Origin of the sequence: Aquimarina sp. EL_43, assembly GCF_943422735.1 — a bacterium.
GTDB classification, from domain to species: Bacteria; Bacteroidota; Bacteroidia; order Flavobacteriales; family Flavobacteriaceae; genus Aquimarina; species Aquimarina megaterium.
The window spans coordinates 1268773-1384115 of the sequence record NZ_CALSBR010000001.1; the positions used below are offsets into that span (position 1 = coordinate 1268773).

Sequence of the window (115343 nt, forward strand, 5' to 3'; positions counted from 1 at the left end):
TACATCTGGGAAACATTTTTTCCTTTTTTAGCTCGTTTTGGCTTGCGAAGATGATTAAATCGAAGATGATCCAAACTAGAATCATTTAGTCTCTTATTACAATATTCTGAAGAAAAACTATCTAATTCTTCTACATCTCCACGGTCTAAAACCCATTGCTCCCGAATAGGTTCGATCCCATTATGTACATTGATCTCTTTTGAAGGGTCGGTATATGGACCACTTGTATCATAAACAGTAACAGGTTGATTAACGGTTCTTTTTCCTGTAATGCTATCGACCGTATCACTTAACTCGATCTCTCGCATTGCTACTTTAACCTGTGGATGAATAGCTCCAGGTACATAGATTTTTTTTGAACTTGGAAAAGGTGTGGTACTAATTACGGTGTCCTGTGGTGCTGTATCTTTTTTCTTCATGAATATTGTATTTCAGGTTTTGATTATACCCTTTGCTGTTAGTTTTTCTTATGGTAATAATGATTTGTAATTAACTTACCCTCCTTGAGTAGCTTTTATGATTACTATATCATCATCGTTTTCTATCATTGTTTGTTCCCATTCTTCTTTAGAAATGACTTTATTATTAATGGCAATAGCAATTCCGTTAGGAAGAATATCTAATTGCTCTAACAGTTTTTTAATTGAACTGTTTTCTGAAATTGATTGAGATTGATTGTTAACGTTTATGGTCATTTTTTTATATATTAATTCCATAAACTTTAGGTCGTAATTGCCTAAATAGAGAAGAAAAATCACACGTATAAAAATGTGATATTTACTTTTCCCTTCGTCGGTACTAACCGCATCAGGTTCAAAGGGTATTTCTCAGACCTAACCGAAGTTAAGGACACCCCTAAAGTTTATGTTATAAAAGTAATAAAACTTATACAAAAAAGGAGGTTAAAGCCAAGTTTTAACCTCCTCTTATTTAAAATTTTAATGTTGCTCCAAGTAAAAAATTAATCCCTGCCTGCGGATAAAAACCTGCTCCCTCGATGGTAGTCACCATACCTGGATTAGAAAAATCATCATCAAATGTAAAAAAGTATCCATTAGACACATATTCCTCATCAAAGACATTATTAACCAACCCTGTTAATACTATTGATTTAAAAACAGGAATATTCTTTATTTCATATACCACATTAAGGTCATTTATAAAGAAGCTATCAAGTTTCGAAACTTCACTATCAATATTACCCATGTATTGCTCTCCTACAAACTTAGACAGCAATCCTAATTGAAGGTTTTTTATAGGACGATACATAAACATATTACCTGCTACAATATTAGGAGAATATGAGATGTTTGTATCTCCCAAATTGACGAAACTACCATCTCTAGAGGTTATAAAATCTTTATTTTTATTCGTACTTAATGAAACATTGGGTTTAATTACAAATTGATCAGAAAGCGTGATATCTGCATCTATTTCGATTCCCAAACGATAACTTTCTCCACTAGTTGCCCTAATTGGTGCACCTACATCATCTAATGCTCCTGTTAGTACCAATTGATCTCTATACCACATATAATAAAGGTTGGTATTTACTATTATTTTGTTTTTTGCTAATCGCCACCCTAGCTCAATATCATTAAGCCTCTCTGCTGTATCTATACCATTTTCAAAGTCATCTCTTCTTGGTTCCCTATTGGCTCTGGCATAAGATACATATAGATGATTTGCATCATTTACATGAAAGGTTGCTCCCATTTTTGGGTTAAAGAATGCGTAGTTTTTATCTACTTGAAGCGCAACTCTTTTTGAAGTTAACCCCGAGGTTTTATAATTTACAAAACGTCCTTGCAAGTCTAAAAATGCACTCCACTTATCATTAATTCTATAGGTGGTTTTACCAAAAACCGAGTACTCGGTTTTCTTTCCATTTCCAAAATAGTATTTGTCTCCGCTCTGAAAACCGATAGGGTTCTCTGTCCAAATAATTTCACCAAAATGATCTCCGTCGTAATAACTATAGAATCCACCAAAATCGATATCGAGGTTATTATCTTTATAATTCACACTAGCATTTGCAACGTAAAAATCGTTCTGCAACCATCTCTTGCGAAGGTAATCGGTTTGCGTAATTTCTTCTCCATTAACAGTAACAGGGTTTACTCCTAAGAACGCCAAAGTAGCCTGATCAGAAAATAATACATTACTATAATGCCACTCATCTACATATTGCTCAAAGAATCCTCGACCATATGTATAATTTAAGCCTAAATTTGTAGACCAGTTATTATTATACTTTTGATTCCAATGCAATTGGTAATGATCTTGTTTATAATTATCTACTTCATTCTCATAAAATCCTTGAAGATTTCCTTCGGCATCATATTGAAACCCTATTGGATTAAATCGTCTGTCATTTTCTAAAGTAGTCTTATCAATACCATTCCACGATTGATATGTAATTTCATGTCCACCAAAAGTAATTGCTTTTATTAAAGTGTTATCGTTTACATAAGATCCTTGTACGAAATACGATTTTAAATCTGAAGAAGCACGGTCGACATAACCGTCTGATGCAATAGCAGATAAACGACCTGCTATTTCTATCTTTTCATTAATTAACCCTGTACTAAATTTCAGGTTATGCTTTCTGGTTCCGAAGGATCCTACAGTATTCGAAATTTCTGCATTAGCTTTTTCAGAAACAGCATCTGTTAATAGGTTTAAACTTGCGCCAAAAGCTCCCGAACCATTAGTTGAAGTTCCTACTCCACGCTGAAGTTGAAGATTTTCGACAGAAGATGCAAAATCCGGAAGGTTTACCCAAAAAGTACCCTGACTCTCTGCATCATTAAAAGGTATCCCATTTAATGTAACATTTACTCTTGATGCATCGCTACCTCTTACTCTAATATATGTATACCCAACTCCAGTTCCTGCATCAGAAGTCGTAACGACTCCTGGTAAATAATTTAATAAAATTGGAATATCCTGACCTAGATTGCGTGTCGCCAGTTCCTCTTTAGACAAATTAGAATGGGTGATAGGTGAATCTGCTTCTACTCGTACAGATTTTACTAAAACCTCATCTAGTTTTTCTATCTTGGTTTGAGTAGAGTCTGTTGATTTCTCCTGAGCTGTAAGGTTAATGTTCAATAATAAGAGTGTAAGATATAATAATACGTTTTTCATCCGTAAACATTCATTACGAATAAAAGGGGTTATTATTCTGTTATAAAATTAGTACTTAAAAAAAGCCTGATACCATTAAGAACACACATTTTACCTAACGTTTTGGTATTTTCTTATAATGTCATCTTGCTTATCACAAAAGAGGCACATCGCACCTTTTTTGGTTCCACAGTCCCTTGGCAACATTACTCGCCCAGGTTCATCGGGTATGATCTCAGCCTTTTACGTTTAAAACTTAAAAAGCACCCCTTTGAGATTTTGGCGCAAAAATACTGTGTTTTATTGATTTATTGTACATTTATTTGATGTAATGTAGAATCTATACTAAAACAAAGCAATGCTTTAGGGTTTTTGAAGTTATAAAAGGGTTATGAAGAATACGAAAAGATCGGTTACTTTTAAAATTATTGCAGGCTATCTACTTGCGGGTTTACTTGCCGTAACTGCATTTTGGGTTATCTACCAGCAATTAGGCAATTATACTCAAATCACCGAAATCAAAAATCAAAATAATGAAAAACTCTTTCTTGTTGGTGAAACGATAACAGGACTATATGAGGCTGAAAGCTTAACAAGAAATATCATTCAAACTTCTGATGTTAAAAAGTTTATTACTTATAAAGCTAAAATAGATACTATCTTAAAAACGATTAATCAGGTTTCTGAAATATCTGATGACACCCTACAAACCCGAAAAATCGATAGTATTAAACATCTTATTGATAGTAAAAATAAAAACCTCGAAGAGCTTATTAAAGTTTATGAGCAGCGAAAACAAAAAGGGTTATACGAGACTGCTATTGATGAACTGGAAAAAGTAAACAAAAGCTTTGGTGGATATACCAAATACGATATCCGATTTAAAAAATATGATCCTCGTACAAGAAGGGCATTGATAAATATTCTAGAGTTAACCAAACAAGATAATGCAAAACGACTTACCAATCAGACAGTCGATTCATTAGCTACTTCTGTAAAACAAGTACTTGCTGAGCTTGAGCAAAAGGATAGAAAATATAGGCGTGAAATAACGCTAAAGGAGAACAATCTTCTCAAAAAAGATCAAATCATTACAAAACAGTTAAGGGATTTACTTGCCTCTATTGAACGTAATGAAAGAAATGAATATTTTGCACGTCTAGAAGCTTCAAATCAGGTTTTAAATAATACTGCAGATATTATTGTAGTAATTGCAGCTATTAGCCTGCTAATAGCAATCATATTTCTGTTTTTGATTACTAAAGATGTTTCTAAAAGTCAAAAATACCGTAATGAACTCGAAGCCGAAAAAACATATACCGAATCTCTTTTAAAAACACGGGAATCTTTGATTAACACGGTTACTCATGATCTCCGTTCTCCTTTAAATACGGTTATCGGATATTCGGATTTGTTAGAAAGAACGGGGCTGGATAATAAGCAAAAACACTATCTGGACCACTTAAAAAAATCATCAGACTATATTCTTCACCTGGTAAATGACCTTCTTGATTTATCAAAACTTGAGGCCGGTCGAATGGTAATTGAAGAGCTTCCGTTTTCTCCGCAAAAATTAATAGAAAATACAATTTCAAGTGTTATTCCTATAAATGACAAGAAAAATCTTGATATAAGGATTATAACAGATCCTCAATTAAAAAAACAATATTTAGGAGATCCTTTTAGAATAAAACAGGTATTGACAAATTTGGTAAATAATGCTTATAAATTTACTAATGAAGGCTCTATAACAATTGATAGTAAGGTTATCGAAAATGGTTTGTCGGAAAAACAATTGGTTATATCTGTAATAGATACAGGAATCGGAATTACAAAAGAACAGCAGCATTACATTTTCGAAGAGTTTTCTCAAGGAGATGATAATACCGAGAAAAAGTATGGTGGTTTTGGTTTAGGGCTTGCTATTACCAAAAAAATAATTAAACTCTTAAAAGGCAAAATCGAATTAGAGAGTGAACTTAATGTAGGTAGTAAATTTACATTTTATATTCCTTTTAAACAGTCTGGCACATTAATCCTAGAAGAGGAGTCAGAAGTCACAGAAATACAGAATTTTACAAATAAGAAGGTTTTGATCGTTGATGATGATCCTAGTCAATTAGCTCTAACTAGTGAGGTAGCTACATTAGCTGGTCTGACTTATGATATTTGTAAAAACGGTATTGAAGCGATTTCATTATTACAGACCAATACATACGATCTTGTGCTTACTGATATTCAAATGCCAAAAATGGGTGGTTTTGAACTTTTACAATCTATAAAAAGTAATGCAAATCAATCCACTATACCAGTTGTTGCATTATCTGGTAGAACAGATACTTCTTTTACAGAGTATCAAGAGGCCGGATTTGCTGCCAGCTTACGAAAACCATATGCCCCAAAGGAATTAATTGATCTTATTGCCAAGGTACTTAGTGTTGATTTAACCAATTATAATGGGACAACTCATAATGGCCTTAACCTATCTAATGAACAATATTCTCTTAATGATCTAATGCTTTTTGCGCAAGGTGATTCTGATTCTTTATATGCAATTCTAGATACATTTTATGAAAGTACTATTGACAATGTTAAAGAACTAAAAATGACAATAAAAAAAAAAGACATCTATCATATTAAAAAGATTGCTCACAAAATGCTTCCTATGTTTAAACAGATCAAAGCAAAAGAAGTAGTACCTATTCTAGAAAAGCTAGAACATCCGGATCAATATCACCTTAATAAAAAAGCGATATTAAATCTAACAAATGATGGTATCGAAAAAATTGAAGATTTAATTGATAAATTAAAAGTAGAAAATTAAAGACTAATATCGTACTGTTTTAATTTATTGTACAGTGTTTTTCGATCTATCAAAAGCATTCTGGCGGCTTTAGCTTTATTTCCATTTGCTTTTTCTAGCGCATCAAGAATCAATTCCTGTTCATTTTGGTTTTTAAACAATCCATAAGTTTGTTTTGCATTATGAGGAGCATATGCTATATCATTTGGTAATACATCTAATGTAATCATATCACTTTGAGAAAGAAGAACAGATCGTTTTACCATATTTCTTAATTCTCTTAAGTTACCAGGCCAATTGTATTTTTTAAATGCTTCCAATACTTCATCAGTGAATCCAACTACATGTTTTTCTAATTCGATATTTGATTCTTCGAGAAAGTGATTTGCAAAAAGCATCAGATCTTCAATTCTATCTCGCAAAGGCGGTACCTTAATAGAAAATTCATTTAATCTATGATACAAATCTTCTCGAAAATCCCCTTCCTTTACGGCATGACTAAGATCTTCATTAGTAGCGACTATTACTCTAATATCTACTTCTATTTCTTTATTACTACCTACTGGCTTGATTTTTCGTTCCTGAAGTGCTCTTAACAATTGAACTTGTAGCTCATAACTTAGATTACCTATTTCATCTAAAAATAATGTTCCTTTATTTGCAGCCTCAAAATGCCCCACTTTATCATTTACTGCCCCGGTAAAGGACCCTTTTATATGCCCAAAAAACTCACTAGAAGCTATTTCTTTAGGAATAGCTCCGCAATCTACCGCAACAAATGGTTTATCTGCTCGCTTACTTGCTTTATGAATACTGCTGGCCACGTATTCTTTACCTGTACCACTATCTCCTATTACTAAAACAGACATGCGTGTAGGAGCTACCAGAGCGACATATTCATTTAGTTTTTTGGAAGCATCACTAACTCCACGAACAAAAGAATCATTAGCCCTTTTTGGTATTTTAGGCTGTATTACATTAGTTTCCTTTTCTTTAACCGTTTTGTCTGATATAAATCCTTGTTTATTTAGTGCTTTTTCTATAGTATGTAGTATAGTATCTGGATTAAATGGTTTTGAAACATAGTCAAAAGCTCCTTGTTTAATAGCACTAACAGCCATATTGATTTCGGCATAACCCGTCATAATAATTACTTGAGTATCCGAGCTATGTTTTAAAATTTCGGCTAATAAGGTAATACCATCACTATCGGGTAATCTCACATCAGAAAGTACAACATCAAAAGTTTCTTTCTTTATTTTTTGAATAGCTTCATTACCAGAAAATGCTGTAAAGACCTTATATTCCTTTTTTTGTAAAAAGGTCTTAAGCATTGTACAAAAAGCCACATCATCTTCTACGATAAGTATCTTAGACATATTTAAAAATTTATTCCCTAAAAAAGCTATTGTATAAAATTACGATTTAAAATACTTAGTTCGAATAAAAACATAAAAAAAGAGACCCTTGGGATTGAGTCTCTTTTTTAGCACTAAACAACTTTATATCGTCCTTGGTTGCAAAACGATATCCTTTTCTACCCCTAGATTTAAGATTTATTGTCGTTTGGCTTTATCCATTCGCCATTAGCGCTTGCAAATACAACTTTTGTATTATCGTCTTTACTTTGCAGGATAATTTTATACGTATTATCCTTAGACATATATGCTTTTACAATCCTTAACTCTGCAAAATCTTTGGCAGCTGCTTCTTGAATTGATAATGGCAATTCTACAATATTGATTTCAGTATATTCCTGCTGCTCATACTCATAGTCTCTAAACTCGAGATCATCACTAAGAACGGCTAATTCGTCCTGAGCAACAACACCCTGTGCCGAAAAGATACTTACTACAATCGCTACTATCATTGGTAACTTTTTCATTTTGGGTTACTGAATTATTTCTACAGTTAATAAATAGTAATAATTGTTCCAAAGATGTAATTATAAGCAAAAACAATTTAAGCATCTGATTATCAATAAGTTGATATTTTTACATGTATAAATGTTTCGGTGTAGAAAATGTAGAATCCACACAAAAGTGTAGAAATGTTACACACTTTTTAAAAAGAGATTAACTTATAAAGAAGGCTTTTTACGATTAGCTTTCTTTAATGCATGCTTTTGTTTACTATCCAGACGTTTTTTGATAGCTGCTCTAGAAGGTTTAGTTTGTTTTCTTTTTTTAGGAATATAGAGATTGGCCTTAAGAATCTCCAAAAGCCTTTTAATCACCAATTCTTTATTTCTATGTTGACTTCTACTATCACCACATTGTAATAATAAAACACCAGATTTGGTTAATCGTGAAGACAACTTCTGACTCAGTCGTAATTTTTCGTCATCGGTAAACCCTGTCGATGTCATGATATCTAAAGCTAGTTCTATTTTTGAAGATACTTTATTTACATGTTGACCTCCTGCTCCAGAGCTTCGAATGGCTTTAAATTTTAGTTCATTTATGACTATAGAAGTGTTCACGAAAAAAGAGTTACCTGGTGTGCAGACTTAAGTAAATCATTTACTGTTTTCACAGGGTTAAATGTAGTTAATGGTACTTCTACAAATACACTAATCCAATTTGCCATTGCGCCATTCCATAACCCGGGAAGCTCCAGTGCTTTAAGAATCTTACCATTCAAAGTTTTTTGGGTAATAAATCCTGCATCAGGATCTACAAAATCAAGTAGGTTAAATTTCTTACCGTTATAATCTCTTACGCCACATACCAAATCAACCGGATTAAAATGAGTAGCGCTACCAAGAATCTCTTCTTGTCTTCGATCTTTTTTATCAATTTGTGGTGCTTCGATAATCTGTAATACCAATCTTCCATTTTCGCGCTTTATCCAAAATGGGCCTCCTCCTGGTTCTCCTTCATTAATTACCATACCACAAACCCGAATAGGTCGATTTAAGGATTCTCGTAAGAATTGAAGTTTGTATTTATCAGAAAATTTATCAAAATCTAGTGGCAATCTTACATTAAGCTGGTGTACCAAAAACTTCTTGATGTCTTTTAACTCTGCTTCTGAAGGCTTCTTTTCATCAATTGCATTTAATATTCTAAATACTTCGTCCTGAATTTCGATAAGCTTACCTGCTAATACTTTTTTATATCCAGAAACCTCATCTTGATATTTACGTACCACTACATTATCTATATTTTTAATATAAATAATATCTGCATCTAAATCATTTAAGTTTTCGATCAACGCTCCATGTCCTCCGGGTCTAAACAACAAACATCCATCTTCTTTTCTAAACGGTTCATTATCTTCTGTTACTGCGATAGTATCTGTTTCTGATTTTTGAAATGAATAGGTAATACTAAAATTGGTATTGGTCTTCTCTTCAACTTTTTTCTTAATTCTTTCAAACTCACCTTTAAAAGCTTCGAGATGGTCTTTAGAAATCGTAAAATGCAGTTTAGAATCACTTTTATCATTAGTATTATAACCGGCTGCCTCATATAAATGTTCTTCAAAAGAGGTTGCTATGCTATCATCATATTTATGAAAAGGAAATAATCCTTTAGGAAAGGTTCCATAATTTAATCCTTTCTCTTTTAGCATCATTTCGACAAAAATATACAATTGTTTCCCTTCGGATAACGATCCAAATTTAGGATAGGCACTTTTTACTTTTTCCATAACTATGTCATAGAATGGAAATTTTTCCAGACCTATTAAAAAAAGGCGTATTGCATCTGCTTTTTCATGATTCGTATAAGAATTAAGACTTTCTTTCTTAAAATCATAATTATCAAGAAACCGAAATAAATCTTTAAACATTCGTGTAGCTGCACCCGATGCAGGAACAAATTTTATTGTTTCGAGATGCTGCACTCTAGAATCGTATAACTTGGTAAGTTCTGACTGGTAGTGTTCAGAAAATTTAAGGATTCCATTATCCAGTGTTGCTGCACTTCTTAAAGCTACAAAAGGGATTTCATTTTTAAAAGTTTCTATTTGTGTAAGCACCTTATCAATCGTTAATCCTTTTGATTTGATTAACTTAATATCTTTATCTGTTATATTCACTTTTATCTTCTATTAATTGGCTAATGTGTGTCAATGCTTTTTCAAAACGAGATGTTTTATCTCCTTTTAAGACGATGTATGGAAGATTATGTTTATCAAGACATTCTTTAAATCTTAAAAACATTTCTTCTCGTTCGTGGGGTTTGTCCCTTAGATCATCGGCAATCCAAGGAATGTCAATATAAGTCAAAAGATACAAATCATAAACATTTTCTAATGAAATTTTATTTAAGGTTTCGGGAACAGCCCCATCGTAGTATGCTTCTGAATATACTTTGAGTTCTAAAAGATTTGTATCACAAAACAATAGGGTGTTAACTTTTTGAGCAATTTCATTTTCTAATTTCATTTGCCCTTCTGCAATCTGAAGCATATCATCATACACACATACTTCTTTGGATTTGTCCCATTTTCTTTGCAAATATTCTCGCATATATTCGGGAACACACTCCGTATTATAATATGCTGCCAATTGCCTGGACAATGTAGTTTTACCCGTACATTCTGGACCAAACAATACTATTTTTACACAATTGCCGGGTCGTTGTCTAAGCTTTTTTTCCATGTGATATATCCAAAAATTGCAATAATCGTAAACACTACATATTGCAAACTGGTAAATGTAAATCCTTTATAAAAATATAACGGTACCGAAATAATATCTCCGATAATCCAAAATATCCAATTTTCAATTTTTCTTTTTGCCATTAACCACATTCCAACAAAGAATATCGCTGTAGTTAAGGTATCTATATATGCTGCCCAATCATTTAACTTATCAAAAAAAACATAAACTCCATACACAAAAAGCAAGGTCATGACAAAGATTATTGCTGATATATTCTTTTCTTCAATAGTTGTTCTTGCAATGGGAGTAACATGTGTCTCATCTATTTTTCGGGTCCAGATGTACCATCCATAAATACTCATTATAAAATAATACGCATTAATCATCATATCCCCTAACAATGACCATTGTAATAATAAATACACATAAATTGCAGTACTTATAATACCCGTTGGATATACCCAAATCTTATTAAACCAAGCAAAGATCACACTTAGCAGACCAAAAAGTGCTGCTATAATCTCGAGAGTTATATGTAAATCGGAGTATTCTGAATACTGCCCAAATAAAAATTCAAAAATGGGGTTCATAATCACTTCTATTACTTTTTACCATTTTCATATACACCAAAACGTGATCCATATCTCCAAACGCGTTTTTAATTTCTAAAGTCAGAAAAGACATTACTTCATCATACTCTCCATAGATTTGAGTACTTAAAGGATTTTCTATAACTGTAAACTCAGATCCCCTTAACCGTTTTATAAAACGAATAATATGTTCTTCAAAATCAGCTTGAAGTGGGGTAAGGGTTAATTCTATTGATATTTGCATGTTATCTTTTTTTATGATATTTCTCATAAAACATTCATGTATTCGTAGCTACAAAATTTATATTTCAGAAGCTGGTAAAGCATATACACAGGTAAATCCCTCAAATTCTACAAATGCCATATCATAATGAGTTATTTCATCCTTATAATTAACAGCACCATAAACAAATGGATATTCTAATGTAAAAGGAGAAATATAAATATGTTGCTCAAAACTTAAGCCTGCCGTTGCATATAACTTATACAAAGATTCTTTGGCTCCCCAAATTATAGTTAATGCACGAGTCTTATCCAGATTTTGTTTTTCCAGAGCATCATTCTCAAAATCATTCACAAATTTATGAGCAATTCTATGAATCTTTTCTCTTTGTTTTTCGATATCAATTCCTACAAGTTTATCACTAATTATGATTCCTGCATATTCATAAGAATGAGTGATTGAGATTTGTTTTCCGTCTTTAAGATGTGGTTTTCCAAATTCATCATAATACAGATCATGATCGGTATAACCAAATGCAGCCAACAAATGCCTAACGCTCATAAAGCCTCTGCGATGCATATCAGATTTCATATTATTTACTCTATTCTGGCAATGTTGTGTTAATTCTATTCCCTGGCAGAGAGAGTCATAAGATTCTTCAATCTTCCAAATCAACACATTAGTACTTTCATCTACTGTTATAGTTTTGTAAAGAGGCATTTAAATTCTTAAAGTTATTATGTACCTTTGCAAACCGAAAAAGGAATATTATTCAATTTTTCGGGAAACGAATTTAGAACAATTTAGTGCGAAATACCAGAAAGCACTTCATAAACATAAAATTAACTACTATGAGTACTAAAACTGTACCTTATGTTCCTTACAAGGTGAAAGATATTTCATTAGCTGCCTGGGGAAGAAAAGAAATTGAATTAGCTGAAGCAGAAATGCCTGGACTTATGTCTCTTCGTGAAGAATACAAAGATGAGCAACCTCTTAAAGGTGCTCGTATTGCGGGTTGTCTTCATATGACCATCCAAACTGCAGTGTTAATAGAAACACTTCAGGCTCTTGGTGCAGAGGTAACCTGGAGTTCTTGTAACATATTTTCTACTCAGGATCAAGCTGCAGCTGCAATTGCAGAAGCAGGTACTCCTGTATATGCCTGGAAAGGTATGAATGATGAAGAATTCGACTGGTGTATAGAACAAACTCTATTTTTTGGCGAAGATCGTAAACCTTTAAATATGATCCTTGATGATGGAGGAGACTTAACTAATATGGTTTTAGATAAGTATCCTGAATTGGTAGAAGGAATCAATGGTTTATCTGAGGAAACAACTACTGGAGTTCATAGATTATATGAGCGTATGACAAATGGAACACTTCCAATGCCAGCAATTAATGTAAACGATAGTGTTACTAAATCAAAATTTGACAATAAATACGGATGTAAAGAAAGTGCTGTAGATGCAATTCGTCGTGCTACCGATGTAATGCTTGCTGGTAAACGTGTTGTTGTTTGCGGATATGGAGATGTGGGTAAAGGTACCGCTGCATCGTTTAGAGGAGCCGGTTCTATAGTTACTGTTACCGAAATTGATCCGATTTGTGCTTTGCAAGCAGCCATGGATGGTTTTGAAGTGAAAAAACTAGAAACTGTTGTTGGAAATGCTGATGTTGTTATTACCACTACCGGAAATAAAGATATTGTTCGTGGAGAACATTTTAAAGCAATGAAAGATAAGACCATTGTTTGTAATATTGGGCATTTTGATAATGAGATTGATGTAGCTTGGTTAAATTCGCAAAGCGAGAAAGTTGAAATCAAACCTCAAGTAGATAAGTACAACATTGGAGGTAATGATATTATACTTCTTGCCGAAGGTCGTTTAGTAAATTTAGGTTGTGCAACGGGTCACCCAAGTTTTGTAATGAGTAATTCATTTACCAATCAGACTTTAGCACAAATTGAGCTTTGGACTAATCTCGAAAATTATGAAAACAAGGTATATATGCTTCCGAAGCACTTAGATGAAAAGGTAGCAAAATTACACTTGGCTAAAATTGGAGTAGAACTTACTGATCTTAGCAAAGATCAAGCTGAGTATATTGGTGTAACTGTTGAAGGGCCATACAAACCAGAATATTACAGATACTAAAAAAAGATCGCTATCGCGGTTAAAAATAAGAAACCCTCTATCTTTTGATAGGGGGTTTTTGATTCAAAAAAAATTAAAGCCCTAATTTTTCTAAGTTATAAAAATAGAAATCTCGTTGTTCATTCATAGCAACAAAAAGTCCTTCTGTAAACATAGTATTTAGCGAAACCGTAACTGCATCACATCCATCTGTAGCAATCGTTCCTAAATTAACTGCTTTAATAAAACTATTTTCTTTTCTCGAAAATAAATTAAACTGCCCTTTTTGTTGATCTGAAACAATAAGAATTCCTTCCCCGTTAGGTTTTGCAGCTATAGCAATTCCCTCTATATCATCCTTAAAATATTCTCCTCCAAACACTGCCAATTCTTCATTGCCTTTTGCTGGGTCCGCATAGTATTTTCTAATCCCTACTCCCTCATCAGAGTAATAAACGAAACCTAATTCATCGTCTACCGCAATAGCCTCGATTTCCTTTTCTTCACTAAACTTTCCAAACTTTCTTACCAATTTGGTTTTTATGCCTGTACTATCACTTAAGAACTGATATTGATGCAAATAATCATCTGCAGGGCCAGATTTTCTACTTACGATTGCATAAATATTCTTACTCACAGGATCTTTATACAAACTTATCCCCATTGGTCTTCTTAATTCAAGGTCAGTTTCTTCTTCAAAAACCTGAAAACCACCATTATCCAAAGGTTTCATATCAGGAACAGAAAACAAGCGAATTCGATTTCGTTCTCTTTCTGTAAAAACAATAACGTCAACAGTAATAGAATCATTAATTCTAAAGCCATATTCTACATCAATATTATTGGGATATTTAATATTCCTTATCGTTTTCTCTGTAATTACTTTTCCTTTTAAATCAAAAGCATAAATTGCTCCATTGGTATCCTTATCTGTACCAAAGACAATGCTTTTTGAAGCATCTGTAGGGTGAACCCAAATGGCAGGGTCATCGGTATCATATTGCACCTTTTCTGAAACAATATCAGGATCGATAGGAGGCAGTTTCTTATCACAGGATAAAAATATAATGATTGCAATTAGTATAATAGAATTTCTCATGTATTTAAAATATTACTGAAATTTTATAAAAATTAATTAACAAAAGAGTTTGTGGTTTTATTTTTTGAACAAATCATACTTCAAACCAAAAGTAAATCTTCGTTCATAATATTCTGCCTGCATTGTTCGTTGTGAAACTCCTTGATAAAAACGCAAAGGCTGATTTGTGATATTATTTACATCTGCATAAACCCTAAGGTTTTTTGTAATAGCATAACTTGCATTAAAATCAAGAAAAAATTGCTTGTCATAATAACGATCTTCAAAAATATTTCCTCCAATCTCATCAATATAAGCATCAGAAAAATTGGCAGATAACCTCACACTAAATCTATTATCATTATATCCTAATGATCCGTTAAACATATTAGGTGCTGTATTTGGAAGATCCAGATCAGAACGTTCTCCACCGTCTTCGTTACGAATTCCATCTGCACTAGAAGTAAGATATGTATAATTTAGATAGATACTTAAATTCTTTGCAAACCCAGGTAAAAAATCCATTTTACGCTGAAATGCTATTTCTGCTCCAAAAACAGAAGCATCATCACCATTAAGCGGTTGAAAAATATCAAATCCCGAGGTTCCTGCTCCATAAGTATCATCGGTGGTTTCTCCTCTAAAAGTATATATAAAGTTATCAATTTTTTTATAAAACAACCCTCCAGATACTATCCCAACAGATTTAAAATAGTGTTCTGCTAATAAGTCAAAATTCATAGAAGTGGTAGGATCAAGATCAGAATTCCCTACAAAAATTTCTTCATCACCTAATACGATATCCAAAGCAGGCACCAGATCTACATAATTAGGCCGGGCCAAAGTATTAGTCCAGGCAAATCTAAAGATTGTTTGTGGAGATAGATCATATTTAAAATGAACACCCGGTAATACATTAGTGTATGATTTTTCTTCTGTAATTTTACCTATTACGTTCTCTTCGTCTTCAATTTGATTTCCGGTAGCATTAATCATAGTATGTTCTACTCTAATACCAGCCAGAACACCAAATTTATCAGATAGTTTCTGATTCGTCATTGCATATCCCGCCAATACATCTTCTTCTACATCAAAATTTGCTCTCAAAAACTCATCAGGAACAGATTCTCCATTCTCTAGATTTAATCCTCCCAACCAGTTTTCATCCGCATATGAACCCGCTTGATATTGACTTCCGGCCGAGAAACCTGGATCGGTATAATTTCGTACAGGTACATCTGCAAGTGTCGGGAAATTACCTTCTAAATCAAATTCAAAAAAACTGTTATCTCTTAATTTTTTTTTCAATCGGCTTCTTACCCCAAATTTCAGAATTCCATTTCCTTTTCCAAAGAAATCAGAAGGGAGTTCTACATTGGCAAAAAAGTTTATATCTTCTTCTTCGGTATATTGGTTTTCTTCTGTGATTTCTCCATATTCAAAACCCGAAAAATTATTGGCATCAGCACCATTTACAGGAGTGAAAACCGGAAATTTGGGATTAGAGTTATCATTATTCACAATATATTCAGATTCATACTCTGCATATCGTTCATTGAGTCTTTCTTCTGATGCTTTTGCAAAAGAAGCCATCCAATCTACCTTAACATTACCAAATAAATGATCCCCTCCTAAGCTATAATTTTGCATTCGTTGATCTTCTAACCTTCTATTTTTATTTCGGCTATTATCAATCCCACCTTTGGTTTGGCGCTTTACTTCTACCGGAAAACGAGTAAGATTTCTATTCACAACAGTGAAATCATCAATTTCGATATCCTCACCATCCAAAATTTCATGTTCTAAACGAAATCTATTTTCTCTATCATCTCTCCAGTTATACATGGTTTTTAAGTACATGCTATGATTATCATCGAACTGATAATCAAAATTGGCAGAAAAGCTCCTTCTTATACGTTGCACTAAATAGGTGCGTATTTGAAATTCTTTGGCATAAGGATTTACAGAAATCTCTTCGAGAATTGGTTCTCCATCTGCATCATCAACCCCAGTATAATACTCAAACTCATTGGTCCATTCTGCTTCTATATTATCAGAACCAAAATCATTATCGGTAATAGAGGCCGATAGCATCCAGCCAAATTTTTTGTTTTTAGATCTATCTCCAATAAGAAATGATCCATTAAGTATTCTTTTATCCGTAATAAAACTGATCCCCGAACCTAAAGTGGCAGAAAGTCTAAACCCCTGCGGAGCAGTTCTGGTAATCAGGTTTACAGATCCTCCTAATGCATCGGCTTCCATATCGGGTGTTACTGCTTTATTAACCTCTATGGTCTGTATCATATCTGAAGGAATCAGATCCATCTGAATATTTCGATTATCCCCTTCTGCCGAAGGGATTCTACTACCATTAAGCGTTACAGAATTTAACTGTGGAGAAAGACCTCTAACAATTATATTACGAGCTTCTCCCTGATCAACTTGCATCGTTATACCAGGAATACGCTTTACTGCATCGCCTATGTTTGCATCAGGAAACTTTCCTATCTGATCGGTAGACACTACATTGGTAATATTAATGTTATTCTTTTGAGTATTTAGCGCCTTGGCTTGCCCACTAATTGCTCTTCCTATAATTTGGACATCTTCAAGCTGAACACTCTCTGGTTTTAATACAACAGAAGCAGACACTGTTTTAGATGCAAGTACACTAACTTCTTGTTCAATATCTGAAAATCCCAAATACTCTATTTTCAAAGTGTAAGTTCCTTCGGGAACATCTACAAGTGTAAATATCCCATTTTGATCAGAAACAGTCGCTTTTTTTATTGAACTTATCAATATTGAGGCTCCGGGTATGTAAATCCCGTACTCGTCTGTAATAGTTCCTTTTATAGAACCGCTTTGTGCTGACAATGTATTGAAACTTATAATCATTATTAGCGTTACAAAAGTCAATTTTAAAAATCCGGATGGTATCATTTTTATAAATTTAAAAGTCGAGACAAAGCTATATGTACAAAAGGATATAAGGATAAAACGTAAAGCAACAAAGGGTAAACATTTGGCTATATTAAGAGAAACAACAAGGCAACAATTAAGATTTATTTACATTGCAATAACATTTACAAAAAAAGACAGATTTATAACTTTTTTACAAGGCTATCATAAAATTAACAAGCTCTTCTTTTTGATCTATTGGAAGTTTTTTTCTTAGACGATATCTGGCTACTCTCACACTATCGGGTGTAACTCTTAAAATTGATGCAATTTCTTTTGATGATAAATTAAGACGCAGCAACATACCAAGACGTAACTCTGCCGGTGATAAATTTTCTTCAGATAATGAAGATAATTTTTTAATGAAATTTGGATGAATTTCTGTAAAAAAGTTATTGAATTCATCCCATTCTCGTTCCTGTTTTAGGTCGAAATTAATCTCTTTTACTATTTTCTTGATATTAGCATTCACATCTATATTCTTTCGATTTGCAATATTGGTAAGCCTAAAAGACAAATCAGATAATATTTTGTTTTTTTGCGATAAATGCAAGCTATATCTAGACAAAGCAGATGTTTTTACATCTACTTCATCTTGTAAATTCTTTTCTTCGAATGCTTTTTTTTCTAATTCTGCCTTTAGCATTCGTTGTTTATATTCTTGTATTTTCGAGTTTTCTTTTCTTTTTCTTCTGAAATATAAAAACGATATGATTGCAATAAACACAGTTGCAACTAAGCTAACAAGCAAAAGGTCCTGATTAGCCTGGCTTATTTCTTTTTGCTGTAAAAGCAAATTGATTTGCGCCTCTTTTTGTTTCGTTTCATAAACTACCTGAAGCGTATTTAATTGATTTATATTTTGAGAAGAAATTAATGATTCATTAATTCGTTCAGATTCTAAAAGATGATCAAATGCATTTTTATGATCCCCCATGAACTCATATGTCTTTGATAAATCTTTATGAGCACTTTTTAACTGGTACATATCTTGGGCTTCGATTGCCAGATTATAAGCTTTAAGTGTATATTCAAGAGCATCGGGATAATTACCTGTTTTTCGATTAATATCTCCCAAATTATTCAGAACATTTATTCGTTCGCTCCCGTTAACATTTTCAAAATATTCAGCTGCTTTTTTAAAATATTTATATGCCAGATCATACTGCTCAAGATCTTCATAAATACTTCCTATATTTTCATTTACAACCGCTACACCTTTCTTATCATTTAATTTTTCAAACAATTCAAGACTTTCCTTTTGGTACTTAAGCGCTTCTAAATACTCTCCTTCTTTTTCATAACAAGAACCTAATAACTCTTTTGCTATAGCCTCTCCTTTTATATAACCAGACTCAGAAGATGTTGATCTACTTTGATCAAAATAAACCTTTGCCTTGCTTCTGTTTTTTAAGGATAGATATATTTTACCGATTTCATTTTTCAGAAGAATGGCCAAAGTATCATTCTCTTTAATCAATGCCAGTGCACTATTATAATGTTCTATGGCTTCATTATACACTCTTGCTTTATGATAAAACTTACCAAGTTGGAGATGTTTTTCGGCAATGATATGTGGTGTTTTATTTTGCTGAGAAATTTCTAATTCTCTTCTCAAAGATAGAAATGTAGAATCTACCTGTTTCTTTTCTTCTTCTTGAACCTGATTGATTTGTGCAGATGAACTAAAAGAAATAGTTATCACTAACCAATATAAAATGAAGATAGGTTCCTGTATACGTTTCATAAAACTTTGTGTGAAAAAAATAATTCCCCTAGATTTTGCAAAATCTCACAAATCTATGATGCACACAATTTTTTGCTGTTACGTATTTATTATTTTTATGTTATGCTCTCTTTTTAAGAAAACAACATCATGTCACTTCTTTTTTCTAAAGATATAACTCATCCATACAGGATCATTCTCTTCAGAAACAATAGATTGTCGATCTACAAACTCCCAATTAGCAGCATTCATGTAGTTTAATAAATCAGAGGTTTTCTCTAAATCTTCTAGCTGCTTAATGGTTATTTGCTTACCCACTAAAGATGTTTGCTCCTCTACCTTAATTCTTTTTACCTTACCTCTATTATTTGCTTTTTGAATTACAATAACCTCGAGATAATCATATTTAGGAATATTTTGCGAAGTAGCAGTTAAGGTTATACATAAAAAGAAGATAAAAGACGCTGTTTTGATTAGTATAGTACTCATAGTTTTTCTATGTATTTAGTACACTTTGTATTTTAACTATAAAATACAAAGTGTACTTATTTTTTATTCTCCATATCCATTCAATATCATTGTTTTTTGATTATGAATGTATAGGTCAGAGATTACTTTGCTTTTTTAAGGATATATTTTGCCATTTCCTTAGCTAGTTTAGCATAACTTTCGGCTATTCTGTATCCAGAATTATAATCGGCTCCATAAAAATTACTTCCTGGCACTTTAAAGTATTTTGTAGAGAATAATATTTTATCAGGATTACCAGTTTCATATACAATAATCGTTGCATTTACTTTAGAGGGTTGTTTCATAACACCCACATTATATCCCGGGTAAATCCATGTTGTTTTAACTTTCATAGTATGGGTAGCGCCTTCTAGATTTTTTTCAACTTTAACAGCTCCACCATCAAAACGCTTATTGAAAGATTCTATATATTTTGGTTCATATAAGTTTTCGCGATCAGCAAACCAGGATTTTTTAAATCTTTCACCTCTACCAGCTTCTTTAGCTTCTCGCTTTTCCATTTTGTTTTTCAGAAACTCTTCTTCAGTATCAAATTTGTCAACTTTAAGATTTTCGTAATCGAAAACTAAATTATACGCTGTGATACCTTTTAAATTTTTAATACTTCCTTCTTGGTCTTTTCTTTTTTGACTAAAAGAAAGGGTAACAGTCATTAACAATGTTAATAATAATAACTTTTTCATGATTAGGTTTTTAAATTTGATGTTAAATATATTTCTTTTTTTTAAGAATAGGGAAAAAGTCTTTAACAGCTTGGTTCTTGGAGGTTAAAACAAGAAATTCCTTAAACTTAAAGTAGACATTAGAAAATTTATGAAAAACAAAAAACCCTTTTCTTAATACAGAAAAGGGTTTTTTTATATTACAAAGGAAAGATCCTTTATGCTTCAAATGGAACTATAGAAACATAGGATTTATTGTCTTTCTTTTTAGTAAATTTCACTAAACCATCTACTTTAGCATGTAGAGTATGATCTTTACCTGCATATACGTTTTCACCTGGCTTGTGGGCTGTACCTCTTTGTCTTACAATGATGTTACCAGCCACGGCAGCTTGTCCACCAAATATCTTCACACCTAAGCGTTTCGATTCTGATTCTCTACCGTTTTTCGAACTACCAACTCCTTTTTTATGAGCCATTTTCTTTCGGTTTTATATTGTTAATACTTACAGGGATTACCTGCCGTTTTTTATTTTCCTTGTAAAGCTTCGATTAATTCTGCTTTCTTCATAGAAGAAATCCCAGAGATTCCCTGCGCTTTAGCCATATCTTTTAATTCAGCTACTGTTTTAGCGCTTAAATCTTCTTTATCAGCTTTCGGCTTTGCTGCTTCTTTCTTAGGAGCAGCTGCTTTAGTTTCAGTTTTTGGAGTAGAAGCTTTTACTTCTTTCTCTGCTTTAGCTTTTGGTTCAGCTTTTTTAGTTGCAGTTTTCTTAGCTCCAGAAGTTACTATACTTTCGATAACAATTTCTGTAAGAGATTGGCGGTGACCATTTTTAACACGGTATCCTTTACGTCTCTTTTTCTTGAAAACAATAACTTTATCACCTTTAAGGTGTCTTGTGATTTTTGCTCCTACTTGAGCTCCATCTATAGCTGGGGCGCCTAAAGTAACTTTATCTCCATCTGCTGCAAGAAGAACTTTATCAAAAGAGACTTTATCTCCTTCTTCTCCTGCTAAACGATGTACAAACACTTTTTGGTCTTTTGCAACTTTAAATTGCTGCCCTGCTATCTCTACAATTGCGTACATAGCGTAACGTTTAATTAATTATTTTTATAAATAAAGAACTGCGCCTATTTCTAAATAGGCGGGTGCAAATATACTGCTAATTAATTAAATGGCAAATATTTTATGCCTCTACAGGCTTTGAATTGTGATTTTTTTTAGGATTCCAGCTTTCTTTAAATAATTGCATAAAAGATAACGTAAGCACAAAAGTAGTGGCAAACCCCATAATTGCTGCAACAAACACAACTATCCCTACTCCCACATGATAATGCGAACTCCAATTCGCCAGCATTTCTGGTAAGAAATTAGTATTGATATTAGTTACATATATTGCAAAGAAGATAATAAAAACGACTGTAGCATTAAACCCTGTAAAAAGTCCTGCCATAAATCCTTTCTGATATTCAAAATCACTTCCCTTTTCCAGCTTGTAGTTTTTCATGGCTTTGTACAAACCAAGAGCAACTATAATACCATTACCTAAACTAAAAACAGGTTTTGTTTGCACACCAACCAGAGAAAGGAGTAAAAAATATGCAATAAGTCCAACAGCAATAAGGAGTCCATATATAACAGGAATAGTTGATTTCTTCATGGTTTCACTCTTTAGGATTGTCTCTTAAAAGTAAGAAATTTAAGAGTTTTTTAACCTTAAAAGCTTGTTAATTTATTGTTTAGCAACAAGATATAAAGCTATCTATTCCTATTAGCCAAATATACTCCAAGAATAATAACTCCAGAAGCAAGCACTTGATACAATGTAAATTTCTCATTATCTAATATCCCCCATAGCATAGCTACAATAGGAATAGTATAGGTTACCGAAGTCGCAAATACAGGTGTACTGATCTGCACCAGTTTATTAAACAATACTTTAGCAATACCTGTACCTACTATCGCAAGTATAGATATATATATCAAGCTCATATGCATTTTTGGACTAGTAACTACTTCGGCTTTAAAAAAACCCGAAAAACACAACACGACCAAAGCAGGGATCACTAATACAACAAAATTTCCGTTAGCAATTGCCATAGGCGGTATATGCTGCATATATCTTTTTATGATATTAACATTTATTGCATAACACACAGAAGCACAAAGCACTAATAGTGCATACCAATAGTTTTGATTGGGGTTTACCGAAGCTCCTTCTAATATCAGAGCAACACAACCTATTAGCCCCACAATCACACCAAAGAATTGATTTTTACTAAATCGAATAGAGAAAATCAACATCCCCAGAATCAAAGTAACTAGCGGTGTAGTAGAATTAAGGATTGATGCTATACCACTATCAATTTCTGTCTCGGCAAAGGCAAATAAAAAAGCAGGGATAAATGTTCCTGCAAAGGCAGATATGATCACCCATTTCCAGTCTGATGCTGCTATTTTTCTCATGCTCCTAAATCCGATCAAGAACAAAAATGTTGCTGCAAACAATGTTCTTAAAGCACCTAATTGCAGTGGTGTAAGTCCGATCAATGATTTTTTGATAAGAATAAATGAACTACCCCATACCAGAGAAAGCACTGCCAGATATATCCATTTTAGTTTTATGTTTTGCATTTTTGCGAAGTAAGTTGCAAAAGTGATAAAATTATAAGTACACAGAATACCTTTTGGAAGAAAATTAACTATTAAAAAGTGTATTTGAAGTTTTTTACTCTTTCCAACGAAGCGTTTCCATAAAATACCTCATATCATTACGCAAATAATTCGCAGCAGGAAGTATCGAATCATAATTAGGTTTCACTTTAAAATACATAGAACCTACTATAAAATGCCGAATACTATCTGTGACATAAAACTGAGATGGAGAAGCTGCATCACCAGAAACCTCATAAAACATACCATATACTTTATTTTCTTCATTTGCATATGGTGTTTGTACGATCCCATCTGCTTTGATTACATGTTCCTGGGTAAGGTTTTGAGCATCTCTAAGTAACGAATCCAGATTATTGTTAATTTCATAATAAGAAATATACATCGTGGCTCTTAGTTTTTTATACTCCAGATTGTACCAGCAATTTTTATTTCTTCTCGCTCTACGAAGTTCCGAAAATTCGTTTTTTTCAAAAGAATAAGGACAAGGTAATACCAGCTCTTTATACTTGGGAGCAGGGTAACTTAAACGCAGCATCCCTTCTGGCTTAGGCAGTACTTCGCCCCCGCAAGAAAATAGCATACACACGCTGGTCACTATAAAAAATCTAACTATTTTCGTTTTCATTAATGGTTAATTTCACTTGTTTTATTCGCTTGTTATCCAACGATTCTATTTTAAAAGCATACTGATCTACTACAATAATTTCTCCACGTTTTGGGAAACTTCCAGAGATCTCCAGTAACAACCCTGCGATAGTTTCTGCATCCCCTTTCTTTTCTTCAAAAACCTCATTATCTTCCAGCTTCAGTACTTTATAAAAATCTTTTAAAGCTGTTCTTCCTTCAAAAACATAGTTTTGATCATCTAATTTTGAAAATATCAAATCTTCATCATCAAACTCATCACTAATATCTCCTACAATTTCTTCTATAATATCCTCGAGAGAAATCAAACCACTGGTTCCTCCATACTCATCTACAACTATAGCCAGGTGATTTTTTTTATTCTTAAAATCATTAAGTAAATCATCTAGTTTCTTATTCTCTGGCACAAAATAAGGAGCTCTTAACAGAGATATCCAATCAAAAGATGATGTATTAATATATGGCAATAAGTCTTTGACATACAGAATCCCAATTACATTATCGATACTATCTTCATATACCGGAATCCTGGAGTATTCTTTTTCGATAATCTCAGGAAGAATTTCCTGGTACTCAGCTTCACTATTTAATGCAAAAATATCCATCCGAGGGTGCATTACCTGCTTAGCATCTGTGTTTCCAAAAGACACAATACCCTCTAATATTTTCTTCTCTTCGTCTGTAGTATCCTTGTCTGAGGTTAATTCTAATGCCTGTGACAATTGATCTACACTTAAATTAGATTTCTGTTTTCCTAGTCGGTTATGAATCCCAACAGTGATGCTACGCATTGGCATACTAACCGGCGAAATGGCCCAATCCATAATTGCCAAAGGTCTTGCCATAAATTTGGCGAACTTCACCTTATTTCTACTGGCATATAGTTTGGGTAAAATTTCACCAAACAATAAAATCAAGAATGCTGCGACTCCCACCTCTACTATAAATCTCACATTAATCCAACCTAACCAAACATAATCAAGATTACTAAAATATATCTTACCCAAAGTATCAAAGAGCAACACTATCGCTATATTGATAAAATTATTTGCCACTAATATGGTAGCCAATAACTTCTTAGGATTATCTAGTAGTTTGGACACAATCCTAAGATTCTTAGACGCATTCTCTTCATCCTTAAGATCTGTGGGGGTTAAAGAAAACAGAGCTACTTCGCTACCCGATATTAATGCAGAAAAAATGAGCAGCACTACCAGTACAACCACATTAATAGTTTGCATAAAATCAAAAACAAATAGTGAAATAAATAACGGTTCAGGATCAGGGTCCAAATTATCTTTGTTTAGTTAGACATATCAGAACGGAAGATCATCATCTTCTGTTGCTGGTGAATTAGATGAAACTTCCTGCGAATTGCTTGTAGCAGGTGTATTCGTTTGAGGCGTATTCTGAGGTTTATGCTCAGAAGGCTGGTTCTCATTCTTAGGTGTAAGAAAAGTAAAATCTGTACATTGTATTTCTGTACTATACCTGTCTTTTCCTTGCTCATCTTGCCACTTTCTGGTTTTAAGGCGGCCTTCAATATATACTTTATCTCCCTTATTAAGGTATTTCTCACAAATTTCTGCAGCTTTATTTCTAACCACGATATTGTGCCACTCTGTAGTGTTTACACGCTCTCCTGTGCTTTTATTCACATACGAATCATTAGTAGCAAGAGGAAATCTGCCTATGCAACTACCTCCTTCAAAATAATGCATCTTTACCTCATCACCCGTATGCCCTATAAGCATTACTTTATTTAGTGTTCCAGACATTTTAGTTTATGGTTTGTTGTTTTGGTTCATCATTGCAAAGAAATGACAAACTGTATTAAATAACGCTATCCTAATACTTCTTATTTTTCAAAGTAACTTCAAATAACTTTGTTTATAGTAAATGTAATAAAAAAATTAATATATAAATGATCTCCCGATGGTCTTAACTTAGGTTTTAGATCTTTTTAACCTGTTATACTTTGGGGCTCTAAATTCATCAGTTTTGCTGAAAAAAGGCATCTATAAAATTACCCAACAGAATAGGAACGGGATAAGTATGTATTTCTTCATAATCCACAATTTTTTGATTCTGGTTTATTTTTGAAGGCATATCTGATTTAACGATATAAAATCGGGTATATAAATGCTGGTGAGATAATTTATGCACAATAGCCTCTTTTTGATGTGGTATGATCTCATACTCTTTATCTTTTATCATTTCTCTAAAAACAGCATGAGATGCAATAGCATCTGCATCTACAGTATCACTTTCTATTAAAGGAAACTCATATAACCCTTTCCATATACCACTACCTACTCTTTGTTGGATGATCGTTTTCTTATCTTCTGTAAAAAACACCAAATAGTTAAAGTAGCGTTTTTTGATTTTTAGTTTTTTGATTTTGACTGGTAATATATCTACTTTTCCATTTTTCAAAGCTTCACAACTATCTTGTAGTGGACATACAATACAATACGGGCTTTTGGGCTTACACTGTAATGCTCCAAACTCCATAATTGCCTGATTATATTCTGCCGGTTCTTCATGATCCATTAAGGTTATCGCAAGCTCTTTAAATTCTTTTACTCCTTTTGTACTATTAATAGGAGTATCGATTCCAAAATACCGTGACAATACCCGATATACATTTCCGTCTACTACAGGAACCGCTTCGGCATAACATATAGAAGCTATAGCACTCGCTGTATAATCACCAACTCCTTTTAATTGTAAGAGACCTTTATATGTATCGGGAAAAACACCTTTTAAATCGTTTGCTACATATTTTGCAGTGGCATGCAGATTTCTGGCCCTGGAATAATATCCTAATCCCTGCCATAACTTTAACACTTCTTCTTCATTTGCATTTGCAAGATCAAATACCGTTGGAAAAGTTTCTGTAAACGATATATAATAAGGTAATCCTTGCGCCACTCTGGTCTGCTGAAGTATAATTTCACTGAGCCAAATATGATATGGATTTTTAGTTTCTCGCCATGGCATCGACCTTTTATTTTGTAAGTACCACGTAATGAGTTTTTTAGAAAATATCATAGTAAAATTATAAGTTTTGCAAAATTAAACGTTTAAAGATGAAAATATCATCTTAAGTATTGATATTTTGGATTTTAAATTCTTATATTTGCCCCCTTGAAAATTTAAAAACCCCTAAATAGGTAATATAATGACTAAAGCAGATATTGTAGCAAAAATTTCAGAAAAATTAGGAATAGAAAAAGGTGATGTTCAGGCAACGGTTGAAACCTTTATGGAAGAGGTAAAAAGTTCACTAGAGAGTGGAGATAATGTATACCTTAGAGGATTTGGTAGTTTTATAATCAAAACCAGAGCAGAGAAAACAGGCCGTAATATTTCTAAAAATACTACGATCAAAATTCCTGCACACAATATACCTGCGTTTAAACCTGCAAAAGTATTTGTAGAAGGTGTAAAAACTAACGTAGAAGTAAAATAAATAATTTATAAATATAAAACAGTACACACTATGCCAAGTGGTAAAAAACGTAAAAGACACAAGGTAGCTACGCACAAGCGTAAAAAAAGAAGAAGAGCCAACCGCCATAAGAAAAAGTAGTTTCTAACTACTTTTTTCATTTAAAAAGTTAAGTTCTTTGAAATCGAAATAAGACATACTACCCCACTACCGGTATCTTTGTTTTATTTCAACGGAATTGTAAAAATTCCTGTGAAAAAATTGTTTAATCCATCTCGATAATTATCGGGATAAAAATCTAATCAGAGTGAACAAAGAATTGATCATTAGGTCAGGTTCCTCTACGGATTTTGCCTTATTAAAGGATGGAAAACTAATTGAATTACATAAGGAAGAAGACGACAGTGATTTTTCGGTGGGTGATATTTTTATTGCCAAAATCCGTAAATCTGTCCCAGGTCTAAATGCCGCATTTGTTAATGTAGGCTATGAAAAAGATGCGTTTTTGCATTACCACGACCTTGGCCCTCAAGTATCTTCTTTACTTAAATTCATAAAACGTGTAAGCACAGGTAAATTAAAAAATTATTCTCTTAAGGATTTTCCTTTCGAGAACGATATTGATAAACACGGTACTATTACCAATGTGTTAAAATCAAATCAATCACTATTAGTACAGATAGTAAAGGAACCGATATCTACCAAAGGCCCTCGAATTAGCTCAGAGCTTTCGATTGCTGGTAGATATATTGTTTTAGTTCCTTTTTCGAATCGAATTTCTATTTCTCAAAAAATAGAATCCTCAGAAGAAAAAGAACGTTTAAAAAGGCTTGTAAAAAGTATTAAGCCAAAAGGTTTCGGAATTATTGTACGTACAGTAGCAGAAGGCAAAAAAGTAGCAGAACTAGACAAAGATTTAGAAAATCTAATGGGACGATGGCAAAGCATGTGTAAAAAATTGCACAAAGCTCATCACCCTTCAAAAGTACTAGGTGAAATGAATAGAGCATCTTCTATATTAAGAGATGTATTTAATGACACTTTTACTTCTATTGTTGTAGATGATGAAGATCTCTGCAACCAAATCAAAGAGTATCTGCAAGAAATTGCTCCAAAAAAAGAATCAATTGTAAAACTTCATAATCCCAAAATACCAATTTTCGAAAAATATGGTATTGAACGGCAAATCAAAACAAGTTTTGGCAAGACGGTGTCTATGAGTAAGGGTGCTTATTTGGTTATAGAGCATACAGAAGCGATGCATGTAATCGATGTAAATAGCGGTAACCGATCTAATAAAGCCAAAAACCAAGAAGATACTGCACTAGAGGTAAACCTGATTAGTGCAGCTGAAGTAGCCCGCCAACTGCGTCTTAGAGATATGGGAGGTATTATTGTAGTCGATTTTATCGATATGAATAATGCAGATAACCGTAGAACCCTCTTCAATCAATTACGAGAAGAGATGAAAGACGATAGGGCGAAGCATAAAATTTTACCGCCAAGTAAATTTGGCCTGATTCAAATCACGCGACAGCGTGTTCGACCAGAAATGAATATCAAAACCCGTGAGGATGATCCCAACGGAATAAATGGCGAAGTTGAGGCGCCTATAGTATTGGTAGAAAAAATAAAAGTCGAATTAGAAAAATTAATTAAAAAAGAGCATAAAAAGATAACGCTAAGTGCGCATCCTTTTATCGCAGCTTTTTTAACCAAAGGATTTCCATCCACCCGATCAAAATGGTATTTTAACCATAAACGATGGGTAAAGATTGTACCTAGAGACGCTTACACGTATTTAGAATATCATTTTCACGATAAAAATGGTGAATTGATAAAATAAAATTAAACCCGGCCTGATAACAGCGCCGGGTTTTTTGTTTTTAAATGATAATCATGTCGTTATCATAGCGATCTGTCATTCCAGCGTAGGCTGGAATCCATAATCACGTACTACACAATATAGATTCCGGATCAAGTCCGGAATGACAAAGATGATGGATTCTAGAGTAGATTAAAATAATAGGCAAGTATTTAATACATCCTAACTCACAATAACTTCTCGATACACCACGCCCAAAAGCGTGGCACTCGAAGGGACATTACATTTTAATTAAAGTTATCGTGTCATTCCAGCGTAGGCTGGAATCCATAATCACGTACTACGCAATGTAGATTCCGGATCAAGTCCGGAATGACAAGATCACTCCAAAATCTCACTCCTCCAGCTTTTTTATGAAATACGAGGGGTATATCCCCGTTTTTTTGTAGAACGTTTTAGAAAACGCCTCTGCGGTATTAAAACCGACCTCTTGCGCAATAGCTTTAATCGTATATTTCCTGAATTTTGAATCCGACTGTAGTTTCTCTACTACAAAATCGATACGCAGGTCGTTGATGTATTGGCTTAATGTCTTTTGCTTATAGGTATTAACCACCAATGACAAATAGCTGGAGTTAGACCCAAAGCTTTTGGCCAGGTCTTTAGAATTAATATTAGAAGCAAGGTATTTCTGGTTTTTCTCAAACTCTTCTAAATGCGCCAGCAGTTGCTCTAAGGTATCGGGGCTTATGGTAGTGATCCCGGTTTTATCTTTAGGTGAGGGTACTGGTATAGTTTCTTGTGGTGTATTGGTGTTGAGTAGTTGCAAAAATCGTTTTTTATAACGGCGTTGGTTATAGTAATAATACCCCACTCCTCCAAGGCTTAGTATCAACAAAGAAGATACAACCAGAATTTGAGTAGCACTGCTACTCTTTTCTGCTTCTAAGGAGGCAATAATTTCTTCTTTATCCCGAAGCAGATTCGGGATATCATAATCTTTGGTGATTTTTTTATTTAAGCTTTTATATCTTTTATCTAAAAGACTATCTACTTTAATTAGTTGATTGATATAATATAATTGCTCATTTTTATTATTTATTGATTTATAATAATCAATCAACATAGTATAGCTCTCTCTCATTTCTTTACAAGCAAAATTTGAACGTTTGTATGATTGATTGATTTTGAGTAAAAAATCCAAATATTTTTCTTTATTATCAAATTCTTTATACAGTTTAGCCAAATGTAAATACGCAATGACTAATATTTCTTCATCTCTTGGTTTAAGCTCTTCAAAAAAAACCAATGCTTTATTGATACTATCTAATGAAGCCTGATACTGTTGTTTATAGAATAAGTTGATCCCTTCATTCAAAACAAAATAGTCATAAATGTCTATGCTATCTTTAAGGGATTCTTTTATACCTATTTTATTATAAAAAGTGGCAGAATCTTTATACTCTAATTTTCTATACGAATCGGCTAAATATAATATAGTTGCCAAATGCCCTATACCGCTTATATTATTTTTATCTTCATAATCTATGACCTCTTTAAACATTACTGCTGCCTCTTCAAGTTCTCCAGCTCTCTTTTTTAAACTAGCAATATTATGTTTAGTCAAATAATAAAAATTCATATTATTTGCTTTTTTAGAATATTTTAGAGCTGCAATATAACAATCAAGAGATTTATCGAAATCTCCTACTACCCTATATTCTCCGCCTTTAATAGAGTAAGGTACGGCAGGATATAGCCTGTCATTTAAGTCTTTACTTGCTGCAATAGAACTATCCAGGTATGCAATTTTTTCGGGGAATTTATTTTTATAAATAAACATTGCGGATTTATACGCTTTAGCTAGAGAAAGAGGATCATTTTTCTGTTTCGCTTTAATAAGTAATGTATTTGTGTAAATCTCGTATTTAACGGTATCGGGATAGTACTTATAACTTAAATTTTCAAGTTCATCAATACTCTTATCCTGTAACGAATCCGGGATTTGAAATTTTTGACCATACCCAAAAAATGAGAACAAGAAGGTAAACAGGGTAAGATATGTAGCTCGCATAATCGGTTTTGGTTCGCCTACCAAAAGTATTGAAATAATAGATAATCTCTAAAAAAATAATCGTCCTGGCTTAGATACGCCAGGACGATTATTTTTTACTACTTCTTGATGAACAAAATCAGTAATAATGTATTACAATTGTAACGTATGTTTATCTATATGCAACAAGGTCTTTAATATCTGTTTGATTACCGCATTGAGGAGGATATATACTTCGACAACCTGGCCCAGATTGATCACACCCATGTATACCTCCTGTTTCTATGTTACCAGCTTTTATCTGTGATAATTTATGAGATGTTAATAAGGTAATGTTTAGTTTTTTTAATCCCAGCTTCTTTGTTTGATGTTGATTTTTCATGAGTTTTTATGTTTTGAGTTCAAAACAAATGTAAGGGATAACCTTAAAAAAATAAGGCAAAAAAAGGAAGTACCAGTCTGTATTCTAAGAAATCAGACTTTTAAAAAACTAAAAACCAACACTTTATCTATTTTCCTTTTCAAGCTGCTTGATAAAGTAAGAAGGGTAAATTCCCGTCTTTTTGTAGAAAGATTTAGAAAAAGCTTCAGTAGTATTAAATCCAATTTCGCGAGAAATCGCCTTGATGGTATATAATCTAAATTTAGATTCGCGCTTTAGTTTTTCGATTACATAGTCAATACGCAATTCATTAATATACACACTAAAACTTTTTTGCTTATAGGTATTAATGATCTTAGATAAGTATTTAGAATTGGTCTGTAGTTTTTTGGCCAATTCCCCGGTAGTAATATTAGTCGATAAATAGCCTTGTTTATCTTCAAACTTTTGCAAGCCCTCTAAGACTGCGTTTACAATATCCTCAGAAATCCCTATCGCTTCTGGTGTGGCAGGATGCTTATCCGATACTTCTTTCTGGATTGCAGTATCAAGGATTGGTACCTGCATCAATTCTTTAAAACGTTTTCTATACCTCACATTTTTGGTATAGATCACAGCCACAATAATGATTAGCACTATAGCAAAAATAACAGCAATAATAAATTTTATACTGGTCTTTTTCTCCTTTTGTTCTAGAGCATCAATTAGATTTTGCTTTTCTTCTAATAGTTTTGGAGTATCATATTCTAATACGATCTTTTTACTCAGGTTTTTATAATTGGTATCCAGGATACTATCTACAGTAAATAATTTATCAATATAGTATAGCTGCTTATTTTTATCATCTATCGATTTATAATAATCAATCAATAGTTCATACCCCTCTCGCATTTCCATAGAAACAAACCCCGAACGCTCATAAGATTGATTAATTTTTAATAAATACTCCAGGTACTTTTCGTTTTCACCAAATTCTTTATAGAGTTTTGCCAGATGTATATAAGCATTAACCAATGACTCCTCTACTCTTGGCTTATATTTCTCAATAAACGGTAGTGCTTTATAAATACTATCTAGTGACCTCTGATACTGTTGTTTATAGAATAAATTAATACCTTCATTCAGTACAAAAAAAGGGTAAATATCTAAACTATCTTTAAGTGATTCTTGTATTCCTTTAGTATTATAAAAAGTAGCAGAATCTCTATATTCTAATTTTCTATACGAATCTGCTAAATGTAATATAGTTGCTAAATGCCCTTTTCCACCTATATTATTACCTTCTTCATAGTCTATGACCTCTTTAAAGATTTTAGCTGCATCATCAAGTTCTCCAATTTCTCTTTTTATACTACCAATATTGTGTTTGGTTAAATAATAAAAGTTTTTATTATTGGATGCGCTGGAATATTTTAAAGCAGCCAAATAATTATCTAGTGCCTTATCATAATTTCCTATTTCTTTATATATACCACCTTTTATAGAATAAGAAATCGCAGGAAATCTTTTATGATTTAAGTTTTTACTAAATGCAATTGAACTATCTAAATTCGTTAATCTAACAGGAAAGTTCTTACTATTATTATAAGATACTAGTTGATACCCTTTCGCCAATGCTAAGGAATCGTTTTTCAGTTTTGCTTTGGCAAGGAAAGTATTCGAATAAATTTCATATTTGAGAGTATCGCGATAGTATTGATAACTTAATTCTTCAACCTCATCAAATGTTTTATTCTTTAACGAATCCGGGATGGTAAATGCAGTTGTCTCCTGGGCAATCCCTGGGATCATATATAAAAAAAAGATACTAACGATAAGTACTCGTTTTTTCATGATACAGTATAGCTTACTTTTGTTTTTTGATATCGTACTAAAAAATCATAACACACCAACTCATAAAATCGTTGTTTGGATCTAAAGGCTCGGTTTACCAGCATATGTATATAACTGCTTAGCAAATCGTCTAATGGCATTTCTAATTGCTTATTTTGCTGTGCTTCCATAATCTTTTGTACAATTTCTAACGATTGTTTTGCTTTGTGATCCAGTAAATCATCTAAGATTTTATAGTCTTCCTGCATAGAAGTTGTCTCTAAAAAAGAAGAAAGCTTGCTTTTTAACCCCCTATATTTTTTATCTAATTGTTTATTTAATCCTTTATCAGCATGAAATTCTCGTTTAAATCCCAGGCTGTTTCGGGTTACCAACTCTAATTTTTGTTGTTGCTCATAACCAAAACTGTTTAATAACCTATCGATCGCTTTTACTACAAATAAAAAGTACAATTCCTCATCTTCGATCAACGCTATGGCATCCAACAGCATGGCACTATCATAAAAAAACAAGGTTTCTGAGGCATCTATAGTATTTGTACCATAACGTTCTAATTCTCGTATATAGGTATCGGTTTGTAGTTTATATACTACCCGCTGTTCTACATAATGTTGCATCGCAGCATTAATCTGCAGGATCACGGTCCCTATTGCGCGTATATCGGGTAAACGAAATCGTATCCTGATATGAAAATCGGGGTCTCCGTACCGTATAAAAAACCAGGAATCGATTAGTCCTTGTTCTAATAATTGCGCTGTGAGTGGTTTTATAGTTTCGGTAAGGATGACATCAGACGTACGGGCACCACAATATATTTTATAATATAGCCATTCATCCCCCAGTATATATGTTCTTTTTGTACTCATGTAGTATCCCCCTTGTTTTGTGTTTTTATTATTTTGCTATTGTCCCAAATACATCTCGACACAGTCTTCTATCGCCTGATTATCTTTGACTCATTTCATTAATTCATTAATTTTTAACCGTATTGTCATGCTGAGCTTGTCGAAGCAAATTATAGCTGAAAAGCCCTTCGACAAGCTCAGGGTGACATACAAGATAAAATGGTATTGATCGTCTTGGTTTTAACATTTCAATTCAATTGTGGATCCCAGCCTGCGCTGGGATGACAAAGTCATTTGAATTATTGTTCTTTATACTTTTTCTTTTCAACATCCTTTCTCAATTATGGATCCCAGCCTACGCTGGGATGACAAATTACTAGGATGACAACAATGATCTTAATCACACCTCAACTGCTTTTAATGCTTCGGTGTTCTTTCTTGCCTGCTCTAATTTTTCTTTATTATACAACGAGATTACAAACTGGTTGGTATAACTCATACCTTCTTGCTGCACAATACCTTTTTGCTCACTAGACTGTCCTTCTTCTGCAAATAAAAACTCTTCTAATACACATGTTTTTTTATTTTTTATGGTATCTAACCACATATTTATCGAGTTCGTATTCTCCATATGGATCAGCAAAGTATTATCCCCATCGATCAATTGTACCATCTTGGGTATATTGTGTTTTGCCCTCCAGGCGGTTATCATTGCGATCCTATCGTTTTCACTATTCTCTTTTAGAAAAGGCAAATCGGCCATAGTGATCTTCCATCGGGCTTTTGCCAATATAAACTCTTTATATACCACTCTAGGTAAAAAAGTATGCTTCTCTAACGCTTCTCCCCAATAAAACCCAAGGCCTGGTCGACCGCCTTGCTTTTGTACATCACATAAGAAATGATATACCGGCAATGCATTAGCACTATAATTATGGGCATTGGTCAAACGAGGGATAATTTCTTTATTAAGTGTTTTAGAGCGTAGTATAATACGACCATATTGCACCGATATCATTAGATCTGATATGGCAACCTGCTGCTCTATAGGTACATTAGATTTTCCTAAATACGGGATTTCATACTCACGTATGGTTGCCCTGCGAATTACATTACCCGTCCTGGATTCTGGTAAATGAACAACTTCGGCCAGGATCTGGTTTTGATACATTTCTTGTTCTACAGCTGCAATACCTTGTACGTGTTTTAAAATATCCTCATTTCCGGTAGAAAACCGTCCTAACAGATTCGCCGCAGAGGACCCTCCTACAGAAGAAAATATCATCTTTTCTTCACCATCAACCCTTGCAATTTGAGCAATCGTAGACATGGTATCGGGCAAATCGTTCCAGTCTAATTCGAGATGTTCAACATCCTTATCTTCGAGCGATAGCGTATATTGGTTTTCTTTATGTATATGTTGTAATTTCTTATTTAGAATTTCCTGTACCGGGGTCCAGTGCATTTCTTGTTTGGAAGCTGGTTTGGAAGGGATATACAGATCGTCTAAAAAAGAAGTAGAGTCATTAGCACTCTGATGCTGCAGGTATCCAATACCTACCTCGGTATCTAAAGCAGTAGCCAGGGGAATTTCCTGAGTTTCGTATCGCTTTGTAAATGCATCTTTAAACCGTTGCAAGTGGGTTTCTGATGAAGCGCTATTCATTCTGTTTAACAGCTCTAGTGCTCGCGTTAGCTTATACCCCCATCGTATATTTAATTGATTAGACTGTGCCTGAGTATACATATCGGTCTGAAAAAGATATTTTAACTCAAAAGGCGTTTCTAGTTTCGCTACTCGCTCACTAAGTTTTAGGTATTCGCCAGATCCATTACCCAGTTTCTGATCTATTTGTTCCAGAAATTTTTTATAGTAATCAATTTCTGTTAGTATAGCATCAGTACCTTCTATCTCACTCAAACAGGTTTCTAACTGTTCTAAAAAATCATCCCCGGTTACAGAGGGTTCTATTTCGCTCACCAGGATTTGATTGTCTATCAATTCGTCTATAAATTCTGAAGCTTCTTCGTGTGTAATTTCGTCATCAACCAGTAGAGAAGCTAATTCTTTTATTTTTTTACCAGTCCTGGCGCTCTCGATTATAGCTTCAAGATACTCTGCATAGGCCACTGCCTCAATAGAATGTTCTCGTCGATTATATTGATTATACTTATATTCTATATATCGATATTGATCTCCGATTTTATACAGGCTATTATTAGTATACCACAATAGTTGTTTTTTGATGACTTCTTCTTTGGCCATCTTTTGTGAGAATGCTACCAAAAAGTTCATATCAAATCGCGTTTGTCTTTGATGAGTATCATAATTAGACAATTCTATTGCTGTAGTCTTACCAAAGGTTCCTATACTACAACCAGCAAATAATCCAAAGGGAGTACAACGCGAACTCATCCTGGATAAATATTTTAACAAAGATGATTCTAATCGTTTCTTCTTTTTAACATCTTCGAGTTGCCCCGACAACCATTTCTCGATTTCAGAAAATAACTCTGGTGATGCCAGAAAAATAGCTTCTCTAATACTGTCATTTTTCCAGACATCTTTAAACATTTCTACAGGGATGTCCTTCTCTTTGGTAAGGTTATGATAAAAATCTAATGGTAAAAGGGGAGTTCTTAGACAAAACTGATCAAAGAAGGTATATGGATTTTTTAGTTTCAAGAGGTGTTGGTATTATTCTATACTTATTTAACAGGATATAAATATACTATTTTCTGTTTTAAGATTTCTTTTAGATAATTATAACAAAACTATATGATAATCAACCGATTACCATTTTAAACTAAAGGTCTGCATTCTGCGAATTCCGTGTTTGTTTTCAGGAATCACGACTTCTTTCCCTTGTTTTTGGGGCTTTATCAAGGGTATATTTGATCAAATCAAAAAACGTAGCAGTCGCTTTAGTTTCACTCAAAAAAATCAAAACTTATGATACATGTACTGATCAATTTCATTTCACAATTCACCACTTTTCTGATGGATCATTTTATCATTATGTATCAATCCATTGTTAACGTTTAAAGAATATCCAGCATGAAACAGTTATTTCCAAAAGAAATTATAGAAAACACCATAGAGGTACATCAGTTTGAGCATAGTAGCAGAAGTAAAATGATCTACACAACAATATTGGTTGCTTTTGTCATTGCATTAGCCCTTTTGCCATTTATCAAGATCGATATCTATACCACAGCAAGAGGAATGTTAAGACCTAGTAAAGAACGTATTGCTATTACTCCGCTTCAATCGGGTAAAGTTGTTTTTGTAAATATGATTGATAATCAAAAAGTAAATAAAGGGGATACCTTGCTTATGACCAATACGTCAGTCGTAAAGGAACAAATCACCCGATCCTCGACACAGATTAAAGAGACCGAGCAGTTTATTACAGATTGTGAATATCTGATCAATACGGCTAAGCCGAAATTTAACAACATACAATCGGCACGTTACCAAAAAGAATATTTGTACTTCACTCAAAAAATACAAGAGCTAAAAACCCGATTTGAAAAAACAAAAATCGATTACCTGCGTAACCAAAAACTGTATAAAAAAGGGGTGGTCGCCAAAGTCGATTATGAGAACAGTGCTTTTGAGCATCAACTGGCATCGAGTACACTGCAGCAATACCGAAAACAACAAAAAAATAACTGGCAGGCTACAGTAACAGAGTACCACAACACCATAAGAGAATTAAAAGGTGGATTAACACAACTAAAACAGAATCAAAAAGAACTGTTGATTACAGCACCAATTGACGGAATTCTTAAAAATGTTTTAGGTATCGAGCCAGGTAGTCTAATCGCAGGAGGACTAACTATTGCCGAAATATCTCCCGATACGGGACTGGTTGCAGAATGTTACCTCTCGCCATCGGATATAGGATTAGTGAGTCGAAATAAATCGGTGAATTTTCAGATCGATGCTTTTAACTATAACCAATGGGGACTAGCTACCGGAAAAATTCTGGAGATCAGTAAAGATGTAGACATCATTAATGAACGACCTGTTTTTAAAGTACGCTGTGCAATCGACCAAGGCCATCTCGAACTTAAAAATGGTTTTAAAGGAAGTTTCAACAAAGGGATGACGCTAAGCGCACGATTTCAACTTACGCAACGTACCCTGTATGAATTACTTTATGACAAAGTAGATGATTGGCTTAACCCATCGAGTCCCACTATAGCAGAAGCAGTATATGCTAAATAATGATTACTGAATATTGAAAAAATGAATATGGAAATGATAAGTAAAAAAACCTGTTACACTCTTTAAAAACAAAGTTTTGTAAGTGAGACAGAAGATATATAAGTCTCAACACTCACTACTCTTATCTCAATACTAAATAAATTATGGCTAAAACAAAAATAAAACAACACGATATCACTGATTGCGGTGCGGCTTGCCTGGCATCAATTTCGGCACATTATAAATTGCAACTGCCAATCGCACGTATTCGACAGTTTGCAAGTACCGATAAAAAAGGAACCAATGTATTGGGATTAATCGAAGCTGCCGATAAACTCGGGTTTGAAGCCAAAGGAGTACGTGGGGATCTGGACAGTTTGTTTAAAATCCCTAAACCTGCCATCGCTCATGTAATCGTGAATGAGAAATTACATCATTATGTAGTGATCTACGAAGTGACTAAAGAACACATCAAAATAATGGATCCGGGAGATGGCAGGTTTCATAAAAAAAACCATGAAGAGTTTAACAAAGAATGGACAGGCGTATTGGTATTACTACTACCAAAAGAAGATTTTACAACAGGTAACGAAAAAGTATCGGTTTATAAACGATTCTGGTTTTTGTTAAGACCTCATAAAGGAGTATTGATACAGGCATTTGTTGGAGCGATCATCTTTACATTATTAGGGTTCTCTACCTCGATATACATCCAAAAACTTACCGATCATGTTTTTATGGGTACCAGTACCAAACTACTTAATCTGTTAGGAATCGTTATGGTCACATTATTACTTCTAAAACTAATAGTAGGAGCATACAAAGATGTTTTCCTGATCAAAACCGGGCAACAGATCGATTCGCGACTGATTCTTGGGTACTATAAACACCTGTTAAAACTACCTCAACAATTTTTTGATACCATGCGGGTGGGAGAGATCATCTCCCGAATCAATGATGCCGTAAAAATCAGAAACTTTATCAATGGGGTAGCTTTAAACTTAACGGTTAATATCCTAATCCTGGTGTTCTCTTTTGGATTGATGTTTACCTACTATTGGAAACTAGCACTGATCATGCTGGCAATTATCCCAATTTATGCAATCATATATATAATCACCAATAAGCTGAATAAGCGCACAGAACGAGGGATTATGGAAAAATCTGCAGATCTTGAAAGCCAGTTGGTAGAATCTCTAAATGCTGTAGGAACTATCAAAAGATTTGGTCTTGAAGGCTTTGCCAATATTAAAACAGAAACCCGCTTTATTGGGTTATTAAAAACAGGATACAAATCTGCATTAAACAGTGTGTTTTCTAACTCCAGTACCGGTACTATTGCACAATTATTTACCATCATCCTATTATGGAGTGGCTCTTTTTTTGTGATTCAAAAAGAAATTACTGCCGGAGAACTTATGGCCTTTTATGCCATTATAGGATATTTTACCAGCCCTGTTGCCAGTTTAATTAGTGCCAATAAGCAAATCCAAAATGCATTGATTGCTGCAGATCGTTTGTTTGAGATCATGGACCTGGAACGCGAAGAAGGTGAGCAGAAAATAAAACTCACAAAAGATAGCATTGGTGATATCAATTTCTCTAATGTAGGGTTTAGATATGGATCCAGAGTAGAAGTTTTTAAGGATTTTAATCTTGAGATTCAGACAGGAAAAATCACAGCCATTATCGGGGAGAGTGGTTCGGGAAAATCTACTCTGATGTCTCTACTACAAAATATTTATCCTATCCAGAAAGGGCAAATATCTATAGGAAATCAGGATCTGAAACACATCGAGAATGGTAGCCTTAGAGACCTGGTAAGTGTAGTGCCACAAAAAATAGATCTGTTCGCAGGTAATGTGATAGACAATATTGCAGTAGGAGAATTTGCTCCCGATGTAGAGCGTATTATGGAGGTATGTAAAGCCATAGGTATTCTTGAATTTATAGAAAATCTGCCCAATAGCTTTGCTACGTATCTGGGAGAAAACGGGGCTACCTTATCTGGAGGACAAAAACAACGTATTGCCATTGCCAGAGCATTGTATAAAAATCCTGAAGTATTGGTCCTGGACGAAGCTACCTCTTCACTAGATAGTACTTCAGAAAATTATATACAGAGAGCAGTACAAAGTTTGCGTGATCAGGATAAAACCATCATCATTATTGCCCACCGGTTAAGTACAGTGATTAATGCAGATAAAATTGTAGTACTCGAAAAAGGGAAAGTAGTAGAAGAAGGAAATCATGAAGTATTATATGCCCGACAGGAAAAATACTATGAACTATGGCAAAAACAAATGCCAGTAGTAGATCATATCCCTAAAATAAATGCTGTTGCATAACTAGAAGATGGTTCGGTAAAATTTAATTGATAATTATGTTTTTAAAATGCTAAAAAACTTTTTAATCTAAATATTTGGTTATGAAAAAAATAGAGCGTCAAATTGAAGTCATAGAACGATTAAATCGGTTGATACGATTAGGAAAAACGGGAACTCCTGATCAATTATCTGAAAAATTGGAAATCTCAAAAGCATCTTTGTTTCAGATTCTTGGAGTAATGAAACAACTTAATGCTCCTATTGTATTTGATATCACACTACAGAGTTATGTCTATGAAGAATCTGTAAACTTTACTTATGGTTTTTACACCCGTAAACTTTATGGAGAAGAAGTACTAGAGGTATCTTCTTATAATGCTCAAAGTATTATGATGCAAGTAGATTTTAAATACCCAAGCTTAAGAATAGTATAATAACATTTAAAGAATAAACTTATGAAAAATTATGATCCACAAAAAAACGAAAGCAACCTAACAGAACGTAAATTAGAAAACGATTTTTTACAACAAGAAATCAATGATCCAGAACTAAAACATGTGATATCTGATGTTATTTCCTACTCTGAAGAGTATGAAATCTATATAGATCATGATGATATGAACGATTGGATGTTGTAAAAGGATTACGCATCGATTTACAACATGCAATCACACCAATCATTAAACTGCTTTATTAATCAAAAAACAAACAATTATGAATATTATCATCAAGCAAATCGAAATGATCGAGAGAATTGACCGACTCATACGCCTACAAGCCACGGGAACTCCTGTAGAGCTAGCATCAAGACTAGGAATCTCTAGAGCGCAAACCTATAGGATTATTGATATTATGAAAGAGCTAAATGCTCCTATCACTTATGATTTTACAATACAGAGTTTTGTATATGAAGAAACTGTAGGTTTTAAATTTGGGTTTTATACAAAAGAACTCGACGCCACAGAGATTAGATCTGTTAGTGGAGGAAATTCTTTTGAAAGATTACAATACCTGGCTGCCAGCATATAAAATGAAATCTCACAAGTACAACCATAGACAAAAGGATTTATATCATTTATTTATAATACTTCCTATAATTATAAATTGTTCAATATAGGTAAACAGAAAAATCATGAAATCAATTCTATTACTAATTGTATATCATACTTATGTTTAACGCAACTATATAAATACACGAACCTAAATTTGGAGAGTAAAATGAAAAAATCTTTTGAATAAAAATCCTGGAAAATCAATTTTCCGGGATTTTTTTATTTCCCCCAATCGACTTTATCATTTTAACGTGAATAATGGGTAAGAAATTTTCGTCGGTTTGAGTGCCAAATCTCTGATTTGGTATATCGAAAACAAGAAAATTTATAGCTAAAAAGTACTTCTCGATATTAAATTCTTATAGAATTTCACTCGAAGTGACGTATTTGCTCTTATCCATTATTCACATCATTTAATAAACTTTATAAGAGCATCTCATAAAATGAGACCATCGCATACTATCATTGTAGTATAAAAGAGATAGCGTAGCTGTATTTACAGCTGTAACAACAAAATCATTAATCATTAAATCGTAAAAAATGAAAAATTTAAGTAACAAAGAGGCATTAGAAACCAATGGAGGGTCAGCATTTCCTATTCCTAGTTGGTTACAGCCTTTAGCAGATTATTTTTTTGGTGTACCAAAAGAGGAAAAGGAAAACCATACAAATTCAAATAATCACTAATTACAAAAACATAAAAAAATGAAAAACTTAAACAACTACAACGTTCAGGAACTTCAATCAAACGAACTTTTTAACAACAACGGAGGTACTTTATTAATATCTGCTACTACACGTAAAATCATTTGCGAAGTTACCACCGGTTTTTTCAATATTCCGACTACTTCATTTACACTATCATAATTATTGATAGTAAAAAAGAAAAGATCAAAAGAATTAGATTGTAAAAAAACGAACCATTTGGATTGATAACACATCAGTGTTTGCATTGTAAAAAAAGAGTCTTGTAGTAACAAGGCTCTTTTTTTGCTTTATGCCAAATAGCACTCTTCTTTCCTGAAAAAGTATTAAGGAAGTTACAGCAATTCTATTTCTGAAAAAAACTTAACAACTATAGTATACTATCCCGAAATAAATACTAGGGCAGACTAGACTCTAAGAAACATGAATAGTGAAGCGCTTAATAGATGTTGAAATGGTATTGATACTTTGTTATTGCCCTACATATCATGTCTTATTTAAAAATAATCATGAAAAAATGAAAAAAAAATATCAGTCTCACAAGATGAGACAGCCCCACCGTATCATTGTACTGTGAAAGGGAAACAACAAAGCTTTTCACGATTGTTGCAACAACAAAAAAGAGTTTACATATCGATTTGACGGAATAGATAGTGTAAGCATAAATTAAAAAAATCATTAATCATTAAATCGTAAAAAATGAAAAATTTGAACAACTTAGAATTTCAAGAATTATCAAAACAAGAAGCAACAGAAATTAACGGAGGTATCGTTTGTGGTGGATTCTGTGTAGGAGCTCTTATCGTAATTGGAGTTGGTGCTTTAGGTCTAGGTATATACAACGGATACCAGGATGAAAAAGACAAGCACGAAAAGAAATAAGAAAAAATTTAAAACAAAACATTAATTAATTAAAAAAACAAATAACATGAATACTTTAGAATTAAACGTAACAGAATTATCAAGCAAAGAATTAAGAACTTTAGAAGGTGGTGTTATCGATCCTATCACTGTAACAGCAGCTGGAGCAGCAGTAGTACTTGCAGCTATCGGTGGACTTTACAAAGCTGGAGAAGCTATAGGAAAAGGACTTTACCACCTTTTTAACTAATATAACTATCATGGGTATATTTCAAAAAGGTAGTGGTGTTGATATTACTCCTTATTTAGAATATGTTGTACTTGCAATCGTTGCAGTAATCTTTTTCTATAACGCTGGAGTTGCGATAGGTAAATTTATCTATCATATTAAACACTAGACCACTAAAATAACCCTCTGGTATATTGCCAAGAGGGTTATTTATTTTATTAAAAAAACACCACAATTCGTGCTGAACTTGTTTCAGTCTCAAAAAATCTAATATCATGGAATCAAAAGTTTTAATACATATTATAAAAGAAATAGAAACAACAGAAAATACAATACAGGTAGAAGAATTTATTACCGATTTATTTGTGTATACCAAGCAAAAAGATAATGATGTTTTCTATAGAAAAGATGAAGATAAAATGTATGCTGTAAACAAAATAGCAAAAAACATAACACCTATTTCATTAGATCAAAGGCAACAACAAGCTGATCAATTTAAAAAACTATTTTCTCAAATAGACGTTGAGCATAAAGCAGAAGAAAATAGCCGAAGCATAAGTATTGATGGTAAAGGCAATATCGTAACCATATCGGGAGAAGTAAAAATATCTAAATTTCCTGACCTTGAACATACAGCTAATCTTGGAGCGTATAAATTATTAAGCAAATCATCTTTGGTAGATATCGATATGGAAAATAACGAAATCACCAATTATGCAGATATTAATATTAATGTACAGGGAAAAAGAATTAAAAATAAAACCGTGATAAAAAACATTGAGGTTTTAACCACCGATATTAATCGATATGATTATTTACTCAATTATTCGGTAAACTAACCTCTCTGATCTTCTATGCACATAGAAATCTATATATAAAAAGAATTGATTTTCAGATGATCTTTTGAATTCTATGATCGTTCGGCTATCTGAAAATGTATTGCATTCACTCTATTGTATAACCGAAAAAAACATTTTATTTTGGATCAAACGGTATTAAAAATTCTTCTGCAACTTAAAAGAGAACTCTCATTAGAAATTCCTAATGAGAAATTAGAATCACTTTTGCTTAGTCATCAGGATTATCCCAGTATCTTTTCTTTTTCTGATACATTAAAAAAAATAGGTGTCGAAAATAAGGCAGGCAGAATCTCATCGGATCAATTACTGAAATTATCTCCTATTTTTCTAGCGTATTCTATAGAAGAAGGCCTGGTAATCGTTACTAACATTTCGGGTGCCGAAATACGCTATTATAGTGGTAATAGTAATACCCTTATTATAGAAAGTTTTGAGGACTTCTTACAGAAATGGAATGGTATTGTTCTTTTGATTGATACCGATGCTATTGTTGAAATGTCTAAAGAAGATCTGGCTCGCGAAAAACTAAAAAGAACGAAACATTTTGGAGCTTTGTCTTTATTAGTTATTCTTATCACCTTATCGATAAAAAGTTATCATGGAGTATTTAATCTGTTCTTACTTACAAAATTAGCAGGAACTCTTATTAGTTTACTAATAGTATATACCGAGGTTAGCATCATACATAAATCTAAATTCTGTAAATCTAATGATCATATAAGCTGCGAAGGTGTCTTAAACTCTGGGGCTTCTAAAATTTTTTCCTGGCTTTCTATGTCAGATTTAGGGTTATTATACTTTTCAGGAAGTTTTATATCGATTTGCATTGCTTCGATGGCCTCCAATTTTAAAAGTGTTGCTTTTTTGATAAGTATACTCTCCTTTTTTACATTTCCATATATATTTTTTTCTATTTACTATCAATATAAAATAGTAAAGAAATGGTGCATGTTGTGCCTGGTAATCCAGGGGATATTTTTTATAGAAACCTTACTTTCTTCATATTTTCTTTTTAACAACAATTTCGAATCATCTATAAATGGATTTCTCATACCTGGTATTTCTTTTTCATTAATCATCATTATATGGTCTTATCTAAAAAACCCTGTATATAAATATTTTCAATTTAAAGAAAGTATGTACAAATACGTAAGGCTAAAAAACAATCCCGAAGTTTTTACACTACTACAAGAGAAAGAGAACCTTATTAATACTGCTTTTACTGAAAATCATATTGTATTCGAAAATTCTAAGGACATCGATAAAAGAGCAGCTTTGGTCATAAATCCTTATTGTCACCTCTGTGCAAAGGAGTTTCAAAAAATCCTTGAAATCAATAAAACTTCTGAGGGGATCAATTTCTCATTGATTTTTTCTGATACCGACAGCAATGAAATCTCACAATTTCTTATTGAGCTGTATTATAAAAAGACAAAATCAGAATTCCTATCCGTATTAAGTAAGTGGTTTGAACACAAAAATTTAAATACACTAAAGGAAAAGTATGCCATAGAAATATCTGAAAAATCGAGAACAACTTATGCCCAACACAAAAAATGGTGTACCCAGAATAATATTTTGCAAACTCCGCTTACTATTTTTAATAATAGAAAATTATCAAATCACTATACCATAGAAGATCTTATCACATTCTAATAGTGTTTTCCATACTTTTTTCAGAAAAAAATATAGCGTCTCATAAGATGAGACATTCACCTCTTATCATTGTACTATCAAAAGGAATTGAAAAGATTTATTACCATAAAATAACTATTAATCATAAAAACGTAAAAAATGAAAAATTTAGAAAAACTTGGAGTTCAATCGTTAAGTACTACTGAAACCAGAGAAACACAGGGAGGTATAATTTTCCCGGGACTTTACACAAGCTTAGTAACCGAGGCTATCATCTTTGTACACAATGTAAAAAAAGTAATCAAACAATTATAACAAATTGCAAAAATTAAGTGTCATGAAAAATCAAGTTATAAGCCAGTACACATTATTATCATCAAAAGAAATCACAACCATTAATGGTGGTTGCGGAGGAGAGGACATTGAGTGTCCAGAATTAGAGTTATTACAAGAAGTATTAGACAATTTAAAACATCTACTTGCAGTGCTCTAAGCACTTTAGTATCATTAATAATCATCAATCTTAAAACAAAAATCATGAAAAATTCAAAATCATTCGAAGCATTAAACAACGATCAATTAAATACCATTAATGGTGGTTTGGTTATTCCAAATCTGGGAGATCTGGATACATTTCCAATTGTACCATTTGGTGATCCTAGAGAATGGGATAACTATTTTCCTAAAAAAGAAACTTCTAGTTTCTAAACTACTTTAATTTCATCAATCATCATTATATCATCAATCTTAAAACGAAATCGCATGAAAAGTTATAAAACTGCATCCTTTCAGGAATTAAATGCATCAGAACTAATCACAATAGAAGGTGGTGCTTTTTTTCCTGCAATTTCTACCTCTGATACACCAGGATTGCCTGGACTTGACCACCAATTTAATAAAGATTGGGGATGGGTCGGGAGCGGTCCCGGAGGTCAAAATACTAGCTTGTAAACTAATGAGTAAAGTTAGTGAGTTCATTTTCTCCTATAATCTATTTGGTTATAGGAGAATTATGCTTCTAAGCTTTTCTTTATAAAAGAATATTCAATTCTATATATCTCAAAAACATACACCATGACAAACGAAAAAGAACTACTCTATAAAATCCTTGAAAACTTTAATGGAATGGGGAAAATCGAAGCTTATGATCTAACCCATAAACTAGAAACTCTTTTGTTTTATGCATCTAATCCAGTTAATGCCAAGGAACTTAAACAACTGATAGTTTCTGATATGGATCATGATCATGAAATTGATCCTTTTCATTTCACTATTCTGCCAAATGGTAATTTTTGTGAGTTTGTAGGTTGTAATAATTGGATGCATGTTTACAAAGAAAACAAGAGGATATTACCTGATTGGCCTGTTTTTGAAACTTATTATTTTAAAACAAGATATGCTCCTTTAGAACTTAAAAAACTAACCAAAAAAAATCTGTTACAAGATGTAAAAGAAAAAAATGAAGACGAAAAAGTAAGAGCCTTTTTAAAGCAATATAATGTTTGTAAAAAGGATGTAGTGACCAACAGATTATTAATTTTAGAAGCATAACTTTTGGGGTAATTATAAAAGTCACTGTACATTTGTGGTCATGTATAGAAATCCCATTACATCTATAACTGTAGCCGAGGCATTACGAAAAATGGAACGCTATTGTGCCTACCAGGAACGTTGTCATAAAGATGTAGAGGATAAATTAAGGACTATGAAACTTATTCCAGAGGCTAAAGAAAAAATTATTCTACATCTTCTGGATCAAAATTTCCTTAATGAAGAACGTTTTGCCAAAGCGTTTGCCCGAGGGAAATTTAATATCAAAAAATGGGGTAAACAACGAATAGTACGTGAACTCAAATTTCGTAATATCTCACCTTACAATATAAAAACGGCACTTAAAGAAATACCCGAAAAAGATTATTTTGAAACTTTTCATAAGCTTGCCGAAAAAAAATACTACAGTATTACTGAGCAGGACAAAAACAAAAAACGTAAAAAACTTATAGACTATCTTTTGTATCGGGGATGGGAAACCACTCTTGTTTATGAAAAAGTGAATGAGTTAATTCTATGACGTAAAAAGGAGCAATATATCAATTTAGAAACACTGCCCCCTTTCATAAAATTTCTATTTATTTAACAGAGTGATTGCTCTTTCTATTCCGCTATCTTTTTCATTAACAAAATCGTCGTTAGAAAATAGTGGAACTCTATTTCCTTCACTTGGCCCAACCCCAATTGCTTCATAAACCTTTCCATTAACATCACTATACACCTCATTAGACAATGCTATTGAAGCTCCGTTTGGTAAAGTGTGTGCTAAAATATCAGAAAAAACTCCATTGGTATTATCACCAACTAATGTTACATAAGGTAAATCTTTCATACAAAGTGTAAAAACCTCTGCCGCACTTGCTGTTAAAGGGCTTGTTAATACTACTATGTCCTCCTTAAATTGAAAATCACCTTTGGGAGTCATAGATACCGATGTGCTTTTGGTAAAACCGCTTCCTAATTTTGCTTTTTTAGAAAATGCAAGTCGTTCATGATCCAAAAATCGCGAAGCTATATTCACTGAAGCCATGTCGTATCCCCCACCATTAAAACGAACATCTATTATTAATTTAGAAACTGCAGCACCTTTAAGATCATTCATTATTTTGTCTAATACCGAGCTTAATATTTCCATCTCATTTTTTGTGGTATCACTATACCCTTCCATTCCCAAAATATTAATATATGCGATATCATTGCCAATCATCCCCCACACGATTTTTCCTTTTTCATCAGCCTTAAATTCGTTATCTAAATACTTTACTGCTATGGTTTGTAATTTCTGGTTATATAGTGTATTGTAATCTTCTCCAGATTGGATAAGTAAGTTTCCACTTAAACTTGAATTTAATCTAGAAATCAGATCAGGAGAACCTGCATCGATCGCAATATTATTAGCTTCATCATCAATACCTACATGCCCATCCTTTAAAAGAAAAACTAACTCTTGTAGAATATCATAAAAATTCTCTGAAGTTACTTGTTCTCTTAGGTTTTTGTATTGCGACCAGTTTACATTTCTTGTTTCAAAAAAAGCATAATAATCATTAAAAATGTTCCAAAAATGATCAAAATTAATCTTTGGATCTTTAGTATTGGCAATCTGATTAGGGAGGCAAAACTCATTTTGATTTAATAACCTCTTAAACTCAATACTAGATGCACTAAGCTCTGGAGCCCCTACCAATTTGTCTGGGCCAATTAGATCTAGCGGTACACCCCAAGATTCTTCTGGCACAAAATTATTTTCTATAATTGTACATCCAATAGAATTTATGCCATACAGCACTTTTGTTGTGTCGGTAATCTTTACGACATATCCTTTATCTTCGGCTAACCAAAAGCCATTTATAGTTTTTTCTGGTTCGGGCTCAGGTTGATCATCATCAGACTTACAAGCTGTAAATAAAATCACGGATAAGATTAAAAAACACCTTTTTAAATTTATAATACCGTTGTGTAAATTCATACTAATCAAATTTTTAAAAGTTACATTTCATTGACAAATAAAAAACCTATCGGTCGCATTAAAAATGATCACAGTGCAGTACTCGCAAACATCAATTTATAAATAGACCGATATGTAATTAATTATAGCCAAAACTAGGTAGGGCTTATAAAATCGATGTCCGATATTATTAAAATTTAAGAATTCGAAACCTTTTTATTTTTAGATTTAAGTTGACAGGGGGTTAATCCAGTTTTTTTGAACGAAGTATAAAAAGTAAATCCTGATTTTTGTCCTATGGCAAATAAACCATACTTATGAAATTCTAATGAATTGTATAGAATTAATCCTGAATATTTTTCAAAATCCAAATCGCATAAATCATTATAAATGATAAGCAGATACAAAATTTTAGTATGTCTCAAAATATGAGACTCTTACGGCTTAAGTTTGAACCAGAAAACGATAAAAAGCTAAAGAAACTTATGAAAGAAGCTTTTGAGCAAACTAATCACTAGAATACTAATTAGAATCATAAATCTGTAAATTATTTAACTATGAAAAATTTAAATGAATTGAAAGTAAGCGAACTAAGCTTTGAAGAAACTACTCAAATAGAAGGAGGAGGTCCTATCGGAGACTTAATCGATGATATAGTAGAAGTTGTAGAAACTGCTATTGAAGTGATTAAGAATTTGAAAAAATTCACCCCAACCTTGTAAACATGCTAAGAGATTTTTAATCAGATTCTTCTCTGTTATTAAACATCCTTAGAAAACAAAACCTTGGCAATGAGTAAAAACTCGGTAGTCGAGGTTTTGTTTTTTATATAATCCTAAGGTTACTATATCTCTTCTTTAGTGTATCCGTTTCTTTTATTCGTTCGCAGAACTGCTTTATTATTTTTATAGTCGATCCACTTCTCTCCTCTGGTTTTTCGCATAAAATTATCCAGATATCGCATAAAAAAAACATTGTAACAAGCTTTTGAAAACTGAACAACTCCCTGGGGTGCAGAACGGATACTCATAGAAAATCCCGGAGTTAAATACGTCATCTGATGCCAATATCCTTCTGGCATATACAATGTTTCGCCATGTTTTAAATTTGCAATATACCCCCTGGCATGTTGTAACGCAGGCCATTTTTTAAAATCCGGATTTGCATAATCTATTCCTTGATGAGATAGTAATGAATGTGGTAATTTGTATAAATATTTTGTTTCTGAAGGTGGAAATAATATACATTGTTTTTCTCCATGAAAGTGAAAATGAAGAATATTAGCTAAATCTATATCATAATGCATAAAAACTTTAGAACCACTACCTCCGAAAAACAAAAACGGTAGTTTTTTCATAAATTTTAATCCTATTTCCTCTGGATATCTAAAATCCTGTTGAAGCCGAGGTACTTCTTTCAGTAAATTATATAAAAAAATACGATAATTGGTAGGTTCTTGTTCAAGTAGAGTAAGATATGCTCCCATTCTCATACTAGTGTGAGCTTCATTAAATTTACGCTCAGACGAAATAGGTCGATCATCATACAAAGGAACGGTCTTATCACCTGCTATATCATTGATATAAGAAAGATTCCATTTGGTATACGCAGGCCAATCTACAATTAACCGTTCGATTACAACCGGCTTTTGTAGTGTTACATATTTCTTAAGAAATTCCTCTTTGGTAATTGATTTTACCCTTGGTATTTGTTCTAAATTTAATTTCACTTACTAAAAATAAGCCTTAAAAATTAAGGCGATATCTGCCAAAAGTAGGTGATGGCAATATTATACTGATCTACATAAGTGTAGTCTGATGATAAAAAAATGCAGTTAAAAATATGTAAATGTTTATTAACCCTCAATAAGGGTTTTATCACATTTTTATTTATCTGCTATCACTCCTTTAGCTTTTTCTTTTGCTGCTTGGTTTCTTTCGATAGTATGATCTGGTCGGGACCATTTAGGTTTTTCTCCCAAAGGTTCAAATACAGAATCTTCTGCTTCGACTGTTTCAGGTTGAGCCTTTTTAACAAATGGTTTTTGCGGATTAAGCCCTAATGTTTTAAACATCTCCATATCCTTATTCACATCTGGATTAGGAGTCGTTAGTAACTTATCTCCTGCAAATATAGAATTTGCCCCGGCAAAAAAGCACATGGCTTGTCCTTCTCTACTCATTTCGGTCCTTCCTGCAGATAATCTTACTTGTGTTTTTGGCATTACGATTCTGGTAGTAGCAACCATTCTAATCATATCCCATATTGCTACAGGTTTTTCTTCTTCCATTGGAGTTCCTTCTACAGCAACCAATGCATTTATAGGTACTGATTCGGGTTGTGGGCTTAATTTTGACAATGCTGCCAGCATTCCTGCTCTATCACTCACTTCTTCTCCCATACCGATAATACCACCACTACAGACAGTTACATTCGTTTTACGAACATTATCAATTGTTTTTAATCGATCTTCATAACCTCTTGTAGAGATTACTTCTTTATAATATTCTTCTGAAGTATCTAAATTATGGTTATAGGCATACAATCCTGCCTCTGCCAACCGCTGAGCCTGATTTTCGGTAATCATACCTAATGTACAGCATACCTCCATATCAAGTTTATTGATTGTACGAACCATTTCAAGTACATTTTCAAATTCTGGCCCATCTTTAACATTACGCCAGGCAGCTCCCATACATACTCTAGAACTTCCCGAAGATTTTGCACGAAGTGCTTGTGCTTTTACTTGTTGTACGCTCATCAGGTCATTACCCTCGATATCAGTATGATATCTGGCTGCCTGTGGGCAATACCCACAATCTTCAGGACATCCTCCTGTTTTAATAGATAACAGGGTAGATACCTGTACGACATTAGGATCATGATATTCGCGATGAATAGTTGCTGCTTTATACAGTAAATCCATCATAGGTGTATTGTAAATATCAAGAATCTCTTGCTTGGTCCAATCGTGTCTAATAACGCTCATAAATCATCTAAATCTAAAAGTCAAATGTAAGAAAATCTGGTGTATTTGTATCAATTAATATAATAAAGTCATATCTCAAAAAATTAAAGACGCTCGAGCAAAATACTAACGGCATTACCCCCAAAACCAACAGCATTTACTATTATTTTATTTAACTGCTTGGGAAACTTATCATATGTTACATAAGGTACTGGTATAAATTCCTGATGTTTTAACATCAGTACTGCAAGCTCCAGGCTCAAGATCCCGCTAGCCCCAAAGGTATGCCCAATTTTCCATTTATTTGTTGTTAAAGCAGGCAGTGCATCTTTAAAAACAGTTTTAATCGCATTATATTCTGCCAGATCTCCTTTTACCGTACCAGGTGCATGTAACACGATCGCATCTATCTCATTTACAGAAGTTTCTCCTAAAGCCATTTTTATAGATTTTTGAAAACAATCTGCTTCTGTAGATATCGATATATTATGCTTTAATGGTTCTGTAGCATAGCCAATACCTCCAATTAAAGCTAAAGCATTTTCTTTTATTCCTTTTTCTATACATGCAATAGCAGCACCTTCACCAAGAAACATAGAATTTCTTTTTTTATTCCAATTCATTGCCTGGCATGGATATGCTGCTTTATCATTAGATGCATATATCTTAAGGGCTTTCATTTGTGCAATCGTAAATGGTGTTAATGGGGCTTCGCTTCCGCCTACCAAAAATTGGTCTGCCAAGCCCGATTGTAACCAGGCAACACCATTAAGCATAGCATGTAGCGCTGTCGAACAGGTAATTGAGTGACTTATTTCTGGCCCGCTGGTTTGTAAATCATGAGCAATCCATGATGAAATATTTCCGAGTGTAGTTGTGGGTGAACTTAATGTAGACGATTTACCACTTTTTAGAAATTCCTGGTGGTATTTTTCAAAAAGTCCTGTTGCCCCACGAGAAGAACCTATATTAATCCCAAAATTGCGATCGTCATTCCATCCAGCATTTTTAACTGCTTGTCTGGCTGCAAAAACACCAAAAAGAACCGAGTCATCCAATGCCTCATAATGAGAACTCTCTACTCTTAGTTCTTTTATTTTCTGTTTTACGTTTTGAGAAAGTAATGCAATTGGGGCTTGTTCTCCTTCAAAATCTTTAAAAGAGATACGATGTGATGGATCTTTATATGCTTTCCATATATCGTCAGAAGAAACTCCTAATGGAGATATAGAAGAAATTCCTGTTATTGATATTATCTGTTGCAATTTTCAATTTTTGGCAAATGTACAGGTTTGTTCGATCTTGTTCAATAGTTATATCATTTATCATAAGATTTTAGTAACAAAAAACACATTTTAGATACTTATCTTTATAGGATATAATGATAAAAATTATGGAGGATCATATACAACAAAAGAGCTGGTTTGCCAGAAATTGGGGCTGGGCAGTTCCTGTGGGAGGCTGTCTTACTCTAATTGTTTTGTTTTTTATTTTTTTAGGCTCTCTGGTATTTGGTGTAAGCGAATTAATCACTGAATCTGCTCCTTATCAGGATGCTCTTTTTAAAGTAAATGAAGATGAATATGTAGTAAGTATCCTGGGAGAACCTATAGAGACTAATGGTATAATGAATGGTAGCCTTTCTTATAAAAATAACACAGGATCTGCAGATATATCAATTCCTATAAAAGGGCCAAAAGGTGAAGCACAATTATATGTTGTGGGTACTAAACAAAATGACCAATGGACATACAAAGAAATGTATGTAATCATTGATGAAACCGATGAACAAATTGATTTATTAGGATATCAACAAAATGAATATGACAACGAAAATCCATAGTAATTTAGTAGTATTCGGAGTACCAGTACTCCTTATTTTGTTAGTGGTTTTGATCACCAAATCACAAATTTTTGCTTCAAATACCGGTGCATTATCAATTGGTATCACTCTTGATCTACTTTTTACGATACCCATTGTTTATTTTATATTAATCAAAAAGAAAAATATTCCTAAAACCACTATCGTTCCTTTTTTTATTCTAGGAATGGTTATCGCTTCTTATATTATTCCACAAGAACATCAGTCTACACTAAATTGGGTAAAAAACTGGATTTTTCCTTTTGTAGAGCTGGGTGTAGGTGTTTTTGTATTTTATAAAGTTCGCCAAACCATAAAACGATATAAGGTAAATGCAAAACAAGAACTAGATTATTTCTCTGCATTAAAGGAAACTTGTGGTGAAATTGCGCCTGGTAAAATTGCAATATTTCTTGCTATGGAGCTTGCAGTATTCTATTATGGATTCGTATCCTGGAAAAAGAGAATCCTAGCAGAAAATGAATTTACTTATCATAAAAATAGCGGAACCATTTCTTTATTAGCTGCACTTATCGTAATCATTGGTGTAGAAACCTATGTACTACATGTTCTTTTATTAAAATGGAGTGTAATTGCAGCCTGGATTGCAAGTGTATTAAGTGTATACTCTAGTATCCAGATCTTTGGTTTTCTAAAATCTATTATTAAAAGGCCCGTTACTATAGAAGGTAGTATTTTACATCTACGTTATGGTATCCTTAGTGAAACTACAATAAACATTAACGACATTGCATCTATCGAAATTACAAACAAAGAAATCGAATTCGATACTAAGACTATAAAATTATCTCCACTTGGTGAATTAGAAAGTCATAATATGCTAATCACCTTGAAAAAAGAAAATATGTTTTCTGGACTTTATGGAATGAAAAAAATGTATAAAACGATAGCATTTTTTATTGATGATAAAGAGAGGTTTATATCTTCTATAGAAGACAGGTTAAAGGATTAAACATTTTCTAATAACTCGACAATAGTATCATACACTTTCTGTAACTGTTCCTGAGTAATTACATACGGAGGGAGAACATAAACTGTGCTTCCCAGTGGTCTTAATGCTACACCATTTTTCATGAAATGGTCAAATATTTCATAGCGTTTTTTACCATAACGGTCCATTTCGATATCCAAATCCAGGGCATAAATTACTCCTGTTTGCCTGGTTCTTTTAATTTTAGGATGGTTTTTGATTTTAGCATCAAAATCCTTATGAGACATTGTTATTCTGTTTATACTATTTTGGATTTCTTCACTTTGTAAAAGCTCTATTGCCGCAAGGGCTACTGAGCAGGCTATAGGATTGGCAGAATAGGTATGCGCATGAAAAAAGGCTTTACCAATCGAATCATCAAGAAAAACATCATAGATTTCCTGAGTACAGCTTGTTACTGCCATAGGAACGAAACCTGCTGTTAAAGATTTAGACATTGAAATAATATCTGGTTTGGTTTCTATATGATCAGAAGCAAATGTTTTTCCGGTTTTTCCGAAACCTGTCATTACCTCATCTGCAATGGTAATAATAGTATTGTCTTTACAGATAGCAAGAATTTGATCCAGATATCTCGCTTCGTACATATGCATTGCATTGGCTCCCTGTACCAGTGGCTCATATATAAAGGCAGCTACTTCATGAGTTGCAATACATTCTTGTAATTCTTTTATAACACTATCAATATTTTCAAAATTTGGAGTAGGAATACGTTTAACATTTATAAAAAAATCTTCAAAAGGACCATTATAAACCGATAATCCCGAGGCAGACATTGCCCCAAAAGTATCCCCATGAAAACCATCTTCAAAAGCGATAATTGTATTTCTTTTTTCACCTCTATTAAAATGGTATTGTAGTGCCATTTTAATTCCTACTTCATTGGCTGTAGAACCATTATCAGAAAAGAATATCTTTTCTTGATTATCTGGTAATATTTTGATTAATTCTTCAGATAATTTTATAGCGGGCTCATGTGTAAAACCAGCAAATACAATCTGATCCAGCTGCTGCATCTGATATTGTACTTTTTCTAAAATATAATCATTACAATGACCATACATAGCAGTATACCAGGATGCAATCCCATCAATATATATATTCTCATCTTCATCATAAAGCAAAGCTCCTTTTGCTTTTATAATTGGTAATGCTTCAGGATGTATTTTATGCTGGGTGAGCGGATGCCAAAGATGTTTTTTATCTCTTTCTTTTAAAGTCATACAAGTGTCGCTTCCGCGAAAGCGAAGATTTTTTAGTGAATATTAAAGTGATTTTAATTGATCTCTAAACAGTTCTGCATATTCTGAAACTACCATTTTATCAAAATAAGGTTCATTGTCAATTCTTCCTATAACTGGGACTCCTGTCATTTTTTTTATGATACTTTCAGTAGTTTTATGTGCTGCCCCATTAAAAATAACAGACACGTTATATCCTTTTTCTTTTAAAATCTGGATGGTCATTAAGGTATGATTAATACTCCCCAAATAATGCCTTGAAACTACGATAACATGGTAATCAGACTGTATTAGATCCAGGATCGTATTGTTATTATTTAATGGCACCAATAATCCTCCGGCACCTTCAATAATCAAATCATTATTGGTTTTGGGAAGTGTTATTTTATCGATTTCAATAGAAATCTGATCAATTTCTGCTGCAGCATGCGGACTCATCGGCGTTTTTAAGGCATAGCTATTGCTATGAAACTTAGATTTCGAATTAGACACCAATTCTTGTACTTTATCGGTATCCGAATATTCTAAATCTCCTGCCTGTATTGGCTTAAAGTAATCTGCCTGCAACGACTCGACCACAATTGCAGAAGCTATCGTTTTACCTACTTCTGTGCCTATTCCTGTAACGAATATTTTTTTATTCATTTTTAGTCAAATTTGTGATTACATTCTTCACATCTATATTTCGTTTTTTGATTAATTGGTAATAGAAGCAAAAGAAAAAGAACCAAACTTTTAAAACTGTCAATCGTCGAATCCAGAACTATTTTTTCTCCATTACATTTTGGGCAAGAAATAGATTCTCCTTGATCATCTATAGCATATTTTTGTATACTTTCTATAATCTGAAGTGCTTTCTGTTCGTCTTCTGCTTTCACTCTCAATTTAACACCTCCAATAGCATTACTAACCAAAGGATCGGTATCGATCGTATGCATATCCATAGTAAAAACCTGGATTCCTTCTGATTCTATTCTCCCTTTGATGATCAAAGCTTCTGCCGAATATTGAAAAACAGCAACCGTTTTAAATGTTTCGCTCATATGCGTACAAAAGTAGCAAGTAGTTCTAAGACTTCCGAGATTTCTTCTTTAGAATTATAAGAATGTAAACAAAAGCGCAATCGTTCTTTACCTTGTGGCACAGTAGGTGACAAAATTGGCTTGACATCAAATCCTTTTTCCTGGATTTGGTTTGCAACTTTTTTTACATTTTCATTACCCGAAATAATACAGCAATGTATTGCGGAATTACTCTTAATAAATCTTGATGTTAGATGTTTGGATTCAAGCTCTTGGGTAAAAAAAGTAATATTTTCAATAAGTTTTTCAATTTCAGGTGTACATTTAAGTTCTTCATACGCCATTTTGATGGTTGCAATAGAGTGTGGTGGTAATCCGGTAGTATATATAAAACTTCTACAAAAATTTACTAAGTATGTCTTTAGATCCTTTGACCCTAAAATCACTGCGCCATGACAACCTAAAGCCTTACCAAAGGTATTGATTCTTGCAAAAACCCGGTCTTCTAGCCCTAATTTCTGAAGTAGCCCTACGCCATAATCACCAAACGCACCAGTTGCATGTGCCTCATCTACAATAAGGTGGCAATTGTATTTCTGACAAAATGCTATTAAAGATTTTAAGTCTGCACAATCTCCATCCATTGAAAAAACCGACTCTGTAACGATATATATTTCCTGATCACTGCTCGCATTTCGATTTCGTTCAACCTGAAACTTTAGATTTTCTATATCATTATGCTTAAATTTATAAGACTTGGCATTACTCATATGCATCCCGTCTCTAATGGAGGCGTGAATTAGTTCATCATAAAAAATAACATCTCCTCGTTGCGGTACTGCAGAAAAAAAACCAAGATTAGCGTCATACCCAGAGTTAAAAATTAAAGCCTCTTGAGCATTATGAAAATCTGCAAGCATTTTTTCTGTTTCTATGTATAATTTATGATTTCCGGAAAGTAAACGAGAACCCGTCGCTCCATTTTTTTGCATTATTTTTTTAATCAGTAATCGATGTGCTCCTTCAAAAATAGTTTTTGAAGACGCAAATCCCAGGTAATCATTAGACGAGAAATCGATCAACCCATTAGAATCGGTTAATAGCCGAAGAGAGTTGTTTTTGATACGATTATCTAGTTTTTGCTTTAGTTTTCTGGAAATCATGTTTCAAAGATACCACGAGGTTTTAGAAACCAAAAATTAAAAAATAGGTTTTTTAATAAAAAATTATCGTTTATCAATAATTTTAATATATTTGTTATCGTTAAACGATAATAAAAATGGAAACAAAACAAGTTTTAAATGCAATGAAAATAATATCCTGGGTTATATTCATTGGTTTATGTATTAAGTTGGGAGCAATACTTATTTCAAGTACAATAAGTCTTTTTGTAAATGAAGAAGCTGCAGAAAATTTATATTTAGGTTTAGATTTATCAAACCTTTATAGCTTTTCTATTCAGTATTATATCATGCTTCTATCACTAATTATTTCTATACTGGCCTTTAAGGTTTATATGTTTTATTTAGTAATTAAAATTTTTTCAAAGATTGATTTTGATAAACCATTTACTCCTGCTGTAGCACATCTAATTTCCAGTATTAGTTACGTTTCATTGTGGATAGGTTTATTAGCCTATTTTGCAACCAGATATAGTAAAAGGTTATTAAAAAAAGGGGTGGTTTTTGAATACGATTTTGGAAGCTCAGAATTCCTTTTTATGGCAGGAATTATATTCATCATTGCATTGATTTTCAAACGAGGAATTGAAATTCAGTCAGAAAACGAATTAACAATATAATTATGCCAATACTTGTAAATCTTGATGTGATGCTTGTTAAGCGAAAAATGAAGAGTAAAGAATTGGCAGAAAAAATTGGTATTACCACTGCTAATCTTTCGATACTTAAATCGGGAAAAGCGAAAGCTATACGCTTTTCGACGCTAGAAGCCATTTGTAAGGTTTTGGATTGTCAGCCATCTGATATTTTAGAATACACAGAAGAATAAATTTATATCTAGAATTAATACTTATATTTGAGTTTCATCATCATTTCAAAACGAATCATAATGAAATTAATACAGTTATTAATTGCAATACTATGTGTTCAAATAGGCTTCTCTCAATCAAAGAACCTATATCATATATCTTTTGAAAATGCTGTTCATCACGAAGCTAAAATACAAGCTACATTTTCTGATCTAAAAACAGAGACTATTTCTTTGCGAATGAGTAGAACATCACCAGGGAGATATGCTCTACATGAATTTGCCAAGAATATATATGACGTAAAGATTACAGACAGTCAAGGTAAAAAAGTTATGGTTACCCGCCCTAATCCTCATCAATGGGATGTTTCTGGTCATGACGGTACAATTAAAGTATCTTATACGCTATTTGCAGATCGTGGAGATGGGACATATTCTCAAATTGATGAAACCCATGCACATCTTAATATTCCTGCTACTTTTATGTTTGCTCCAGCACTAAAAGACAGAGCTGTAGAAGTAACTTTTGATCCCAGAAAAGATCTAAACTGGAAGATTGCCACGCAACTTTTTCCTGTTGGAAATCATAAATATACAGCTCCTAATCTACAGTATTTTATGGATAGCCCTGTAGAAATTAGTAATCACTCACTAAAAGCATTTACTGTTAAATCTGAAGGTTCAGAATACACCATACAATTTGCATTACACCACTTGGGAACCGAGGAAGAAGCTAATACTTATTTTGAAAAAGTTAAAAAAATAGTACTACAAGAGAAAGAAGTGTTTGGAGAATATCCAAAATTTGACAACGGAACCTATACTTTTTTGGCTTGTTATATGCCCAATGTGTCTGGCGATGGAATGGAACATAGAAACTCTACTATCCTAACCAGTACTCGCAGTCTTGCCAAAGAGGGAATGGATAGAAATATAGGAACTGTTTCTCATGAATTTTTTCATGCGTGGAATGTAGAACGTATACGTCCAAAAACATTAGAGCCTTTCGATTTTGAAGCCGCTAATATGTCTGGAGAATTATGGTTTGCAGAAGGATTTACCAGTTATTATACTGGATTAATTTTATGCAGAGCAGGTATCATAAGCCAGGAAAAATATATTGAAGGACTAGCCAGATCTTATAATTATGTATGGAATTCTCCTGCCAGAGCCTATTTTAATCCTACAGAGATGAGTTACCAAGCTCCTTTTGTAGATGCTGCAACATCCGTAGATCCTGTAAATAGAGGAAATACATTTATCTCTTACTATTCCTATGGCAGTATGCTAGGGTTAGCTCTGGATTTATCTTTAAGAAACTATAAAGACCATCTTACTCTAGATGACTATATGAAGCTTGTTTGGCAAAAATATGGAAAGACTGAAGTCCCATACACAGAAGAACATCTGTTAACTACACTACAGGAATATGCAGGAGAGTCGTTTGCTAATGAGTTCTTTACTAAATATATCAATAATAGCCAGGTCCCTGATTATAAAACTCTATTTGCTAGTTTTGGAATTTCAGTGGTTAACAATTCTAAAAAGGTCTACTTTGCAGGAGTACCCATAAAGTATGAAAATAACAATGCTTTTATCTCTGATTATCCCAAAAAGGAGTCTCCTGCTTATATAACGGGATTAGATAAAGATGATGTTATTCTAACGATAGATAAAGATGCTATTACAGATGAAAAACAATTAGCTGAGATACTAAAAAAGTATACCCCTGGCGAAAAAGTAACGATAACCTACAAAAGGTTAGGTAAGGAAGTAAAAACTGAAATGACTTTTACTGCACATCCAGATGTTGAAACCAAATTACTACAAAACGCTAGTAAAGAAGCTATAAATAAACGTGAAAACTGGTTAAAAGCTAAATAATATACAATGAATATAACGTACACTGTTATTAGTTCTGAAGTAGAATTGCAACAGATTTTAGTGCTTCAGCGTGATAATCTACCGATTTCAATTTCTCAAACAGAAAAAGAAGCAGAGGGTTTTGTTTCTGTGCAACATGATCTTGATATTCTAAGAAAAATGAATAGCAAACAACCTCATATCATTGCTAAGGACGGTGATAAAGTAGTGGGGTATGCATTGTGTATGTTAAAAGATTTTAAGGATGATATAGAACTCCTAAAACCTATGTTTTCTATCATCGAAAACCACTTAGATTCTTCGATATCCTATGTAATAATGGGACAAGTATGTATTGATAAAGCCTATCGTAAACAAGGGATTTTTAGAGGTTTGTATCAAACCATGAAAACTGAATTACAAGACAAATACAATCTCTTAATCACCGAAGTAGCCTCAAATAATTCACGTTCTTTACAAGCACATTATGCCATTGGTTTTAAAACATTAATCACTCATGAATCAGATGGTATAGAATGGCACCTTATTCATTGGAACTGGGCGTGATACTAGACGCTCTTGTATTCTCTAAACCATATCCTAAGTCTTTTCCTTTTTGTACTCTGGGAATACCCTTGGTCATCCATTTAGGAGCAGGCTCACCTTTTAAATAATAATCAAAAAACTGCATCATTCTGATAGAAAGGTCCTGCTTGTTTTTTACTTTTTTTAGATTATGGGCTTCCTCATTATACACCAGTAGCCATACCGGTTTTTGTAATCTGCGCATTCCCATAAACATTTCTATACCTTGATAATAAGGTACTGCCCCATCGTTGTCATTATGCATCATTAGTAATGGGGTTTCTATTTTAGGGATACCAAAAAGTGGTGAGTTTTCAATATAAAGATCAAATCCATCCCATAGATTTTTACCTAGTCTACTTTGTGTTCTTTCGTATTGAAATGCTCTACTCAATCCCGATTTCCATCTGATTCCTCCATAAGCAGAAGTCATATTACTTACTGGAGCACCAGCCATTGCTGCCTTAAACTTATTAGTAACGGTTACCAGATATGCCACCTGATATCCGCCCCAGCTTTGCCCTTGTATTCCTATATTATCTCTATCTATATATCCCAATTCTTCTAATGCTTCTACTCCCGAAACTATACAATTATATGCACTGGCTCCTGGTTTACCTTCGTCATATACGATATCAGGAACAAACATGATATAATCATTACTTACCAAATAGGATGGGTTTACAATAGAAGCACTAGGTCTGGGCATATGATAACTACGATAGCTATCGGATCGTTTTTCATAAAAATAAGTGATCAAAGGGTATTGTCTTGAAGGGTCAAAATCTTCGGGTTTATAAATAATACCCTCTAGTTTTTTACCATCGTATGTTTTCCATGAAAATAACTCTGCAGTTCCCCATTTAAAATCTTTTTGATGTGGATTTACTACTGTTATTCTCTCAGAATTTTGAAAAGTATTTGTAGTTATATAAAGATCAGAAAATGTAGTGAAGTTTTGTTTTCTATAGCTATACACTTCGGCATTCTTTGCTTTTTTATAAGAGCTAATACGAAATTCTGAAGGCCTGATTTTTTCAATCAATTTTCCTTTTCGCAAAGTATACAACCCAGAAGCTTTTGTCACTTTATCAAAACTCGTAATGAGTAATTCTTTATTACAATATGTTGCTTTGTTTTTTTGTTCAGGGTCCAACATTTCTGTTCTATACTCAACATTGTTTTTCCTTCCGTTTTGCGTAAGATTTATTGGTTTTTCTTTTCCAGAAAGAGAAACTTGCCAAATATCAAATTTATCATAAATCAATGCGTTTCCTCTTGAATCAAATCCCCCAAAACCATAAGGAGAGGGTAGAGAAGGATGATCATCATCTTCATCATAAAATGCTACATCCAACTCGTTGGTAAGGTTTGTTTTTTTCAATGCAGATAAATCAATCGAAAACCAATGTTTTTCTTTCATGTCATAATGCAAAGCATATTGTCCATCTGGAGAAAGAATAGGCTGTCTCCCTTTGTTTTTAAGAATCAAATGTTTATTTCCTGTATTGGTATTAATCACATAATAATCTTTTGTCCATGGATAATCCCACGACCGCATTATATCATATGGAGATGTTGTTGCCCCTATTATATATTGTTGTTCCTTATTTTTATCAAAATTTAGCGTTTCGATAGTGTGATCCTGAATATGAACATATTGGTTAGATTTGGTATTATAGTATGATAAAAATGCTTTTTTATTAAGTTGTTCAAACTTTGATTTCTGTTCTGGCTGAATCAATTTATCCTGCCAGTTCCAAACATCTACCTGTGGTATTTCATCTTTTAATAATGTAGTATCTTTTGAGTATACTACTTTTGGCTTTGAATAAAAATATAACCTATCTCCATTATCAGAGAAAAAAGGCGTTTGATCTTTACTCAATTCCCAGTTCTCTCTAAGGTTTTTATCCGGAGTATTTACAAGCTCTTGCAGTTTACTATTTTTATAATAATACAACTCAAACCTTAAGGAGTCTATTGCCGTAGAATCAACTGCAGATAGATAGACAAATTGATTTCCATCTTTATATACTGCCAGTTTATCATAAATATATTTTGTAGTATCAATAGCTATTTTTGCTCCAGACGTTAAGTTATACTCATAAACTCCAATATCCTTTTGTTTATCCTTTTTATTTTTTAACGTATAATAAAATGTTTTTCCTTTCTCGGGTAGAATAAAATCTTTTATTTGATGAATCGTATCTTTTTGTTTTGTTTTTAGATTGTAAACCAAGGCATAATTCTGTTTAAATGCCATTGGAGCATTGTTGTCTATACTATCGTTTTTTTGTTCGGATAGGTTTTTTTTCTTTCCTATTCTCTTTTTTACTTTTTTAAAATTTTCAACGACCAACCAACCTTCTTGTTTTTTAGGCATTTTATATTTCTTCACCCTTAAGATAGAATCATAAATAGTATTATTTTTTACATCATAGATAAACAATCCATCTTTAGTTCTATCCTCTTTTTTTATTTCTTTCTTTTTCTCTGTTCTGGTGAGTTGATATTTAGGTCTTTTCTTAAAAACTACATAGTTTTCATCTGAGGATATTGAAGTATCATATCCATTAGGGTACTTAAATTTAGTTTTATTTTGAGTATTGTATATCTCTATATAGCCGTCTCCTCTTTTGGTATTGGTTTCAATAGTAGATACAATTAATTTCCCTTTATCTGATACTTTAACATCAGTAATATTTTTCCATAAATCGTAGTCAGCATGAGTCAACGTTTTTTTCTGAGCAGAAATCAATGAGGTGCTTAGTATAACTACAAAGGTGATTAGTCTTTGAATCATATGTAAGGTTTTAACATTAGAGTGATTAATATGCTCTCGAAAAGTATAAAACCTTTTTACCAAAAAAGGCTGTTTAACATAATTTTATCTAAAAATCAATGATTTAGATTAACTATCACTTAATTATTAATCATTTCCAAAAATTTACCTATATATTCTTTTTCGTAATCAAATAGTGCTTTAATATGCTTGCCCTTTACTTTCCAAAATTCGGTATTATCTTTATTTGAAGATTCGTATAGTTTTTCACCCAATTTATATGGAACTTGTTTATCATTATGACTGTGTATTACCAATACAGGTTTTTTGATTTTTTTGATTTCTTTTTCTGCAGGAAAATCATTATTCATTAACAAAGGTACAAGTGCTTTAAAGTTTTCCATATGTAATGCATTTGCATATACTTTTCCGATATCAGGAAAGGAACTAAACGTGCCTTCTACAATAAGACCATCTATTTTCTCTTGTCTTTCTGCGGCATTCATGATTGCAAAAGCACCTCCTAATGATTGTCCCCAAATAATGATAGGAGTGTCTACAACATCTTCATGCTTTATTATTTCATCAAAAACATAAAGAGCATCTTTTTTTAGTTGTACAGAATTATCTGCTGTTCCTGTAGATTTACCAAAATTTCTTCGCTCAAAATTAAATACCTGAAACCCCTTATTTAATATTGATTTATAATATTTCTGAGATGACATTAAATGCATTCCTTTTCCCGAATAATGTATAATTGTTCCTATAGGAGGAATAGAGGAATCTGGCTTAAAAAGCACTGCATGAATCTTTACATTTTTATCTATCTCATAATAATATTCTTGATGAGCATACTCGGTTTGAAAACTATCATATGCAAGCCCATTAGTTTTATATATCATTGTATCAGTAAATCTCGAAAATCGAATCCACAAAACAGTTATAATGAGAATAGAAATAATGGTTACCGCCAACCATTTTATTGTTTTTACTATTTTTTTCATAAGTGTAATTTTTAATTAATGACACAAATGAAAAGAACTCGGTATTCTGAAAAAAAAGAAAGTTATCGCTACTTATTTTTTGTGGTAAACAAATACATTTTGGGGTGAAATACTATTAACTCTTGGCTAATTAATAGTGTTTTTTACAGATGCAAAGTATGTTTTTGATACAGGAATATAGTCTTCAATATTTTTTAACTGAAGTTTTGCATTTTGAGCATTTCCTTTTAATAAAATAATAAAATCTGGATTAATTAAATATGACCTATGTGCTTTGATTAAGGATGAAAGCTGTTTTTCTATATTTGTTAAGGTATTTCTAAGCATTTTCTCTTTCAATAATTCTTCTTCTACATAATATATATACACATAATTATCTTCAGATCTAACATAGACGATAGATGTTTCTTCTACAGAAAACAACTCCTTTTTTAATGTGCCTTTCAACTTAATTTTTGATTGTTCGACAGGAGGTTTTCTCTTTTCTGACATCACATTATTCATCGATTTGTAATAGTTTCTCAATAAAACCGTGACTACAAACATAATGACACCAAATCCGAGAAACACCATTTTAAACCAGTTTAAAAACAAAATTAAAGTAAGTCGTTCTGGTGTTTTATTGATAATCACTTCTGTGTAGAAAAAAGCAATTATAATGGCGATAATTATAAAAAATAAGCAAAAAATCGGTTCTTCTATCCATTTCCAGATTTTGAAACGTAAGTAATATCCATTAGAAAAAATTACAGCAATCAAATAGGTGAAAAATATAATAACTCCATATCCTGTAAAGTAGAGGGTTTTAAAAGGACTTGTAAAATTATTAGATCCTAATGGGTGTAGAAAAACAATAATAAACACTACTATTATGCCTAGAATGGCAGCAATCAAAAAGTGGTATCTAAACGATATTGAATATGGACATGATTTATTTAAAAGCATAAAAAATCCCTATTAAATTATTAATAGGGATTAAATATATAATAAAAAAACCTTAATTAAGTACTGTGTTAATCTGCAAGTACAATAACCTTATTATCTTTCATTTCGATAGTTCCCGAGGTAATAGAAAGTAGTGTTGCTCCATTTCCACCTTTGGTGAATTTATCAGCAACTTCTTCTTCTAGATTCATCTCACCATACACTTTTACATCTCCTTTTCCTAGTAAAGAAACAATAGGTGCGTGATTATCTAACATCTGAAACTCTCCATTTATTCCTGGCACCGCAACCGAAGTTACTTCACCGCTAAATAATATTGCTTCTGGAGTTACTATTTCTAAATACATATTTTTAAGTATTGAGTATTGAGCAATTAGTATTTAGACAATAATGAGAAAGAAATTAATCTCACTACTCAATTACTAACTCCTCACTACTGTTTTATGCCTCTGCTAACATTTTTTCACCAGCTTCTATAGCCTCTTCGATTGTTCCTTTAAGGTTAAATGCTGCTTCTGGCAGGTGATCTAATTCACCATCCATAATCATTGTAAATGCCTTAATGGTATCTTTAATATCTACTAAACATCCTGGTATACCAGTAAATTGTTCTGCTACATGGAATGGTTGAGATAAGAAACGTTGCACACGACGAGCGCGTCCTACAGCTAATTTATCTTCTTCAGATAGTTCTTCCATACCAAGGATAGCAATAATATCCTGTAATTCTTTATAACGTTGTAACAACTCTTTTACTCGTTGTGCACAATTGTAATGCTCATCACCAAGAATGTCTGCAGTAAGGATTCTAGAAGTAGAATCTAATGGATCTACCGCTGGGTATATCCCTAGCTCAGCAATTTTACGTGATAATACTGTTGTTGCATCTAAGTGGGCAAATGTTGTTGCTGGTGCAGGATCGGTAAGGTCATCTGCAGGTACGTAAACTGCCTGTACAGATGTAATCGATCCTTTCTTTGTAGAGGTAATACGCTCTTGCATCACACCCATCTCTGTTGCTAATGTTGGTTGGTACCCTACCGCAGATGGCATACGTCCTAGAAGTGCTGATACCTCAGAACCTGCTTGTGTAAAACGGAAGATATTATCTACGAAGAAAAGTACATCTTTTCCTTGTCCATCTCCAGCTCCATCACGGAAATATTCTGCTATAGTAAGACCCGATAATGCTACACGTGCACGCGCCCCTGGAGGCTCATTCATTTGTCCGAACACGAAAGTAGCTTTAGATTCTTTCATTACTTCTTTATCTACTTTAGAAAGATCCCATCCTCCATTTTCCATAGAGTGCATAAAATCATCTCCGTATTTGATAATTCCAGATTCTAGCATTTCACGAAGAAGGTCATTACCTTCACGTGTTCTTTCTCCTACTCCTGCAAATACAGAAAGACCACCATGTCCTTTTGCAATATTATTAATCAACTCCTGGATAAGTACTGTTTTACCTACACCAGCACCACCAAATAATCCAATCTTACCTCCCTTTGCGTAAGGCTCAATAAGATCAATTACTTTAATCCCAGTAAATAAAACTTCTGTAGAAGTTGATAAATCTTCAAATTTAGGAGCTTGACGGTGAATTGGAAGTCCTTCTTTTCCTGCTTTAGGAAGATCACCAAGACCATCAATCGCATCTCCAATTACATTAAATAGACGTCCATATACATCACCACCTATTGGCATTTGGATAGGAGCTCCAGTTGCAACTACTTCAATTCCTCTGCTTAATCCATCACTGGAATCCATTGCAATAGTACGCACAGTATCTTCACCAATGTGAGACTGAACTTCTAACACTAGTTTACTACCGTCTGTTTTGTTAATTTCTAACGAATCATAAATCTTTGGTAATTCAGTACCAGCTGCGAATTCTACATCGATAACCGGACCTACAATTTGAGATACTTTACCTGTAACTTTAGACATTATATAACTATTTAATGTTTAGTATTTAACTATGTTAAAAAAATCAAGTACTCAATCATACTGAATACTAGCTTTTTTCAGGCTGCAAATATAGTCTTTTAAAATGAAAAAAATAACTCAATTTCTTTAGTTTTTTTTAAGCAGTACTTTACTTCTTTTTTCTACTCCCATAACATCTCTTTTTTTATGGTTATATGGCAGGTTTGAATTGTTTGAATGAATTAGTTTTTCGAAATAAATATTTATCCTTATTTTTAGATAAAACTCATTAAATGGAAACTTATGCAACAGCATTAAGCTATGCAATACCTGGCTTTATTGTACTTATACTTATCGAATATTTAATTAGTAGATGGAAAAAAATACCAGTTAATGAAGGTATGGATACAATTTCGAGTATTAGTTCTGGTATCACAAACACGCTCAAAAGCCTGATAGGCCTTACTGTTATTATTCTAAGCTACGAATGGATGGTTGAACATCTGGCTTTAATAGAAATTAAATCTACAATTTTGATATATATCTTAACCTTTATCGGGTTGGATTTTGTTGGCTATTGGTCTCACCGTTTTAATCATACTATTAATGTATTCTGGAACCGACATATTATACATCACAGTAGTGAAGAATTTAATTTAGCATGTGCTTTACGTCAAAATGTATCGGCAATAGTTGCTATTTATTTTTTTCTATATATCCCATTAGCATTAGTTGGAATCCCTGCGCATATAGTTGCATTTGTTGCTCCTATTCATTTCTTTGCTCAATTTTGGTATCATACCCGACTAATTAACAAAATGGGGTTTTTAGAGCATATTATTGTTACTCCTTCTCATCACAGGGTTCATCATGCTATTAACGATGAATATCTGGATAAAAACTATTCTGAAATATTCATTTTCTGGGATAAACTTTTTGGAACTTTTCAAGAAGAGTTACCAGACAAACCACCGATTTATGGTGTAAAAAAGCCAGTAAATACCTGGAATCCTTTTTTTATCAATTTTATGCACATTTGGGGAATATTAAAAGATGCTTGGAGAACCCGAAATTGGCTTGATAAAATTAAGATATGGTTTATGCCAACAGGATGGCGACCAGAGGATGTAAAAGAAAAATATCCTATACAAATTATTACTAATCCTTATTCCCGACAAAAATATAAAACAGAAAGTTCATTGGTACTAAAATTGTGGTCATGGGTGCAGCTTGTAATTACAGTAGCACTTATGTATTACTTGTTGATTAGTGTTGGAGATCTGGAGTTTATCCAAATTGTAAACTACTCTATCTTTTTAGGGGTATCAATATTTGCTTATACATCTCTAATGGACCGACATATAATTTCTTTGTTTGCAGAATGTATTAAGCTTGCAATGGGATTGTATTTTATACTTTACTATGGTAGTTGGTTTGATATTGATACCATTTTTCAGGGAGCTACATTTGTAGTTTTAGGATATATACTTATATCTTTTTTACTTTCTATATATTTTCAATTAATAGAAAGAAATTATAATTCTCATTCTATTCGGCAAACAGCATAAAAAAAACCCACTTTAGAGTATCTATAGTGGGTCCTATTATTTTAGATTACACGTTCTATTTTAACAAAGCCGAATAAAAAGTTGGGTAATCTACTGCTTTTACCATTGGCAGATTAGAACCATATGTAGCATTTATAGACTCTATTGCTTTATTTGCTAAAAAAGCATAGCCTCTAGCTGTAGGGTGTACTCCATCTAAAGAAAAAGCACCACCAAAAACCAAATCATCCTGTAATAAAAAATCATCAAACATAACTCCGTTTTCTGAAGCTTCTTTAAGAATTGTATTTGCATCTACAAATGCTAAACCAGCTTGCTGTATTGCTGTACTTATTATGGTATTAAACGTAGTAGTTGCTGCAGATATTTCCTGTTGTTCTGCAGGTATTAACACCCATTTATCTTCTAAAGGAACTGAAACTCCGTTTATCAATAATGGATTTCCTCCAACGGTAGTACCGATAAAAGAAGAACTTGGTAATATTAATAAATCCTCTGCGGTAGCATGCCTGTAATTTGGCAAACCAGACCCGGTTAGATTTGTCAGACTTTCATCTTCGATTACAACTGCATTTTGCCCTGCTGCAAATTCGATTGTTCTGGCTTTTCTTTCTGCCTCATCAATTCCTCCAAGGCCTTCTATTTGCAACAAACCTGCATTATAGGCTGCATATCCCTGATTAACAGCTCCTGCTGTTGCAGCATCTAGAGGAACAGGGTTATAAGGTACAGTTGTAAAATGCGGTATAGAAGTTACATCAGGAATATTAAACGCTACTCCTTTTGCTTGACCAGAAGTTAACGTGGTAACTATCGCATTATAAGCCTGTGTAAATATAGTTTCATCTGTAATCGGATCTGTACCATCTCCTCCCGACAAAGCATATCCCAGGACATCGTTATTACCGATCCACAATGAGAAAAATGTTGGATTCTGAGCCATAGCATCTCCGAGTACAGATGCTGTAGGGCCAGAAGCAATTCTCACAAAATAAGGATTAGCCATACTTGGTAACCCTGCCACGTTACCATATCCTGCTGCTGGCAAATGAAAACTTTTGGCTCCAGGAATTCCCATATTATTAAAAGGTCCTGATATTATATTTGTTATTTCTGTGGTAGGTATTTCTGGAGTATCATCCCCCGGAGTGGTTCCTAATAATCGTGGTCCCGATTCATTAGGCGGATCAGGATTTGGATCGCTATAAAAATAAAACCTCGGGTTTAAAGTAGGGGTTCCTGCTACCAGGGCTCCTCCTATATTATCATTCATTAAAGGCTGTGTAAATTCTCCTCCCCCTGCCAGAGCAAATTGCTTTGCTAAAATATTAGGCATCGAATTTTCCTGTCCAGCAATAAACAAGGCTCCATCGGTAAATCCGGCAGCCAAAGAATTTCCTAAGGAAACATATTTTGAAAAATCTGCATTCCCAGAGGTAATTACCACTTCTCCTCCTGTAGTAGAAGCATCATCATCTGATTCGCAAGAAATACATCCAAAAATTAACAGGAGTATTAACCATTTATATTGAGTATTCATTTGTTCTTTTTTTATTGTTTTTTAATCGTTGCCTACAAATTGTTTATTGACAAGCCTATGTAATACTGGGATCCAATAAATCCAGTTCCAAATGCCGTAAAGTATTCATCCCCTCCAATGTTGGTTGCACCCGCTTTAAGAGTAGTTTTCAATTTTGGAATCTTATAATTTATCTGGGCATCGATAACCGAGAAAGATGGGATATTTCCATTTCCAAATGATGCTTCCCAGAAGTAACTATCACTCCAACGATAACTCGTATTAAAGCCAAAATTTTTAAACAAATTTGCATGTCCAAAAGTAGCTTTTACTTTATGTTTTGGAGTATTAAAATTAGTTATGAAATCAGGATCTTTATCTTTATCAAAATCCTGTTCGGCATATGTGTAATTAACTCCTAAATCAAAATCTCCAGGAATTCTGGTGTTTACACCAATTGTAGCTCCAAAAGATTTTATATCTACGTCTGAATTTGTATAGGCTTGATACACTTTAAAATCATCATTCTGTAATGCAAGAAGTGATAATGTTCCGTCTCCTACCTGACCATATAATGGTACAATCACATTTTCATTTGATATAAAATCTGTATACTGGTTATAATACCCGCTTAGATCAATAATAAATTTCTTTACTTTACCACGATATCCTACTTCGAAAGCAGTAATTTTTTCTGGCTCAACAAGATTGGCATTAGAAGCTTCTGGTGCTCCATTTGTTACAGAGCTTGCCGAAAATGAGTTTTCGTATGCAGCTCTTCCTGTTACGGTAACAGTATTTGACCCCACGATGGTTTCACCGGCACCACTTAAATCACTAAATGTCCTTACATCTCTGTCTAAATTATCTCTAGCCGATCCAACTAATATTGCACGCCCTACATCTAAACCAATATACAAATCCTGTGTAGTTGGGTTTCTAAATCCTGTTTGCACAGAAGCTCGGATATTATGGTTTCTTTCAGCGCCCAAGGTATATCCTATTGATAATCTAGGCGATAAATTACCATCAAACAATTCTGATTTATCATATCGCACAGATCCTGTTACTTTTACTCTTTCGTCTGCAAATTTTTTCTGAATTTGTGTATATGCTCCGTATTCAGAATACCTAATAGGTTTGTCAAAATCTGTAAAGATTGTTCCCGAAGAATTCAATTTATATTCTCTAAACGATCCCCCTACCTGAATATCTGCAAAATCTCCCGTGATATGACTCAAATTATAATTAACATCTACATGTCTTAACTGAGTAGCATCCTGAAATTTTGATCCAGTTAATAGATTCGGATCACTGGTTACGGTTTGAAAAGCTTGTTCAAACCCTGGTGTTCCTGGTATAAGCCGACCTGTATCTGCTGTTTGTCTTGCAATAAGATGGGCCTGTTCTGGCAATTGGCCAGCTAACGTTGCTTGAACAAATGCGCCTGCATATTCACCAAACCAAGTTTGATCGTCTTTCCATTTTCTATTAATATTAATTCCGGTAAATCGTATATCATAAGAATCTCCTGCACTTTCATCTGTTAAATATCCTCTAACAAAGAAGTTATTATTTTTAAATTCTAATTTATGCTGCTGTAAGAAAAAATTACGAATCGAATATCGATTTGCTCCTTGATAAATTGTAGTTCCTCTACCTACTTTTCCGTTATAAATAACTTCAAAATCATTAGCAAATGGCCTATAGTGTAATGCTGCATCAAATTTTATACTTTCTGCTTTATTAGCATTTAAATCTTGCTCATTATACCCTGTTCTACTAACACTTTCGTCTGGCAGCAAGTTTTCGGCTCCAGCCGGTAAAATCCCTCTATTTACAAGAGCTTCTCCTACACCTCTTATATTTGTACTTACCTCATCACCATACACATTAAGACCGTCATAATTAGGGTCTGATCTATCTGTAATTGGATTTAAAACATTAACGGTATTGGTTGCAAACCAATCTGTACCTCGCAGATACGAGAAATTAGCTTTTGCGGCGAATTTCTCTGAGAACTTATGCGCAAGCCTAATTCCGTAATCATAAAACTCATTATCTCCTGCCGCTTCTTGCGAAGTAATTCCTCCTTTAAAATACGCACTAATCCCATGGTGGTCAAATGGATTTTTACTCGTCATGAACAGAATTCCGTTAAAAGCATTTGCTCCATACAATGCAGAAGATGCTCCAGGCAATAGTTCTACACTATTGACATCTAATTCTGTCATCCCTAACAGATTTCCTAACACAAAGTTAAGAGCTGGCGCTGTATTATCCATCCCATCTACCAATTGAACAAAACGAGTATTTGCAAATGTTGCAAATCCTCTGGTATTAATCGATTTAAAGGTTAAACTGTTAGTATTAACATCTACTCCTTTAAGATTTTCTAATCCATCATAGAAATCTACTGAAGGTGTATTTTTAATTTCTTTAATTCCGAAACGTTCAACACTCACTGGGGATTCGAAGATACGCTCTGGAGTTCTGGAAGCTGAAATGACTACTTCATCGAGCTCTGTACCTTCTTTCAAGACAATAGTTAAATCTGTAGTTTGTGAAGATATATCTATTGATGAGGATTCAAACCCTACAGAACTGGCTATTATTGTAAAAGGGGGTGATTCCTGGACTGTTAAAGTAAAAATACCGTCAAAATCTGTTACTGTTCCCGAAGATGAGTTTTTTAATGTAATATTAGCTCCAGGAATAGGCTGGTTACCATCATCAACAACCTTTCCGCTAATTGTTGTTTGTGCAGTAGCAATAATGCATACCATCATCATTATTACTAATGTAATTTTTTTCATGCCCCTAAGTTTTAATAGTTATGACAACAATATACGTTTTTTTAACAATCCATCAATAAAATAGCCAAAATTTTGTGATTTCATTATTCAAAAAACCATTATACAACATTATCATCATTTAGTAGTTTTTATCTATTATTCTACCTCTATTAAAAACTAAAAACCCTATCCGAAAATTTTCAGATAGGGTTTCCATATTTTAATGGGTCTCTATTTAAGAGAACTCTTTATTCTACAGTTACAGACTTTGCAAGGTTTCTTGGTTGGTCTACATTTTTATCCAACATTACAGCAATATAATACGATAATAATTGCAGCGGTATCGTTGTAAGAAGAGGTGTTAAAAATTCTTCTGTTTCTGGTATTTCTATAACATGATCTGCCAGTTCTTTCACGGTAACATCTCCTTCTGTAACAATCCCGATAATCTTTCCTTTTCTGGATTTAATTTCCTGAATATTACTTACCACTTTATCATAGTGTCCTTTTTTGGTCGCTATTACAACAACTGGCATTTGTTCGTCAATTAATGCAATTGGTCCATGTTTCATTTCTGCTGCCGGATACCCTTCTGCATGTATATATGATATTTCCTTTAATTTTAATGCTCCTTCTAAAGCAACAGGAAAATTATAGCCTCTACCTAAATACAGGAAATTTTTTGCGTCTTTATAGGTATCTGCAATAAACTTAATATGATCATTAGACTCTAAAGTCTTTTTAACTTTTTCTGGAATTCGCTCTAATTCCTGCAGGTAATAATGAAAATCACTATTAGAAATTGTTCCTTTTCTCTCTGCTAGTTTTAATGCTATTAAAGATAGTACTGTTATTTGAGTAGTAAATGCTTTTGTAGAAGCAACTCCTATTTCTGGTCCGGCGTGGGTATAAGCTCCTGCGTGAGTTTCTCTTGAGATTGAGGACCCTACCACATTACAGACTCCAAAAACAAAAGCTCCATTTTCTTTAGCAAGTTTAATTGCAGCCATTGTATCTGCTGTCTCACCACTTTGTGATATTGCGATTACAACATCATCTTGATGTATTACTGGGTTTCGATATCTAAACTCTGATGCATACTCTACCTCGACAGGTATACGAACCAATTCTTCAAAAATATATTCTGCTACTAAACCAGCATGCCATGAAGTACCACAAGCAATAACAATAATACGTTTTGCATTTAATAGTTTAGCAAGATTATCATCGATACCTGCCATTTTTATAATCCCTTCTGCAACTCGTATTCTACCTCTATAGGTATCGCTAATCGCATTAGGCTGCTCATAAATTTCTTTGAGCATAAAATGATCATATCCTCCTTTTTCTATCTGCTCCAGGTTAATTTGCAGTTCTTGCAAATATGGATCTACAAGTTTATCGTCTTTAATATTCCTTACCTTAACTCCCTTATTCCTTCTCACAACCGCCATTTCGCCATCTTCGAGGTAAATTGCATTATTTGTATATTCTATGAAAGGAGATGCATCAGAAGCAATAAAAAACTCATCCTCACCAACTCCAATAGCTAGCGGGCTACCCAATCTTGCGACAACAATTTCATCTGGTTTTTGCTTATCAAAAATAGCTATTGCATAAGCCCCTATGGTTTGATTTAAAGCAATTTGAACTGCTTTACCCAATTTTACATTTTCTTTAGTTTTTACATCTTCTATAAGATTTACCAACACTTCTGTATCGGTTTCCGAAGTAAATGTATACCCTCTATTAATCAGCTCTTTACGAAGAGCATCATAATTTTCTATGATTCCGTTATGAATAATTACCAGATTACCCGAGTTAGAATAATGCGGATGCGAATTCACATCATTAGGAACCCCATGTGTGGCCCATCTTGTGTGTCCTATTCCTATATTCCCTTTTGTAGGAATTTCTTTTGATAATCGCTTTTCCAGATCTGCTACTTTTCCTTTGGTTTTAGACAATTTGATGTCTTTCCCATCGTAAAGAGCTATCCCTGCAGAGTCATAGCCTCTGTATTCTAATCTTTTTAAACCTTTTAAAACAATTGGATAGGCTTCTCTATGCCCTATGTACCCTACAATTCCGCACATAATTTAAGTTTTTAAAATATTGTTAGTTTTCCTTTGATGATGTATAAAAAATATCAAGTTTTAAACGTTTTGATTCGGGAACATTTACTCCATTTCCGTAGAGCACTGTCCCTTCATGGGAAACTATTGATGAGGAGGGAATTATCTCATTCTTAGTTGTGGGGGTATCACCTATTGCGTTTGTTATTATGTTTACGTTTTGAGACACTGACAACCCTAGTTTAGCATTTTCAATTTCACCTTTTAAAATGTTTAGGATATGCTGTGTCATTTTTATTCTATAAAATTCTCCGTTCTTATCAGAATCACGACTGATTCTTCCCAAATGGTTAATGACAGAAGTCAAGGGAGTATCTAAATTAACGCTCCCATCCAAAAAATAATCGAGAAGAACTGCTCCTGTCTCAATATTAAATATAAAAATTCTTTCGGGTTCTGTATCTCCTCCTGTTACTTTATCCTGATCGATATAGAATTTTAGACTTGCATCGTTAATTAACCAATCTTGTCTTTTTAAGAAACTAAGTTCATTTTCCTCTTCGCCATTTTCATTAGTAACGTTGCCTCCAAATAAATCGATTACCGCATACGAACCATCACCTCCTTTTAGATACAAATTATCTTCTCCGTTTACCGTATCCTGATTTTCCTCTTTTAGCTCTTCAGCGATAGTTGGATCTAAAGTAGTTTTTATAGAGTTTATAAAAGTATTAGAGAAATTTAAATCCAGTTTATCTTGTTTACGAGTAGTTGTACCATTTGAAGTCTCATCAAAACTATAATGAAGGGTTATCTGAGCATTTCTTGTGTTAAGGTATATTAGATTTCCGTTATCATTAACAGGTTCTGCCTTAATATAAATTCCTCTAAAATAATTTCTAAAATTATTTACATTGCTAAGCTCTGGGCTACCTACTTTATCCAGGAACAATGTTGAAAACAGAGTTTTTGCTTCATCCGGAAGCTCAACTCTTAATCTAGGAGTCAACCTCTCCCTTTTGGTCGTAGTCTCTCCATTGGTATTAGTTTCAGTTGTTGTAATAACTTCTTTAGCTGAAGGAACAAAATTATTATTAGTATACAGTAATGTTTGTTCTACTTCTGCCCCAAAGTTAGTTTCGACATCATCAGAATAATAGACTTGTCTTTCATTAGATTCTGGATCAAAATCTCTTAAAAAGTAATTGGATTTATACAACGACAGTTTAAAAGGTTGGTTTCCATAAATTGAATCTAATCTATAGGTAGTTGCTGTCTCGGTAACATTACCTATTTGAACCGATGCTGTGCTTGTCGCGGTACTAAAATATGGTAAACTAAAAACAACACTATCTAATACTGCATTAGTCCCGAAAGTTGGATTTAATTTTGAGGGTTGAATCTGAGATAAAATGCTATATACTGATTGTCCATATATAGGATCATTATAGACTCCTAACAAATTAGAATGGATAGTTCCTCGTTGATCAATCGGCAAACTATTTGTACGTACTCTTTCGAATTTTTTACTATATGCTATTGGCACTGCAGAGTACTGTTTGTCTTCAAAATTAACACCTCCAACAACCTCGCTACCAACAGAATCAAAATCATCGTTACAAGACAAAAAGGTAAAAACAACAGCTACTATAACCGTTATTCTAATTAAAATATTCTTCAATTTCATAAATAATTTCGTCGTTTTGCTTATACCAATACCTCTGTCTGATAGAAGGTTTCATAGGCATCAGCAAATTCATCTGGTTTTTTATATTCTAAAACTGGTTGGTCTATTGTTTTTAAATGTTCTACAAGCTCAGATGGAATTTCTTCGGACCCCACAATAATAGCATCAGAATTATCAACAGCCACCTTCATAAGGTTACTATATGTTGGTTGAGCTAAATCATTTATTTTTTCTTCATCTATTCCGTCAAACTTCACTTTTTCCATCATATTCTTATCCAATATCCCGTCATAACCATTATTATACACAGAAGTAACAATTTTACTTTGACCAAAAAGAGGCTCATTAGCATAATAATTCTTTAAGTATAATGGCAAAAGAGAAGCTAACCATCCATGTACATGAATCACATCTGGTGACCAGTTTAATTTCTTAACTGTTTCAATCACTCCTTTGGCAAAAAAGATTGCTCGCTCATCATTATCCGGAAATAATTTTCCTTCTTCATCAGTTAACGTTGCTTTTCTTTTAAAATAATCCTCATTATCGATAAAATAAACTTGCATTCGTTCTTTTGGAATCGAAGCAACTTTAATAATAAGGGGCATATCCAGATCATTAATTACTAAATTCATACCCGAAAGCCGAATTACTTCATGTAACTGATGCCTCCTCTCATTGATATTGCCATATCTAGGCATAAAAATTCTTATTTGACCCCCTTTATTATTTACCATTCTTGGTGCTTCAAAAGACATAGATGAGATTTCAGTCTCTGGCAGGTAAGGTATTACTTCTGATGATACATACAATATCCTCTTATCTTTCATATAATCGATACTTTTATCGTCCTCCTTTTGGAATTAATTTTGCAAAATTACGAAAATTTATGCAGTCTGCCAGTAATATCTTATTTTTGCACGCCTTTAAGTTATACACCAAATGCGGGTACACGGAAAAAGACGAGATATACTAGACGATGTTGCAGCTTTTAATAAGCAGAACAAAACCATTGGATTTGTTCCTACAATGGGAGCATTGCATAAGGGCCATCTTGCACTGATAGAAAGAGCTCTCAAGGAAAATCAAAAAGTTGTAGTTAGTATTTTTGTAAACCCTACACAGTTTAATACTACCGAAGATTTAGTTAATTATCCTCGAACCTTGGATTCTGATATTGAGCTTTTATCAGAATTATCTAAAGAAATAATTGTATTTGCTCCTACACCAAAAGAGGTGTATGGAGATGAAATGTTATCCATTAATTATGATTTTAGGGGATTAGAAAATGAAATGGAAGGCAAATACAGACCTGGTCATTTTGATGGAGTCGGGACAGTCTTAAAACATTTCTTTACTATTGTTAATCCAGATAAAGCCTACTTTGGCGAAAAAGATTTTCAACAACTTCAAATTGTTAAAAAATTAGTTGAAATTGAAAAAATGTCAGTTCAAATTATTGGGTGCCCTATCTATAGAGAAGAAAGTGGGTTAGCTTTAAGCTCTCGAAATAAAAGGCTTAACCAGAAACAACTTAGCGAATCTCCTTTGATTTATTCGACTCTGAAACAGGTAAAAAAAGACTTTGGCACAAAAAGTGTTCATACCTTAAACAAATGGGTATCAGAACAATTCAAAAACAATGATGAGCTAAAATTAGAATACTTTGAAATTGCAAAGGTATCTGACTTAAAATCCATTAAGCGAAAACAAAAAGACACCAAATACAGAGCTTTTATAGCTGTATTTGCAGGAGAAATAAGACTCATTGATAACATTGCCCTAAATTAAAAAATAACTAACTTTGTAACATGTTTGTACACGTAGTAAAATCAAAAATTCATCGCGTTAAGGTGACTGGTGCCGATCTTAATTATATCGGTAGTATAACAATAGATCAAGATCTAATGGATGCTGCTAATATTGTTGAAGGAGAAAAGGTACAGATTGTAAATAATAATAATGGAGAGCGTTTAGAAACTTACGCTATCCCAGGACCTAGAAACAGTGGTGAAATCACATTAAATGGTGCTGCTGCTCGAAAAGTAGCAAAAGGAGATGTATTAATACTAATCACCTATGCCATGATGGATATTGAAGAAGCTAAAAACTTCAAACCAAGACTTCTTTTCCCAAACGAGGAAAATAATTTATTAAAATAGATAGTGAACCCTAAACTTATAAAGTTTCTTAAAATTATACTCCCTTTAGCATTGGGAGTTTTTTTAATTTGGTATTCTATCGCTTCAGCAACCCCAGAAGAAAGACAAAAAACGCTTCAGTATATTACACAAGCAGATCCTAAATGGATTATTCTTTCTATAATTTTGGGAATTATCTCCCATCTCTCAAGAGCATATCGGTGGAAGTTTTTATTAGAACCTTTGGGATATCCTATCAAACTATCAAATAGTTTTATGGCTGTTATGGTGGGATACCTTGCGAATCTGGGAATCCCAAGATCTGGAGAAATTCTACGTGGCGGTACGATATCAACGTATGAAGGTGTTCCTTTTAAAAAAGCTTTTGGAACCATTATCTCAGAACGAGTTATTGATTTGCTTATGCTTTTATTAGTGATAGGTATCACACTACTTTTTCAATCAGAACTTCTTTTATCATACTTAGAAGAAAAAATTGCAAGCCCTTTTATCACTCTTGCTATTTTACTTGGACTATTACTTGCTGGAATAATGTTCCTGAAAATTATAAAAACTTCTAACAATCCAATACTTATTAAATTGCGAAATTTTGGAAATGGTCTTCTAGAAGGAGTAAAAAGTATTTCTAAGGTAAAACAAAAAAGAGCTTTTGTGTTTCACACTTTTCTTATATGGATACTTTATGTAGTGATGTTTTATGTTATTAAATATACGGTTCCCGAAACTGCTTCTTTATCAATAGGTCCTATATTGGCCACCTTTGTAGCAGGAACATTTGCTATGTCTACTACCAATGGAGGTATTGGTGCATTTCCTATCGCCATTGCTGCAATCTTATTACTTTTTGATATCGAAAAACCAGCAGGAGAAGCTTTTGGTTGGATATTATGGACCTCACAGACCGCAATAAATATAGTCATTGGGGCGTTATCCTTTTTGTTTCTCCCTATTTTAAACAGAGAACAATAACGAAATAATTTATATATTGTCCCTTGCTTAACCTTAATCCTAATACTTATGAAAAAAAGTGTGACTCTTATTATAGCTTGTATTTTTGTTGTTTCCAGCTATGGACAAACAATATATGAGTCTTTCAGATCTATCAAATTAGACCAAAGTAGAGAGTTAAAAATTCAACTTCCGCGTAATTATAAGAAAAATGAAGACAAAATATATCCCTTGATTATTGTTCTTGATGGGGATTACTTATTCGAACCCGTTGCCGGAAACGTGGATTATTTTTCCTATTGGGAAGATATGCCAGAATCAATTGTTGTTGGTGTTAATCAAAGAAAAACCAGAGAAGATGATTGCAGATATGATACTGCAGAATTTTTACCTACTCTAAAAGGAGCAGAATTCTATGAATTTATAGGACAAGAGCTAGTTCCTTACCTAAATGAAAATTATCGCACCGCTCAACTTAAGATTATTGTTGGACATGATTATACTGCTAATTTTATAAATTACTTTTTATTTAAAGACAATCCTATTTTTCAGGGATATATATGCATTAGCCCAGAATTAGGACCACCAATGGGAGATCGAATTTCGAGCAAATTAGAGACTTCTTCTGATATTTGGTATTATCTGGCTACTGCAACTAATGACGCCGATAATATCAAAAAGAGTCTCATTGCACTAGATGAGAAGCTATCTGTAATAGAAAATCCTGAAATGAGCTATTTCTTTGATAATTTTGAAGAATCTTCTCATTATACTTTGGTTGGAAAAGCTATTCCTAATGCTCTCGAAGGTATTTTTGAAATGTATCGCCCTATAAGCAAGAAAACATATAAAGAAGTTCTTCTTACACTAGAAACTTCGCCCTATGACTATCTTGTAGATATGTATAAAACTACAGAAAAACTGTATGGTATTAAACGTAAAATAAGAATTAACGATTTTATTGCAGTATCTACTGCTCTCGAAAAAAAGGAAAACTGGTCAGAATTAGAACCTTTAGGTAAGCTAGCTATAAAAGAGCATTCTGATTTAATGCTGGGACATTATTATTTAGGTATGTTCTATGAACAAACAGGAGAACCCAAAAAAGCTATGAGAGCTTATGAAAGTGGTTTTCAACTCTCTGAAGTCGCTTTCTTAACCAAAGATTATATGCTGGATAAAGTCAATAAAATTAAAGAAGATTTTGGCTGGTAAAAATAAATTAGTTTTTATAACACATAAAAAGGAAGCTTGTCGCTATATAGCGACAAGCTTCATAAGATTTTAATCTAAAAAATTCCTCGAAACTCTGTCTCAAGGATTATTTACATTTATTAGCAGCAGCTCAAGCATCGTAAGTAACACACCCCAGAACTGTTCCCGGCGTTTATACATTCTACCATGCACTTAGTCTTATCCAAACTACAACAAGCAGAATTGGGAGAGCCTCCATTAATTTCTTTTTGAGCAATTTTACTAATTAGTTTTACTCCGGTTAATTTTAGAATTTTCATAATGATATATTTTATTGGTTAATAAAAAATATTCAGAGATAGACCTCTGTATACTATATAAAGATACCACATTTCCGATTAAGAAGATTGATTTTTGAAATCCAAACAAAAATATTTGATGCTCATTTAAGAGTTCATTTTTGTTTACTGTATTATTAAAATAATAGTATTTTTACACTCTTATCAATCTTCTATGGCTAAGACCAAAACTGTTTTTTTTTGTCAGAATTGTGGAGCACAATATTCTAAATGGCAAGGACAATGTACATCTTGTAAAGAGTGGAATACTATTGCCGAAGAAATCGTTCAAAAAGCTTCGACTAGTGATTGGAAAAGTGCTACATCTAGTCCTAAAACAAGTAGAACCGCCAAGCCTTTACGAATTTCAGAAATTGACACTAGCCAGGAAGCCCGGTATAATACAGATGACGCCGAATTAAATCGAGTACTCGGAGGAGGGTTGGTACCTGGTTCTTTAACACTACTGGGAGGTGAACCAGGAATAGGAAAAAGTACATTGCTACTACAGATTAGTCTTAAATTACCTTATAAAACATTATATGTTTCTGGTGAAGAAAGCCAGCAGCAAATTAAGATGCGTGCAGAACGTATTCATTCTAAAACAGACAATTGCTTAATTCTCACCGAAACTAAAACTCAAAATATCTTTAGGCAGATTGAGGAAACTCAACCCGATATTGTTATTATAGATTCTATCCAAACTTTACATAGTGATTATATAGAAAGTAGTGCAGGAAGTATTTCCCAGATCAGAGAATGTACTACAGAATTAATCAAGTTTGCCAAAGAAACGGCAACGCCTGTAGTATTAATTGGTCATATTACAAAAGATGGCAATATCGCCGGTCCAAAAATCCTGGAGCATATGGTTGATACCGTACTACAGTTTGAAGGAGATCGAAACCATGTATACAGAATTTTACGTGCTTTAAAAAATAGATTTGGATCTACCTCTGAGTTAGGAATATACGAGATGCAAGGAAGCGGCTTACGAGAAGTTACTAACCCCAGTGAGATTCTGATCTCTAAAAAGGAAGAAGAACTAAGTGGCACCGCTATAGCTTCTACCGTAGAAGGCATGAGGCCTCTTATGATAGAAGTACAAGCTTTAGTGAGTACTGCGGTATATGGGACCCCGCAACGTAGTGCAACAGGGTATAACCTTAAACGTCTTAATATGATCCTGGCAGTTTTAGAGAAACGTGCTGGTTTTAGATTGGGAGCCAAAGATGTATTCCTTAATATTACAGGAGGCATCTCTGTAGATGACCCTGCAATTGATCTGGCAGTAGTTGCTGCCATATTATCCTCAAGCGAGGACATTCCTATTCCTAAAGATTTTTGCTTTGCTGCAGAGGTCGGTCTGGCAGGAGAAATACGCCCTGTAACCAAAGTAGAGCAACGTATACAAGAAGCAGAGAAACTAGGTTTCTCTACTATCTTTGTTTCTAAATACAATAAAATATCTCTGCAAAATACTCAAATTCAAATTCAGATGGTTACCAAAATCGAAGATGTAGTTGAATTTTTATTTGGTTAAGGAGCAGGATTAGGATTATTTTCATGTACTGCCTCTATCTCATCTAAAATTGCATCAGAAAGCGTGATATCGATACTACCAATATTTTCTTTTAACTGATCCAGTGATGTAGCACCAATAATATTACTAGTTACAAAAGGACGGTCATTTATAAATGCCAAAGCCATTTGAGTTAAGCTTATACCATGTTTTTTTGCTATCTCATTATACGCCCTTGTTGCTTCAAAAGATTTCTCGTTATGATATCTAGCAAATTGCGGAAATAAGGTTACTCTTGCATTTTTTGGGGTTTCCTCGAGGTATTTTCCTGTTAATTGCCCAAAACCAAGAGGAGAGTAAGGTAAATGCCCAATATTTTCGCGATGTAAAACTTCGGTAAGACCTACCTCATCTTTTCGGTTTAATAAATTATAAGGGTTTTGAACTGTAATCATTTTTGGTGCTCCTTTTCGAGCTTCTTCAGCATAGCGCATTACCCCATAAGGTGTTTCATTAGAAAGGCCTATTTGTCGTATCTTTCCTGCTGCAACAAAATCCTGAAGGTAACTTAATACTTCACCAAAATTATCCTCCCATCGCTCTGCTTCGTCATGTGTATAGCCTCTAACTCCAAAGAAATTAGTATTTCGTTCTGGCCAATGCAATTGATACAGATCAATATAATCAGTTTGTAAGCGTTGCAAGCTTTTATGTATCGCATCGGTAAATTCTGCTTTTGTAAAACCTCCTGTACGAATATGATTAACAAAATCTCTGGGGCCTACAATTTTTGTAGCAATAACTACCTCATTACGTTTATTAGTTTTTTTTAACCATGTTCCGATAATTCTTTCTGTGCTTCCTTGGGTTTCCTTATTCGCTGGCACAGAATATAACTCTGCCGTATCAATAAAATTAATCCCTTTATCAATGGCATAGTCTAACTGTTGATGCCCTTCTTCTTCGGTATTTTGTTCTCCCCAGGTCATGCTTCCCAGGCATATTTTACTTACTCGTATATCTGTACCAGGTAATGTAGTGTACTTCATTCTTTTTGGCTATAAATTTTTAAGTTGAGAATAAAAAGGTTTAAACAAATTCATGACCAAAAGTAGAAACTCTTCTCTTAGTTAGTGTAAAAATTATCATAATAAATCTGATGAAAGCACAATCTATATTTCTGCATCTTTTCTTTTCTAAATGTGAAATAAATCCACAATCGGTATACCAGATCAACAGTTTTGAAATAATACGTTAAAAACACAAAAAACACAAACATCTAGTAATCAGTGTTTTAAATAGACATTAAATCATTTCATATTCTGGAATGATAATTTCTTTTTACATAGTAAAGTATAACAAAACTAATTCTAAAAAATATGAAAAAGATAAGTATCATAGCTGCTATCTGTGTTGTCCTATTTTCATTCCAAACCGTATCTGCACAAGAAGTCGAAGAAGCTCTACCCATTACCAAAACAGAAGCTTCTACCAATCAGCAAGATTATAAAGAAGTTAAAATAGACAAGCTTTCTGAAATCATTAAAGCTGCTGTAGAAAAAGATTTTCCAGAGGCTAGTATTTCTGAGGCCTATACCGACAAGATTGGAAATTACAAATTAATCCTTGCTATAGGTAACGACACTAAAACGGTATATACCAACGCTAGGGGAGAATGGTTTGATCCAAATAAAAAAGGGTGATACCAAATTACTGACTTCTTCCTTATTTTAACCAGAAAAGAGCTTCTTATATAAGAAGCTCTTTTTTTAATCAAAACGGATACGACTACCCCTTGCCGCATCCGTTTCACACACTAAACCAACCTAAAATTATTCCTCCAACATCCATCAAATATATTTTAGGAATGAACCTATATCATCTTTTCTCTATATCTAAACACTACACTTCTTCCTTTCGAATTTTACTTTTTTTACCCCTTGTTCCAAGTTTAGATACTAGATAAAGTGTTTATATGCTCATTGGTTTACTCAAAAGTAAAGCGCAATATCATTTTACAAAACACAGAATGAGTGAACGGTAGTTTTGAGTTAGGGAACTCTTATTTTGAAGTATTATGCCAAACAAATATCTTAGTTTAACATGAACTAGATGTAAGAATTTAGTTTAAAAAAGCCGTCAAATTGATGTCTAAAGTAGATTTACTCACATCAATTCCAATAAATTTTAAATTGGTTTTCATAACTTTGATTTTAATGAATTATGTTATAACTCAACTCCTTAATAATGGGCTCTAATCCCTAATTTCTATTTGAGTTTATAACTGAACGGAAAAGGTCTGAATCAAATTATAAGCTTTAAAACTTAGAGTGAATAGATAGTGTACCTTTTCCGTTCTTTAAATTATAAAATATCTCAATGCTAATCTAAAGGAGTGATTTTTCTCCGTTTCACTACGAAAAATCATATCTAAATTAGGCTTTCTGTTCATTTTCTTTGCTTGCCCAAAGAAAACGAACCAAAAGAAAAGGCACTTTTTTCAAGGTATTTTTCTGTTTCACTGAAAACCAGATTTATTGTACTAAAATCTTTCCAAGGCTTCAAGATTTTTTAACGCAAAACAAATCTTATACTGGTGAAAAAAGATTTCAAAGCTCTGCTTTGGAACGTCAGTTTAAACACTGAATAAAATTTTATTGGATATCTCTGGCTGACGTGAATTTTCTTATATTAAACTCACACTAATTTAGTATTATTCTGCACATACTATATTTGCTTCCTGGATATAATGCTCAATTAGATAAGCAGCCAGGTTCGTATTTTTTTGTGCCCTATCCAATATCCAGGCATCAGAGCTTACTACAATATGTGCTGAGCTTGCCAATTCCTTATCTGGGTTATTAACCAAATCTATTGTCCAGGAAAAATGGTGTTGTTCTGCTAATTCTCGAAGCGTTGTTTTTAGTCGCCCGCTGTTAGAAACCGGAGCATCAAAATACCAGTGTACTCTACTTACTCCAAGTTTATCAAGTGTATTTCCTATTACTAGAAGAGCTTCTTCTGTTTTTTGAACTCGTTTATAGGTGCCATGAACACCAGATACATCGCGATAATACCCATCAAGTCCTTTAAAAATATATGCCCCAGACAAGGCACTTTCGAGAATAATCAATAAGTTAAATCCGTCTATCGCTATGGTTTGCCCTTTTAACATTTTTGACGTTACCCTATTTTTATTACGAATCGCAATTTGTTGTTCACTACAACTCATACCATGCAAAGCTCTTTGTTGTCGTGCATTAAGGGTATAGCGATTTCCTACCAATTGTACAGATGATTTTTCTGCATAGCCGTGAGAAAGGAGATACAACATATCTTTTGCTGCTGCTTTTAATTTTTCTTGCATCGGCAACTCTCCAAACAATCGATCATCACTAGCTTCTCTTCCTCTATTGCGGGTAGTCATTTAGGTTTACTTTGAAAAATAGTATATAAATAAGTGGTGTATATAAACAAAAAAAGCGCTCTCAGCGCTATCTCTATGGCATTGGTAATATTTCAATTACCTTACCGTATACATTTTTGGTCCACCCGTTAAGGCGTCCTCGGTTATTACCGATCAGCAATCCTCGTTTAGCATTTTTTCCTTTGACCAAATGCGTAAAACAGTTCCCTCTCACTTTACAAAAAACAATATCTCCTGCTTCGCAATCTTCCCAATCTACGGGTTCAAGTACTACAGGTTGTTTTGATTTTAAGATGGGTAACATAGAATTACCAGGTTCTTTGGAGACAATAGTCTCACCATTCAATAGTTTTTGAATTTTCCAATTCATCATACATAGTTTTAAAAATTAAACATAAATTCATAAACTATGGAGTATGGTGTTTTATACCAATTGAATTCCAAAGAACTTGTACAAAAGTAGGCATTTAACTTGAATTATCCATTCTTAATTCTCCTCCTATACAAAAACACAACCAAAAACATAACTGCGACTATACTCAATCCTAAAATCCAATATAGTTGAGTGTGGTCATTAAACTGCATTGCAGTAGTATCTCCTACCAGGTAAAATCCTCCCCAATAGAAAGGATCGGTACGATTGATATTAGCGGTGTTTAGGTATTGTAGTTTTGCCTGTTGTAAGGCTTTACCTTTATGCATCCCTGCCTTAAGATTGGTGTAGAAATATTTCATTAACTCTGGAGTCGTTTGATCCGATACCTCCCAGCTGGTGAGCAACAAACTTTTGGTTCCTGCATACTGAAAAGCAGTCCCTAAACTCATAATTCCTTCTCCTTTGGCAATCTTACCACTACCGGTATTACAGGCACTAAGTACAGTGAGTTCTGCAGGGATATCCAGAGCAAACAGCTCATGACTATAGAGTAGGTTATCTTCTATAGTGTCTTTACTCTTGGTAAAATAGAGTTTAGAGTTCTCTGGGCGTTCGTTATCTACCTCTCCATGTAATGCCAGATGTAGGATGTTGTATTGACTTGCATTACTCTTAAAATTAGCTTCTATAGCTTGTGATCCAAAATAGTATTGCCCATCGATGATATCAGAAATAGCTTTGATTTCTTTACGGGTTCCTGGTAGATCACCACCAGCATCTCTTAGAGTGGCCATACTTATTGTACGTGTCTCTGCAGTCTGAGTACTATCTGAAAAAGAAAACGCCAGACATTCTTGTAATGGTTTGGTATCCAGATCACTTTTAAAAGTAGTAAACAACAGGTTTGCAGAATTGGCATAAGTAACCGCATACTTTTTAAGCAAATACGATAAGAGGGCTGGATTATTAGAATCGTCATTCTGAGTTAACAGTAGATCAAAATTAAGATGCCATAGTGGTCCATCGGGGATTATGATCAATTGATTCCCAACTAATTTATCTTTAACCGGTGCTATAAGTGTATTATACAAAGCATATGCTTGTTGTTTATATGCTCCTGTGTTTTTGGCAATAATACTTTTACGAAATGCCTCGATTTGCTCGGTAAGTTTTGGAGTCGATAGTTCTTGTACACTAATATCATGTTTAGAAATCGTAAAAGCATAGGTGATACTATCTGCAGTAAAGTATTCTAATAAAGTAGTTTCTTGATCTATCTTTTTTTGAATATCGACAATTGAAATTACTTTGTCATTATACTTTAAATGGTAATATTTTGGGTAGTTCTTTTCTAATACCTCATTTAATGAATCTTGCTTCCTGTTTATACTAAATAATTTATTTTTGAATTCTATTAATTTACTTGATTCAGATTTTTCTTTTTGGATTTTTGATTGATAATAGGATCTGTCAATTTTTAATTTTTTTTCGAATTTTATTATCTTTTCAGGTAATCCTGAAAACCTTTTAGAATCATTATTAATCAATTCTATTAAAGTGTTTGCTTTACTTTTTTCAGAAAAATAAAGAACATCTTGTAAATCTAAAATATCATTATTGTACAGCAACATTGATCCTTCTATTGCAATCTTATTAATATCTTTAGCCTTTTTAGAAAAAAATACTTTATCCTTGTAATTCGTATTATGAAACCTTGCAAAACGTATCAAAGAATCCGAAATTTTACATTGTTTCTGGCTTTTCAAAAGGTTATTCGTATTCAAACTTTTTCTGTATGCCAATAAATATGCTTTAGCTTGCCCTTCATAAGAACTCAATAAAACATTATGATTCAAAAAATTAGAAAACTTTACTTCTGTTGAAGAATTAGATCTTTGGTTTGATTCAACTGCTTTTTTGAAGTTAGAAATAGCCAAAACATAGTTATCATTAGCCAAATTAGCATTTCCTATTAGGTTGTAAATATGAGATACTCTAGGGTTATTTTCTCCATATTCACTAATTCTTATTTCTAAAGCATCTTGAAGGTATTTTAAGGCAAGATCTATATTCTTACCTCTAGTATATAATTGACCTATTTCTTTATAACTATTGGCAAGAGATACATGACTTCCTTTATATCTTTTGTTTTTAATCTTTAGGGATTTCATGAAAAATTGAAGCGCTTTATCCTTTTCATCTTTAAGCATATATACTGTTCCTAAGTTATTATAACCATCTGCAATAGCGATATGACTTTCCCCATAAACTTTTTCTTTTAAATCAATTGACTTTTTTAAACACTCTATTGCTTTTATATAGTTGTCCATTTCTATATAAATAAGCCCCATTTTGTTATAAATAAAAGCAAACTCTCTATCGTCTTGATTGTTTTTTTCTAATAGACGAATGATTCTCTGATTGAAGTCAAGAGCCATATTCAAACGCCCTGTAAAATAATATATACTGGCAAGATTATAATAAACAAGATAAAGGTCTAAGTGATCCTCTCCTAACTCCTTTCGGATCATTTTCGAAGTCTTCACTAATATTTCTGACGCCAGGTCATAAAACCCTTGTTCTTTGTATGAATTGGCCAGATTAACATTAATTTTTCTTAGTTTTAAATGGCCTTCACCAAAAAAAGATTTTTCAATAGCTAATACTTTATTTTGATACTTGATTGCAGTATCGATTTCTCCCTTAATATAATGATATATTCCCAATTTACTAATAGAAGAACTTGTTTGCAAATTGTTTTCGCCAAAATATTCTTTCCTGATGTTAAGACTTTTTTCAAAATTATCACGTGCTTGTTCGAAATTCCATTTTCGGAGATGATAATGCCCCTTTATATCATAGATATCTGCTATTTTATAATGACTAGATCCATGATGTTTAGTAATTAAAGCAAGTGCCTTTTCAACATTTTTTCTTACATCTTCATACTTACCTTTATAAATATTTATCCTGGCCAAATTAATATAGAAATTGTATAAATCTGAAGGGTATTGAAAAGCTAGTTTTTCTCGAATGTTTAATGCTTTTTTATAATATTCTTCGGCTTTTTTATTATTGGATTTTATGTAATAATAATAATCTCCTAAATTATCCAGAACTTTTGATTTTTGCTGATCTAATTTATGGGTATTACATAAAGACAATGCCTGTCGCATAGAAGACATTGCCTTTTCATCTTCAATTAAAAAGATGTAGTTTGATGACAATCCGTTATAACAAGCTACAACACGTTCCTGGGCTTTGGCTTTTTCATAAATAGACAAAGCTTTTTTAAAATAAACGATAGAACTATCTGAATACCTATGTACCAATAAAGAATCTGCTTTTTTATAATATTGAAAAGCTAGCAAAGTATCATTTGTTGCTTGTGCATGAGTAGCCTGTAACGATAAAACACACAAAATAATAGAGAAAAAGGAGGTTAGAAAAACCGATGCTAATTTTTTCATAAGAGAGCTTTGATCAATAAACGAAATTATAGTTTTATATTTTATCACATACATAGTTCTATCTCTCTAAAGAGAAATGTACTGTGCTAAAAAATAGATCATCCAATAAAGTATGTTCCTTTTTAGATGATCTTTGGGTAGGATTGATAACAAAGATATAAGTTTATATCGTCTTATTACTTATTTTTTTATTCTTTGCTTGTCAACAGATTCGATGTAGTGTCTCCTTTATAATATGTGATTTTCGATCGAAAATTGTACTTCGACCAAGCTTAGCAGAGCTATCGAAGACAAATGAATTTTTCATCAAAAGCCTAATTTCGATACAATTTTTCTCCATTTCATTCTGAAAAACCACTCCTTTAGATTAGCATTGAGATATTTTATAATTTAAAGAACGGAAAAGGTACACTATCTATTCACTCTAAGTTTTAAAGCTTATAATTTGATTCAGACCTTTTCCGTTCAGTTATAAACTCAAATAGAAATTAGGGATTAGAGCCCATTATTAAGGAGTTGAGTTATAACATAATTCATTAAAATCAAAGTTATGAAAACCAATTTAAAATTTATTGGAATTGATGTGAGTAAATCTACTTTAGACATCTGTGTTTTATCAGAGCATCAAGAGTCTTTTAAAATAGATAATACGCCAAAATCCATTCGTTGCTTTTTCAGTAAACATTTATCTAGCAAATCTGTAAATTATGTTTGTATGGAAAATACAGGAAAGTATGGTTGGAGCTTAATGGAATTATTATCAGAATTAGAGTGTTTGTTTTATGTTATTAATCCACTGCATTTAAAGAAAAGTATGGGATTAGTTAGAGGTAAAAATGATAAGATAGATGCTTTGAGAATTGCTAAATTCATTAAAAGCAATTATGCAGAAGTAGCCCCCTTTACTGCGCAAAGGTTAAAAATAAAAGACCTTCAAGTGCTTCTAACAGAGAGAAAGCACAGAATTAAACAAAGAAAAGCATTAGTTATAAAGAACAAGGAATATCTGTGCTTAACTAATAAAAAAATGAGTAAGCAATTAACAACAAAGAATAATAGGTTAATCAAAGAATTGGATAAACAGATTAAAGATTTTGAGCTATCAATACAAGAAATTGTAAAGCAAGATCAAAAACTATTAACTTTACATAAACAGCTTGTATCTACTCCAGGTGTTGGAAAAATTTTAGCTTGGAACTTGTTAGTAAAAACCAATGAGTTTAAAACCATAACCAAGCCTAGAAAACTTGCTTGTTATGCCGGAGTAGCTCCTTTTGAAAATACGTCAGGAACATCTATCTTTAGAAAACCGAAAGTATCTAATTTTGCAGATAAAGAACTAAAAAGATTACTACATCTAGGAGCTATGAGTGCAATTAGATTAGAGAATGATCTAAGCATATATTACCATAGAAAAGTAGATGAAGGAAAAAACAAAATGAGTGTATTAAATGCTGTAAGAAACAAAATAATACACATCATTTTTGCATTAATCAAAAATCAAACTTTTTATCAAAATCGTTTGGTTACGTCATAGAAATCAATTTGACGGCTTCTGATTAGCTTAAAAGTTATATCGGACTCACATTGCTAGGATTAACAAAAATATATAAACTTAGGACGATACCCCCTTTACAACACCTTTCAAAGCGTTACTGAGGTCCTTCGAAGCGTTACTGAAGTCCTTCGAAGGCTCCCTTTATGGCCTCGAACCCCAAAAACCATCACTTTTATCCCTCCTCTCAAGCCCTTTATGCCATATAACATCAACTCGAAGCTTGAATGTATCACTTCGAAGGGTTATTATCATCCCTCGAAACATTAAAATATCAGCTCGAACCACCTTTTGATAGGGCACCCCCCATGTCGACAAGGGGGTACTCTCTTCTCTGGTAGAGATAATTAAAAGTTCGATGTCTTTGTAACTTTTTATCAAAATCGTTTGGTTTTGTCATAGAAATCGAAGCATTATCGAGGCCCTTGTAAGGATCGCTTAGATACATCAACGTATTAAAATCATAGCTCGAAGAGGTATCGAGGTACTTCGAAGGATTAAAAAGGTAGTTCAAGCTACCTTTTTTTGGATCACCACCCATCAATGTATCGAAAAAAACCTTTATGTTATCGCTTTTAGTCTGTAATCTATCGCTTCGAAGGATCAATGTACGGCTTCGAAGCGTTATTGTATCGGCTCGAAGCATTAAAATATCAGCTCGAACTACCTTTTGATACATTCGACCCAATGTCGATAAGGGGTACTCCCTTGTCGTGAAGGGTTGTATTGTTCAAAAAAACACTTGAATCTACATTGGTTCTCGATACATTTTGCTTCATTTTCATTTCGAAAAAACACTCGATCAGACAATATTCTATTGATTAAGCTTACGCCAAATACCAACCCTAGGTAAAAAAATTATCACAAGCCTTAATTCAATTGTTCTTTTTTAATCTTGGTCATATCTTTTTGCATCAGTTTATCGATTAATGTTTGGTACATCTCTTTTGGTAATCCGCAAGCGATAAGATATTCTTTCATAAGGTTCTCTTCTTCTTTTTCGATAGCTCCGTCGGCCAATAGTACTACAGCTGCTTGTGCTAATATATTAATTAGCGCTTCTGATGATAACTCATTTCGTGCTTCATTAAGAAAATTAAAGACCTGGTTATCCTGGTTACCAGTTGCTTTTATATTTTGATGTATCGCCATTAATTCTTCCTTCATTTCTAGGAACCCTTCTATAGCATCCATAATTTCGCGCTCTTCTTCTGCAGCAAAATCTCCATCGATAATCGACATATGTGTCATCGAGGCTATAAGTGCTTTGGCAAATACTAATTTTGCTCGTTTTTGATTCTCGTTAATCTCATCCTGCGAGCGTTGTAAGATCGTTTTTATATTTTCGTTATAGGCACTTTTACAGCTATCGCATTGATAAAATCGATCTACTACATCCAGTGGAATCATGGGGATAAAAAATAAGGTAAACCATCTGCGATAGAGCTTATTTACGAGATTTCCATTATTGCAATTTGGACATGAATTTGATAAAACAGGACTTTCACTCACGGTGTGTTTTAGTCCTCTTGTTCCGAAGATAATAAACATAACTATGTAGGTATTTAATGATTTAAGGTATTTTAAAGATACTATAATATTCTAAACCTCCTAATAATCAAATTACTATCCCTGTATTGCCGAACTGCTTATGGTAAAAAATTAAACCTGGAGTAGCAGAACGAGGTTATGCTTTTCGTCAATATATTGAGATAATACCACCTGTGACTCGAATTTACTGGAATATAGAAACAGTTCGTGCTATACCTTATTCACTTTTTTTAGCGATACCGCATTTTCTCCGAACAGTTCTTTCGGCGAGGGCTGCGACATTTCTGGCACGATCCTCAGAGCCTCCGCCTTTAATAACCTCATTATATACTGTTTTGTTTTCTATAAGACCACGTAGGATACAGGTAAATCCTGGGCTGTCTTTACCTTTGAAAGGATTCTTTTTTTTGGGTCTTGCGATCAACTCCCCGAACAAGCGATCTTTTAATACTATATCTTTTTGCACTTCTACTACCAACGTATATAGGACATTTTGATCTTCTGGATCCATATCATTTACCTTATCCAAGGCATTGGAATATTCATCATTGGTGAAATTAAAATATGCATAGATATCAAAGTAGTTGTTTTCTCCTTTTTCATCCTCCTGCACCTCTTCTTCACTTTGTATTTCTTCTTCATTTTGGTACTCTTCTTCGCTTTCCTGGCTTACTCCTTTGAACACGGATACTAGTAATATTACAAAAATGGATAGCCTCTTCATTTGTTCTATAGTTTTAAATTAATTTGGGTATAATAAACGTTTGGCAACGCCCTTTTGTTATCTGTTTTTCTTATTTTTATACTTTTTATAACTCATTGTGCATTTTGATAAAATTCTGTCAATTCGAGTGAATTTTACGATTAAAATGAGTAAAATATGTATCGAGAATAAGAATTTTAACCTTTAAATGGGTTCTTGATACAACTTTTTTATCAAAAATTCACTCGAACTGACATTTTGAAAAATGTTTTAGCTCAAAATGCACAACGGGTTTTTATATAAAAAACAGTGTGCTTTTTCATTATATGCATAATTAAGGATTTTATTTTTTGTTTACTAAAATCTGTGGCACGCTTTTTGGTTTTTATCAAATAAATTACCTATTTTGAGGCAATTTTTAAGGTTATTTTAACAATAAAATAAATTTTATCACGTTCTGATAACCGGTGTAATTAACCTATAAACTATAATACATTATTTTAACACCCAAAACTATGAAAAAATTATTTTTACTTCTATTTGTACTAGGCGCAGGATTATCAGTTCAAGCTCAAAAAGATTGGAGCGAGTTAAATCAAATTTTTAGTGATGAATTATATCCTCTTGCAAAAGACGTTGCTGAAATTACTAATAATGTAACAGCACAAAGTAATGTTATCTCTATTATAAAAGAAAATGGAACTACTTCTTTAGTGAAAGAGCAAGATAAATCTGTTCCTATTGATTATTTTAATTATAAATTACTTACTTCTACTGGAAGACAGATTACCTTAGATAAAATGCAAGCCCATAAAGTTGTAGATAAATTTTTAGACGTTCTTAAACGAGTTAAAGAAACTGCTAAAGAAAATAACGATGCTGAAGTTCGTAAAATACTTGAGAGTTTATAAATACTTTCAATTCTATCAATATATAAAAAAAAGCGGCCATTTTGGTCGCTTTTTTTATGTTTTATAATTTCTGTAAACTTAAATATCGTTCAACAGTTTAGTGATTTCATCCAATTTTGGAGTTAGGATCACTTCGATTCTTCTGTTTTTACTTTTTCCTGTACTGGTATCATTAGATGCTACAGGAGCAAACTCTCCTCTACCAGCCGCAGTGATGTTTTGTGGGTCAATTTTCTGGTTTTGTAACAAAATATTGACAATTGCAGTAGCTCTCTTGGTAGACAAATCCCAGTTGCCCGATAGCTGTCCGTTACCTGTATAAGGTACGTTATCGGTATGCCCTTCGATCAAAACAGCAATATCGGTATTATCGCCCAATACTTTACCGAGTTGTCTTACTGCTTTTTGTCCTTGTGCTCCTACTGCCCAACTACCAGATTCAAACAGTAGTTTGTTTTCCATAGAGATATAGACTTTGCCATTGCGCTCTTCTACAGTAAGGCCTTTTCCTTCAAAATTTCGAAGTGCTTTGGATATTGCACTTTTAAGTGCCTGCATTTTGGCGTCTTTGGCTGCAATTAACCCTTCTAATTCATCTACTCTCTTAGAACGAGAAGCGAGGTCTCGTTGTAATGCATCCAAACGATTACGTTCTTCGGCCAGCGCTCTTTCTTTTTCCTCCAGTTGTTTTAGCAGTTCTCTGTTTTTCTTACTATTGGCCGCAATCGCTGCCGAACTGTTTTTCTCTAATGCATCATACGAATCTTTTAAGTTTTCATAATTAGCCTGTGCTGCATTATATTTTCCTTGCAAATCATCTCTCTCGGCTTTAACCTTTTGATATTCGGCATCTAATTGTTCTAATGCCTTTCTATTGGCATCGCTTGTTTTTTCTAAAGCTGCTAATTCGTCTTTGGTTTTACGATTTTCTCGCTTCAAACGAGCATACTTGCTTTCTAATTCTTTGTGTACTTTAGAAGAAACACAAGAAGTCATAAGAGTACCAACAAGTATAACAGATACTATTCTTTTTATCATTTTATGTTGTTTATGGGGTTGTTTAATTATAAAAAATTAAGAAGCTTGAAACCTATTTGGTTTAAATTTGGTCCCATAAGCTATCTATTAATATGTTTTTAATTCACTAATTACTATTAAAATAACTTTATTTTATGTTTAAGCTAAATAACTTCAATTTAAACTTCTTTTCATTTTCTTTGCTCGCCCAAAAGAAAACGAAACAAAAGAAAAGGCTCTTTTTCAAGGTATTTTTCAGTTGTACTGAAAACCAGATTAGTGTTGCTAAAATCTTTCCAAGGTTTCAAGATTTTCTAACGCAAAACAAATCTTATACTGGTGAAAAAGATTTTCAAAAGCTCCGCTTTGGAACGTCAGTATTACGAATGGATAAAAATTCATCAGACCTTCAACATGAGCGCAAAATACGATATATTCACATTCAAAAACTTATTCTCGATACACTGCACCTGAAAGCGCAGCACTTGAATTGACAGTCTTTATTCTATAGACTACTTAGATGTAACAGTATTACATTGAGGTAAAATATCACGATCCTATACGCATCTATACATCTAATTCGACTACAATAGGGCAGTGGTCACTATGTTTGGCTTCTGATAGAATAACGGCTCTTTTTAAATTATCTTGTAAAGGCTGAGATACCATACCATAATCCAAACGCCATCCTTTATTATTCGCTCTGGCATTAGCTCTATAACTCCACCATGAATATTGATGTGGTTCTGTATTAAAATGTCTGAAAGAATCTATAAAACCGCTATCGATAAAATTACCGATCCACTCACGCTCTACTGGTAAAAATCCTGATACATTTTTATTACGCACCGGATCATGAATATCGATTGCTTTATGACATATATTATAATCTCCTAATATCACCAAATTGGGGTGTTCTTTTTTGAGTTCATTAATATAGGTCTGAAAATCTGCCATATATTTTAGCTTATGCTCCAAACGATCTATATTGGTACCACTAGGGAGGTATAAACTCATTACCGATACTCCATTAAAATCAGCTCTTAGATTACGGCCTTCAAAATCCATATAATCAATCCCAGTACCATACTCTACATGATCAGGTTTTGTTTTAGAAAGAATAGCAACACCACTATATCCCTTTTTCTGAGCACTATACCAGTAATTATGTGGATATCCGGCTTCTGAAAACAGATCGAGATCCAACTGTTCTTTATTTGCTTTTATTTCCTGAAGACAAATCACATCTGGGTCGGTTTGTTTCAACCATTCTAAAAACCCCTTGTTTATTGCTGCTCTAATTCCGTTTACGTTATAGGAGACGATTTTCATACTCAAAATACTATTTGGTTTACATAATTCAAACAATGTCGTTTAGTTAAGGGATAAGATTTAAAATTTCTTGTCACACAGAGCCTGTCGAAGTGCTTTCAAATCTGCATTTTCAAATGTCTTCGACAGGCTCAGACTGACAACTAAAAGCTTAACTAAACGACATTGATAATTCAAATCTACCAATTATTAAAGAAAATGAAGCGTCATATCGATACATTTTAATCATCAATTATGAATTTAAATTGACGTATAAATCCCATCATATTCTAATAAATTTTTATGATCTTTATAGTAAACAACCACAAATCATGAAAAACATGCTTAAAACCGCCTGCTTACTTCTACTATTTAGTGCATATAATTGTGTTCCCGCCAAAGGGGTAAATTCTGAAAGCGCTGCAACTTCAAAAAATGATATTCAAATCTCGACATCAAAAGAAATGATAGAAAAAGGATTTAGTAAAGGTACTATAGTAAGTAGTAAATCTGAAGGCTGTCCTTATATTCTAAATGTTGAAGAATATAAAGATAACCTGGATCCTATTAATCTTGAAGAATTCTTCAAAACCAAAGTTCCTCAATACGTTTGGGTAAAATTTGGAAGCCTTAGAATGGCCAGTAGATGTACTGATGCCCGCCCTGTTTCTATTACAGAAATCAAGATGCGTAAAGAATAAGTGTATTATTTATTGCACTATAAACTTTGTAGCATCTGCTTTTCTTTTGTTACCAAATCGTGCAAAATAGACTCCTGATCTCGCATAGGACATATCCAGATCGTATACAAATCTACCATTGGCATCTTTTCTCACTATATTAGAAACAATGACTTGCCCCAGAATGTTAAAAATATAAAGTCTCGTTTCGGTTTCTGGGCCAGAGTCTGATTTGGTAATCAAAAATTGGTTATCTGGTTCTGTGATTACAATCAATCCTGTATTTAACTCTTCATTTTCTCCTATCTCTACGGTATAGTCATGAGTTGTTCCAAAATCCATTGAACCACAAGGATTATTAAGGGGAGCTCCACTATTGGTATTAACATCTCCTGCACGAATCCTAAGCAAATGACTTCCTAACACAGCATCAGTAGCAATTGAAACTGTAAAGTCCTGATCGGTATTAGCAGCTTCAATAATCTGATTATCAACCAACAATTCTGATTCTTCAAAAACGATATTGTCATTAAAATCAATCCACATAGATACCCGCTCGGATCCATTATTATCTGCAAATCCAGTTTGCACAGTTAGTGTATAGGTGCCTATAGACCGATTTAAATTGATGGTAAAGTCATTCGTAAAATCCTCATATCCCGTATCACAGGTAATTTGAGCATTAGTAACATTTGCCAATTCGAAAGACTTAATTCCATCTCCAAATCGCGTACAATTTGCTGTTGGTTTACAAAACGCTCTTTCTATTGTTCTGGTAATTGTGTCGTTAGCTGTATTTTCATCTGTAGCCAAAGCCGTTCCTAATTGAAACTCGAAAGTCCCTGTTCCTGTAATATCTACCAGAGTGGTAAATGTATAACTTGCTTCTGTTTGCGGTTCCAGGGTACCCGTAAAAACTTCTTCTACTCTGGCTCCATTATTTAAAGTATAAAAAACCGGAATATTGGTTTGCGCAGCAGAACCAAAATTATATAGCGTAACAACAACGGCCTCTGAAGCAGCTGTAATACCACTATCGAGGGCAGGAGATGTTAATTCTGCCACTCCCACATCAACAGAAAATAAATTATTGAGTGTTACCTCGCTACAATCATTTTCGGGATTGGTATCTCCCGCTGCATTAGTTTCTGCTGTTATAGTATATACTCTTTCTGTACTAAGATCTGCATTGGTAGCAAATGAAAAAGAAGCCGTTCCTAACGGCGCTATAGGACCTGCTAATAACTCATTTACTACGGGTCCTCCATTAATAGAATACGTAACCTGGATATTACTTTGAGCTGTAGATCCAAAATTCTTAACGGTTACGGTAATGTTTTCAGAATTGGTAAAAGTGGCATCACCTCCTGGCGTGTCTATACTTACTACTCCTACATCCGTTGTAACTGCGCCAGCCACTTTAAAAACTCCTACAACATTTCTTGAGTTGTCTCCTGTGTTTTCAAAATATTCTGCAATATGCCAAAATGTTTGATCATCTACAGGATCTACGGTAAGTTGCGCATAATCTCCGTATCGTTGTGGATCTCCTTCGCGTTGTATATCGGTTCCTATTTTGATATCTTGTTCTGCTACGGTCATTGTTCCTAATGGGTCACCTGCAAGTCTACCGGTATATCGAATTGAAGCAAAACTATCTGCACTTGCCCCGGTACTTGTTGTACCCATTGTAGTATAGCCCATACCAATATTACCATAAATATCCATAGCCATACTTCCGCACCAGGCACTTTTACCATCGGGAGAAGTATAGGTTCCTTCCTGAAATACAGTCCAGGGTTGACCATCTCCACTTTGTCGTAATTCGTACCAGCGTATACCTGCTACATCATCTGCATCTGCATCTATATCTACTACATGATTAAGTACTACAGAATTATAATTACAAAACCTCCTATAATTACTGGCAAACATAACTGCACCTTGCAATGCATCGATATTTCGATCGCTACCCGGTTGTGGTAAGTTACCAAAAGATCCCCCATCAAAAGTAGAGTCAAATGCTGTTACCGTAAGTTCTTCTGCTTCTGTAATTGTAGATTGACTGGGAGAAACCCAGTCTACATCAATTTTCCATAGTTTTAATATATCCTGATCAACACCTTCCCACTCATCATCCTGAAAATAAATAATTCTGGCATCACCGTCGGGAGGTAATGTTTTTCCTAAAGCATTAAATGATGCCGGACTATAAAACCCACCTATTCTAGCTCCAGGAAGTGGAAATCCTACCATTTTTACATTTTCTTGTGCTGCTCCCTGTAGCATTTTTTCTCTTTCGATTACAAATACGATTTCGCTGGTTTGTACCGAGTTTTGATCTTTATTAGCCGTTACATAATATCCATCAGACCAAATTGAAAATTTTGTGTAATCAGGGAATCCTTCTGTGTTAAATCGATAGGTATACCATCCGTCATTTACAGGATCTGGCCCTTGTCCTACAGCTACCAGGAATCCGTTCGGAGTATTAGAGAATTGAGTGATTACAAATCGATCTGCAAAACTATCATAAAATACAATTGGATCTCCAAGGGTTTCTCCCGGAAATATATTGGCTAATGACGAGGAAGCTACTAACTCATTACCACTTCTATCGTGTATTGCAAAAGCAAAGTTTTTGGCACTTACATAATGATTAGGGCCAACGGCCCCTGTAGGATCCGAAGGAGCTCTATTGCTAGAATTTGCCTCGAATGTAAGAGAAGGAGCTTTACCAGCTCTCTTCACCTGATTGCTCTTTTGTTTGGCAAGTAAAGGATCCATTCCTTTGGGAAGACCTTTTCCCGGAACAATTTTGTTGGCATCTGTTCTTCTAGGATTAATCTTACCTTCTCTTGGTTTACCAGGTAATAATTTTTTTCCTGCCAATGGTTCTATTGCCCTCATATAAGCAGCAGTAGTTACCATACTGGCATTCATGGTTTCTTTCTTTTGTGAAAATCCAATGGTAACAAAAAACAAAAAGGAAACTACTACAATTCTCTTTAATAGCATAAGCAACAATTTATATTAAGACCTGGCTCTTTACTTAGAGACTAAAATACAACTAAACTTCAAAATAAGGCAGCCATAAGGCACTTTATCCTAAGTATTGATAAAAAAACGGTTAATTTTAAAAAAAATTATCAATGATTGTCAATGATTATATCTTATCCATATGTTTATTAAAATAAAAAAGCTGCCTCATAATGAGGCAGCTTTTACCAGGGAAAAACTATCCCAAAATTATTTTAACCAATACTCGGCATCTGTTTTTTCAGAAATGATAGCCTTAAGCTCTGTAATCGCCACTCGTTTCTGTTCCATAGTATCTCGATCTCGTATGGTAACTGTATTGTCTTTTATAGTATCGTGATCTATTGTAATACAAAATGGAGTACCATTAGCATCTTGTCTTCTATATCGACGTCCAATAGCATCTTTTTCGTCGTAAATAACATTAAATTTCCATTTTAGGTCATCAACAATCTGTTCTGCAATCTCTGGCAGGCCATCTTTTTTAACCAAAGGAAGTATTGCTGCTTTTACAGGAGCAACAACTGCTGGTAATTTTAATACTACTCTACTCGAACCATCTTCTAGTTCTTCATCTTGTAATGCGGTAGAGAATACAGCCAGGAACATTCTATCTAACCCAACCGAAGTTTCAACAACATAAGGAACATAGCTTTCTTTTAACTCGGGATCAAAAAACTGTAATTTCTTACCTGAGTGTTCTTCATGAGCTTTAAGATCAAAATCTGTTCTGGAGTGAATTCCTTCTAATTCTTTAAATCCAAATGGGAAATTAAACTCAATATCGGCTGCAGCATTTGCATAGTGTGCTAGTTTATCATGATCATGAAAACGATAATTCTCTTTACCTAATCCTAGTGATAAATGCCAATGTAATCGGGTTTCTTTCCAGTATTCATACCACTTCATTTCTTCGCCGGGGCGTACAAAGAATTGCATTTCCATTTGTTCAAACTCCCGCATTCTAAAAATAAACTGGCGCGCTACGATCTCATTTCTAAATGCTTTTCCGGTTTGAGCAATCCCAAACGGTATTTTCATTCGTCCTGTTTTCTGAACATTCAGGAAATTCACAAAAATACCCTGAGCGGTCTCTGGTCTTAAGAACAAATCGGTAGCAGACTCTGCAGATGCTCCTAATTTAGTACCAAACATTAGGTTAAATTGTCGCACTTCTGTCCAGTTTTTAGAACCAGTATCCGGGTCAGCAATTTCTAATTCTTCTATCAGTGCTTTTACATCTGCAAGATCTTCGTTATCCAAAGATTTTGCCATACGCTGTAAAACCTCTTCTTTTTTAGAAAGGTATTTTACCACTCTTGGATTGGTAGATACAAATTGCGCTTCATCAAAATCATCTCCAAAGCGTTTTTTGGCTTTAGCGATTTCTTTTTGAGCTTTTTGATAAAGCTTCTCTGCATAATCCTCGATAAGAACATCGGCTCTATATCTCTTTTTAGAATCTTTATTATCAATAAGTGGATCACTAAAGGCATCTACATGACCCGAAGCTTTCCAGGTTGTAGGATGCATAAATATTGCAGCATCAAGACCAACAATATTCTGGTGCATATTAACCATGCTTTTCCACCAATATTCTCTTATGTTTTTTTTAAGCTCTACTCCATTTTGACCATAATCATATACCGCACTTAATCCATCATAAATTTCACTAGAACCAAAAATATACCCATACTCCTTAGCGTGGGCAATAACCTTTTTAAATTTATCTTCTTGCTTTGCCATTGCGCAAAAATAACTGAATTTAAATGAATTGAAAACGAATCTGATTTTGTTTTTTATAAAATCTTCATCTGCTGCTAATGCAGGGATTACTCATCGAAAGTAATTTCTGACAAAAGCATGAAAAAACCGCCATATTTTAAGCAATATGACGGTTATAATTATATATCTAAAAATTTATTTTAGTTCAAACTGAGTGTTTGAGATCATTTTTGGTCCAGAGAATACATTCACAATATAGTTTCCTTTAACTAATTCTCCTTCTGCCGTATCTACTAACACACAAACATCTAGTGCCTCATTTTCATAGAATACTTTATTAGTCCCACTATAAGTAAGTGTTGCACTATCAAAGTTTACAGCTATTTTATCTCCTATCAAAACATTACTAGGATTAACTACCTGTACATAAAGATTTTTATCTCCTTTTTCGGTTAATTTATTTGGTGCAAGTGTAAAACAAACTCTTACTTTTTCGGCTCTTTTTGCTCTAGTAGTAGTTGATATTTTACCACTGCTACGTACACGTACTCCTTCTGCTTTAATATTTGCTGCCGTAAGTGCCGAACCTCTTTCTACAATATCAGCAAGTTTGCTGTTTTGAGTCTGTAAAGAGTCTGATAAGATTATTCTTTTATTTAATGCAACAGAAGTACTATCTAAATCTGTAGCTAATTGTGTATTTGCAACTGTTAAACTATCTGCAAGCTTAAATAATCTTTCACGTTCTTTCTTAAGTTTACCTACTTCTCTTCTGTAACGAGAGATCAAAGCCAGGTTAGCATCATTATCTTTTACGCTATCCAATAGAACTACGATACGTTCTTTGGCCTTAAGTAAATGATCATCCATTACTTCATTAAGAGCAATAGCATTGTCATACTTTGTTATCAATTCTCCTAATTCACTTTCAATAAGATCCTTTTCTTGTTGCAAAATTGCTTTATTTTGCTTCTCTTCGTTGTAAAACTTATACGTAAATATCCCTAGAATAAGTAACAGTGCTCCTAGAACACCGATAAGGATCTTAAGGGTTAAGTTATTGTTTTGAGTTGTCATAATTAAGATTTATAATTTTTGATGGTTATTTTAATAGCTAAATATAATAATTAATGTTAATCTCCCTAATAAAATGCTAAGAGACTTAGCGTATTTATTCTACCCTATATATTGTGCTGCCTGTGACAGTCCTTTATATACTAATGAAAGGTTACTGTGTACTTCTTGTAGACATGAGCTTCCTTTGGGCAATTTTCATAACGTAAACGCAAAAAAAATTGAAAAAGTATTTTATGGTCGTGTCAAAATTGAAAATGCTACTGCTTTATTTGTATTTCATAAAGATAGCTTAGTACAAAATTTAATTCATAATCTAAAATATCGCGGAAGAGAAGAAATAGGAAAAGAACTGGGTAAATGGCTTGGCCAGGAGCTAATTCAAACACCTGAATACCAGTTTATTGATTCTGTAATCCCAGTTCCTTTACACAAAAGAAGATTACGGGAAAGAGGATATAATCAAGTAGGAAAATTCGGAGTCGAAATTGCCAAAAAACTAAATGCCGAATATATTGATTCTGTTTTGAAAAAAATTTCCTACAATAAAAAACAATCCAAACGCGGAAGAATTAGCAGATGGATGAACACAGTTGAAACATTCGGAATTCAAAATGAGTCCTTACTTATAAATAAGCATGTTTTGTTGGTTGATGATATTGTTACGACAGGGGCCACCATAGAATCTTGTGTAAATGCATTAAAATCTATTCCTGGCATCAAAATAAGTGTCGCTACAATGGCTATAACAGAATAATTAGAATAAGGTTTGATATAAAACATATTAGTGAATTTATATTCAAAACCTCGTTATATAAGCGAGTTTGATTCAACAAACTTCTATTTATAAGTCAATTTTAAATTAGCTATTAAATAGACTTTTATTAAGTTTTTTGTTTTTTAAATATAGTTGTTTCTTTGTGTCCTAAAATTATTGCGGAGATATGAGCAAAAGAATACATATGATATTGCTTACCTTGGTATCACTTGTCATCGTGATTAGTTGTGCCAAAAAAGGTTCTATAACTGGTGGTCCTAAAGATGAGACTCCCCCGGTTTTTATAAAAGCTATGCCTCCCAATTTCTCTACAAATTTCGACAAAAAAGAGATCAGAATCTATTTTGATGAATATGTAAAATTAAAAGATCCTCAAAAGCAAATTATCGTTTCTCCTCCTATGGATCCTAAACCAACCATTACTCCTTTGGGAGGAGCTAGTAAGTACATAAAAATTAAATTTCTCGATACCTTATTAGAAAACACAACCTACAGTATTAATTTTGGCGAAAGTGTAGTAGATAATAACGAAGAAAACCCTAATCCCTTTTTTAGGTACGTTTTTTCTACAGGAGATTCTCTTGATTCATTAAGCATAAAAGGTACTGTTGGTGATGCTATTCAAAAAAAGCCAGATTCTTATATTACGATAGCGTTGTACGAAATTGATGAAAACTACTCTGATTCACTAGTATACAACACTGTTCCCAGATATATCACTAATACTTTAGATAGTTTAGCTTTTAGTTTACATAATCTGAAAGAAGGAAAATTTAAGCTCATTGCGTTAAAAGATATTTCTAATAACTATACCTATGAGCCTAAACAGGATAAAATAGGATTTTATGAAGAGATCATATCACTTCCTGAAGATACTGCCAAAGTTTTTAACCTTAACATATTTAAAGAAGTTTTGGATTTTAAGGCACTAAACCCTAAACAAGTCTCAAAAAACAAGTTTATTTTTCCATATGAAGGTGAAATAGACAGTATGAAAGTCAAGTTGCTAAGTGAAGCACCAGATACATTTGAAACTCGAATCTTTCCTGATAAAGACAAAGACACATTACATTACTGGTTTAGACCATTTTTTGAAGCCGATTCATTAATATTTGAAGTAACTAATGTCAAAAAATATCGAGACACTGTCCTTACCCGGTTTAAAGATCAGTATAAAGATTCTCTTGTAGTATCCTCAGATATCGGAGCTACACTCCCACTAAATAAGGATTTTGTTTTTACCGCAAATACTGCTTTGGATAGCATTAATGAGCAATTAATCTCTCTAACCGATAAGGATACACTCGAAGTTCCTTTTTCTATCAAATTAAATACTGCAAAAAATGAAGCGCAACTAGCTTTTGAAAAAGCCGAGAGTAATGCCTACACTTTACAGTTCTTACCAAATGCTATTAAAGATTTCACTGGCAACGTTAATGACACTATAAAAATCAATTTCAGAACAAAGAAATTAACAGATTATGGAACTATTTTCTTAACACTTCAGAAAGTAGAAGCTTATCCGATTTTGGTTCAAGTCACTAATGAACAAGAAGAAGTGATTTCAGAAAAAGTTGTGCAACGTCAGGAAACTTTGGTTTTCGATTACCTCGACCCGTCTAAATATTATATTAGAATCGTTTTTGACAGTAATAATAATGGCAAATGGGACAGCGGTAATTTTTTAAAAGGGATACAACCCGAAGAAATCCGTTACTTTGCAGAACCCATTGATGTTAGAGCAAATTGGGAAATAAAGCAAACCTTTATATTAGATTAATTTAAAATCATCTTTATCGTCGAGAAAAGGCAATTTATTTCTTATTTTTTTGACATGAGAAATGCTTAATGTTGCATACAAAATGGTTTCTCTCTCGATAGGATTTTCTTCTAAAACCGAATTTCCCAAAACATCATATACTCCAGAATGACCATTGTATTCATATCCTTTACCATCTAGACCTACGCGATTTACCCCGATACAATAACACATATTTTCGATAGCTCTGGCTTTTAGCAATGCATCCCATGCATCAATACGAGGTTTTGGCCAACTGGCTACATACAATAATACATCATATCCCGAAGTATTCCTCGCCCATACCGGAAACCTGAGATCATAACAAATTAGTGGTTTAATTTTCCAACCTTTATATTCTATAATTACATCTTTTTGCCCTGCAGTAAAAACGTCCTGTTCTTTAGCTAGTGTAAATAACTGGTGTTTATCATACACCTCACAGGCCCCATCAGGAAGCATAAAAACCAATCGATTATAATAGTTCCCTTTTTCTTCAACAACATAACTTCCTACAATTGCACAATCTTTCTCTTTAGACATTTCCTCAAGCCATCGCAGTGTATCTCCGCTCATGGTTTCTGCTATTTCAGCAGCATTCATTGTAAACCCTGTAGTAAACATTTCGGGTAAGATAATTAGATCTACTTCCTGGGATATCGAATTTATTTTTTGAGTAAAAGCTGCACGATTCTGTACTGGGTTCTCCCATGCCAGATGAGATTGGATTAATGCGATATCGAGAGTTTCTTTCATCTATTTATACTGTATTTAGAGATCAGACCTGTACTGAATAGATCTGTATAAAATCACAAGGAGTTATTTCATCGCCTAAAAATACTAAAATCTAATCGCTGGCAAATGATTTTAAAAAGAGATCTCATTATTCGACATTATATAATTGTTTATTTCAAAATAAATTTCAGTAGTATTGGATGTATTTTCGATAAAATTCAATGAAAAATTGAATTCTTTGTTAAAAAATCATATTTACCTAACAATTATTTCATATCACATTCCAAATTCCCCCTTCTTTTTTCCAGAAAATCCTTATTTTCGCACACTTAATAGAAAGAACGATCAAATGAGCACGAAGTTTCCTGAATATAAAGGACTTGACTTACCTAAAGTAGCCGACGAAATACTGGATTTCTGGCAACAGAATACCATATTTGAAAAAAGTATTAGTGAACGAGATGGAGCAAAACCGTTTATCTTTTTTGAAGGCCCTCCTTCTGCAAATGGGCTACCGGGAATTCATCATGTAATGGCTCGTGCAATTAAAGATATTTTTTGTCGATATAAAACACAAAAAGGATATCAGGTACAACGTAAAGCCGGGTGGGATACACACGGACTTCCGATAGAACTTGGTGTAGAAAAAGAATTAGGAATTACCAAAGAAGATATTGGTAAAAAAATCACTGTAGAAGAGTATAACGAAGCTTGTAAAAAAGCCGTAATGCGTTATACCGATATCTGGAATGATCTTACACAAAAAATAGGGTATTGGGTAGATATGAGCGATCCATATATCACCTATAAGTCTAAATATATGGAAAGTGTATGGTGGTTGCTTTCTCAGATCTATAAAAAAGGATTATTATACAAAGGGTATACAATACAACCGTACTCTCCCAAAGCAGGTACAGGACTAAGCTCACACGAACTTAATCAACCAGGTACATATCAAGATGTTACCGACACCACAGTTGTAGCTCAATTTAAAGCTAAAAAAGAAACATTACCCTCATTTTTGCAGGAGATAGAAGAAGCTATTTACTTTTTGGCCTGGACGACAACTCCATGGACTCTTCCTTCGAATACAGCATTAACAGTAGGTCCTAAAATTGATTATGTTGTTGTAAAAACATTTAATCAATATACTTTTGAGCCGATTCATGTTGTTCTTGCAAAAAATTTGGTAGGAAAGCAATTTGCTGGCAAATTTGTGCAGGCAGAAACTAAAGAAGAGCTTATCGCTTTTAAAGAAGGAGACAAAAAAATTCCTTATTTCATCTTAAAAGAATGTAAAGGAGCAGATCTGGTCGATATTCGATATGAGCAACTTATAGATTATGTGCAACCTTACCATAACCCAGAAAATGCTTTTAGAATCATTGCAGGTGATTTTGTAACTACCGAAGACGGAACCGGGATAGTACATACTTCGCCAACTTTTGGTGCAGATGATGCATTGGTCGCTAAACAAGCAAAGCCAGAAGTACCTGCATTATTGGTAATGGATGAAAATGATAATCTTGTACCTACTGTAGATTTACAAGGACGATTTATCCCGCAAATGGGTGATTTGGGTGGTAAATATGTTAAAAATGAATATTATGATGATGGTGAAGCTCCAGAGAAATCTGTAGATGTAGAAATAGCCATTAAATTAAAAATAGAAAATAAAGCTTTTAAAGTCGAAAAATATGTACACAGTTATCCAAATTGCTGGCGTACCGATAAACCTGTCTTATATTATCCTTTGGACTCGTGGTTTATCAAAGTAACCGATTTTAAAGATCGTATGCATGAGCTTAATTTGGGTATTAACTGGAAACCTAAAGCAACTGGTGAAGGTCGTTTTGGGAACTGGTTGGCTAATGCTAATGATTGGAATTTATCTCGATCTAGATTCTGGGGAGTTCCATTACCGATCTGGAGAACAGAAGATGGTAAAGAAGAACTTATCATTGGCTCTGTCGAAGAATTAAAAGCCGAAATGACCAAGGCTGTTGATGCAGGAGTACTCGATAAAGATATATTCTCAGATTTTGTTGTTGGTGATATGAGTGAAGAGAATTATGACAAAATTGATCTTCATAAAAATGTAGTAGACAAAATTACCCTGGTATCTTCTTCAGGAAAACCAATGAAACGTGAGAGCGATCTTATCGATGTATGGTTTGACTCTGGATCAATGCCTTATGCACAATGGCATTATCCTTTTGAGAATAAAGAAAAGGTAGAAACAGGAGGAAGAAAAGCCGATTTTATAGCCGAAGGAGTAGATCAAACTCGTGGATGGTTCTATACGCTACACGCTATAGGAACTATGATTTTTGATGATGTTGCCTATAAAAATGTAGTATCTAATGGTCTTGTATTAGATAAAAATGGCCAGAAAATGTCTAAAAGACTTGGTAATGCAGCTGATCCTTTCGAGACGTTAAAAACTTTTGGACCAGACGCTACCCGATGGTATATGATTAGTAATGCCAATCCCTGGGATAACTTGAAATTTGATTCTGAAGGAATTGCAGAGGTTCGACGTAAGTTTTTCGGTACACTATATAATACGTATTCATTCTTTACTTTATATGCTAATATCGACAATTTCACTTATGCCGAAGCAGATATTCCATTAGCAGAACGTCCCGAGATTGATCGTTGGATTCTAAGTGAACTACATACCTTGATCAAAAATGTAGATACCTATTATAATGATTACGAACCTACCAAGGCAACCAGAGCAATCTCTGATTTTGTTCAGGAAAATCTAAGTAACTGGTTTGTACGCCTAAGCAGAAGAAGATACTGGAAAGGCGATTATCAAAAAGATAAAGTTTCTGCTTATCAAACATTATATACCTGTATGCTAACGATTGCTAAATTAGGAGCACCGGTAGCACCATTTTTTATGGATCGATTATATAAAGATTTGGTAGCAGGAACCAAAAAAGAAGCTTTTGAAAGTGTTCATTTGGCACATTTTCCTGAGTATAATCAGGATTTTGTAGATACATCCTTAGAACACAAGATGCAAAAAGCCCAGACCATATCTTCTTTGACACTTTCTCTTCGCCAAAAAGAAAAAATCAAAGTTCGACAGCCATTACAGCGAATTATGATTCCTGTGTTAAATGAAGCCGAAAAGAATGAAATCAATGACATTGCGGGTCTTATAAAAAGCGAAGTTAATGTTAAAGAAATAGAGCTTATAGATGACGCATCAGGTATTCTGGTAAAACAAATTAAACCTAATTTTAAAACATTAGGCCCTCGTTTTGGCAAAGATATGAAGCTGATTGCCAATAAGATACAGTCTTTCGATCAAGAAACTATAAAAATTCTTGAACAAACAGGGCATTTTGATGTAGAAATTAATGATAAAATTATTACATTAGGTACCGATGATGTAGAGATAAGCTCTCAGGATATTGAAGGTTGGTTAGTCGCAAATTCTGGAGCTTTGACTGTAGCATTGGATGTAACGATAAGTCCTGAGCTTAAAAAAGAAGGAATCGCCAGAGAACTTATAAATCGTATTCAAAACATTCGTAAAGATAGCGGTCTTGAGGTGACTGATAAGATAAAAATTGTTTTTCAGGAAAATGAAATCATTCAAGAAGCTATCGCTACTAATGAGAGTTATATTAAAAATGAAACCTTAACCGAGACAATTGAATTTGCATCAGATGTAATAAATGGTACAGAAATTGCGTTTGACGACATTGCAACCCAATTGATAATAAAAAAACATTAAGAAGTATGGCAGAAGATATCAAAGTAAGGTACAGCGACGCTGATTTAGCGATGTTTAAGGAAATCATCGTAGAGAAAATGGAAAAAGCACAGAAAGATTTGGAATTGCTTAGAAGTGCTTATAAAAATGATGGAAATAACGGTACAGACGACACTTCACCAACGTTTAAGGCATTTGAAGAAGGAAGTGAAACGATGTCTAAAGAAGCTAACACGCAACTTGCTATTAGACAAGAAAAATTTGTACGCGATTTAAAGAATGCTTTATTACGTATCGAAAACAAAACATATGGTATTTGTCGTGTAACAGGAAAATTAATTAATCCTGATCGATTAAAACTGGTTCCGCATGCTACATTAAGTATCGAAGCAAAAAATATGCAGAGTTAAAAACAAACAAATAATCTATAATTATAGATTTGACCTCACCGGTTTTTTAAACCAGTGAGGTCTTTTTTTTATCTTATATCAAATAAATCATAAAATGAAACCAAAAGAATTTGATTTGATTTTCGCTAATTCAAGGCATGAAATTTCACAATAGCATCGCTATTGTTATGTGTTATAACGAAGAAAGAGTATAAAGGCAAGCTAACTATTAGTTTCATTTTATGATTTATCCGATATTAAATGTAACCTTTTTTAAAAAACAAGGTATTAGTAATAGAAACCAACCAAAAGAGTAACATCTTGAAAAATCTAACTGACGAAGAATTAATGATTCTGGTATCCAATGGTAACCTGGATGTAATGAGTGTCCTTTTTGAAAGATACCATATCAAAATCTTTAATTTCTTATTAAAAATGACGAGAGATCGAGAGATCAGCCAGGACATTACACAAGAAGTTTTCTATAAGGCGATTAAATATAGAGCTTCTTATAAAAAAGGAAAATTTTCATCATGGATCTATACCATTGCCAGAAATATATTTAGCGATCATTATCAAAGTCAAAAAACAGTTGCTCAACGTTTTGAAAATGTTGAATATAAAATAGAGCAAAAAGAACAAGATCACATTGAAATAAAAGAGACCAGTGAAGAATTATACCGAGCATTAAATCAACTTAGTAAAACCGATAAAGAGCTTGTTGTTATGAATCGATATCAAGGAATAAAATACCAGGAAATAGCCGAGATTACAGGCTCTACAGCAGGAGCTGTAAAAACCAAAGTTCATCGGGCTATCCATAAATTAAAAGATTATTATTTACAAAACATATAATTGTTATGAACTGTAAAGACATACAAAATCAACTGATCGATTATATAGATCATAATCTGGATCAGGAAACATATAAAAAGGTAGAAGTACATCTCAAAAGTTGTAAACAGTGCAAAACAGCCTTACAAGAACTTCAAACCGTTTTTGAGGCTATACACCATACTTCTTCTCAAGAACTTCCGGATAAAAGTTTACAAATGAACTTTGAAGAAATGTTGAGAAAAGAAAAAGAAATACTCAATGATCCTAAGGTTGTATCCTTAAATCCAAAAACCAAAAGTTCATGGAAAACAGCTTTACAGATCGCTGCAACCATTGCACTTGTTTTTTCAGGATATTTCTACGGAAAACTAGAGAACACCGCATCACTTTCTGAGGAAATGGCGGTATTAGAAAAAGAAAAATATCAAATGAAGCAAACGATGACCATTTCTTTAATAGAAAATGAATCTGCAAGCAAACGCCTACAAGCTGTAAACTATGCAGAGGAATTTGAAAAACCCGGAAATGATATCCTAAATGCTTTAATCAATAAAATGCATTATGACGATCATAGCAATGTGCGATTAGCTGCAGCAGAAGCACTGGCAAAATTTTCGGATTCTGAGATGGTTCGTAAAGCATTAATCAATGCCTTGGATATTGAACAAGATCCAGGTATACAAATTGAATTAATTCAAATATTAGTCTCCATTCAGGAAAAACGCGCAGTTCCTTCTATGGAAAAATTACTTCAGAATGAAGAAACACCCGATTATGTAAAAGATCAGGTAAAAATCGGGTTACCAAATTTAATTTAAAAATTCAATCAAAAAACAAATAGTCATGAAGAAAATAGCAATCGCATTACTAGTATTTATAGTAGCAGGAAATCTAGCTGCACAAGATTATAAACACTCCCTACAAGGAATCAAAAAAGTAAAAATAGCCTCAGAATCTGGAGTTATAGCAAAAACTCACAGCCAAAACGAAGTATTGATCAAAGGAGAAGGAAGAGAAACTCCTGAAAAAGCCCGAGGATTAAAAGCAGTATATTCTGGCGGAAGCGATAACACCGGCATAGGAATCTATGTTCAAAAAGAGGGAGAAACACTTATCATTAGAAACCTCAAAGGTATGCATAGTGAGACTTTAGAGATTTATCTCCCAAAAGAAATCAACATTACGACAGAGAGCAGTAATCTGGGGAGTCTATCTTTTAGCGGGTTTTCTTCCGAAATAGAAGCAAGAACCAATGTAGGTGGTATTACATTAAAAAATGTTACTGGCCCCATTGTAGCTAAGACTGCGACTGGCGAAATTAATATTGTATTCGACAAAGTAAGCCAAAGTTCACCTATTTCTATCGTATCTGCTACAGGAGCAATCGACGTAAGTCTGCCATCAAGTACTCCGGCAAACTTAGAATTAAAAACTTCTATGGGAGAAATCTATACCGATTTTGATATAAAATTTCCTGTTGAACATAAAAACATGAAGGTAATTAGTGGTAGAAGAGCTATAAACACCAAGCTGAATAATGGTGGAGTCGATATCACTCTGAGATCATCTACAGGAAATATTTACCTGAGAAAAAAATAATCGAGGTCATCAATTAATCAAAAAAAACAACGAACATGAAAACTGTATTAAAACTCATCCTGC

The 115343-nt window shown here is 33.4% G+C and carries 107 protein-coding genes and 2 riboswitches (2 of these 109 only partly in view); of the genes, 47 read left to right on the forward strand and 60 right to left on the reverse strand.

Annotated features, from left to right (window positions below; all coding sequences use genetic code 11):
• The 3 genes from thiC to NNL09_RS05880 form a co-directional block, all read right to left on the reverse strand.
• Nucleotides 1-419: the 5' end (the start) of a phosphomethylpyrimidine synthase ThiC gene (gene thiC / locus NNL09_RS05870; RefSeq protein WP_025664453.1), read on the reverse strand. 1441 nt of this gene lie to the left of the window's left edge; only the first 419 of its 1860 coding nucleotides appear in the window; its start codon is at nt 417-419; its stop codon lies off the left edge, out of view.
• A 75-nt stretch (nt 420-494) separates the two neighbouring features.
• The gene (thiS, locus tag NNL09_RS05875; protein WP_025664454.1) at nt 495-695 is read right to left on the reverse strand and encodes a sulfur carrier protein ThiS; all 201 of its coding nucleotides are present in this window, start codon (nt 693-695) and stop codon (nt 495-497) included.
• A gap of 72 nt (nt 696-767) precedes the next feature.
• Nucleotides 768-867: riboswitch (TPP riboswitch) on the reverse strand.
• Between the two features lie 63 nt (nt 868-930).
• Entirely contained in the window at nt 931-3150 is a 2220-nt protein-coding gene (locus NNL09_RS05880; RefSeq protein WP_196909423.1) for a TonB-dependent receptor, read from the reverse strand.
• 155 nt (nt 3151-3305) lie between these two features.
• A riboswitch (TPP riboswitch) is annotated at nt 3306-3410 on the reverse strand.
• A 110-nt stretch (nt 3411-3520) separates the two neighbouring features.
• Here NNL09_RS05880 and NNL09_RS05885 point away from each other — a divergent pair.
• A complete protein-coding gene (locus tag NNL09_RS05885) occupies nt 3521-5953 on the forward strand; it encodes an ATP-binding protein (protein WP_196909424.1) in 2433 nt (810 codons plus the stop codon).
• Here NNL09_RS05885 and NNL09_RS05890 read toward each other — a convergent pair.
• The 8 genes from NNL09_RS05890 to NNL09_RS05925 all read right to left on the reverse strand — a co-directional run bounded on the left by NNL09_RS05890 (nt 5950) and on the right by NNL09_RS05925 (nt 12077).
• Nucleotides 5950-7311, reverse strand: coding sequence for a sigma-54 dependent transcriptional regulator (locus NNL09_RS05890; protein ID WP_025664457.1), 1362 nt, complete (start codon nt 7309-7311; stop codon nt 5950-5952). The genes NNL09_RS05885 and NNL09_RS05890 overlap by 4 nt on opposite strands.
• 170 nt (nt 7312-7481) lie before the next feature.
• Complete coding sequence (locus NNL09_RS05895) at nt 7482-7817, reverse strand: hypothetical protein (RefSeq protein ID WP_074406981.1); 336 nt, start codon at nt 7815-7817, stop codon at nt 7482-7484.
• A gap of 195 nt (nt 7818-8012) precedes the next feature.
• On the reverse strand, nt 8013-8414 hold the full coding sequence (arfB, locus tag NNL09_RS05900; protein ID WP_196909425.1) for an alternative ribosome rescue aminoacyl-tRNA hydrolase ArfB: 402 nt from the start codon (nt 8412-8414) through the stop codon (nt 8013-8015).
• Nucleotides 8411-9976, reverse strand: coding sequence for a DUF4301 family protein (locus NNL09_RS05905; RefSeq protein ID WP_025664460.1), 1566 nt, complete (start codon nt 9974-9976; stop codon nt 8411-8413). Before NNL09_RS05905 ends, arfB begins: the two co-directional genes overlap by 4 nt.
• Nucleotides 9960-10541, reverse strand: a complete 582-nt coding sequence (locus NNL09_RS05910) for an AAA family ATPase (RefSeq protein ID WP_196909426.1) — start codon at nt 10539-10541, stop codon at nt 9960-9962. Before NNL09_RS05910 ends, NNL09_RS05905 begins: the two co-directional genes overlap by 17 nt.
• Nucleotides 10502-11134, reverse strand: coding sequence for a nicotinamide riboside transporter PnuC (gene pnuC / locus NNL09_RS05915; RefSeq protein ID WP_025664462.1), 633 nt, complete (start codon nt 11132-11134; stop codon nt 10502-10504). Before pnuC ends, NNL09_RS05910 begins: the two co-directional genes overlap by 40 nt.
• Nucleotides 11118-11378, reverse strand: coding sequence for a hypothetical protein (locus tag NNL09_RS05920; RefSeq protein ID WP_196909427.1), 261 nt, complete (start codon nt 11376-11378; stop codon nt 11118-11120). The genes pnuC and NNL09_RS05920 overlap by 17 nt, the downstream gene beginning before the upstream one ends.
• A gap of 57 nt (nt 11379-11435) precedes the next feature.
• On the reverse strand, nt 11436-12077 hold the full coding sequence (locus tag NNL09_RS05925; RefSeq protein ID WP_196909428.1) for a 4'-phosphopantetheinyl transferase superfamily protein: 642 nt from the start codon (nt 12075-12077) through the stop codon (nt 11436-11438).
• A 131-nt stretch (nt 12078-12208) separates the two neighbouring features.
• On the opposite strand from NNL09_RS05925, the gene ahcY reads away from it, so the two are divergent.
• Nucleotides 12209-13519, forward strand: a complete 1311-nt coding sequence (gene ahcY / locus NNL09_RS05930; protein WP_196909429.1) for an adenosylhomocysteinase — start codon at nt 12209-12211, stop codon at nt 13517-13519.
• 73 nt (nt 13520-13592) lie between these two features.
• On the opposite strand, the gene NNL09_RS05935 is transcribed toward ahcY, so the two are convergent.
• The 13 genes from NNL09_RS05935 to mutY form a co-directional block, all read right to left on the reverse strand.
• A complete protein-coding gene (locus tag NNL09_RS05935) occupies nt 13593-14597 on the reverse strand; it encodes a phytase (protein WP_196909430.1) in 1005 nt (334 codons plus the stop codon).
• Nucleotides 14598-14654: 57 nt separating this feature from the next.
• A complete protein-coding gene (locus tag NNL09_RS05940) occupies nt 14655-17522 on the reverse strand; it encodes a TonB-dependent receptor (RefSeq protein WP_196909431.1) in 2868 nt (955 codons plus the stop codon).
• Nucleotides 17523-17694: 172 nt separating this feature from the next.
• Nucleotides 17695-19287, reverse strand: coding sequence for a tetratricopeptide repeat protein (locus tag NNL09_RS05945; RefSeq protein ID WP_196909432.1), 1593 nt, complete (start codon nt 19285-19287; stop codon nt 17695-17697).
• 132 nt (nt 19288-19419) lie between these two features.
• Nucleotides 19420-19755 (reverse strand): hypothetical protein, encoded by a 336-nt coding sequence (locus NNL09_RS05950; protein WP_025664469.1) that lies wholly within the window; start codon nt 19753-19755, stop codon nt 19420-19422.
• A 122-nt stretch (nt 19756-19877) separates the two neighbouring features.
• Entirely contained in the window at nt 19878-20480 is a 603-nt protein-coding gene (locus tag NNL09_RS05955; RefSeq protein WP_025664470.1) for a hypothetical protein, read from the reverse strand.
• A gap of 197 nt (nt 20481-20677) precedes the next feature.
• A complete protein-coding gene (rpmA, locus tag NNL09_RS05960; protein WP_024768273.1) occupies nt 20678-20938 on the reverse strand; it encodes a 50S ribosomal protein L27 in 261 nt (86 codons plus the stop codon).
• A gap of 50 nt (nt 20939-20988) precedes the next feature.
• Complete coding sequence (gene rplU / locus NNL09_RS05965) at nt 20989-21552, reverse strand: 50S ribosomal protein L21 (protein ID WP_025664472.1); 564 nt, start codon at nt 21550-21552, stop codon at nt 20989-20991.
• A 100-nt stretch (nt 21553-21652) separates the two neighbouring features.
• On the reverse strand, nt 21653-22126 hold the full coding sequence (locus tag NNL09_RS05970) for a DUF4199 domain-containing protein (protein WP_196909433.1): 474 nt from the start codon (nt 22124-22126) through the stop codon (nt 21653-21655).
• A 98-nt stretch (nt 22127-22224) separates the two neighbouring features.
• The gene (locus tag NNL09_RS05975; RefSeq protein ID WP_196909434.1) at nt 22225-23100 is read right to left on the reverse strand and encodes a DMT family transporter; all 876 of its coding nucleotides are present in this window, start codon (nt 23098-23100) and stop codon (nt 22225-22227) included.
• A 94-nt stretch (nt 23101-23194) separates the two neighbouring features.
• Nucleotides 23195-23767 carry a gliding motility lipoprotein GldD gene (gene gldD, locus NNL09_RS05980; protein WP_025664474.1) on the reverse strand — a complete coding sequence of 191 codons (573 nt, stop codon included), beginning with the start codon at nt 23765-23767 and terminating at the stop codon, nt 23195-23197.
• Nucleotides 23748-25079, reverse strand: coding sequence for a gliding motility-associated protein GldE (locus NNL09_RS05985; protein ID WP_231389220.1), 1332 nt, complete (start codon nt 25077-25079; stop codon nt 23748-23750). Before NNL09_RS05985 ends, gldD begins: the two co-directional genes overlap by 20 nt.
• 24 nt (nt 25080-25103) lie before the next feature.
• Nucleotides 25104-25565 (reverse strand): single-stranded DNA-binding protein, encoded by a 462-nt coding sequence (locus NNL09_RS05990; protein WP_025664476.1) that lies wholly within the window; start codon nt 25563-25565, stop codon nt 25104-25106.
• Between the two features lie 217 nt (nt 25566-25782).
• On the reverse strand, nt 25783-26841 hold the full coding sequence (gene mutY, locus NNL09_RS05995; RefSeq protein ID WP_196909435.1) for an A/G-specific adenine glycosylase: 1059 nt from the start codon (nt 26839-26841) through the stop codon (nt 25783-25785).
• Nucleotides 26842-26971: 130 nt separating this feature from the next.
• Here mutY and NNL09_RS06000 point away from each other — a divergent pair, with 130 nt between their 5' ends.
• Complete coding sequence (locus tag NNL09_RS06000; protein WP_024768281.1) at nt 26972-27262, forward strand: HU family DNA-binding protein; 291 nt, start codon at nt 26972-26974, stop codon at nt 27260-27262.
• A gap of 286 nt (nt 27263-27548) precedes the next feature.
• A complete protein-coding gene (locus NNL09_RS06005; RefSeq protein WP_025664478.1) occupies nt 27549-29087 on the forward strand; it encodes a ribonuclease E/G in 1539 nt (512 codons plus the stop codon).
• Between the two features lie 373 nt (nt 29088-29460).
• Here NNL09_RS06005 and NNL09_RS06010 read toward each other — a convergent pair whose 3' ends face one another.
• The 5 genes from NNL09_RS06010 to NNL09_RS06030 form a co-directional block, all read right to left on the reverse strand.
• Nucleotides 29461-31140, reverse strand: a complete 1680-nt coding sequence (locus NNL09_RS06010) for an AraC family transcriptional regulator (RefSeq protein WP_196909436.1) — start codon at nt 31138-31140, stop codon at nt 29461-29463.
• A gap of 151 nt (nt 31141-31291) precedes the next feature.
• Nucleotides 31292-31501, reverse strand: a complete 210-nt coding sequence (locus NNL09_RS06015; RefSeq protein WP_196909437.1) for a hypothetical protein — start codon at nt 31499-31501, stop codon at nt 31292-31294.
• A gap of 123 nt (nt 31502-31624) precedes the next feature.
• Nucleotides 31625-33334, reverse strand: coding sequence for an AraC family transcriptional regulator (locus tag NNL09_RS06020; RefSeq protein ID WP_196909438.1), 1710 nt, complete (start codon nt 33332-33334; stop codon nt 31625-31627).
• Nucleotides 33331-34200, reverse strand: coding sequence for a thiopeptide-type bacteriocin biosynthesis protein (locus tag NNL09_RS06025; RefSeq protein ID WP_196909439.1), 870 nt, complete (start codon nt 34198-34200; stop codon nt 33331-33333). Before NNL09_RS06025 ends, NNL09_RS06020 begins: the two co-directional genes overlap by 4 nt.
• Before the next feature lie 379 nt (nt 34201-34579).
• Nucleotides 34580-36865, reverse strand: a complete 2286-nt coding sequence (locus tag NNL09_RS06030) for a lantibiotic dehydratase family protein (protein WP_196909440.1) — start codon at nt 36863-36865, stop codon at nt 34580-34582.
• Nucleotides 36866-37237: 372 nt separating this feature from the next.
• On the opposite strand from NNL09_RS06030, the gene NNL09_RS06035 reads away from it, so the two are divergent.
• The 18 genes from NNL09_RS06035 (at nt 37238) to NNL09_RS06120 (ending at nt 48132) form a co-directional block, all read left to right on the forward strand.
• Nucleotides 37238-38413 (forward strand): HlyD family secretion protein, encoded by a 1176-nt coding sequence (locus tag NNL09_RS06035; protein WP_196909441.1) that lies wholly within the window; start codon nt 37238-37240, stop codon nt 38411-38413.
• Nucleotides 38414-38556: 143 nt separating this feature from the next.
• Nucleotides 38557-40740, forward strand: coding sequence for a peptidase domain-containing ABC transporter (locus NNL09_RS06040; protein ID WP_196909442.1), 2184 nt, complete (start codon nt 38557-38559; stop codon nt 40738-40740).
• A gap of 80 nt (nt 40741-40820) precedes the next feature.
• Nucleotides 40821-41153, forward strand: a complete 333-nt coding sequence (locus tag NNL09_RS06045) for a hypothetical protein (RefSeq protein WP_025664488.1) — start codon at nt 40821-40823, stop codon at nt 41151-41153.
• A 21-nt stretch (nt 41154-41174) separates the two neighbouring features.
• Nucleotides 41175-41357, forward strand: a complete 183-nt coding sequence (locus tag NNL09_RS06050) for a hypothetical protein (protein WP_025664489.1) — start codon at nt 41175-41177, stop codon at nt 41355-41357.
• Between the two features lie 76 nt (nt 41358-41433).
• Nucleotides 41434-41748, forward strand: a complete 315-nt coding sequence (locus tag NNL09_RS06055) for a hypothetical protein (RefSeq protein WP_025664490.1) — start codon at nt 41434-41436, stop codon at nt 41746-41748.
• Between the two features lie 563 nt (nt 41749-42311).
• On the forward strand, nt 42312-42458 hold the full coding sequence (locus NNL09_RS06060; protein WP_160170064.1) for a hypothetical protein: 147 nt from the start codon (nt 42312-42314) through the stop codon (nt 42456-42458).
• An 18-nt stretch (nt 42459-42476) separates the two neighbouring features.
• Nucleotides 42477-42638 (forward strand): hypothetical protein, encoded by a 162-nt coding sequence (locus tag NNL09_RS06065; protein ID WP_160170065.1) that lies wholly within the window; start codon nt 42477-42479, stop codon nt 42636-42638.
• Between the two features lie 537 nt (nt 42639-43175).
• Nucleotides 43176-43358, forward strand: a complete 183-nt coding sequence (locus tag NNL09_RS06070) for a hypothetical protein (protein WP_025664492.1) — start codon at nt 43176-43178, stop codon at nt 43356-43358.
• A 46-nt stretch (nt 43359-43404) separates the two neighbouring features.
• On the forward strand, nt 43405-43587 hold the full coding sequence (locus NNL09_RS06075) for a hypothetical protein (protein ID WP_025664493.1): 183 nt from the start codon (nt 43405-43407) through the stop codon (nt 43585-43587).
• Between the two features lie 10 nt (nt 43588-43597).
• Nucleotides 43598-43735: a hypothetical protein gene (locus NNL09_RS06080; protein WP_159025429.1), complete on the forward strand. Its 138-nt coding sequence runs from the start codon at nt 43598-43600 to the stop codon at nt 43733-43735.
• Between the two features lie 106 nt (nt 43736-43841).
• Complete coding sequence (locus NNL09_RS06085; protein WP_025664494.1) at nt 43842-44405, forward strand: hypothetical protein; 564 nt, start codon at nt 43842-43844, stop codon at nt 44403-44405.
• 141 nt (nt 44406-44546) lie between these two features.
• Complete coding sequence (locus NNL09_RS06090; RefSeq protein ID WP_196909443.1) at nt 44547-46082, forward strand: vitamin K epoxide reductase family protein; 1536 nt, start codon at nt 44547-44549, stop codon at nt 46080-46082.
• A 138-nt stretch (nt 46083-46220) separates the two neighbouring features.
• Complete coding sequence (locus NNL09_RS06095; RefSeq protein WP_159025430.1) at nt 46221-46376, forward strand: hypothetical protein; 156 nt, start codon at nt 46221-46223, stop codon at nt 46374-46376.
• 22 nt (nt 46377-46398) lie between these two features.
• On the forward strand, nt 46399-46554 hold the full coding sequence (locus NNL09_RS06100; RefSeq protein WP_160170066.1) for a hypothetical protein: 156 nt from the start codon (nt 46399-46401) through the stop codon (nt 46552-46554).
• Between the two features lie 44 nt (nt 46555-46598).
• Entirely contained in the window at nt 46599-46769 is a 171-nt protein-coding gene (locus NNL09_RS06105; protein ID WP_196909444.1) for a bacteriocin, read from the forward strand.
• A gap of 54 nt (nt 46770-46823) precedes the next feature.
• Nucleotides 46824-47012, forward strand: a complete 189-nt coding sequence (locus NNL09_RS06110) for a hypothetical protein (RefSeq protein WP_025664496.1) — start codon at nt 46824-46826, stop codon at nt 47010-47012.
• Between the two features lie 123 nt (nt 47013-47135).
• Nucleotides 47136-47612, forward strand: coding sequence for a hypothetical protein (locus tag NNL09_RS06115; protein WP_025664497.1), 477 nt, complete (start codon nt 47136-47138; stop codon nt 47610-47612).
• 40 nt (nt 47613-47652) lie between these two features.
• Complete coding sequence (locus NNL09_RS06120) at nt 47653-48132, forward strand: regulatory protein RecX (RefSeq protein WP_025664498.1); 480 nt, start codon at nt 47653-47655, stop codon at nt 48130-48132.
• Between the two features lie 54 nt (nt 48133-48186).
• Here the strand turns inward: NNL09_RS06120 and NNL09_RS06125 are convergent, their stop codons facing one another.
• Nucleotides 48187-49581, reverse strand: a complete 1395-nt coding sequence (locus tag NNL09_RS06125) for a S41 family peptidase (protein ID WP_196909445.1) — start codon at nt 49579-49581, stop codon at nt 48187-48189.
• Nucleotides 49582-50135: 554 nt separating this feature from the next.
• Here NNL09_RS06125 and NNL09_RS06130 point away from each other — a divergent pair.
• Nucleotides 50136-50282 (forward strand): hypothetical protein, encoded by a 147-nt coding sequence (locus NNL09_RS06130; protein WP_160170067.1) that lies wholly within the window; start codon nt 50136-50138, stop codon nt 50280-50282.
• Nucleotides 50283-50404: 122 nt separating this feature from the next.
• Here the strand turns inward: NNL09_RS06130 and NNL09_RS06135 are convergent, their stop codons facing one another.
• From NNL09_RS06135 to NNL09_RS06145, 3 genes are all read right to left on the reverse strand, one after another.
• Nucleotides 50405-51289: a cupin-like domain-containing protein gene (locus NNL09_RS06135; protein ID WP_025664500.1), complete on the reverse strand. Its 885-nt coding sequence runs from the start codon at nt 51287-51289 to the stop codon at nt 50405-50407.
• Between the two features lie 156 nt (nt 51290-51445).
• On the reverse strand, nt 51446-52549 hold the full coding sequence (gene bioB / locus NNL09_RS06140; RefSeq protein ID WP_025664501.1) for a biotin synthase BioB: 1104 nt from the start codon (nt 52547-52549) through the stop codon (nt 51446-51448).
• A gap of 83 nt (nt 52550-52632) precedes the next feature.
• Nucleotides 52633-53793, reverse strand: a complete 1161-nt coding sequence (locus NNL09_RS06145; RefSeq protein WP_196909446.1) for a beta-ketoacyl synthase N-terminal-like domain-containing protein — start codon at nt 53791-53793, stop codon at nt 52633-52635.
• Nucleotides 53794-53921: 128 nt separating this feature from the next.
• Between NNL09_RS06145 and NNL09_RS06150 the strand changes: the two genes are divergently transcribed.
• Together NNL09_RS06150 and NNL09_RS06155 are read left to right on the forward strand one after the other, a co-directional pair.
• Nucleotides 53922-54371 (forward strand): cytochrome c oxidase assembly factor Coa1 family protein, encoded by a 450-nt coding sequence (locus tag NNL09_RS06150; RefSeq protein ID WP_196909447.1) that lies wholly within the window; start codon nt 53922-53924, stop codon nt 54369-54371.
• On the forward strand, nt 54352-55362 hold the full coding sequence (locus NNL09_RS06155) for a hypothetical protein (RefSeq protein WP_231389221.1): 1011 nt from the start codon (nt 54352-54354) through the stop codon (nt 55360-55362). The genes NNL09_RS06150 and NNL09_RS06155 overlap by 20 nt, the downstream gene beginning before the upstream one ends.
• Here the strand turns inward: NNL09_RS06155 and bioA are convergent.
• Genes bioA through NNL09_RS06175 form a run of 4 tightly spaced genes read right to left on the reverse strand, consistent with a single transcriptional unit; the run spans nt 55359 to nt 58827 of the window.
• Entirely contained in the window at nt 55359-56624 is a 1266-nt protein-coding gene (bioA, locus tag NNL09_RS06160) for an adenosylmethionine--8-amino-7-oxononanoate transaminase (protein ID WP_196909449.1), read from the reverse strand. The two genes, NNL09_RS06155 and bioA, sit on opposite strands and share 4 nt — an antisense overlap.
• Nucleotides 56625-56666: 42 nt before the next feature.
• The gene (bioD, locus tag NNL09_RS06165) at nt 56667-57287 is read right to left on the reverse strand and encodes a dethiobiotin synthase (protein WP_196909450.1); all 621 of its coding nucleotides are present in this window, start codon (nt 57285-57287) and stop codon (nt 56667-56669) included.
• A 2-nt stretch (nt 57288-57289) separates the two neighbouring features.
• The gene (locus NNL09_RS06170; protein WP_035095451.1) at nt 57290-57685 is read right to left on the reverse strand and encodes a putative signal transducing protein; all 396 of its coding nucleotides are present in this window, start codon (nt 57683-57685) and stop codon (nt 57290-57292) included.
• Entirely contained in the window at nt 57682-58827 is a 1146-nt protein-coding gene (locus NNL09_RS06175; RefSeq protein WP_196909451.1) for a pyridoxal phosphate-dependent aminotransferase family protein, read from the reverse strand. Before NNL09_RS06175 ends, NNL09_RS06170 begins: the two co-directional genes overlap by 4 nt.
• Before the next feature lie 116 nt (nt 58828-58943).
• Between NNL09_RS06175 and NNL09_RS06180 the strand changes: the two genes are divergently transcribed.
• Genes NNL09_RS06180 through NNL09_RS06195 form a run of 4 tightly spaced genes read left to right on the forward strand, consistent with a single transcriptional unit; the run spans nt 58944 to nt 62083 of the window.
• Nucleotides 58944-59465, forward strand: coding sequence for a DUF2975 domain-containing protein (locus NNL09_RS06180; RefSeq protein WP_025664508.1), 522 nt, complete (start codon nt 58944-58946; stop codon nt 59463-59465).
• 2 nt (nt 59466-59467) lie between these two features.
• Nucleotides 59468-59674 carry a helix-turn-helix transcriptional regulator gene (locus tag NNL09_RS06185; RefSeq protein WP_025664510.1) on the forward strand — a complete coding sequence of 69 codons (207 nt, stop codon included), beginning with the start codon at nt 59468-59470 and terminating at the stop codon, nt 59672-59674.
• A 60-nt stretch (nt 59675-59734) separates the two neighbouring features.
• Nucleotides 59735-61537, forward strand: a complete 1803-nt coding sequence (locus NNL09_RS06190; RefSeq protein ID WP_196909452.1) for a M61 family metallopeptidase — start codon at nt 59735-59737, stop codon at nt 61535-61537.
• 6 nt (nt 61538-61543) lie between these two features.
• The gene (locus NNL09_RS06195; RefSeq protein WP_196909453.1) at nt 61544-62083 is read left to right on the forward strand and encodes a GNAT family N-acetyltransferase; all 540 of its coding nucleotides are present in this window, start codon (nt 61544-61546) and stop codon (nt 62081-62083) included.
• Here the strand turns inward: NNL09_RS06195 and NNL09_RS06200 are convergent.
• The 5 genes from NNL09_RS06200 to atpD form a co-directional block, all read right to left on the reverse strand.
• Nucleotides 62061-64907 (reverse strand): S9 family peptidase, encoded by a 2847-nt coding sequence (locus NNL09_RS06200; RefSeq protein WP_196909454.1) that lies wholly within the window; start codon nt 64905-64907, stop codon nt 62061-62063. The two genes, NNL09_RS06195 and NNL09_RS06200, sit on opposite strands and share 23 nt — an antisense overlap.
• A 119-nt stretch (nt 64908-65026) precedes the next feature.
• On the reverse strand, nt 65027-65890 hold the full coding sequence (locus tag NNL09_RS06205) for an alpha/beta hydrolase (RefSeq protein WP_025664515.1): 864 nt from the start codon (nt 65888-65890) through the stop codon (nt 65027-65029).
• Nucleotides 65891-66016: 126 nt separating this feature from the next.
• Nucleotides 66017-66835, reverse strand: a complete 819-nt coding sequence (locus NNL09_RS06210) for a LytTR family DNA-binding domain-containing protein (protein WP_196909455.1) — start codon at nt 66833-66835, stop codon at nt 66017-66019.
• A gap of 68 nt (nt 66836-66903) precedes the next feature.
• Entirely contained in the window at nt 66904-67182 is a 279-nt protein-coding gene (locus NNL09_RS06215; RefSeq protein WP_025664517.1) for a F0F1 ATP synthase subunit epsilon, read from the reverse strand.
• 94 nt (nt 67183-67276) lie between these two features.
• On the reverse strand, nt 67277-68785 hold the full coding sequence (gene atpD / locus NNL09_RS06220) for a F0F1 ATP synthase subunit beta (protein WP_025664518.1): 1509 nt from the start codon (nt 68783-68785) through the stop codon (nt 67277-67279).
• Nucleotides 68786-69057: 272 nt separating this feature from the next.
• On the opposite strand from atpD, the gene NNL09_RS06225 reads away from it, so the two are divergent.
• A complete protein-coding gene (locus NNL09_RS06225) occupies nt 69058-70332 on the forward strand; it encodes a sterol desaturase family protein (RefSeq protein WP_196909456.1) in 1275 nt (424 codons plus the stop codon).
• Nucleotides 70333-70387: 55 nt separating this feature from the next.
• On the opposite strand, the gene NNL09_RS06230 is transcribed toward NNL09_RS06225, so the two are convergent.
• The 5 genes from NNL09_RS06230 to NNL09_RS06250 form a co-directional block, all read right to left on the reverse strand.
• Nucleotides 70388-71872, reverse strand: a complete 1485-nt coding sequence (locus NNL09_RS06230) for a G-D-S-L family lipolytic protein (protein ID WP_196909457.1) — start codon at nt 71870-71872, stop codon at nt 70388-70390.
• Between the two features lie 32 nt (nt 71873-71904).
• Nucleotides 71905-74667, reverse strand: a complete 2763-nt coding sequence (locus NNL09_RS06235; RefSeq protein WP_196909458.1) for a TonB-dependent receptor domain-containing protein — start codon at nt 74665-74667, stop codon at nt 71905-71907.
• Between the two features lie 227 nt (nt 74668-74894).
• A complete protein-coding gene (glmS, locus tag NNL09_RS06240; RefSeq protein ID WP_025664522.1) occupies nt 74895-76742 on the reverse strand; it encodes a glutamine--fructose-6-phosphate transaminase (isomerizing) in 1848 nt (615 codons plus the stop codon).
• Between the two features lie 22 nt (nt 76743-76764).
• Complete coding sequence (locus NNL09_RS06245; protein ID WP_196909459.1) at nt 76765-78408, reverse strand: DUF4270 domain-containing protein; 1644 nt, start codon at nt 78406-78408, stop codon at nt 76765-76767.
• A 20-nt stretch (nt 78409-78428) separates the two neighbouring features.
• Nucleotides 78429-79238: a glycogen/starch synthase gene (locus NNL09_RS06250; RefSeq protein WP_025664524.1), complete on the reverse strand. Its 810-nt coding sequence runs from the start codon at nt 79236-79238 to the stop codon at nt 78429-78431.
• Between the two features lie 112 nt (nt 79239-79350).
• Between NNL09_RS06250 and panC the strand changes: the two genes are divergently transcribed.
• The 4 genes from panC to NNL09_RS06270 are packed head-to-tail and all read left to right on the forward strand — an operon-like array spanning nt 79351 to nt 82733.
• Nucleotides 79351-80199: a pantoate--beta-alanine ligase gene (panC, locus tag NNL09_RS06255; protein ID WP_025664525.1), complete on the forward strand. Its 849-nt coding sequence runs from the start codon at nt 79351-79353 to the stop codon at nt 80197-80199.
• Between the two features lie 20 nt (nt 80200-80219).
• Complete coding sequence (gene panD / locus NNL09_RS06260) at nt 80220-80570, forward strand: aspartate 1-decarboxylase (protein ID WP_024768330.1); 351 nt, start codon at nt 80220-80222, stop codon at nt 80568-80570.
• Between the two features lie 3 nt (nt 80571-80573).
• A complete protein-coding gene (locus NNL09_RS06265; protein WP_196909460.1) occupies nt 80574-81539 on the forward strand; it encodes a lysylphosphatidylglycerol synthase transmembrane domain-containing protein in 966 nt (321 codons plus the stop codon).
• 48 nt (nt 81540-81587) lie between these two features.
• The gene (locus tag NNL09_RS06270) at nt 81588-82733 is read left to right on the forward strand and encodes an alpha/beta hydrolase (protein WP_025664527.1); all 1146 of its coding nucleotides are present in this window, start codon (nt 81588-81590) and stop codon (nt 82731-82733) included.
• Nucleotides 82734-82852: 119 nt separating this feature from the next.
• On the opposite strand, the gene NNL09_RS06275 is transcribed toward NNL09_RS06270, so the two are convergent.
• The gene (locus tag NNL09_RS06275) at nt 82853-83032 is read right to left on the reverse strand and encodes a hypothetical protein (protein WP_152538274.1); all 180 of its coding nucleotides are present in this window, start codon (nt 83030-83032) and stop codon (nt 82853-82855) included.
• Between the two features lie 193 nt (nt 83033-83225).
• Here NNL09_RS06275 and radA point away from each other — a divergent pair, with 193 nt between their 5' ends.
• Nucleotides 83226-84593, forward strand: a complete 1368-nt coding sequence (gene radA, locus NNL09_RS06280) for a DNA repair protein RadA (RefSeq protein WP_025664528.1) — start codon at nt 83226-83228, stop codon at nt 84591-84593.
• Here the strand turns inward: radA and NNL09_RS06285 are convergent.
• Nucleotides 84590-85621, reverse strand: a complete 1032-nt coding sequence (locus NNL09_RS06285; protein ID WP_196909461.1) for an aldo/keto reductase — start codon at nt 85619-85621, stop codon at nt 84590-84592. The genes radA and NNL09_RS06285 overlap by 4 nt on opposite strands.
• A gap of 330 nt (nt 85622-85951) precedes the next feature.
• On the opposite strand from NNL09_RS06285, the gene NNL09_RS06290 reads away from it, so the two are divergent.
• Nucleotides 85952-86275, forward strand: a complete 324-nt coding sequence (locus NNL09_RS06290) for a hypothetical protein (RefSeq protein WP_196909462.1) — start codon at nt 85952-85954, stop codon at nt 86273-86275.
• A 1010-nt stretch (nt 86276-87285) separates the two neighbouring features.
• On the opposite strand, the gene NNL09_RS06295 is transcribed toward NNL09_RS06290, so the two are convergent.
• The 3 genes from NNL09_RS06295 to NNL09_RS06305 form a co-directional block, all read right to left on the reverse strand.
• Nucleotides 87286-87999 carry a DUF434 domain-containing protein gene (locus tag NNL09_RS06295; protein ID WP_025664531.1) on the reverse strand — a complete coding sequence of 238 codons (714 nt, stop codon included), beginning with the start codon at nt 87997-87999 and terminating at the stop codon, nt 87286-87288.
• Between the two features lie 73 nt (nt 88000-88072).
• A complete protein-coding gene (locus NNL09_RS06300; protein ID WP_196909463.1) occupies nt 88073-88369 on the reverse strand; it encodes a phage repressor protein in 297 nt (98 codons plus the stop codon).
• Nucleotides 88370-88476: 107 nt separating this feature from the next.
• On the reverse strand, nt 88477-91845 hold the full coding sequence (locus NNL09_RS06305; RefSeq protein ID WP_196909464.1) for a CHAT domain-containing protein: 3369 nt from the start codon (nt 91843-91845) through the stop codon (nt 88477-88479).
• 550 nt (nt 91846-92395) lie between these two features.
• Here NNL09_RS06305 and NNL09_RS06310 point away from each other — a divergent pair.
• On the forward strand, nt 92396-93382 hold the full coding sequence (locus tag NNL09_RS06310; RefSeq protein WP_196912087.1) for an IS110 family transposase: 987 nt from the start codon (nt 92396-92398) through the stop codon (nt 93380-93382).
• 888 nt (nt 93383-94270) lie between these two features.
• Here the strand turns inward: NNL09_RS06310 and NNL09_RS06315 are convergent.
• Together NNL09_RS06315 and NNL09_RS06320 are read right to left on the reverse strand one after the other, a co-directional pair.
• The gene (locus NNL09_RS06315; protein ID WP_196911822.1) at nt 94271-94951 is read right to left on the reverse strand and encodes a TerB family tellurite resistance protein; all 681 of its coding nucleotides are present in this window, start codon (nt 94949-94951) and stop codon (nt 94271-94273) included.
• A 217-nt stretch (nt 94952-95168) separates the two neighbouring features.
• Nucleotides 95169-95675 carry a hypothetical protein gene (locus tag NNL09_RS06320; protein ID WP_196911823.1) on the reverse strand — a complete coding sequence of 169 codons (507 nt, stop codon included), beginning with the start codon at nt 95673-95675 and terminating at the stop codon, nt 95169-95171.
• 494 nt (nt 95676-96169) lie between these two features.
• Here NNL09_RS06320 and NNL09_RS06325 point away from each other — a divergent pair, with 494 nt between their 5' ends.
• On the forward strand, nt 96170-96565 hold the full coding sequence (locus NNL09_RS06325; RefSeq protein WP_196911824.1) for a hypothetical protein: 396 nt from the start codon (nt 96170-96172) through the stop codon (nt 96563-96565).
• A 78-nt stretch (nt 96566-96643) separates the two neighbouring features.
• On the opposite strand, the gene NNL09_RS06330 is transcribed toward NNL09_RS06325, so the two are convergent.
• The gene (locus NNL09_RS06330) at nt 96644-97603 is read right to left on the reverse strand and encodes an OmpA family protein (RefSeq protein ID WP_196911825.1); all 960 of its coding nucleotides are present in this window, start codon (nt 97601-97603) and stop codon (nt 96644-96646) included.
• A 546-nt stretch (nt 97604-98149) separates the two neighbouring features.
• The gene (locus NNL09_RS06335; protein WP_025664541.1) at nt 98150-98914 is read right to left on the reverse strand and encodes an exodeoxyribonuclease III; all 765 of its coding nucleotides are present in this window, start codon (nt 98912-98914) and stop codon (nt 98150-98152) included.
• Between the two features lie 311 nt (nt 98915-99225).
• On the opposite strand from NNL09_RS06335, the gene NNL09_RS06340 reads away from it, so the two are divergent.
• On the forward strand, nt 99226-99594 hold the full coding sequence (locus NNL09_RS06340; protein WP_025664542.1) for a hypothetical protein: 369 nt from the start codon (nt 99226-99228) through the stop codon (nt 99592-99594).
• 9 nt (nt 99595-99603) lie between these two features.
• Here the strand turns inward: NNL09_RS06340 and NNL09_RS06345 are convergent, their stop codons facing one another.
• The 3 genes from NNL09_RS06345 to NNL09_RS06355 form a co-directional block, all read right to left on the reverse strand.
• Entirely contained in the window at nt 99604-102591 is a 2988-nt protein-coding gene (locus tag NNL09_RS06345; RefSeq protein WP_196911826.1) for a GEVED domain-containing protein, read from the reverse strand.
• A 231-nt stretch (nt 102592-102822) separates the two neighbouring features.
• Nucleotides 102823-104358 carry a glycine--tRNA ligase gene (locus NNL09_RS06350; protein WP_196911827.1) on the reverse strand — a complete coding sequence of 512 codons (1536 nt, stop codon included), beginning with the start codon at nt 104356-104358 and terminating at the stop codon, nt 102823-102825.
• Between the two features lie 174 nt (nt 104359-104532).
• Nucleotides 104533-105414: a hypothetical protein gene (locus NNL09_RS06355; RefSeq protein WP_025664545.1), complete on the reverse strand. Its 882-nt coding sequence runs from the start codon at nt 105412-105414 to the stop codon at nt 104533-104535.
• Nucleotides 105415-105487: 73 nt separating this feature from the next.
• On the opposite strand from NNL09_RS06355, the gene NNL09_RS06360 reads away from it, so the two are divergent.
• Both NNL09_RS06360 and NNL09_RS06365 read left to right on the forward strand, forming a co-directional pair.
• Nucleotides 105488-106168, forward strand: coding sequence for a ComF family protein (locus tag NNL09_RS06360; RefSeq protein ID WP_196911828.1), 681 nt, complete (start codon nt 105488-105490; stop codon nt 106166-106168).
• Nucleotides 106169-106355: 187 nt separating this feature from the next.
• Nucleotides 106356-107969, forward strand: a complete 1614-nt coding sequence (locus NNL09_RS06365) for an Ig-like domain-containing protein (protein WP_196911829.1) — start codon at nt 106356-106358, stop codon at nt 107967-107969.
• Here NNL09_RS06365 and NNL09_RS06370 read toward each other — a convergent pair.
• Entirely contained in the window at nt 107961-108743 is a 783-nt protein-coding gene (locus tag NNL09_RS06370) for an amidohydrolase (protein WP_196911830.1), read from the reverse strand. The genes NNL09_RS06365 and NNL09_RS06370 overlap by 9 nt on opposite strands.
• Before the next feature lie 328 nt (nt 108744-109071).
• On the opposite strand from NNL09_RS06370, the gene ileS reads away from it, so the two are divergent.
• From ileS to NNL09_RS06400, 6 genes are all read left to right on the forward strand, one after another.
• Nucleotides 109072-112476, forward strand: coding sequence for an isoleucine--tRNA ligase (gene ileS, locus NNL09_RS06375; RefSeq protein ID WP_196911831.1), 3405 nt, complete (start codon nt 109072-109074; stop codon nt 112474-112476).
• A gap of 5 nt (nt 112477-112481) precedes the next feature.
• Entirely contained in the window at nt 112482-112865 is a 384-nt protein-coding gene (locus NNL09_RS06380; RefSeq protein ID WP_025664550.1) for a TraR/DksA C4-type zinc finger protein, read from the forward strand.
• 300 nt (nt 112866-113165) lie between these two features.
• Nucleotides 113166-113699, forward strand: a complete 534-nt coding sequence (locus NNL09_RS06385; protein WP_196911832.1) for an RNA polymerase sigma factor — start codon at nt 113166-113168, stop codon at nt 113697-113699.
• A 5-nt stretch (nt 113700-113704) separates the two neighbouring features.
• Entirely contained in the window at nt 113705-114499 is a 795-nt protein-coding gene (locus tag NNL09_RS06390) for a HEAT repeat domain-containing protein (protein ID WP_025664552.1), read from the forward strand.
• Nucleotides 114500-114524: 25 nt separating this feature from the next.
• Nucleotides 114525-115280, forward strand: a complete 756-nt coding sequence (locus NNL09_RS06395) for a DUF4097 family beta strand repeat-containing protein (protein ID WP_025664553.1) — start codon at nt 114525-114527, stop codon at nt 115278-115280.
• Between the two features lie 35 nt (nt 115281-115315).
• On the forward strand, nt 115316-115343 hold the 5' end (the start) of the coding sequence (locus NNL09_RS06400) for a hypothetical protein (RefSeq protein ID WP_025664554.1). 686 nt of this gene lie beyond the right edge of the window; the window shows 28 of its 714 coding nt (coding positions 1-28); it begins with the start codon at nt 115316-115318; its stop codon lies off the right edge, out of view.

Bases quoted from the DNA above. Each gene is read 5' to 3' on its own strand.
- thiS (WP_025664454.1), bottom strand. From the start codon at position 695: ATGACCATAAACGTTAACAATCAATCTCAATCAATTTCAGAAAACAGT.
- NNL09_RS05880 (WP_196909423.1), bottom strand. From the start codon at position 3,150: ATGAAAAACGTATTATTATATCTTACACTCTTATTATTGAACATTAAC.
- NNL09_RS05885 (WP_196909424.1), top strand. From the start codon at position 3,521: ATGAAGAATACGAAAAGATCGGTTACTTTTAAAATTATTGCAGGCTAT.
- NNL09_RS05890 (WP_025664457.1), bottom strand. From the start codon at position 7,311: ATGTCTAAGATACTTATCGTAGAAGATGATGTGGCTTTTTGTACAATG.
- NNL09_RS05895 (WP_074406981.1), bottom strand. From the start codon at position 7,817: ATGAAAAAGTTACCAATGATAGTAGCGATTGTAGTAAGTATCTTTTCG.
- NNL09_RS05910 (WP_196909426.1), bottom strand. From the start codon at position 10,541: ATGGAAAAAAAGCTTAGACAACGACCCGGCAATTGTGTAAAAATAGTA.
- pnuC (WP_025664462.1), bottom strand. From the start codon at position 11,134: ATGAACCCCATTTTTGAATTTTTATTTGGGCAGTATTCAGAATACTCC.
- NNL09_RS05920 (WP_196909427.1), bottom strand. From the start codon at position 11,378: ATGCAAATATCAATAGAATTAACCCTTACCCCACTTCAAGCTGATTTT.
- NNL09_RS05925 (WP_196909428.1), bottom strand. From the start codon at position 12,077: ATGCCTCTTTACAAAACTATAACAGTAGATGAAAGTACTAATGTGTTG.
- ahcY (WP_196909429.1), top strand. From the start codon at position 12,209: ATGAGTACTAAAACTGTACCTTATGTTCCTTACAAGGTGAAAGATATT.
- NNL09_RS05935 (WP_196909430.1), bottom strand. From the start codon at position 14,597: ATGAGAAATTCTATTATACTAATTGCAATCATTATATTTTTATCCTGT.
- NNL09_RS05940 (WP_196909431.1), bottom strand. From the start codon at position 17,522: ATGATACCATCCGGATTTTTAAAATTGACTTTTGTAACGCTAATAATG.
- NNL09_RS05945 (WP_196909432.1), bottom strand. From the start codon at position 19,287: ATGAAACGTATACAGGAACCTATCTTCATTTTATATTGGTTAGTGATA.
- NNL09_RS05950 (WP_025664469.1), bottom strand. From the start codon at position 19,755: ATGAGTACTATACTAATCAAAACAGCGTCTTTTATCTTCTTTTTATGT.
- NNL09_RS05955 (WP_025664470.1), bottom strand. From the start codon at position 20,480: ATGAAAAAGTTATTATTATTAACATTGTTAATGACTGTTACCCTTTCT.
- rpmA (WP_024768273.1), bottom strand. From the start codon at position 20,938: ATGGCTCATAAAAAAGGAGTTGGTAGTTCGAAAAACGGTAGAGAATCA.
- rplU (WP_025664472.1), bottom strand. From the start codon at position 21,552: ATGTACGCAATTGTAGAGATAGCAGGGCAGCAATTTAAAGTTGCAAAA.
- NNL09_RS05970 (WP_196909433.1), bottom strand. From the start codon at position 22,126: ATGAAGAAATCAACTATTCCTGTTATATATGGACTCCTTATTGCTGTT.
- NNL09_RS05975 (WP_196909434.1), bottom strand. From the start codon at position 23,100: ATGCAAAACATAAAACTAAAATGGATATATCTGGCAGTGCTTTCTCTG.
- gldD (WP_025664474.1), bottom strand. From the start codon at position 23,767: ATGAAAACGAAAATAGTTAGATTTTTTATAGTGACCAGCGTGTGTATG.
- NNL09_RS05990 (WP_025664476.1), bottom strand. From the start codon at position 25,565: ATGTCTGGAACACTAAATAAAGTAATGCTTATAGGGCATACGGGTGAT.
- mutY (WP_196909435.1), bottom strand. From the start codon at position 26,841: ATGATATTTTCTAAAAAACTCATTACGTGGTACTTACAAAATAAAAGG.
- NNL09_RS06000 (WP_024768281.1), top strand. From the start codon at position 26,972: ATGACTAAAGCAGATATTGTAGCAAAAATTTCAGAAAAATTAGGAATA.
- NNL09_RS06010 (WP_196909436.1), bottom strand. From the start codon at position 31,140: ATGCGAGCTACATATCTTACCCTGTTTACCTTCTTGTTCTCATTTTTT.
- NNL09_RS06015 (WP_196909437.1), bottom strand. From the start codon at position 31,501: ATGAAAAATCAACATCAAACAAAGAAGCTGGGATTAAAAAAACTAAAC.
- NNL09_RS06020 (WP_196909438.1), bottom strand. From the start codon at position 33,334: ATGAAAAAACGAGTACTTATCGTTAGTATCTTTTTTTTATATATGATC.
- NNL09_RS06025 (WP_196909439.1), bottom strand. From the start codon at position 34,200: ATGAGTACAAAAAGAACATATATACTGGGGGATGAATGGCTATATTAT.
- NNL09_RS06035 (WP_196909441.1), top strand. From the start codon at position 37,238: ATGAAACAGTTATTTCCAAAAGAAATTATAGAAAACACCATAGAGGTA.
- NNL09_RS06040 (WP_196909442.1), top strand. From the start codon at position 38,557: ATGGCTAAAACAAAAATAAAACAACACGATATCACTGATTGCGGTGCG.
- NNL09_RS06045 (WP_025664488.1), top strand. From the start codon at position 40,821: ATGAAAAAAATAGAGCGTCAAATTGAAGTCATAGAACGATTAAATCGG.
- NNL09_RS06050 (WP_025664489.1), top strand. From the start codon at position 41,175: ATGAAAAATTATGATCCACAAAAAAACGAAAGCAACCTAACAGAACGT.
- NNL09_RS06055 (WP_025664490.1), top strand. From the start codon at position 41,434: ATGAATATTATCATCAAGCAAATCGAAATGATCGAGAGAATTGACCGA.
- NNL09_RS06060 (WP_160170064.1), top strand. From the start codon at position 42,312: ATGAAAAATTTAAGTAACAAAGAGGCATTAGAAACCAATGGAGGGTCA.
- NNL09_RS06065 (WP_160170065.1), top strand. From the start codon at position 42,477: ATGAAAAACTTAAACAACTACAACGTTCAGGAACTTCAATCAAACGAA.
- NNL09_RS06070 (WP_025664492.1), top strand. From the start codon at position 43,176: ATGAAAAATTTGAACAACTTAGAATTTCAAGAATTATCAAAACAAGAA.
- NNL09_RS06075 (WP_025664493.1), top strand. From the start codon at position 43,405: ATGAATACTTTAGAATTAAACGTAACAGAATTATCAAGCAAAGAATTA.
- NNL09_RS06080 (WP_159025429.1), top strand. From the start codon at position 43,598: ATGGGTATATTTCAAAAAGGTAGTGGTGTTGATATTACTCCTTATTTA.
- NNL09_RS06085 (WP_025664494.1), top strand. From the start codon at position 43,842: ATGGAATCAAAAGTTTTAATACATATTATAAAAGAAATAGAAACAACA.
- NNL09_RS06095 (WP_159025430.1), top strand. From the start codon at position 46,221: ATGAAAAATTTAGAAAAACTTGGAGTTCAATCGTTAAGTACTACTGAA.
- NNL09_RS06100 (WP_160170066.1), top strand. From the start codon at position 46,399: ATGAAAAATCAAGTTATAAGCCAGTACACATTATTATCATCAAAAGAA.
- NNL09_RS06105 (WP_196909444.1), top strand. From the start codon at position 46,599: ATGAAAAATTCAAAATCATTCGAAGCATTAAACAACGATCAATTAAAT.
- NNL09_RS06110 (WP_025664496.1), top strand. From the start codon at position 46,824: ATGAAAAGTTATAAAACTGCATCCTTTCAGGAATTAAATGCATCAGAA.
- NNL09_RS06115 (WP_025664497.1), top strand. From the start codon at position 47,136: ATGACAAACGAAAAAGAACTACTCTATAAAATCCTTGAAAACTTTAAT.
- NNL09_RS06120 (WP_025664498.1), top strand. From the start codon at position 47,653: ATGTATAGAAATCCCATTACATCTATAACTGTAGCCGAGGCATTACGA.
- NNL09_RS06125 (WP_196909445.1), bottom strand. From the start codon at position 49,581: ATGAATTTACACAACGGTATTATAAATTTAAAAAGGTGTTTTTTAATC.
- bioB (WP_025664501.1), bottom strand. From the start codon at position 52,549: ATGAGCGTTATTAGACACGATTGGACCAAGCAAGAGATTCTTGATATT.
- NNL09_RS06150 (WP_196909447.1), top strand. From the start codon at position 53,922: ATGGAGGATCATATACAACAAAAGAGCTGGTTTGCCAGAAATTGGGGC.
- NNL09_RS06155 (WP_231389221.1), top strand. From the start codon at position 54,352: ATGACAACGAAAATCCATAGTAATTTAGTAGTATTCGGAGTACCAGTA.
- bioA (WP_196909449.1), bottom strand. From the start codon at position 56,624: ATGACTTTAAAAGAAAGAGATAAAAAACATCTTTGGCATCCGCTCACC.
- bioD (WP_196909450.1), bottom strand. From the start codon at position 57,287: ATGAATAAAAAAATATTCGTTACAGGAATAGGCACAGAAGTAGGTAAA.
- NNL09_RS06170 (WP_035095451.1), bottom strand. From the start codon at position 57,685: ATGAGCGAAACATTTAAAACGGTTGCTGTTTTTCAATATTCGGCAGAA.
- NNL09_RS06175 (WP_196909451.1), bottom strand. From the start codon at position 58,827: ATGATTTCCAGAAAACTAAAGCAAAAACTAGATAATCGTATCAAAAAC.
- NNL09_RS06180 (WP_025664508.1), top strand. From the start codon at position 58,944: ATGGAAACAAAACAAGTTTTAAATGCAATGAAAATAATATCCTGGGTT.
- NNL09_RS06185 (WP_025664510.1), top strand. From the start codon at position 59,468: ATGCCAATACTTGTAAATCTTGATGTGATGCTTGTTAAGCGAAAAATG.
- NNL09_RS06190 (WP_196909452.1), top strand. From the start codon at position 59,735: ATGAAATTAATACAGTTATTAATTGCAATACTATGTGTTCAAATAGGC.
- NNL09_RS06195 (WP_196909453.1), top strand. From the start codon at position 61,544: ATGAATATAACGTACACTGTTATTAGTTCTGAAGTAGAATTGCAACAG.
- NNL09_RS06200 (WP_196909454.1), bottom strand. From the start codon at position 64,907: ATGATTCAAAGACTAATCACCTTTGTAGTTATACTAAGCACCTCATTG.
- NNL09_RS06205 (WP_025664515.1), bottom strand. From the start codon at position 65,890: ATGAAAAAAATAGTAAAAACAATAAAATGGTTGGCGGTAACCATTATT.
- NNL09_RS06210 (WP_196909455.1), bottom strand. From the start codon at position 66,835: ATGCTTTTAAATAAATCATGTCCATATTCAATATCGTTTAGATACCAC.
- NNL09_RS06215 (WP_025664517.1), bottom strand. From the start codon at position 67,182: ATGTATTTAGAAATAGTAACTCCAGAAGCAATATTATTTAGCGGTGAA.
- atpD (WP_025664518.1), bottom strand. From the start codon at position 68,785: ATGTCTAAAGTTACAGGTAAAGTATCTCAAATTGTAGGTCCGGTTATC.
- NNL09_RS06225 (WP_196909456.1), top strand. From the start codon at position 69,058: ATGGAAACTTATGCAACAGCATTAAGCTATGCAATACCTGGCTTTATT.
- NNL09_RS06230 (WP_196909457.1), bottom strand. From the start codon at position 71,872: ATGAATACTCAATATAAATGGTTAATACTCCTGTTAATTTTTGGATGT.
- NNL09_RS06235 (WP_196909458.1), bottom strand. From the start codon at position 74,667: ATGAAAAAAATTACATTAGTAATAATGATGATGGTATGCATTATTGCT.
- glmS (WP_025664522.1), bottom strand. From the start codon at position 76,742: ATGTGCGGAATTGTAGGGTACATAGGGCATAGAGAAGCCTATCCAATT.
- NNL09_RS06245 (WP_196909459.1), bottom strand. From the start codon at position 78,408: ATGAAATTGAAGAATATTTTAATTAGAATAACGGTTATAGTAGCTGTT.
- NNL09_RS06250 (WP_025664524.1), bottom strand. From the start codon at position 79,238: ATGAAAGATAAGAGGATATTGTATGTATCATCAGAAGTAATACCTTAC.
- panC (WP_025664525.1), top strand. From the start codon at position 79,351: ATGCGGGTACACGGAAAAAGACGAGATATACTAGACGATGTTGCAGCT.
- panD (WP_024768330.1), top strand. From the start codon at position 80,220: ATGTTTGTACACGTAGTAAAATCAAAAATTCATCGCGTTAAGGTGACT.
- NNL09_RS06270 (WP_025664527.1), top strand. From the start codon at position 81,588: ATGAAAAAAAGTGTGACTCTTATTATAGCTTGTATTTTTGTTGTTTCC.
- NNL09_RS06275 (WP_152538274.1), bottom strand. From the start codon at position 83,032: ATGAAAATTCTAAAATTAACCGGAGTAAAACTAATTAGTAAAATTGCT.
- radA (WP_025664528.1), top strand. From the start codon at position 83,226: ATGGCTAAGACCAAAACTGTTTTTTTTTGTCAGAATTGTGGAGCACAA.
- NNL09_RS06285 (WP_196909461.1), bottom strand. From the start codon at position 85,621: ATGAAGTACACTACATTACCTGGTACAGATATACGAGTAAGTAAAATA.
- NNL09_RS06290 (WP_196909462.1), top strand. From the start codon at position 85,952: ATGAAAAAGATAAGTATCATAGCTGCTATCTGTGTTGTCCTATTTTCA.
- NNL09_RS06295 (WP_025664531.1), bottom strand. From the start codon at position 87,999: ATGACTACCCGCAATAGAGGAAGAGAAGCTAGTGATGATCGATTGTTT.
- NNL09_RS06300 (WP_196909463.1), bottom strand. From the start codon at position 88,369: ATGAATTGGAAAATTCAAAAACTATTGAATGGTGAGACTATTGTCTCC.
- NNL09_RS06305 (WP_196909464.1), bottom strand. From the start codon at position 91,845: ATGAAAAAATTAGCATCGGTTTTTCTAACCTCCTTTTTCTCTATTATT.
- NNL09_RS06310 (WP_196912087.1), top strand. From the start codon at position 92,396: ATGAAAACCAATTTAAAATTTATTGGAATTGATGTGAGTAAATCTACT.
- NNL09_RS06315 (WP_196911822.1), bottom strand. From the start codon at position 94,951: ATGTTTATTATCTTCGGAACAAGAGGACTAAAACACACCGTGAGTGAA.
- NNL09_RS06320 (WP_196911823.1), bottom strand. From the start codon at position 95,675: ATGAAGAGGCTATCCATTTTTGTAATATTACTAGTATCCGTGTTCAAA.
- NNL09_RS06325 (WP_196911824.1), top strand. From the start codon at position 96,170: ATGAAAAAATTATTTTTACTTCTATTTGTACTAGGCGCAGGATTATCA.
- NNL09_RS06330 (WP_196911825.1), bottom strand. From the start codon at position 97,603: ATGATAAAAAGAATAGTATCTGTTATACTTGTTGGTACTCTTATGACT.
- NNL09_RS06335 (WP_025664541.1), bottom strand. From the start codon at position 98,914: ATGAAAATCGTCTCCTATAACGTAAACGGAATTAGAGCAGCAATAAAC.
- NNL09_RS06340 (WP_025664542.1), top strand. From the start codon at position 99,226: ATGAAAAACATGCTTAAAACCGCCTGCTTACTTCTACTATTTAGTGCA.
- NNL09_RS06345 (WP_196911826.1), bottom strand. From the start codon at position 102,591: ATGCTATTAAAGAGAATTGTAGTAGTTTCCTTTTTGTTTTTTGTTACC.
- NNL09_RS06350 (WP_196911827.1), bottom strand. From the start codon at position 104,358: ATGGCAAAGCAAGAAGATAAATTTAAAAAGGTTATTGCCCACGCTAAG.
- NNL09_RS06355 (WP_025664545.1), bottom strand. From the start codon at position 105,414: ATGACAACTCAAAACAATAACTTAACCCTTAAGATCCTTATCGGTGTT.
- NNL09_RS06360 (WP_196911828.1), top strand. From the start codon at position 105,488: ATGCTAAGAGACTTAGCGTATTTATTCTACCCTATATATTGTGCTGCC.
- NNL09_RS06365 (WP_196911829.1), top strand. From the start codon at position 106,356: ATGAGCAAAAGAATACATATGATATTGCTTACCTTGGTATCACTTGTC.
- NNL09_RS06370 (WP_196911830.1), bottom strand. From the start codon at position 108,743: ATGAAAGAAACTCTCGATATCGCATTAATCCAATCTCATCTGGCATGG.
- ileS (WP_196911831.1), top strand. From the start codon at position 109,072: ATGAGCACGAAGTTTCCTGAATATAAAGGACTTGACTTACCTAAAGTA.
- NNL09_RS06380 (WP_025664550.1), top strand. From the start codon at position 112,482: ATGGCAGAAGATATCAAAGTAAGGTACAGCGACGCTGATTTAGCGATG.
- NNL09_RS06390 (WP_025664552.1), top strand. From the start codon at position 113,705: ATGAACTGTAAAGACATACAAAATCAACTGATCGATTATATAGATCAT.
- NNL09_RS06395 (WP_025664553.1), top strand. From the start codon at position 114,525: ATGAAGAAAATAGCAATCGCATTACTAGTATTTATAGTAGCAGGAAAT.